The following is a 115343-nucleotide window of genomic DNA, read 5'->3' as shown; positions in this document are numbered from 1 at the left end:
ACAAGATACGCTCTGCAATGCTACCCATGAGGCAGATCCGCTTGGCTCCTTTGTTATGAAGAGCGACAAGAAACATTTCGATGTCTGCCGCGGTTTGTTTGAGAAGCTCGATCGCCAGCGCATCACCTTGTTGTGCTAGAGAAAAAATAACGGGAGAGAACTGGCCATAGTCGCGTGGGAGTGCGGTTTTTGACCATTCGACAATCTGATCAACATCGTGGTTAAAATGTTGCATCACATGAGCGCTTAATAATGAAGGTTCGCCGATACCATCTGCAATGAGCAACACGCGCTGGATTAGGCGTAACCCCATGATGGCACCACTGCCTTGATCGGATATGGGAAATTCTCGGCCACCCACCACATGCTGCTGCCCAGCGTGTAAAAATAGGCCACAAGAGCCCGTTCCCGCGATCATAATTGCGCCATCTTCACCATTATGAGCACCAATACAGGCACCGTAAGCATCTGTGTTGAGCGTTAGTGAAGCAAAAGGATGTGTCTGAGACATAAACGCATGCCATGCGGATTTTTGTTCTGCACCAGCCAGAGCAAGACCCACGTGCATCTGAGCAAAATTCTCTTTCGTCAGCCCGCTTTGGTGCGCCGCTTGAGTAATTGCATCAATGATCGCCTGCATGGCAAGTTCCACACCCAATAAAATATTGGCGCTACCGCTTTTCGCTTCACCTAACAGCGCGCCTTGCTCGTTGCGGATGCGTGCGCGACATGATGTGCCGCCTCCATCAATACCGACATAATAAAAAGTCATGATTGCCTCTCTAAGTCTGGTGTTGAGAAGTGGCAAAACTGGGTTGTGATGGCCAGCAGATACCAAGCACCATGAGGAATCCATTGCTCAGCCCAACGCCAGTTTTGTAGCATGTCATCCTTCTGTTTCGCTGGGTTAAAAGCGATATCTTCTTCATCTTCAAAACCGCCTGTAATGCCATTACACACTCCCCCTTTGGCATTAAAAAAGCCTAGGTGGGGGAGGTAGTCTGGATTGTTGCGACCGTGCCCATCGAGCATGCACATATCGTATGGATTTAATCCGATAATCCAGTTCAATGCATTTTGTGCAAAGGTGGTTAAAGGGGCGTGCAGATCTGCGTTGACGAAGGCTTGGGCGCGATAAGCCATACACGCGAGCGATCCTAAACGCGCATTTTCGCCTTGCCACCAGTAGCCGGATTCATTGTCGTGAGCGACAAAAAATGCGCAGCGTTTGTCGCCATTCACAGGTTTTACATATTGGCGTGGGTAGCCAAATGGGTTACTGACTTGATGAGTGATGGTGAGCTCAAAGCGGCAAGCATTCTCAATCACTTGAACGACCGATTGTTTGAGGTGTTCTTCCGTTTCAATCTCGAGATATTCGCACAGTGCAATCACTGGTAGTCCAGCTTCGGCGGCGTGATAATAAGGACGAGTGGCATCACTATTGGCTGCCCAATAATGAGCGATGTTAGCGTCGCTGTGTTGATAAGCGCATAACCTTTGTGCCCAAAGACGACACTCAAGTAGATAATTTGCTTGATGAGTTGAGCGGTAGAGCTCAACCGATGCAAGCAGAGCGCAATAGGCATCAATGATGTTCTCTTGACCATCGTCGAGATAGCGCGTGTTATTTTCTTTTAAATGCCAGTAACCATGCTCCGCCGCTGTTAAATAGTGTTCTGAGGTGAAATCACCGTGAACATCTAAACGTGCTGCCACCGCAAGAGCGGCAATCGCAATGCCTCCCCCTTGACGAAATCCGGCTTGATAATCGTCAGACTTGTGGCCAGATTGAGTGGCATAGGCGCAGATCTCTCGCTGCTTAATGTCCTTGCTCCATTTGTCAAAGACCGTTGTATAAAAGAACCCCTCGGAGTTTTGCATGCGGATCAGAAAATCAGCACCAAATAACGCCTCTTCCTTAAGGCGAGTGCGAGAAAATGCAGCAAAACTCGAGTGGTGTTCTAGTTGTGCCAATCCCTTTAGCATATTCCAAACCACCATTGGGGTTTGTTGAGGGTTTAAATAGTTGGCGTAAGAAAGGTGACTCAGATACTTACTGACGTCACCGGAAGCGTCGTACCAGCCACCGTGTACATCGGCAGTGGTTGATGTACCAAGCAGTGGTACGAGCTTATCTTGCTGGTCGAAAATGCCACCACAACGTTGTGATTTGAAGTAGTGCAATACATCAGAAAACGTTTTTTTCATCAGTATCCCTTCACCAATTTCAAAAATAGGGGAGTGGGTATTTTCAAAACGCAGGTAATACTGCCCTGAAGTGGTGTATTGAGAAAAGTCGATCGTATAAAAGCTACCTAAATGCCAATGTGCGACTTTAGCTTGTGGTTCAACAACGAAAGTCGACACCGTTTGATGGCTGTTTGCACAAACAAGCAGGGCGATATCGGAAGAAACACGGAGCGTGTTACTCATTAGTATCGCCTGTTTGGGCCCTTGTGGCTCATAACCAATATGGTTAATCAGTAGCAGCATTAAACATCTCCAAGCCAGATCTTTGATTTCTCGTCAGCACTCAACCCGTCGGGGGCGTGTGCTGACTTTGTTTTATAGGTTTACCTAAGGTATTGAAACCGATGAGGTTATGTCAGCGGCTTCAATACATTAAGGTGTGCGTTAGTGATTATTCAAATAAGTAACAACGAACAAAGTGGTTATCAGACAACTGAGTCACCGCTGGAAGTTGTTCACGACATTTGTCACTCGCCTGCATGCATCGACCAGCAAAAGGACAGCCTGTTGATACCGGGGTCCAAAGTGGAATTTCGCCTTTGTTCCCTTTGAGCTTCTCGTGTATCGATTTACTAGGATCGGGTACTGCGGAAACCAATAGTTGAGTATATGGGTGCTGAGGATCGTGAATGATCTCTTCGGTATCGCCCCATTCCACCATATGTCCGACGTACATGACGGCTAAGTCTTCGGCGATGTAGCGTGCGGTGGCGATGTCATGCGTGATATAAAGCAGCGACATCTGCTTTTCAAACTTCATCTCTTCCATCAGGTTGAGAACACCCGCACGAATCGACACATCCAACATGGAGGTTGGTTCATCAGCCAGTACCACTTCGGCACCAACCGCGATATTACGCGCTAAGTTGACACGTTGGCGCTGTCCACCAGACAACTGGTGCGGATATTTCGCGGCTGTTTCTTTTGGTGGAATAAGGCCGACTTGTTCCAGTAAATCGTGAACGCGTTCTTCTAACTCTCTCTTATTACCTGACGTCACTTTTTTATGGATAAGCAGTGGACGAGCAATATGATGAAAAATGGTATGAGTTGGGTTGAGTGAGCCAAACGGATCTTGCCATACCATCTGGACGCCTTCGCGATAGTGCATCAGGTCACTGCGTGAAGTGATGTCTAAAATATCGCGCCCTTTGTATTCAATTACACCGGATGTTGGGGCGTACATTTTGGCAATCATTTTAGCGGTTGTTGATTTGCCAGAGCCTGATTCACCCACGACAGCCAAGCCGCGGCTTTTGAACATTTTGAACGATACGTCGTTTATCGCTCGCATCATAGGTTGTTTTAGGGTGTTACTGTTGATTGGAAAATCTTTAACTAGATTTTTCCCCTCAACCAGTAATTCACCGAAATTTTTGCTCATAATTGTCTCCAGAAATTTTTGTAATACAGCTTGTGCTCTACAGTTTCACTTGAGCAATTGGGTCACCGTAAAGGTGGCAACTGGAGAAGCGTCCAAGCTCTATTTGGCGCAAACTCGTTGGAATTTTGGTGCAAGCTTCATGTACGCGATCGCAACGAGCTTGGAAACGACAACCTTGAGGTATATCCAATAAGTTCAACGGGTTACCTGGTATTCCAGTTAACTTCGTTTTAGGGCCTGTCAGTGGAGGGAAAGAACTACCCAGCCCTTTGGTGTAAGGGTGGAAAGGGCTTTCCAGAATCTGTTTAGAAGGAGCCACTTCAATTAATTCACCGGAATACATGATGCCAATTCGATCGGAGAACTCGACCATCAACGACAAATCATGGGTAATGAACAAGATAGAGAAGCCAAACTCTTCTTTCAGCGCATAGATTTTTTGCAATATTTCACGCTGGACAACCACATCAAGTGCCGTAGTCGGCTCATCCATAATGATCATTTTAGGATTGAGCGCGAGAGCAATTGCAATCACCAAGCGCTGACGCATACCCCCAGAGAATTGGTGTGGGTAATCGTTTAAGCGACTTGGGTGAATATCGACAATTTCTAACAAACCTTCAGCGCGGCGTTTAGCTTGTTCACGAGTCATGTTGGTATGGCGCATGATCACGTCACAAAATTGCTCTTCCATCGTCAATACTGGGTTCAAAGCGTTCATCGCACTTTGAAATACCATCGACATTTGGCTCCAGCGAAAGGATTGCATGCGTTCATCGCTGTATTTAATGATATTTTCACCATTAAAAATCACTTCCCCGCCAGTAATAAACGCGGGCGGCTTATGCAGACGCATCAGTGAAAATGCGATAGTTGATTTACCACAGCCAGATTCACCAGCAAGGCCAAATACTTCGCCAGGTGCAATGTCAAAACTGACGTTGCTGCATGCTCGAACATCACCGGCGTCGGTAATGTAGTCAACGCATAGGTTACGGATTGAAATAAGTGGGTTTGTCATGATTATTTATCTCCGCTCCAAAGTGCATTTTGTGGTGGCAGGTCAGGCTGACGCTCTTTCTTGTCTTGCTCTGCGAGTTTTTTCCAACGCTTCATTCCTTTGTGTGAACGCAGTTGTGGGTTGGCAATTTCATCGACCGCAAAGTTCAGTAAAGCCAGACCAGTAACGAGCAGAGTCAAAGCAATACAAGGAGCAAGCAGTTCCCACCAAGCGCCAATCAGCATAGAAGAGGACGTTTGAACGTTGTACAACATGATGCCCCAACTGATGGTGTTTGGATCGCCAAGACCAAGGAAGGAGATAGTAGCTTCCATCATGATGGCGTACATCACTGAACCGATGAAGCTAGCGCCAACGATGGAGATGAGGTTAGGTAGAATCTCAACGAAAATGATGCGCCATGATGATTCACCCAAGACTTCTGCTGCTCTGACAAATTCTTTCTCACGCAGTGCGAGGGTTTGTGAGCGTACGACCCTAGCGCCCCAAGCCCAGGAGGTGCAGCCAATGATGAGTGCAATGGTTAATGGGCCTGCCTCTCCAATAAATGCCGCGACCACGAATAAAAGAGGATATTGCGGTATCACCAGCATGATATTCATAGCGGCGGTTAGAATGTCATCGACCTTACCGCCAAAGTAACCCGCAGAAACACCAATCACAGTCGCAAGAAAACAGACGGTCATTCCTGCACCAAAACCCACGGCGAGTGAGACTCGTGCGCCATACACCACTTGTGACCAAACATCGCGTCCCATACGAGAGGTGCCTAGCACATGCTCTTCACCTTTTGAGAGTAGTAAGGTGCGGCGGTCAGTCGCCAAGTTTTCAGCAATCCAGCCATTCGGATCTGCTTTAGCGGCTTTGACGACGAACGATGGGTACTCGTGTGGATTTCCGGTACGTTTATCTGGCGCATGTTTGGTGATCAGTGGCGCAGCAAGGGCGATGAATAAAAATAGGCCCAAAATAATGACACCGACCATGGCAACGGTATTGCCGCGAATGAGTTTAATGAGATCTTTCATGATTATTTACCTCCCTTGCGTAGGCGAGGGTCTAGTACGACATAAAGCATGTCCGCCAACAGGTTAAAGAACAGCATAAAGAGCGTCATAATCAGTAGCTGCCCTTGCAGAACTTGGTAATCACGAGCGTTGATCGCATTAAATAAAACACTGCCAAGGCCAGGATAGTTAAAGATAATTTCAATGATGAGCTGGCCACCGATAGCCATACCCAAAGACATCGATAGAGCGGTGACACTTGGCAATAAAGCATTACGAGCGGCGTACTGGAAAACCACACGGTTTTCGCTGAGCCCTTTCCCTTTCGCCATCGTGATGTAGTCTTCAGCGAGCAGGTTAATCATGTTGTTACGCATGTTGACGAGAAAACCACCGATTTGTACTAGAGACGCACAGACAAGAGGCAAGAAAGCGTGGTATGCCACATCTTTAATGAATGTCCAACTTGTCCAATCTGGCATCGTACCAGCAGTGTAGGCATAACCCGTAGGGAACCATTGCAAGCCGATAGCAAAAGTAAACATAGCGATCATCGCAATAACCACTTGCGGAACGGCTTGTATAACCAACATCCCTGGGGTAATAAACGTATCGTAACGACTGCCTCGTTTCCATGCGGCAAAAATGCCCAGTAGAGAACCGATTGAGAACGAGATCACAACCGCAGTACCCGCTAGGAATAACGACCAACCAAATGCACTCCCCAGTAATTCATTGACACTTAACGGATAGAACTTAATCGACGTGCCTAATTCCCAACTTAGAATGCTTTTTAAATAGGTCAAATACTGTACGGGTAACGGACCATCAACGAAACCGAGAAGCTGTTTCATCGCTTCGATTCGTTCTGGCGTTACTTGCGTTGTTGCGTTTGCGAACATCATGGTCACTGGGTCTCCAGGCATGGCTCGCGGAATAATGAAGTTCAATGTTGCTGCAACCAGCAACGCGATAAAATAAAATGACAAACGTCTTAAAAAATAACCCATAACTCACACCTTACTCACCCAGTTTTATCCTGTACCTGGTTTCAGGTCGCTCCTAGCGAAATTTAGAGCGAAAAATCCCCTAACGACGAGCGTTATACGTTTGCTAGGTATTTAGGGGATTTTATTTAGCGGCGCACGAAGTACGCCGCAAGGAATGAACTTCTACTTACTTAACTGGTTTTAGGTCCAGTACGTGTAATAGACGCTCAGGGATACCAGCCCAAATGTTTGGACGACCCTTAGGATTTTCTTCGTTCCACCAGCCGCTAAAGCGTGCGGTGTTGTATTGGTACATGTAAGCACCTGACATTACAGGGATGGTAACTTGGTCTTCAGCAATGATTTGCTGAATTCCGTGAGCGATTTCTAGCTGCTCATTTTTATCCGCTGTTTTATAGAAGCTGTCTAGTAAAGTATCTAGCTTGTCGTTTTTGTAGAAGTGCATTGCAAAACGAGGCATACCGTCACCTTTCTGTAGTGCAGAATTGTATGCACTGTTCCAATATAGATGTGGGTCTGCGCCGTGGAAGTAGTTGGTGTAAGCGACGTCATAAGTACCTTCAAGCATTGCTTGGTTATAAACCGCAAACTCTGGAGTACGTGCACGTGCTTTAATACCTACTTCAGCAAGCTGTTCAACAGCAAGTTGTACTGTGTTGTTGAAGTCAGTCCAGCCATTTGGTGATTGAACAAGTAACTCAAAAGGTTTACCTGATGGAGTATCAACAAAACCGTCTTTGTTCACGTCTTTGAAGCCCGCTTTAGCAAGCAGTTTTTTCGCGCCTTCAACATTGTACGTGTTGTAGCCTTTGTATTTATTGTGGACGTTTTCATCAGACCAAGCTTGGAACGCATAGCCTAAGCCTGAAGCGAAGTCATTAACGGTACCGCCGCCGTAGAAAGCGATGTCGATAATAGTTTGACGGTCAAGAGCCATCGAGAATGCACGACGGAAATCAACGTTGCTTAGCGCTTCATTTTTCACTGCATCTGGATTTTTGAAGTTAACGACAAATGCTTGTGTACCTGATGGCGGATACCAGTAGTGGTGGCTAGGGCTTGCCGCGGCATAAGTACGGTCAATATCTGGAACGAATGAAGAGGTCCAATCGAGTTCAGAGTTAACAATTTTACCTAGCAATTGGTCATTGTTTGCAATTTGAGGTACACGCAAACAGTCAACCTCAAGATTTGCAGCATCCCAGTAATTCGGGTTACGACATTGGATGTATAGCTGTGGAGTGAAGGTGTCGATTTCAGTAAACGGACCAGTACCTACAGGGTTCTCGTTGGTGAAAGTCGCTGGATCTTTCACATCTTTCCATACATGCTCAGCAACGATAGGAACTAACGAGATTTCATAAGGTACGTTTGAGTTAGCTTCACTTAAACGGAAACGGATTTGGTAGTCGTTCAGTTTTTCTACGCTCGTTACCCACTTGTTGATACCGCGTTGGTCGAGTTCAGGTTTATTTTTCAATAAGCCATAAGAGAACACGACATCGTCCGCTGTAAATGCTTGACCATCTGACCATTTAACACCTTTACGGATATCAAAAGTAACACTCATTAGGTCATCAGACATTTTAAAGCCTTCAGCCAAACGCATAACGGGTGTATTACCATGCATTTCGTTGAAGATGACCAGTGGTTCATAGATGAAATCAGTGGTCGTACGTAGGTTTGTTGCTAGATACGGGTTAAAGTTACGTACCATTGTAGGGTAGAAATCAGGTACGATCGTTAGCTCACTGCGTGCGGCTGCTGGAGCTGAAAGGCTCGCTGCGGCGGCGATTACTGCAGCGGCTAGCGCTGTTTTTTTAATATTGGCAAGCATAGCTGTTCCTTACTATTTGCTTTCATTTCACTAATGGATATGAATGTCATCAATTGATAAACACTCTCCAAGGCCTACCTCATTGCGTGTTAACAAACCGGAGGAGTTGGTCAACATGAGTGGCCTGTAGACCTTTGGCAGGAGTAAGAAGACACCTTGGAGAGAAAATTATCAATTTGAATTCCCGTTAAAAACGTCAATTTGCAGAAAGTGACCGTTATAAACGTCAATTTACCATCTTTGGTTTGATTTTTACTCTCATTTAGGTCAGTGATCTGCCTCTCATACTCAATTCGATTAACTTATAGTTGTAAGCGCTCGCTATCTTTTTATCCCTTTATTTTTAATGTTTTTTTATTTTTTTTGTATCATGAGATCTTGCTCACTTATAGTTTTATCGTTAATTTTTTTACTTAAATTAATTCTGCCGAATTGTTGTGATTCGGTTCGCAATCTGGATCTTTATTCATCTTCAATTGAAAATCTGCTGGTGAAATTGCCTAGAAATCAGTTTTTACTTCCAATTTTTATCATCATTTTCCCTCTTTTTTTCTATTGAGAAGTAAGGTTTGTAATACGCAGTGAGTAAGGCGTACCAGAGTAATGGATGCTTGAGGTTAACATTGATTAAATTTAGCTAGTCATAACTCTGGATGCATCAATGGGGTGGTTGTCCCGTTGATGGTCATGGAAATATAGTGATAAAAAAGCCTGCAGAGTGCAGGCTTAATGGTGTTGATGTACTTAGAGTGATGAGGTCAGTAGCTTTTGCAATTTATCGCGCTGCGCTTCGATGTGAGAGCGTTCAGGGCCGTGCTCCTGACAATGTTCAAGAATGTAATCTAACGAATTAAGAACGGTACGCCAGCGAGGTGTTTTAGGCAGTGTCTCGATACGTAAGTACTTATCTAGTGTCCGAGTCTGTAATGTGCTTCTATCGAGATACACTCGCCATAGCCCACTCTGCTCTGCAAAGGTAAACTTGCTTTGGTTACTGACCCGTTCCCAGTAATCTAAAGCACTGGTCATTGCTTCAACCAGTACTTCGCGCATTAAATCTTGCTTAGATTGACTCTCTCCCGATACTTTGTCGGCGATACGTGTGAACTCGCCACCGAGTTCTTTGAGCTGCTGCAGTTTTTCTTTATCGCCTTCAAATGCGTAACTGGATAGCGCTTCAATTGCGGTTTCAAGGTTATTGATGCGCGCTGCATTGATGTTTCCACCCACGTTAAAGATGTACATAGCCTGCAACCCAGAGCCATCCGGTAGTCGTAACACATCAGCAGACATATGTTGACGTGTATCTTCGACATAGATATCGATATTACCGCAGTAATGCTCTTGCTCGACGACTAAGTATTTGGGGGCGATGAGTTCTTCCGCATTTGAGCGCTTTAGTTGTTCTTGGCTGCGCTTAAATAACCGAGCAGCCGCTTCGTTCGCAAAGCGGATTTTATGATCGTCTCGAATGCAAATAATGGCCTCAGGAGCGGATTCGAGCTGCTCTAGTAGACGGCCTTGGGTTTCCAATAAACTGGCCTCTACCATTGCTCTATGCTTCAGCTCTTGTTGCAGTTGGTTGTTCTCAATACGTCTTTGTTCAGCTTTGCTAGCCGTTAAATGCGCTGTAATACGTGCAGCGAGCTCTTGCTTATTAAAAGGTTTCGATAAGTAATCGTTCGCTCCCGCTGCAAAACCACGAACTCTATCGTCAGTTTGATTTAATGCCGTCAACATAATGATAGGTAGCTCGGCATGATCGTATGTTTCTCTTAACTTTTCACAGACTTGGTAGCCGCTTAATCCTGGCATCATAATGTCGAGCAGTAGAAGTTCCGGTTTTTCTTTTTCGACCGCGCTAATGACTTCATTGCCATCTTTAGCGGTGCGGACTTGATAGCCTTCTAAACGTAGGAAGCTGTCTAGGACACGCAGATTGACGGGTTCATCATCGGCTATCAGTAGCACTGGGCCTTCTTTATTTTCAGGCAGTGAATGCATTTCAGGCAGTTCAATGTCTGAAATGGTCGGAGATTGGAAATGGCCAGCTTCCATATAGCTTGTCGACTCAATTTCCGCTTTTGATGCTAATGGTAAGGTAAAGCTGAATGTCGTACCGACCATAGGTTGGCTACTGACATAAAGCGTTCCTTGCATTAATTCGATCAATTGACGGCTGATCGAAAGGCCCAAGCCTGCGCCTTGTCGATAACGACTGGCATCTTGCCCTGCTTGAATCAGTGGTTCGAAGATGTGTTCAAGTTGTTCAGCAGGAATGCCTTGCCCCGTATCGACAACTTGGACACGAATCTTGTCATCAACCACATTGGCTGAAATGACAATTTTCCCTTCAGTCGTATATTTAATGGCGTTTCCTACAAGGTTATAAAGCACTTGCTCTAATCGTTGTGGATCGGCAGAGACCCAAATACATTCATCAGGGATTTGGTTTATTACGCGAATGGGCTTTTTGTTGAGTAGATGGTTAGACAGCTCTAACACTAAGCGTGTTGCGCCGGATAGATCAACAGCACACTGTTTGATATCCAAGCTGCCATAGCGCATCTTATGGTAATCGAGTAAGTCATCGACCAAGTTTGTCAGCCGTTGTCCACTGCTGATGATTATGCCTAATTGATAACGATGATCGGCGGTGATAGTTCCACTTGACCCAGAGATCAGTGCTTCTGCAATACCGACCATACCGTGCAGCGGTGTTCTTAATTCATGTGACGTTGTGGCTAGGAATTCATCTTTTAGTTTGTTAGCGAGATGCAACTCATCGTTCTGTTTGCGAATTAATTGAATGTTGCTTTCGAGCTCTTTATTTTGCGCTTTAATCAGCTGCATTTTTTCTCGGATTGAACGCTGCATACGTTCAAAACTCACTGCGAGTCGACCAATCTCATCTTTACGATCGGTATTGATAACATTTTCATCTAAATCCCCAGCTGAGACTTTTTCTGCCGCCCAAGTGAGCTTCAGTAGGGGAGAGGTAATAAAATTAGAGAGATAATGTGAAGCGATGACGACTAAAATAATCGCGGTTAGCATGGCGAAAATAAATAACTTCTCAAGCTGATGAACTCGCGCATAAGCCTCTTTTTCTGGTATCTCTACCACCAAGGCCCAATTGATGTTTTTGTTTGCAACAGGTGCATAGGCGGCAATGGTTTTCTCATTCAATGTATTAGTGTAAGTACCAACGGCACTCAATCCAGAAAGCGCAAGATTGATCACTTTTTGACTAGTCTCGATTTCTTGCTGCGTGTAAGAGAGTATTCGAGAATGATGATCTTGCCCGACCAGTAAAGTTCTTATTTGCGATGTCGCATTGGTGTCAGCAACGAGCTTTGTGATGCCATTATTTGGTAGGCGGAACATGGCGTAGCTGTGCAGGTAGCCCTGTTGAATAATGGGCGCGCCAAGCCAAGCAACTGATTGCCCTTCTTGTTGTGAAAAATCAGAAATAATGACTGGTGTATATTCTTCATTGATTTTTCGTTGTTCGCCAACTTGCTGCTCTAACTGGCGGAATGTTTTACCCAGATTGCTATCTTTGTATTTTCCGGTCAGTAAATTCGTCCCATAGTTGTCGTGCTTATAAACGGAATAAACGACATCACCATCGAGATCCACCAGTAAAATATCGTCAAAATCAGAACGTTTAAGCAGTTCTAAATACGCCCAATGATAGCGTTTGTGCAGTAGGCGATACCGTTCACTGCCTACATAGCTGCTCGATTGTGGCAATATTGACGTTTTTATCTGATCACCAGAGCCAGGAATATAACGCTGCTGGGCATGCTCACGAGCTTGATCAATATCCAGACCAAGTCTTTGGAACGCATTGACTAAGCCGTAAAAACGCCCTCCACTGGCATAAGCTAACTCTGAACGAACAAACCCCATCACTTCTGATTCTTTGGCCGCGAGGTAATCGAGAACTTGCTGTTGCTTGGTGTCTCTGACTGACAATAAGTGAGACGTGCTTTGTTCTTGAAGATCTTTAGTGTGTGATTGCAGAAAAAAAATGGCAGTCACAGTTAAAGGCGTGATGCTCAAAACGAGAAAAGCCAGCATAAGAGTATTTTGCAGGCGCTTAAATTTTTGCTTACGAGAGAACCTAAACATAGAAAAAGGCATTACTTTCCGTGAGGCTTTAACGGCATGAGGTAGTCGTTAAAGTGAATGAAAAAAACAAAGAAAACCTAAAGTGACGAAATTAACGAGTTTTTTTACTTTGACAAGTAAGTCCTGTGGAAAGCGTGGTCACTAACGCAAAATTCGTAAAAATCATCCAGTTTAGTGACCAATTGAGAGTGGATTGCACTTATTGTTGCGACTTTTGTAATGTTTTTTTTGCGTGGTAAATGATGAATTTGTTAGTTTTATTTAACACCTCGCAATGACCATAAGCCTGTTCAATCAGCGGGGTATATTTAAGAAAACTGTTGGCCACAATAAAAAGTTCGCCTTTCGCGGTTTGATGGCTTGGTGCGTTAGCCAGTAAAGCTTCTGTCGCACTATAGCTGGTCTCTAATCCGGAGTGGAAAGGGGGGTTTGAGACGATAAATTGATAATCTTTAGCGGTATCTGAGTAGACATCAGAGGCAAATACATTCCCTGATATGTTATTCGCTATCAAGGTTGCTTTGGTTGATTCAATCGCAAGCGCGCTGATATCGCACAGTTCAATCTCGATATCTGGGTTTAATGTGGCCATTACTGTACCCAACACACCAGCACCACAACCAAAGTCGAGAACTTTACCTCTTAGTTTAGGCAGTGTATCGAGTAACAGCTGGCTGCCGAGGTCAAACTCGCCATGACTAAATACGCCAGGTAAACTTTTTACAATCAGTGAGTGTTGCTGATACTGCACCTGATAAGTTTTGAACCAGCCTGCAATTTGGAAGCTTGGTGGCTGCTGAGTGCATTGCCCCCAATAGAACGAACAGCGTCGAGCTGAATCATACTTTTTAACCACCCCATAAGCTGCAAACATTTTTTCAATGCTTTTTATGCCCGAGCGGTTTTCACCTACCACCACAATCTCAGTCTCTTTGCCCAGTTTGGCCAACAGCATTGCAAGCAGATATTCAGCTTCCTGCTTCGCTTTGGGCCAGTAAAGCAGAATCATGTCAGCATCGGTTTTTTGCTCAAATTGAGCGCCAAAATGACATGTAATTTGCGGATAGGATTCGAGTTGGCGGTAGTAACCATAATGAGTGGTGAACACCGAAACAGAGCGACAATGATTAGCTAACTCTACAGGAAATAAATCCTCCGCTTCTCCAGCCACTAAAAGATGTTTTCCTTCGAAATAAGCAAGCTGACGCTGGGCAATTTGACTTGGTGCGGTGTAACTGGACATAGTAGGCTCTGCGCTAAAAAAGAGGGGCAGATTCTCGCACAGTCTGCCCCTTGCTTCTAGCTTGATCGTCAGTAAGTCAAAAGTTAGCTATTATCTTGTTGATTGAGAAAACCTTTAAACTCTTCCTCATAAATATTAAACAGCACCATAGTGATGGCAAAAATAAGTGGGCCGTAAATTAACCCAATCAGGCCAAACAGCTGAATACCACCGAGCAGAGAAAAGAAGATCATTAATGTGTTCATGCCCGCGCTCCCTTGCATTAAAAAGGGCCGCAATAAATTATCAATTGAGCCAACAATGATAACGCTCCAGAGGGCCAAGAATATGCCCCATGTGCTATCTCCGGTTAGAAAGAGATAAATAGTGGCTGGAATCCATATCAGAGCAGTACCGACAACCGGAATAAACGAAGCAAACCCCATCATGGTGCCCCAAAATAACCCAGGGAAACCGGCGAGCCACATACCAAACCCACCCGCAAAGCCTTGCGCTATTGCGGTTAAAAATGACCCCATGACAGCCGATTTGGAGACTTGCTCAATTTCGCAGAGCAACCTGTCTTCTTGACTACGCGACAATGGCAAGATGTGCCTAAGAGCGCTGATGAGCTTATCGTGATCACGGAGTAGGAAAAACAACACGAACAGCATTAAGAAGAAATCCATCAAAAAACTGGTCGCATCACCCAGCACTTTTGCGCTAATACTGACCAAGTTGGTGCCAAATGAACTGGCAAATTGCCCCACTTTTTGTGCGATTTGTTGTGGCTGAATTTCATCAAAGGGCAAATATTGATTCGCAATGGCGAGTCCTTTGACAATCCAAGGATGAGCAAAGGCGGTTTGAATGCCACCATGGGTGACCCATTGGTACATGTTCTGAGAAAATACCGACCCTTGCTGCACAATAGCAGCAAAGACAAACAGCAGTGGAATCACAATAATAAACGTCAAAATAATACACGAGAGAAACGAGGCTGTATTTTTGTATTTGGGGATTTTTCGTTCGAGCCACTCATGAATGGGAAACATCAATAACGAGATGATGAAAGCCATGACAATCGAGTTGATATAAGGTGCAATCAACAGATAACAAGCAATAGCCGCAGCGACAAGTGCCGCAATGAGCACCCAGTGACTAGAGGTGATTTTCACTTTTTCTGACACGTTGTTAATCCAACCTTGTAAAGTAATAGGGTTATAATGACTGCAAATCAGCGTGTTATCAATGAGGAACTGATGAGATGGGATGTTGTGATAATGAAAAAGGGTGTCAAAACCAGCATAAAAAAAAGTTGAAGCTACCGTGGTTTGCCATCAGCATGATGGCGTTGGTCGTTTTAGTGATTTATTACTGGCAATGATAGCTTGCTTATTGAGTCTGAAATGAATAAAGGGCTGATCTACAGCCCTTTATAATTATGATGAGTCTGCCTAATGGTGCTTATTCCGCTTGAGCTGCCATCATCGCAAAGCAGCGATCGGCCGCTTCTAATGTCGCTTCAATTTCTTTGGAGCCGTGCGCCAAAGAGGTAAAACTTGCTTCAAAAGCTGAAGGCGCTAAATAGACACCATGATCGAGCATCAAATGGAAGAAGCGCTTGAAACGTTCAACATCACATTTTGCGACTTCTTCATAACAGGTGACGCGTTCTTGATCGGTAAAAAAGAAGCCGAACATGCCACCAACTTGGCTGACCAGCAAAGGAATACCGTGTTTGTCTGCGAGTTCTTTGAATCCATCAGCCAATTGCTTTGTTTTGGCCGCGAGACGTTTTTCATTGCCTTCTTCTTTTAGAAGCGTCAAGCAGGCATAACCCGCAGCCATAGCCACAGGGTTACCTGATAGCGTACCAGCTTGGTACACCGGGCCCGTTGGAGCGATGTATTGCATCACATCACGGCGTCCACCAAAAGCGCCAACAGGCATACCACCGCCAATCACTTTCCCTAGCGTTGTTAAGTCTGGTTTGATGTTGTAGTAAGCCTGTGCACCACCTAGTGCAACACGAAAACCTGTCATTACTTCATCAAAGATCAACAGAGAGCCTTCTTGGTCACAAATCTCACGTAAGCCTTCATGGAACCCTTCTACTGGTGGAATGCAGTTCATGTTGCCCGCGACCGGTTCGACAATAATGCAGGCTATTTGGTCTTTATTGGCCGCGAACAATTCACGTACAGATTCTAAATCATTAAAAGTGGCGGTCAGTGTATGTTTAGCAAAATCAGCAGGCACACCAGGAGAGCTTGGTTGGCCTAATGTTAAGGCGCCAGAGCCTGCTTTCACTAGCAAGCTGTCTGCATGACCGTGATAGCAGCCTTCAAATTTTAAAATTTTATCGCGGCCAGTGAATCCACGAGCTAAACGAATGGCGCTCATCGTCGCTTCGGTACCGGAACTGACCATACGCAACTGTTCCATTGATGGAACCAGCTCAGAAACTAATTCTGCCATATCGATTTCCATCTCGGTCGGCGCACCAAAACTGAGACCGCGCTGCGCTGCGCCTATCACGGCTTCACGAATGACCGCATGGTTGTGGCCTAGTATCATTGGCCCCCAAGAGCCGACATAATCAATATAAGCTTTGCCATCAGCATCAAAAATCAACGGGCCGTCTGCGCGGTCGATAAAAATCGGCGAGCCACCAACTCCGTTAAAAGCACGTACAGGAGAGTTAACTCCACCGGGGATTGCACGTTGTGCCTTTTGATAAAGCTCTGCTGATTTGGTCATGGATTTATCCTCTTCTGCTTGTTCGGACCAGTTGGTGTCGCATTGTATACCCAAACTCACCAAAGACACTTTTTTTCACTCATTTTCTGAGCCCATTCACAGCCAAATAAGCGCCGTATAGTGTACAACTCACGCGACAGTGAGTGTTTTTTCAGTGCATAATGCCTCGATAGTTGGAGTTTTAGCTTAAGTGACGGTGAATACTTGAACGAATAGGTCAGGTATTAGATAATCATTGCATTATTAAAAAAGAATCACCTTTACAGGCATAAGTTAAGCATAATAAGTCTGACAGGTATTAACACGAGTGAGAGAGGCCATCGTGAGTGAAGTAAATGTACCATTGTCATTTTCTGATACTGCAGCACAACGCGTAAAAATGTTGATTGCTGAAGAAGAGAATCCAGCGCTAAAACTGCGCGTTTATATTACTGGTGGTGGTTGTAGCGGTTTTCAATATGGGTTTACCTTTGATGAAAATGTGAACGATGGCGATACCACAATCGTTAATAGTGGCGTGACATTAGTGGTTGACCCGATGAGCTTACAATATTTGATAGGTGGCATTGTCGATTACACAGAAGGCCTAGAAGGCTCTCGTTTTTTTGTCAATAATCCTAATGCAACAACAACATGCGGTTGTGGTGCATCATTTAGTGTTTAACTAAAAAAGGTTCGATGCACAATTAATCTACTGTAGCTAATTAAGCTTAATAGCCCTATGTATTTGGATGTTATGTAGGGCTTTGCCTTAACCTTAAGAAGGCAAGAACATAATAAAGGATTATTTATGCCTGATACCAAAATCAGCCGTTCATCTATTGGCCGCTTTTTTTCGCAACGACCTTGGCTACTCTCGACGATTTTTATTTTACTTCTCTGTTTTTGGTTAGGTTTTGGGGCATTGAAAGCGGAAGAGCCCCGGCAAACTGCCAATGACACCATTCCTTTTGCGAAAGTTATTTATCAATCTTTTGAGGCTGAATTGACCGATAAGCATATCGATCTTTACGGTCGGACCGCACCTAATCGTCAAGCTAAAATTGGTGCTGAAATCGCAGGGAAAATTACTCAGATATCGATAGCAAAAGGACAGCCTGTCAATAAAGGACAACAGATCGTCTTAATCGATCAAGCTGATCTAGCGGCTCAATTAGAGAGTGCGCAAGCCTTGTTCAAACTCAAACAAAAAGAATTCAGTGCCGCTGAGTCGTTAAAAAATCGAGGTTTGCAAGGCGAAGTGGCCTTTGCTTCGGCGCAAGCCGCTTTAGCGGAAGCCAGCGCTGTGCAAAGTCGTGCCCAATTGGCTTTACGTAATACGTCAGTTGTGGCTCCCTTCGATGGCATTGTTGAAGACATATTGATAGAAAAAGGCGATTTTGTCGGAGTGGGTGACCCGATGATCACCTTTATTGATCTCAGTAAATTAGTGATAGAAGCGGATGTCAGCGAACGACACATCCAAAAAATCAAACAAGACCAAATTGCTCGTGTACGTTTTATCGATGGTTCTATTATCGATGGCAAGGTTCGTTATATTTCTCGCGTCTCATCGCCTACCACCAACACGTTTGCTATCGAAGTGGAATTAGACAATCCCAATCAAACGATCCCCGCGGGTGTGAGCGCTGAAGTGGAGATGAGTTTGGAAACACAACTGGCGGTGAAAATCACGCCTGCCATGCTTGCGCTTGATGATCAAGGAAATTTAGGTGTTAAAACTCTGCAGCAAGATCGTGTTCGCTTCATCCCCATTCAATTGGTAAAAGCGGAGCAAGATGGTGTGTGGCTAACTGGGCTAGGAGAGACGGTGGATATTATCACCGTTGGGCAAGGTTTTGTTCGAGATGGTGATCAAGTGATTGCGGTCAAGAAACCTAACCACTCAGCGCAGTAGGGGGCGCCATGTTTTCTATTATTGATGCGGCGCTATCTCGCTCGCGCACTATGTTATCGCTGCTGATTTTTATCTTGATCGCTGGCGTAGCGACCTATTTTTCGATCCCTAAAGAATCGAGCCCTGACATTACTATTCCTATTATTTATGTCTCCGTAAGTCATCAAGGCATATCACCGAGTGATGCTGAGCGCCTTATCGTGCGGCCCCTAGAGCAAGAAATGCGCTCTATTGAAGGCGTAAAAGAGATGACGTCGAATGCTTCCGAAGGGCATGCTTCTGTAGTTTTGGAATTTAACGTTGGCGTTAACCTTGATAAAGCGATGGCGGATGTGAGAGATGCGGTCAATTTGGCCGAGCCGAAGCTACCCGCAGACAGCGATGAGCCGACCGTGAACGAAGTAACATTGGCATCAGAGCAACCGGTATTATCAGTGGTGCTTTATGGCACTTTACCAGAGCGAGCTATCGTACAAATTGCAAGGCAGTTGAGAGACAAATTAGAAAGCTACCGACAAGTATTAGAAGTTGATATCGCTGGCGATCGCGAAGATATTGTTGAGATCATTGTCGATCCCCTATTGATGGAAAGTTACGGACTTGATCAAGGCGATATCTATAACTTAATCGCACTGAATAATAAAGTCGTTGCGGCGGGTTTCGTCGATACGGGCTACGGACGTTTTTCCGTAAAGGTTCCTTCAGTTTTTGAATCCTTGAAAGATGTGTTAGAGCTTCCGGTGAAGGTTGATGGTAAGCAAGTAATCACCTTTGGCGATATCGCGACCGTCAGACGAGCATTTCGGGACCCTGAAAGCTTTGCTCGTTTAGATGGCAAATCGGCGGTGGTGTTGGACGTTAAAAAGCGTGCTGGTGAAAATATCATCGAAACCGTTGAGCTGGTAAAAACGGTAATGAGAGAGGCGCAAAAACGGGAAGATTGGCCAAGTAATTTGTTGGTGAAATATACGTGGGATGAGTCGAAAGACGTTGAAATCATGCTCAACGATCTACAAAACAATATTCTGTCGGCCATTATTTTAGTCGTGATCGTGATTATCGCTATTTTGGGAATGAGGACGGCGCTGCTGGTTGGTATCTCAATACCAGGCTCATTTTTGACCGGATTACTAGTCTTGTCGGTGTTTGGACTAACCGTCAATATTGTCGTGTTATTTGCATTAATTATGGCGGTTGGCATGCTGGTTGATGGAGCCATAGTGGTAACTGAGTTTGCTGATCGGCGTATGCAAGAAGGTGTGCCGCGTAAAGAAGCGTATCGAGATGCCGCAAAACGGATGGCATGGCCGATTACCGCATCAACTGCTACCACTTTAGCCGCTTTTGCTCCTCTGCTTTTTTGGCCAGATATCACGGGTGAGTTCATGAAATACTTGCCTCTCACGCTTATCGCTACACTGGCTGCTTCACTGATTATGGCACTGCTTTTCGTACCTGTGCTAGGAGGCTTAATTGGCCGACCGCAACATGCTTCGGCTGCCAGTCAAGCACGGATGATTGCTTTACATGAAGGTGATTTTGCCCAAGCGACGGGCATCACCAAGCTCTATTATCACACGTTGGCCATTGCGATTCGTCACCCACTTAAAATACTGTTCAGTGCGATAGTGCTCGCGATTGTAATTGGTTTTGCTTATGCCAAAGCAGGGCTCGGTGCCGAATTCTTCCCAGAGGTGGATCCGCCTTATTTCACCGTTAAAGTTCGTTCTTATGGCGATCTTTCCATCCAAGAAAAAGACACCTTAATGCGAGAAATTGAGCAGGTGATGCTTGGCCATGAGGAATTTGAGAGCGTCTATACTCGAACGGGGGGAGAGGATGAAATTGGCCAGATTCAAATTACCCCTGTTGATTGGCAATATCGCCGCACCGTCAAAGCGATTATTGAAGAGCTTAAAAGCACCACAGATCAGTTTTCAGGGGTGGAAATCGAGTATAAATTTCCAGATGCAGGGCCACCGGTTGAGCATGATCTGGTGATTGAAATGTCGGCGCGTACTCCTGAAAATCTTAATGAGGCCGCTAAAATGGTCAGAAAGTGGGCTGATAACAATCCCGCATTGACTAATGTCAGTGACACCTCAAATAAAGAAGGAATTGACTGGCGAATTGATATTCGACGTGATGATGCTTCTCGATTTTCAGCCGATGCGACATTGGTAGGTAACACAGTGCAATTTGTGACTAATGGACTAAAAATTGGTGACTACTTGCCTGATGATGCAAACGAAGAGGTCGATATTTTGGTGCGTTATCCAGAGGATAAGCGGGATATTGGTCGATTTGATCAGTTACGGGTCAACACACCCGCAGGTCTGGTGCCGATAACCAATTTTGCGCAGATAAAACCGGATCACAAACAAGATACGATCAAACGGATTGATGGTCGACGGGTTATCGATATTATGGCGGATCTAAAGGAAGGGTATAATCTGGCCCTTGAATTGCCCAAAGTTACTCAAGCATTGTCGGAACTGAATTTACCTAATGGGGTGGAGTTTAAATTACGAGGGCAAAATGAAGAGCAGGAACATTCCTCAGAATTTCTAAAAAATGCCTTTTTGATTGCGCTGGTGGTTATGGGGTTAATTCTGGTTACGCAATTTAATAATTTTTACCAAGCATTCCTCATTTTAAGTGCAGTACTGTTTTCAACGGTCGGAGTATTTGCGGGCCTGCTGATTTTCCAAAAACCTTTCGGCATTATTATGTCAGGTATTGGGGTCATCGCCTTGGCCGGCATCGTGGTGAATAACAATATCGTATTGATAGATACTTATAACCAACTGATACGCAGAGGCTTGTCAAAACAAGAGGCCATTTTACGCACTGGTGTTCAGCGTTTAAGGCCCGTTTTATTGACCACAGTGACGACTATTTTAGGGTTATTGCCAATGGTACTGGAGATGAACATCGACTTGATTAACCAGAAAATTGAGTTTGGTGCTCCCAGCACGCAATGGTGGTCACAACTCGCCACGGCCGTTGCGGGAGGCCTTGCTTTTGCCACTGTCTTAACGTTAGTGCTGACGCCTTGCTTGTTGATGTTGGGGCGTAAGGAACCACCACCTATTCTCGAAGAGTAATCTGCTCAATCTTACACAATGAGGCCCACATTATTGGTGGGCCTTTTCTTATTATTTATTGGCATAGAGTAATTGGCTATAGCGTTCTAGCTTCCCAAGCCTAATTTGAGCATTGGCGATAAAGGTGCTTTTTGCTTGGCCCGTTAAGGATTTAGATTGCGGTAAAGAGACCGTTCTTGGGTTTTTGTGTACACCGTTGACCAAAAATTCATAGTGGAGATGAGGGCCGGTGACTCTTCCAGTACCTCCTAAAGTACCAATCGTTTGTCCTTGCTTGACTCGTTGACCCGTTTTGACCATACGTCGTTGTAAGTGTAGGTATTTGGTAATGTAGGTGTTGCTGTGACGAATAAACACATAATTACCATTAAATTGGTTGTAACTTGATTTCTCAACCACACCATCGCCGGCGGCCCAAATTGGGGTACCAACTGGCGCGGCATAATCGGTTCCTCTGTGTGCGGTGACTTTTCCTGTGACGGGGTGGCGACGCACAGGATTGAAATTCGATGTCACGCGACGAAAATCGATCGGCGAGCGTAAAAAGGCCTTTTTCATGGCCCGGCCATTTTCGTCATAGTAATTGCCTGTTGCATCGTCCAATATTGCTGTGAACGTCGTACCTTGGTTGGTAAAGGCGGCGGCAATGATATTTCCGCGGCCAATTACCTCACCTTCCACCACCTTTTCTTGGAATAGCAGCTTAAATTGGTCACCTTCACGAATATCTAACGCAAAATCCACATCCCAACCAAATATACCCGCTAACTCCATGATTTGGTTTGCTGTTAAACCCGCGCTTATCCCCGCATTCCAAAAATTTGAAGTAATGATCGCCTCGGCATAGTTGTACTGGAACATCAGCTCTTTTTTATCAAACTCAGAAGTAAAGCCATCGCCCGATTTAGTGATACGAAAGGTTTCAAAGGCGCTAATAATGCGATTGAGTTGAACAAGTTCATTATTTTCATCAAAGCCAAATTGCAGCTCATCTCCTGGCTTAAGTCGTGAAAGCTGGCTGTCAATATCACGATTTGTTGCCGTGAGTTGATAGAGTAAGCGAGCCGAAAGCCCAATTCGCTGAAATAATACGGCGGCACTTTCACCCGATTTAACTTGATAAGTTTCCCAACGCAGCATGGTGGAAGGCGAGATAGATATTCCCGGAGAGAGTGCTTCTGCGTTAATGGTTAATGGATAATGGCGACCAATTTCTAGACGATTTGGATCCTGAGCGAGATCTTCAGGATTTGGCAGAAATAGCAGCGCGAAAACCATGAGAGCGCTTAAAAAGGCGATGAGGATTCGATGCACCCAAGGGAGACGAGCGAAAATTGAAAGCATATTTAGGTTCGTTTAGTAAATTATAAAGAAATTAGCCGGTTCGTTAGTCTAACTGGTTTCAAAAAGCATCGCTATTCAAGTAAGATGTTCAACTATTAAATTTTGCCAAATCTGTAGGAGTGAACAAGAATGGCGAGTATTGAAGCGGCTTTAGCTGAAATTAAACGCGGCGTTGAAGAGCTAATCCCAGAAGATGAATTGATCGCGAAACTGAAAGAAAACCGTCCACTGCGCATTAAATTAGGTGCTGATCCAACGGCTCCAGATATCCATCTTGGACATACGGTGATCCTCAATAAATTACGTGCATTTCAAGATTTGGGCCATGAAGTCACCTTTTTGATTGGTGATTTCACGGGTATGGTTGGTGACCCAAGCGGTAAAAATACCACGCGTCCACCGCTCACTCGTGACGATGTTTTGCGTAATGCTGAAACCTATAAGACACAAGTGTTTAAGATTCTTGACCCGGCTAAAACGAAAATTCAGTTTAACTCTGAATGGTTGTCTCTACTGGGCGCGGAAGGCATGATCCGTCTTGCATCGAACCAAACAGTGGCACGCATGCTAGAGCGAGATGATTTCAAAAAGCGCTACGCTAATGGTCAGCCTATTGCCATTCATGAATTCATGTATCCACTCCTACAGGGTTATGATTCAGTCGCAATGGAGACAGATGTTGAGCTTGGCGGCACTGACCAAAAATTCAACCTATTGATGGGCCGTGAACTGCAAAAAGCACATGGTCAAAAACCACAAGTTGTCTTGATGATGCCACTGCTTGTTGGTTTGGATGGCGAGAAAAAAATGTCCAAATCAGCGCACAACTACATTGGTGTCAGTGAATCGCCAAGTGAAATGTTTGGCAAAATCATGTCGATCTCTGACACATTAATGTGGAGCTACTACGAGCTGCTTTCTTTCCGTCCATTGGAAGAAGTCGCACAGTTCAAAGCTGATGTTGAAAATGGCACAAACCCACGCGATCTCAAAATCTTACTGGCGAAAGAGATCATTGCACGTTTTCACTCTAAAGAAGAGGCGGATGCGGCTGAGCAAGAGTTCATCAACCGCTTCCAAAAAGGTGCGATGCCAGAAGAGATGCCAGAATTTGAATTTGCAGCGGGTATTGCTATCACTAACCTGCTCAAAGAGGCGGGTTTAGTGGCTTCAACGTCTGATGCGATGCGAATGATCAAGCAAGGCGGTGCCAAACAAGATGGCGAAAAAATCGACGACAGCAAAAATGTACCAGCCGCGGGGACTTATGTTTACCAAGTCGGCAAGCGTAAGTTCGCACGAGTTACTGTAAAGTAAAAATCACAGTAAAGTGAACCGTCTATTCATCAAAGCGCCTAAGGGCGCTTTTTTGCTGGGCCTGATCTTGGCATATTAATTAGTCATTAAATCTTCAATCTGAATGGTGTGGTTGGGTATGTGTGAAATTGGAACGCATTGGATGCAAAGATCAGAGTGTATTTCGCCAAAGGCTTTGGTACAATTTGCGCACTGCTAATTGAGCAGTACTTTCGGAGATTTTTATGAACAATACCGACCATCCCCCTAGTATGAAGGGAGAAAAATAACCGCTTTCGGTATTGGCGATCTTCGCTCCTACCTTCAGTGGTAGGGCTTATCTTTTCTGATTTACTCCTCTCGATTTTTCTCCTGCTCTCTAGTTTGAGATGAAAACCTATCTATGAATTACATTGATGAACAATGACGTCATTGCTCATGAATATATTGCATTTGGGTATCATTTCGATGGTCGTTACCTTTGCCAATCGGGAGATTCGCCATGACGGTAATGAGCAACATTTATATTGAAAATTCACCTAACTTTTCTTTGGAAGAGATTGGTGCGGCTCGTAATGCATTTTTGCAGTACGAACAGCAAAAACAGGTACATTTATTGGCAGTGATGCCTATCGAAGAGGCAGTGGCGATTTTACGTCACTGTACTATTGGTTATGTTCAGCAACTACTCAGTGAATTAGATAAAGGGGGCTATGACATTCGCGCTCGCCATTACGCTAACCAATTGGGGTTTATTTACTCAGAAGTTGAAACGGCGCAAAGCTATTTAACCACTAGCGTGATTGAACATGTAAAGCAGCGTATTGGCTGGATTATTGTATTGGCACTACTTGGTATCGTATCCGGGCTGATTATTACCCAGTACGAAGATACATTGAGCCAGCTTGTGCTCTTGGCTGTGTATATGCCGGTTATTGCCGCTGCAGGTGGCAATACTGGCTCGCAAGCTGCGACGTTAGTCGTGCGCGCGTTGGCGGTTGGTGAATTACGCAAACGTCAATGGTTGCGTGTATTGTGGAAGGAGTGCCGTGTTGCGGTTTGCCTTGCGTTGGCTATCTCTGCGGTGATGGTGGCTCGCATTATGTTGTTTAGTGATGCCAACTCAACCGGAGGCTTTCCACTAGAAAACATTGCGTTTGCAATTGCGGTTGCGCTCTTTATCCAAGTCACCATTTCTACGACGATTGGCGGCTTATTACCCATTGCTGCGCGCGTTTTTAACTTAGATCCTGCGGTATTAGTTAGCCCAGTACTGGCTTCTATCGTCGATATTTCGGGTATGTGGATCTACTTTAACGTGGTGAACTATTCATTAGGACTGAGCTGACTGAACTTAACGACATCTTCAAAGAAGAGCGTCTCAAATTGAGCAATTGGGGCGGTAACACTAGTGTTATCGCCTTGATCTTGCGGATAATAATCAGTGATGAATTGAACAAATAATGTACTCGGTTTTCCTTGTTTATCTAAACCGAAGCCCGCCATGTTATGCGTTCCATAAAGCGAACCACTTTTGGCAATCAGCTGCCCTTGTATAGCTTGGCCACGCATACTACGTCGGTACTGTAAGGTACCGGATTCACCGGCTTTAGGCATGATGTCAATAAGCTTAAGGGTTTGATTCTTAATCCAAATGTAATTCAGCACATCCACCATATTTTGTACTGACAGGCGGTTGTTACGTGATAAACCCGAACCATCAGCCAACTGAGCTTGTGCCAAGTTGATGCCTGTTCGAGAAAAAAGGATCTGCTTGATCGCCTCGGTGCCATTACTAAAACTGCCGGGTTGAATAAAAAAATGCTGGCCAAGTGTTTTGGTTAAACTGTCAGCAATCAAATTGTCAGACTCTTTAAGCATCATTTCTAACAACGGGTACAGTGGCATAGATAGATGTGTTGCTATCAATGAACCCTTTTCTATGCTCAGTTCATCTTGCTTTACACCCAGCTTAACCTCGCCTAGCAATTCAATGCCCACTTGTTTGAGTTGCTTATAAATCATACGTGTGGCGTATAAGTTTGGGTCTTGCACGGCAAACTTTAGTGGCAGAGGTTGTGTTCGCTCGGCCAAACAGCCGTCGAGCTGGTAATGGTTCTGCTCTGAAGTGCGCAGTTCTAAATCACAGCGAGCACTCTCTTGTTCAGTCTTAGTGACACTCCTTGTGTAGCTGGTCACGTGAATGGGATAGTGCTCAGGCACATAAACCCGAGTTTTCCCGTTCGGTTGCGTATAAATAGAGGCTTGTACACAATTACCATCCAGAGTGATTGCACTTGATGGGGCGCTATAGCATACCCCCAGAATATCCCAAGGTAATCCAACCGCGCGGTCGTAACCTGAAAAGGCTGAATTATCTAACCAAAGGTTGCCTTTTATTTGTGAGATGCCCTGTTTTTTTAGCTCGCTGAGTAGCTGCTTCATATTTTGGCTGGTTAACGTAGGGTCGCCAGAGAAATGAATAACAATGTCATCGCCATGTTGAGTTAGCTGAGTCGTGAAGCGAAATTGTTCGCCAAGCTCTAGCGTGGCGGCAAGCGCGGTGAGTATTTTTAAAGTGCTGGCAGGAGGGAAAAGCGCTTGTATGTTATTAGTATCTTGAAAAACCTGTTCAGTGGCTAAAGAGTGAACGAATAAACCCACCCGAGTACCTTGTGGCAGTGTTTGCAAAGGCGTATACGCCAAAGTCGATAAAGGAAAGAAGAAGGAGAGGATGAATAAAAAAGCACTGCGGTTTAATAAGAGCATAACACGGCATTTCAGGGCGGAGTGTGCATACAGTATAGCGAGATAAAAAAACGCCTGCTAGCAAGCAGGCGTTTTAAATCTATGACATTAAGCCAAGAATTAGAAGTCGTAACGTAGACCTAGTGCAAGTTCGTCTTCAGATTTAGCTTTACCTACTTTGTCTGAATCAAGTAGGTTGAAGTTGTAAGAGATGTACGAACGGAAGTTAGGTTTGAAGAAGTAAGTTGCATCAACTGCAAAGTTATCAGCTTCATCTGCTTTATTGCCAGATGTTTTAGATTCTAGGTAGTTGTAAGTGGTAGTGAATACAGCTTGACCCATAGTGTATTTTGCTGCTAGCTCATAACCAGTTTTATCTGTTTTGCTTGCTGCTTTGTCTTGACCATCAACAAAAGTACCAGCGAAGTAGAAATCAGAGATAGCGTAAGACGCTGCTAGCATATATTGATCAGAAGACGCATTCGCTGCTGTATCTTGATCTGCGTAACCCGCACCTAGCACAACGCCAGTGTCGCCGATTGCATAGATAGCCGATAGAGAGTAGCCGTCTGCATTGTTGTCTGTGTATTCAGCATTCCATACACCGTTGCTATCTTTATCTGCAGAACGATCAGCAAAACGGTAGCTTGCTTTAACGCCTAGATCAGCAAATTGACCTTTATAAGCCACCATGTTGTCTACGCGGTCTGCTACAGCGATTTTATACGCTGCTGAGTTGCCGTGGTAAGCCATGATATCAGTAAAGTCAGTGATAACACCTAGCGCGCCGTCGTTTTTACCGTAAGTCACTTCACCGAAGTTACCGCCGATACCTGCATAAGTGTAACGGTTGTCTAGGTTATTATTTGACTTGTTTTCGCCTTGGTCGTTAGTAGTGAACTCACCTTCGTAGAAACCAACACCGTATAGGCTGTCGTTGATCGCTACTTTACCTAGGAAGTTTAGACGTACGCGTGATGCATCGTCCGCTTTGCCATCTTTAAGAGAAAGACGTGCTTCTGCGCGGCCGCCCATTTCTAGAGATGTACCGTCTTGGTTGTATAGCTCACCAGCATTTACACCAGTTACTACTGCAGCAGCTGATACTGCTAAAGCAATCAGAGTTTTGTTCATCTTATTAGTCCTAATTTACTGTCCATAAATATTTTTATTTGCGACGTCTATATCGTCCTTCGAGTGCTTTTGAACATTGAGTTGCATAGGTTGGGTTTTGTAAACCTTCACTAACGTACAACCAAACGTTACTAGCATTTCGTGTTCTACTTTTTACTCTTAAGTTCCGAAATTAGTTAGTAAAATGATATAAAACAGGTTTATGAACACCGTTTTATTTTGTGTAAATAAATATCAAGTCTTTGTTTTTTATTTGGTTTATTGGTGTTTATCAACTGGTCTGAATAGTTTGTTTTTTATTTTTTTTTAGTGAAGTGGGTCGGTTTTTTGTGCAAAAACATTCGTGAAAATGAGCTTTGTGTCTGTTTTTTATCACTTTCCCCCAAACTCATTCACAGAAACCTGACAGGGATCACGTGTGATTTAAGATGATTTAGTCACGAAGTTTGATTACACTGATTAGCAACTATGTTAATCCATGTACTACCTAACCTTTGTTGTGTTGGGTAGTTTTGTTTTGCCCAAATACGAATTTTGGCATTAGAGGTATAAAATGGAAAAAGTTCCAATGACAGTTCGTGGTGAACAATTGCTGCGCGAAGAGTTAGATAGGCTGCTAAAATTACGTCCACAAATTACCCAAGCTATTGCAACCGCACGTGAACTTGGCGACCTAAAAGAAAATGCGGAATATCACGCTGCTCGAGAAGAGCAAGGTATTTGTGAGGCTCAAATTCGTGATATTGAATATAAGCTATCTGTTGCTCAGGTGATCGATATCACTAAAATGGAAAATACAGGCAAAGTGATTTTTGGTTCAACAGTGACATTGATTGACAGTGATACTGATGAAGTGAAACGCTACCAGATTGTGGGTGAAGATGAAGCTGAGATTAAATCTGGGCGCATTTCTGTCAGCTCACCGATTGCCCGCGGTTTGATCGGTAAAATGGAAGGTGATGAGGTGATTATCTCCACTCCTGGTGGTGATAAAGATTTCGAAATCGATAAAGTTGAATACCTCTAATTCATTTCAACAACAATCAAAAAGGTCGCAGTGTGCGACCTTTTTTTGTCTGTATCCATCAGAGTCAGAGCGTCGATAACGCGACTGATTACTTACGAGGGATCTCGATTTTACGTTGCTCGGTTTGACGAAATAGTACGAGAATCTTACCAATGGTTTGTACTTTTTCTGCGCCAGTCTCACGCACGATAGCATCGATAATCAACTGCTTAGTTTCGCGATCTTCGGATGCTACTTTCACTTTGATCAGTTCGTGGTGGTTGAGGGCAATCTCGATTTCCGCTAGAACAGCCTCAGTGAGTCCATTCGCGCCCATCAGTACAACAGGTTTCAAACTGTGTGCTAGGCCTTTAAGGTGCTGCTTTTGTTTGGTGCTTAGGTTCATTATGCGGCCAATTTTATTTAATATAAGGGTTGAAAAAAGCTATTTTAACGCCATCTATCCCTGAAGACTATATTTTCTACCATACTTTCTTGGATGGAAACATTTCAGTTAGGAATCGAATGAGTAAACAGAAGCATTCGGCCAGCTCTAGTCGCTGGTTGAAAGAACATTTTGATGATAAATACGTGAATGAAGCCAAAAAGAGAGGTTATCGTTCGCGTGCTATTTTCAAAATAGAAGAGATTCAAAATAAAGATAAACTGCTTAGGCCAGGAATGACTGTTGTGGATTTAGGGGCGGCTCCCGGCGGGTGGTCTCAATATTCAGCGGGTATCGTCGGTGATAAAGGCCGAGTGATCGCGTGTGATATTTTGCCGATGGATCCTATTGTTGGCGTTGCTTTCTTACAAGGCGATTTTCGTGAAGAGGCCGTGCTGGACGCACTATTAGATCGTATACAGCCTGATATGGTTGATGTGGTGATGTCAGACATGGCACCTAACATCGCCGGAAATAATTCGGTTGATCAGCCAAGGGCAATGTATTTGGTTGAACTAGCTCTAGATATGTGTCGACAAGTTCTTACTCCAAATGGTAGTTTTGTGGTCAAGGTTTTTCAGGGAGAAGGCTTTGATGATTATGTCAAAGAAGTTCGAAACCTGTTTAAAGTCGTGAAAATAAGAAAACCAGACTCTTCGCGAGCTCGCTCAAGAGAAGTCTTTGTTGTAGCCACTGGTTACAAAGGTTAACGTTTTTGCTGTACAAGGCATAAGTTAACATATGGCTACAGGTTACAAACTGTAGTACCCTACCTTTAATTACAATTAGTTATCGCGAGGCTTACACCTTGAGTGATATGGCAAAAAATTTAATTCTGTGGCTAGTTATAGCTGTCGTTTTAATGTCGGTATTCCAGAGCTTTGGCCCTGGTGATAGTAACGGCAAAGCAGTGGATTACACCACGTTCGTACAGGAAGTTGGCCAAGGCCAGATTCAAGAAGCTCAATTTAACAATAGTGAAATTTCCTTTACTCGTAGAGGCGGTGGTACTCGCTATGTAACTTACATGCCCGTGTACGATCAAAAACTGCTTGATGATTTGATTAATCAAAACGTTAAAGTACAAGGTACACCACCAGAAGAGCAAAGTTTGCTCGGGACCATTTTTATCTCTTGGTTCCCCATGATCCTACTGATCGGTGTTTGGATATTCTTCATGCGTCAAATGCAAGGTGGCGGTGGCAAAGGTGCCATGTCATTTGGTAAGAGCAAAGCTCGAATGATGAGTGAAGAGCAAATCAAAACCACGTTCGGTGATGTGGCTGGTTGTGACGAAGCGAAAGAAGATGTGAAAGAGCTTGTGGATTACTTGCGTGATCCGAGTCGCTTCCAAAAACTGGGTGGGAAAATTCCAACGGGTGTTTTGATGGTTGGTCCTCCTGGTACAGGTAAAACATTACTGGCAAAAGCAATTGCTGGTGAGGCGAAAGTACCGTTCTTCACTATATCTGGTTCTGATTTCGTTGAAATGTTTGTTGGTGTCGGTGCATCTCGTGTACGTGACATGTTCGAGCAAGCGAAAAAGGCTTCACCTTGTATCATCTTTATTGATGAGATTGATGCGGTAGGTCGTCAACGTGGTGCTGGTGTCGGCGGCGGTCACGATGAGCGTGAGCAGACTTTAAACCAAATGTTGGTTGAAATGGATGGTTTTGAAGGCAATGAAGGCGTTATCGTCATTGCGGCAACTAACCGTCCAGACGTTTTAGACCCAGCATTGCTGCGTCCGGGGCGTTTTGACCGCCAAGTGGTGGTCGGTTTACCTGATGTTCGCGGTCGTGAACAGATCTTGAAAGTTCATATGCGCAAAGTACCTTTAGCTGGTGATGTTGAACCTTCATTGATTGCTCGCGGAACACCGGGTTTCTCTGGTGCCGATTTGGCGAACTTAGTGAACGAGGCGGCGTTATTCTCTGCTCGCGGTAACAAACGCAATGTTTCAATGGTTGAGTTTGAGTTAGCAAAAGACAAAATCATGATGGGTGCTGAACGTCGTTCGATGGTGATGTCTGAAGAAACTAAAGCATCAACAGCTTATCATGAAGCAGGACACGCCATTGTTGGTCGTTTGGTACCTGAACATGATCCTGTTTATAAAGTATCGATTATTCCACGTGGTCGAGCTTTAGGTGTGACGATGTACTTGCCTGAACAAGACAGAGTTAGCATGTCGAAGCTGCATCTTGAGTCTATGATTTCAAGCTTGTATGGCGGTCGTTTAGCGGAAGAGTTAATTTACGGCCCAGAGAACGTTTCAACTGGTGCATCAAACGATATCGAACGTGCGACAGCCATTGCTCGTAAAATGGTTACGCAATGGGGCTTTTCGGAAAAACTTGGCCCATTGTTGTATGCAGAAGATGAAGGTGAAGTCTTCTTAGGGCGCAGCGTGACTCAAACTAAGCATGTGTCTGAAGATACTGCTAAGTTGATTGATGACGAAGTTCGTAAAATTATTGACCGCAACTATGATCGTGCGCGTAAAATCCTTGAAGAAAATATGGATATTATGCATGCAATGAAAGATGCGTTGATGAAATACGAAACGATTGATGCAGGCCAAATTGATGACTTAATGGAGCGTAAAACCGAGATTCGCGAACCTGCAGGTTGGGCTGATCAAGCCAAAGCTCAAGCAGAAAAAGCGGAAGCGGAAAAAGCTCAAGAGCCAAAAGTAGAGCCAGCAGCAGAAGACGAAGTAGCCACTGAGTCCTCAGAAAAGAAAGATGCTGAGTAATCGTTAATATTCAAATTAAACCCCGAGCTTTCTCGGGGTTTTTGTGTTTTAGAGCAAAATGAAGATTCAAACCCCAACAAAGACACTTATCCTCGATCGTCCTCATGTCATGGGTATCTTGAACATGACACCGGATTCATTTTCCGATGGTGGAAAATTTAACGCGCTAGATTTGGCACTAGAGCATGCCGATAAAATGATTGCCGCAGGTGTCAGCATTATTGATATTGGAGGGGAGTCAACTCGGCCGGGTGCTCCAGAAGTGACTCTCGATGACGAATTATCTCGTGTTATTCCTATTATTAAAGCTATTCGTGCAAAATATGACGTCTGGATTTCAATTGACACCAGTAAAGCTGAAGTGATGCGTCAGGCGGTTGAGGCTGGTGCTGATTTGATTAATGATGTTCGTGCACTGCAAGAGCCGGGGGCATTAGAGGCTGCGGCTAAAGCACAAGTGCCTGTCTGTATCATGCATATGCAAGGCCAGCCACGAACGATGCAAACTAGCCCACATTATCAAGATGTGTTAGCTGATGTTAAGCTCTTTCTAGAAGATCGAGTCGCAGCGTGTGAGCGCGTGGGGATCGCGCGTGCAAATATTATCCTCGACCCCGGTTTTGGATTTGGCAAAACCATTGAGCATAATTATTATCTGCTTGCACATCTAGACGCATTTCATCAACTAGGTTTGCCGATATTGGCTGGGATGTCCCGTAAGTCAATGATTTTTAAACTACTCAATAAAAAACCAGCTGAATGTATGGTGGCGAGCGTTACCTGTGCGGCTGTAGCGGCAATGAAAGGTGCACACATTATTCGTGTCCATGATGTGAACGAAACCATTGAAGCAATGAAAATAGTACAAACCATTATTCAAAATAGTTAACAATAATAATTAAGGAAAAATCATGTCTGACAAAAGACGTTACTTTGGTACAGATGGTGTCCGCGGTAAAGTTGGACAGTATCCTATCACTCCCGATTTCGTATTAAAACTTGGCTGGGCGGCTGGACGTGTATTGGCAAAACAAGGCACGAAAAAAGTCATTATTGGTAAAGATACGCGTATTTCAGGTTATATGCTTGAGTCGGCTCTAGAAGCGGGCTTAGCCGCTGCAGGATTAAAGGCGATTTTTACCGGACCTATGCCGACGCCAGCTGTTGCTTACCTGACTCAAACCTTTCGTGCAGAAGCGGGGATCGTGATCTCAGCGTCGCATAACCCTTATTACGATAACGGCATCAAATTCTTCTCATCCGAAGGGACTAAATTACCTGATGAAATTGAATTGGAGATCGAAGCTGAATTGGATAAACCGATTGAGTGTGTCGAGTCTGCCGAACTTGGTAAGGCTTCACGTATGGTCGACGCCGCAGGGCGGTATATCGAGTTTTGTAAAAGTACCTTTCCATCGCAATGGAATTTATCAAAGCTGAAAATCGTCGTTGACTGTGCTCATGGTGCCACCTATCACATCGCGCCTAATGTCTTTAAGGAACTTGGCGCTGAAGTGATAGCAATGGGGGTTGAGCCAGATGGTCTGAATATTAATGACGAAGTTGGAGCAACGGATGTCCGTGCGTTGCAACAGCGCGTTGTGGCAGAAAAAGCAGATTTAGGGCTGGCATTTGATGGTGATGGCGATCGCTTAATTATGGTTGATGAGCTTGGCAATAAAGTGGATGGAGATCAAATTGCCTATATCATCGCCCGTGATGCCCTGAGACGTGGAGAATTAAAAGGTGGTGTTGTTGGAACGCTAATGACAAACCTTGGTATGGAAAACGGCTTAAAGCAGTTAGGTATCCCTTTTGTGCGAGCGGCGGTTGGTGACCGTTATGTGATGGAAAAATTGCTGGCAAAAGGTTGGAAAATTGGCGCAGAAAATTCAGGGCACATCATACTGCTAGACAAAGTGACTACGGGTGATGCGATTGTTGCGGCGTTGCAAGTTCTTGCTTCCGTTGTGGGCAGTGAAATGTCGCTCAATGAACTGGCTAAAGGCATGACGCTTTACCCGCAGGTTTTAGAAAACGTACGTTTTAGTGGTGATTCCAACCCATTAGAAGCCGAAGCGGTAAAAGCGGCTGTAGCTGCCGTAGAAGCGGAACTTGGTAACCAAGGTCGAGTGCTCTTGCGTAAATCAGGTACTGAACCTTTATTGCGCGTGATGGTGGAAGGGGAAGATGCTGAGCTAGTAAAAAATTCAGCATTAAAGATAGCGCAAGCGGTTAAAGATAATTGCTAACCAGGCAAATAATATGAGTTAACCTAGGATTTCATGACCGTAATTCGGCTTGAAATCTTATGGTTAGCTATACACATAGGGTGTTGTTGCCCTTTTTTTAACCGCTTGAAGCATAAACTCCATTTTTTTATAAAATACTCCTTGTCAGCATGGAATGCATTCGTTAGTATTGCGTCCGCCTTCGTTGAGGAGGTCGCTAGCCTTGTTCAAGTCAGTTGATAAGAACGGCGCTGGCTCAACTATTTGGAACATAGGTGGAAGTAATGTTTACAGTTCTACTTGTGATTTACCTGTTGGCAGCGCTTGGTATCATTGGCCTAGTGTTAATTCAACAAGGTAAAGGCGCAGATATGGGAGCCTCTTTCGGTGCTGGCGCGTCAAACACTGTGTTTGGTGCTAGTGGCTCAGGAAATTTCCTAACCCGAATGACTGCAATTTTTGCAACCGTATTCTTCATTCTTAGTTTGGCATTGGGCAATTTGTCTACGCATAAAACTGAATCACAATGGATTGACCCAACTAAAGGTCAAGTGATTGAGCAAACTACGGATACAGCGAGTGACGTTCCAGTAAAATCTGGTGACGAAATCCCGCAATAACTTATCTTAGATAAGTACAAATAATTGCCGAGATGGTGAAATTGGTAGACACACTAGCATGAGGTGCTAGCGCCTTAGGTGTGAGGGTTCGAGTCCCTCTCTCGGCACCATTATTTACAAACTTGTAAATCACTTGATAGAGCGTATAATGCTCGCAAGTCGGACGCGGGGTGGAGCAGCTTGGTAGCTCGTCGGGCTCATAACCCGAAGGTCGTCGGTTCAAATCCGGCCCCCGCAACCAATTCTTTTTGGGTTTTGGATGCAAGTTTGTGCAGTGTCAACCTCACTGCAATTGAGAATTTAGATTCTCAATCATCAGGGTCCAGCAACAAAAAACCCCGACTAATCGGGGTTTTTTGTTATCTGAGTTTCTCAAGTATGAGATTTTCAGATAGTTGCTTGGAATTTAAATTGGGCTCTGTGCCCTTTTTTTGTTTCTGGAGTGGTTTAAATGACTGGTTTAGAAAGACAACTTACTGAAATGCTTGACGCTCCAGTAGCGGCATCAGGTTATGAGTTAGTTGGATTAGAATTTATTCGTGCCGGAGAGCACTCAACATTACGCATCTATATTGATCATGAAAACGGTATTAACGTTGATGATTGCGCAGAAGTGAGCCATCAAGTGAGTGCTGTGCTCGATGTTGAAGATCCAATTTCTGTGGCTTACAACCTAGAAGTTTCTTCACCAGGTTTAGAGAGACCACTTTTTAAAGCAGCGCATTATGAACAGTTTATTGGTCACGAAGTCAGCATCGTTTTGAAAATGGGTGTCGGCAACCGTCGCAAATGGAAAGGAATTATCCATTCTATTGATGGCGAAACCGTTGCAATTAGCGTTGATGGGAAAGAAGAACTATTTGCGCTAAGCAATATTTCTAAAGCTAACCTGATCCCTAAATTTTAGTTCTCCTAGAGAAAAGAGCTTAAGAGGCTAGATTAAATGAGTAAAGAAATTTTAGCGGTAGTTGAGGCGGTTTCGAACGAGAAGGCCGTACCTCGTGAGCGTATTTTTGAGGCGCTTGAAACTGCGCTTGCCACATCAACAAAGAAGAAACATGAAATTGAAGTCGATGTACGTGTTGCTATCGACCGTAAAACGGGTGAGTTTGAAACTTTTCGCCGTTGGTTAATCGTTGAAAATGTTGAACATCCAACAAAAGAAATTTCATACGATGCAGCTAAATACGACGACGAAACAGCTGAACTTGGTCAATATATTGAAGATCAAATTGAATCAGTGACCTTTGACCGTATTACAACACAAACAGCAAAACAAGTTATCGTACAAAAAGTGCGTGAAGCTGAACGTGCGCAAATCGTCGAACAGTTTATTGATAACGAAGGTGAGTTGGTTACTGGCGTTGTTAAGAAAGTAAACCGTGATTCGGTTATTCTGGATTTAGGTAATAACGCTGAAGCGGTTATTTTACGTGATGACCAGCTACCGCGTGAAAACTTTCGTCCAGGTGACCGAGTTCGTGGCCTGCTATATGCTGTACGCCCTGAAGCGCGCGGATTCCAACTCTTCATTACTCGTTCAAAACCAGAAATGCTCGCTGAGCTATTCCGTGTAGAAGTGCCAGAAATCGGTGAAGAGCTGATTGAATTGAAAGCCGCGGCTCGTGATCCGGGTTCGCGTGCGAAAATTGCAGTCAAAACCAATGACAAACGCATTGACCCTGTGGGCGCGTGTGTCGGTATGCGTGGAGCACGTGTTCAAGCCGTATCGAGTGAGCTCGGCGGTGAGCGCATTGATATCGTTCTTTGGGATGATAACCCAGCTCAATTTGTTATCAATGCAATGGCACCAGCAGATGTTGCATCGATCATCATGGATGAAGATACGCACTCAATTGATATTGCTGTTGAAGCGGATAACCTAGCGCAAGCAATCGGTCGTAATGGTCAAAACGTACGTCTCGCTTCTCAACTGACTGGTTGGGAATTGAATGTTATGACGGTTGCTGATCTACAGAAAAAACATCAAGAAGAATCGATGGCTTCTATTGAAAACTTCATGAAGTACCTCGATATCGAGCAAGACTTCGCTGAGTTATTGGTTGAAGAAGGCTTCTCAACGCTTGAAGAAGTGGCTTATGTGCCAGTTGCTGAGCTACTTGAAGTTGACGGCCTAGATGAAGATATCATCGAAGCATTGCGTACTCGCGCGAAGAATGCGTTGACCACGATTGCGCTAGCACAAGAAGAGTCTTTTGAAGGGCTAGAGCCAGCAGAAGATCTGCTCGCACTAGAAGGTTTAGAGCGTGAAATGGCCTTTAAACTCGCAGCGAAAGGCATAGTCACATTAGAAGATCTTGCTGACCAAGGTATTGATGACCTCGAAAATATTGAAGGTCTAACAGAAGAGCGTGCAGGTCAATTGATCATGGCAGCGCGCAATATTTGTTGGTTTAGCGAAGAAGAATAATTCTCAGCAAGAGGAGAGAGCGGCATGACACAACTTACAGTTAAAGCACTGAGTGAAGAAATTGGTACGCCAGTTGACCGCTTGTTAGAACAACTTGCTGATGCAGGCATGAACAAAACGAGTTCTGATAACGTTTCTGATGATGAAAAGCATAAGCTACTGTCACATCTTAGAAAAGAGCACGGTGATACCACTGGTGACTCAGAGCCGACTCGTTTGACGTTGCAGCGAAAAACACGCAGCACATTGAGCGTCAATGCCGGCGGCGGCAAAAGTAAGAATGTTCAAGTTGAAGTGCGTAAAAAACGTACCTACGTTAAGCGCAGTGCAGTAGACGATGAAGCAACACGTGAAGCGGAAGAAGCCGCGCAACGTGAAGCACAAGAATTAGCAGCGCGTGAAGCACAAGCAAAAGCAGAGCGCGAAGCCGAAGAAAAAGCAAAGCGTGAAGCCGAAGAAAAAGCGAAGCGTGAGGCACAAGAGAAAGCGAAGGTTGAAGCACAAACGAATGCAACAGCTAACGCGGATGAGAAAGCAAAACGTTCTGCAGTGAAACCAGAACTTTCTGCTGAAAATAAAATGAAGCAAGAAGCAGCGCGAAAAGAAGCCGAAGAGCTTAAACGTCGTCAAGAAGCCGAAGCATTACGTAAAGCTGAAGAGGAAAGTCAGCGCCAGCTAGAAATAGCACGTGAATTGGCTGAGAAGAATAAAGAGCGTTGGTCTGCTGAAGAAGAGAAAAAGGGTAGTATGGAAGAAAATACAGATTACCATGTTACGACTTCAACGTATGCACGTGAAGCCGAAGATGAAGCAGATCGCCGTGAAGAAGGTGCTAGCCGTAAATCTACGAAAGCTAATAAGAGCAAAATCTCATCTCAGGATGATAAGCAAGAGCGCGGTACGCGCCGAGGCAAAGCTCGTAAAGGTCGTATGGCTAAACCTGCATCGATGCAACATGGTTTTGATAAAACAGCGGTTGTCGCTAAGCAAGATGTTGTGATCGGTGAAACGATTGTTCTTTCTGAACTGGCAAACAAAATGTCAGTGAAAGCAACTGAAGTTATCAAAGTGATGATGAAGATGGGCGCAATGGCAACCATCAACCAAGTGATCGACCAAGAAACCGCGCAATTAGTCGCTGAAGAAATGGGTCATAAAGTTCTCATCCGCAAAGAGAATGAACTGGAAGAAGCGATCCTTTCTGACCGTGATAACAAGTTTGAAGCAGTACCTCGTGCGCCAGTTGTGACAATCATGGGTCACGTTGACCACGGTAAGACATCAACACTTGATTACATCCGTCGCACACACGTCGCATCAGGCGAGGCCGGTGGTATTACTCAGCACATTGGTGCTTACCACGTTGAAACACCAAACGGTATGATCACCTTCCTTGATACTCCTGGACACGCTGCGTTTACTTCAATGCGTGCTCGTGGTGCTCAAGCGACAGATATCGTTGTATTGGTTGTTGCAGCAGATGATGGCGTAATGCCACAAACGGTTGAAGCGATTCAACATGCGAAAGCGGCGAATGTGCCACTTATCGTTGCAGTAAACAAAATCGATAAAGATGGTGCGAACCCAGATGGCGTGAAAAATGAGCTTGCTCAACACAACATCATTCCTGAAGAGTGGGGCGGTGAGAACATGTTTGTTCACATCTCTGCGAAACAGGGAACTAATATTGATGGCCTACTAGAAGCTATCCTACTTCAAGCTGAAGTTCTTGAGCTTCATGCTGTTAAAGATGGTATGGCGTCTGGTGTGGTGGTTGAATCTCGTCTTGATAAAGGCCGTGGCCCTGTAGCAACCGTTCTTGTTCAATCAGGAACACTACGCAAAGGCGACATCGTACTGTGTGGTCAAGAATATGGCCGTGTTCGTGCGATGCGCGACGAAACGGGTAACGAAGTTACGGAAGCGGGCCCATCAATTCCTGTTGAAATTCTAGGTTTGTCTGGTGTTCCAGCTGCCGGTGATGAAGCAACAGTGGTACGTGATGAGCGTAAAGCACGTGAAGTGGCAAATTATCGTCAAGGCAAATTCCGTGATGTGAAGCTTGCACGTCAGCAGAAATCTAAGCTCGAAAACATGTTCTCTAACATGACAGCGGGCGAAGTGGCTGAACTGAACGTGGTACTAAAAGCAGACGTTCAAGGTTCGGTTGAAGCCATTGCTGATTCACTGCGTAACCTTTCAACTGATGAAGTGAAAGTGAACATCGTGGGTTCTGGTGTGGGTGGTATCACAGAAACTGACGCAGTACTTGCAGCAGCTTCTAACGCTATCGTACTTGGCTTTAACGTTCGTGCTGATGCATCAGCTCGTCGTACTATCGAATCTGAAAACTTAGACCTACGTTACTACTCAATCATTTATCAATTGATTGATGAAGTAAAAGCGGCCATGAGCGGCATGCTAGCACCAGAGTTTAAGCAAGAGATCATTGGTCTTGCTCAGGTTCGTGAAGTATTCAAATCACCTAAACTAGGCGCAGTTGCTGGTTGTATGGTGACTGAAGGCGTTATCAAACGTAATAGCCCTATCCGTGTTCTACGTGATAACGTGGTTATCTACGAAGGTGAACTTGAGTCACTACGTCGCTTTAAAGATGACGTACAAGAAGTGAAGAATGGCTACGAATGTGGTATCGGCGTTAAGAACTACAATGATGTTCGCGTTGGTGACCAAATCGAAGTCTTCGAAACAGTGGAAATTAAACGTACACTGGATTAATTGACTGACGTTGCTGTATTGAAATAGACAGTAATCGGTTGTTGAATACACCATGGGGGGCTGGGTTGAACCATCCCCCCATTCTTTCTATATGTGAGAAAAGATATGTCAAAAGAATTTAGCCGCACGCAGCGCGTATCCCAACAGCTGCAAAAAGAACTCGCTATGATCATACAACGTGAAGTCCGCGACTCACGCTTAGGTATGGTGACTATTTCAGAAGTCGAAGTGTCACGTGACCTTGCTTATGCAAAAGTGTTTGTGACGTTTCTATGCGTTGGTGAGCAGACCCCAGAAAGCTGCTTAGCTGCGTTAAAAGAGCATGAAGTTCATATCCGCATGATGCTTGGCAAACGTATTCGCTTACGTTTGACACCAGAAATTCGCTTCACTTATGACAATACTTTGGTTGAAGGTATGCGCATGTCCAACTTGGTGACTGAAGTGGTCAGCAATGATAAGCGCAGACAGAAAGATGCAGGGCGTGAAGATGAAGCGTCTGCAGAAGAAGGGAATGAATAGATGGCTCGTCGTCGTAAAGGTCGCCCAATTAACGGGGTAATTTTACTGGATAAGCCAACGGGTATCTCCTCGAATGATGCCTTACAAAAAGTAAAACGTATTTATTTTGCAGAAAAAGCCGGACACACTGGCGCGCTCGATCCTTTGGCAACAGGAATGTTGCCTATTTGCCTTGGTGAAGCGACAAAATTCTCTCAGTTTTTACTTGATTCAGATAAGCGTTATCGAGTCATTGCAAAACTGGGTGAGCGAACCAATACCTCTGATTCAGACGGAGAGGTAGTGGAAACACGTCCAGTCAATGTGCAATTAAATACCCTGCGAGAGTGCATCGAGCGTTTTCGTGGTGAAACCGACCAAATTCCGTCAATGTTTTCTGCACTGAAGTATCAAGGCCGTCCTCTATATGAATACGCTCGTGAAGGCATTGATATTCCTCGCGAATCTCGAAAAATCACTGTCTATGATATTGAATTGATCCGTTTCGAAGGTGATGAAGTTGAAATGGATGTGCACTGTTCGAAAGGCACGTATATCCGTACTATCGTGGATGACTTAGGTGAAATGCTTGGTTGTGGCGCACATGTGACCATGCTGCGTCGTACTGCGGTCGCGAAGTACCCATATGAGAAGATGGTGACTTTAGAGCAACTTGATGCATTGCTGCAACAGGCGCTGCGTGATGATGTCGCACCGAAAAATGTGTTGGACTCGTTATTGATGCCAATGGACAGTGCGGTGCAAGATTTGCCGGAAGTTAACCTCATTCCTGAGTTGGCAGACATGGTACAACATGGCCAACCAGTGCAAGTGTTGGGTGTGCCACTTGATGGCACAGTGCGCATGACCATGGGTGAAGAGAAACTCTTTATCGGTGTGGGTGAAATTGACCAAGATGGTCGTGTTGCGCCTAAGCGATTGGTCGTTTTTAGAGACGGAGAGTCGCTTTAAATAGCTATTGCTTAACGTTGGGGATTTCCCTATAATCCCGGCTTCGCGTAGCGGCTGAATCAGAGATTGGCTGCTACACCTTTAAACTTACTCTTATTAGGAGAGCATTATGTCTCTGAATGCAGAAACTAAAGCGGCAATCGTTGCTGAATACGCACGTGGCGAAGGCGACACTGGTTCACCAGAAGTACAAGTAGCACTACTAACTGCTTCTATCAACCACCTACAAGGTCACTTCAAAACTCACAAAGGCGATCACCACAGCCGTCGTGGTCTACTACGTATGGTTTCAAGTCGTCGTAAGCTTCTAGACTACCTAAAAGGTAAAGATTTAGGTCGTTACCAAGACCTAATCAAACGTCTTGAGCTACGTCGCTAAGATCAGTTTGTTCAGAAAAGGGGCTTTTAGCCCCTTTTTTGTTATCTAAATTTGGCACAATCTCTCCTAAGTCGCTATACTACCCGCCGCTAAAGTGTGTTGTATGTACTTTAACGCTTCATACTCATAGCATTACAGTCACCGAAGTCGGCCAGCAGGTCGCGGCTATTAAAAGTAGCGTTCAGATACCAGTGGGAGCGGCAAGCCCAACGCTTTGTTTCCCGTGATATAGAGCCTATTTTTACTAGTCGCGATTCGTAATGTCTTGAGTGTTATTTCATTCAATCTAGAGGCAACTCTAGAGCAAGGATAAACAATGTTTGATAAACCAGTAGTGAAATCATTCCAATACGGTAATCATACCGTCACTCTAGAAACCGGCGTTATCGCACGCCAAGCTACATCGGCTGTTATGGTCACTATGAACGATACCGCGGTATTCGTTTCTGTTGTTGGTAAAAAAGAAGCAGTAGAAGGTCAAGACTTCTTCCCTCTTACTGTTAACTACCAAGAGCGTACTTACGCAGCGGGTAAAATTCCAGGTGGCTTCTTCAAGCGTGAAGGTCGTCCATCAGAAGGCGAAACTTTGACTGCGCGTTTGATTGACCGCCCAATTCGTCCTCTTTTCCCTAATGCATTTAAAAATGAAGTTCAAGTCATCGCGACAGTGATGTCTGTAAACCCAGACGTTCAACCTGACATCGTAACTATGATTGGTACTTCAGCAGCACTTGCTATCTCTGGTATTCCATTCAATGGTCCTATTGGCGCGGCGCGCGTGGGTCACATTGATGGTCAATTAGTGCTTAACCCAAGCATGACTGAGCTTGCAGTATCTCGTCTTGATCTTGTGGTTGCAGGTACAGACAACGCGGTACTGATGGTTGAATCAGAAGCGGATAACCTAACTGAAGAAGAAATGCTAGCAGCGGTTGTTTACGGCCACGACCAACAACAAGCTGTGATTAAAGCGATCAATGAATTTGCTGCTGAAGTTGCCACTCCAGCTTGGGATTGGGTTGCTCCTCAAGAGAACACAGTACTTAACAGTAAGATCGCTGAACTAGCAGAAGCTAAGCTTGTTGAAGCTTACAAAATCACTGAAAAAATGGCTCGTTACGACCGTATTCATGAAATTGCTGCTGAAGTAAACAAAGTAATTCTTGCTGAAGATCCTGAAGCAAATGTGAAAGAAATCCACACTATCTTCCACGATCTAGAGAAGACGGTTGTACGTCGTAGCATTATTGCTGGCAACCCACGTATTGACGGTCGTGAAAAAGACATGGTTCGTGCGCTAGACGTACGCACTGGTATTCTTCCTCGTACTCACGGTTCTGCACTATTTACTCGTGGTGAAACTCAGGCAATCGTAACCGCTACTCTTGGTACTCAGCGTGATGCTCAAATCATCGATGAGCTAACAGGTGAGCGTAAAGATAACTTCCTACTACACTACAACTTCCCTCCATACTGTGTGGGCGAAACTGGTTTTGTAGGCTCTCCTAAGCGTCGTGAAATCGGCCACGGTAAACTGGCTAAGCGTGGTATCGCTGCCGTTATGCCTTCAGTGGAAGAGTTCCCATACACAGTTCGTGTCGTATCAGAAATCACAGAATCTAACGGTTCATCTTCAATGGCTTCGGTATGTGGTACTTCTCTTGCTCTGATGGATGCAGGTGTACCAATCAAGTCTTCAGTTGCAGGTATTGCAATGGGTCTTGTTAAAGAAGGCGATGATTTCGTTGTTCTTTCTGACATTCTTGGTGATGAAGATCACCTAGGTGACATGGACTTTAAAGTAGCGGGTACTAACCAAGGTATCACTGCACTGCAAATGGACATTAAGATCGAAGGTATCACCAAAGAGATCATGCAAATTGCGCTAAACCAAGCACAAGGTGCACGTAAGCATATCCTTTCTGTGATGGATCAAGCGATCTCTGGTGCTCGTGCTGAGATTTCTGAATTTGCACCACGCATTTACACCATGAAGATCAGCTCTGAGAAAATCAAAGACGTGATCGGTAAAGGTGGTGCTGTGATCCGTGCTCTAACTGAAGAGACGGGCACAACCATCGAAATCGAAGATGACGGTACAATCAAGATTGCGGCAACCGATAGCGCTCAAGCTAAAGAAGCGATTCGTCGCATTGAAGAGATCACGGCTGAAGTTGAAGTCGGCGCTATCTATACTGGTAAGGTCGCTCGTCTGGCTGATTTTGGCGCGTTCGTTAACATTCTTCCTGGTAAAGATGGTCTGGTACACATTTCTCAAATCGCGGATCAACGCATCGAGAAAGTCTCTGATTACTTGAAAGAAGGCCAAGAAGTTCAAGTTAAAGTACTTGAAATCGACCGCCAAGGCCGTGTTCGTCTAAGCATGAAAGAAGCGGTAGAGAAACCAGCTGAAGAAGTTGTTGCAGCACCAACGGCTGAATAAGGCCACTTTAAGCTTGAGAAGCACGGCGCTTTAGTCGCCTTTTCAACATAAAGCATGATATAAAGGGAGCGTTATTCGCTCCCTTTTTCATGCCTAGATTAATGCGATACACCCACTTATCTTGGGCTTTGGGGTACACAGGAGTTTTATTTGTGAAATGGTTTCCAACGGCCGCATTGAGTGCTTTGATACTGATAATGTCGGGCTGCGCGTCAACTCAAAATGACAATCAAAGTCAATGGGTATACCCTCCGATGGCAGTGCCATTGCAGTCTTCATTACAGCAACAAGTTCAGATAGCGCGTTTGACGCAACTGCTACAACGTACTGATCTGCCTGATGATGTGCGGGCCAAAATGTTTTATGAGCGTGGTAACAACTACGACAGTGTTGGGCTACGCACTTTAGCACGTTTAGATTTTGAGCAGTCACTCGCTCTTAACCCGGCGCAGCCTGATATCTTTAATTTATTAGGCGTGTATTACACGCAAGTTGCAGAGTTTGATGCCGCTTATGAGGCATTTGATTCGACATTAGAACTTGAACCTGACAATTTTTACGCTGAGCGTAACAGAGCCATCGCACTTTATTACGGCGACCGTACAGAACTTGCGCTGGAAGAGATTCGTGCACATTATCAACATGACCCTAGCGATCCCTTTCGTGCATTGTGGCTATATATTATTCAAAGTGAAAGCGAGCCTTTGCAGGCACGTGTGGATCTCTTCAATCGCTATCAAGTTCGAGATGATCAATGGGGATGGCTCTTGGTTGCGTTAACGCTTAAGGAGATATCGGAAGAGCAAGCTTTTAAGATGATCTTAGAAGAAGGCAGCGGTAATGCGATACAAGCACAGCGTTTAACTGAGGTCTATTTTTATCTCGCTAAGCGTTACCAACAAGAGGGAAATTACGCGCACGCGATCGCCTTGTACAAGCTTGCGTTGTCATTTAACGTCTACGAATATGTTGAGCATCGATACGCTTATCTTGAATTAGGGAAAATTTTCCAGCAAGTAAGAGCCGACTATTTAGCTAAGGCGAAAGCTGAGCAGCCAGAGTCTCAGCAATAAGTACCTTATTATATCCTTTTCCTTAAAGCCGCTGACTTTTTCAGCGGCTTTTTTGTTGCTTAACGATCTAAAGATCCATAAAATAGTTAGCCTTGATAACCATTTTAATTTGAAAAGCAGTGAAACTAGAAGCTAACTTAGAAAAATTAGAGCGTTTTAGTGCCAAAATCTGGCGTCGGTATAGCAAAGCTGATCCCATTTCACAATTGAGCTTTAATGAATATGATTACCTTAAAGTGATTCAAAGCTCTTCTTTGCCACTGCGCTTAACTGATTTAGCCAATGAGATGGAAGTGAGTAAACCATCGGTATCAAATATGGTTAAAAGGCTTAAAAATAAAGGGTTGGTTCAGACGGCACAATGCCAAGATGATGCGCGTTCTTACCGAGTTTCTCTCACCGATACTGCGCGTGAGCATTTAGCGGATGAAGCGAAAGTGTACGCTGTTGTCGCAGAGCAAGTGACTAAGCATCTCTCGGAAGAAGAAGCACTGTGTTTTAATATGTTGTTATCCAAAGTATTACTTTAATTTACTTATATAGTTAGCTTTGCTAACTATGGTGTCTGTTATGAAAAATTCAATTTACCGCCAATTTTGGCGCTATACCATTCCGACCGTGGCAGCTATGTTAGTCAATGGCTTGTATCAAGTGGTGGATGGTATTTTTATTGGTCATTATGTTGGTGCTGAGGGATTGGCGGGCATTAACGTTGCGTGGCCTATTATTGGCTTTATTTTAGGGCTTGGCATGTTGGTGGGCGTTGGAACCGGTGCTCTGGCTTCGATAAAGCAAGGTGAAGGGAACATAGCTGCAGCTAAGCAAGTGCTTGCTACCGGCCTATTGTTGCTTTTGATGCTAGCTCCCGTGGTGGCGACAATTCTATGGTTTCTTGCGGACGATTTCATTGCGTGGCAAGGCGTTGAAGGACGAGTCTACCAACTTGGCTTGCAATATTTGCAAGTATTAGTGATCGCTTGTGTCTTTACGCTTGGCTCTATTGCGATGCCTTTCTTGTTACGAAACGACGACAGCCCTAATTTAGCCACATTGCTGATGGTGAGTGGTGCGATAATCAATATTCTCTTCGATTATCTGTTTATTGCCGTTTTACATTGGGAACTTACTGGTGCCGCCATCGCAACGGCACTCGCACAATTAAGTGTGACGGTATTAGGCATAGGCTATTTCTTTTCGAAACGTGCCAAGCTGCGGCTGTCACTTTCGGTGATGCGAGTGCAATGGTCTTTATTACCGCAAATTGTTGTTATTGGTACTTCAAGCTTTTTTATGTATGCCTATGGTTCGATGATGGTGGCGGTGCACAACAGCCTATTTGCTCACTATGGCAGCGCGGTACTTGTTGGGGCATACGCGATATTAGGCTATATCGTCACGGTTTATTACTTAACGGCAGAGGGCATCGCGAATGGTATGCAGCCGTTAGTTAGCTTCAATTATGGTGCCAAAAACTATCTTCATATTAGAAAACTGCTCAAAATTGCAATGAGCATTGCCGTGCTTGGCGGGCTGGGTTTTGTGGTGCTGCTGAACTTGTTTTCCACTCAGGTTGTGGCGGTCTTCAATTCAACTGACCCGCAATTGATGGCAAGCGCTGTACTGGGCTTAAAACTGCATATGTTCGCGCTGTTTTTGGATGGATTTTTAGTTGTCGCCGCCGCCTTTTATCAAGCGACTAATCGCGGCAGTAAGGCGATGTTTGTCACCATTGGTAATATGGCGATCCAACTACCGTTCTTGTATTTGTTACCTAAGTTATATGGCGTGACTGGTGTGTGGATTGCCTTCCCCATTTCCAATATTGCGTTAAGTTTGGTGGTGGGTTTGATGTTGTGGCGAGATTTGCGTGCACTACCTTGTGATAACGCGAAGCAAACCGTGTTCGCTTAACAAGAGCCTCCCCCTTGTCTCTAGGGGGAGGCTACGCTCAGCTTTGTTGAATCGCTAGGCCCGGTAATTGGTGCCAATAGCCGTTACACTGGTGATTGGTTAAAGGGGAGGGATGCTCTCCTTTTTCATTGGCCTTGAACTGCGACAGATGTTCGAATGTCTCAAAACCAAGTGGGCTTAAACGAACGACATCGACCAATCCCGCCATACTTGGTAAATCATTAGCAAGGTTATAGCAATAGCCCGACTGGGTTTGGATACCGTTGAGGTTAAATACCGCTTGGCCTTCTTGGCTGTGAACCTGAATTCCGGTTGGATACTTGATACAGCAAGTCTCACATTCATCCTTCGCACGGTTTTCGGCCCGTGCGGTAAAGCAGCGTGCGGAGTAAGCCAGTGGCAGGTATCCGTGGCTAAAAACTTCTACTTCAAACTGGTTTTTGATACCAAGCTCATCACATTGTTGCAATACATTGATTAGCCAATCACGGGAGAGTTCAACAGGCATGCACCAACGGATCATCCCTTGCTTTAGGAACAGTTGCAGTGTGCGCGCGTTGTAAGCATTCACGGCGGGCCCAACCACAAAAGGAAGGCGTTTTTCACTGGCGAGTTGAATCGCCGAAACGTCATTTGCTTCAATCGCAAAATCGCCATTCTCAATATACTTTTTCATCACATTGATTTCGCTCGGCGCTTCCAGTAGCGCCATGGTTGAGATCACAACCTGTTTACCCGCTTGTGAAAGCGCTTTGGCGATCTCAAACCAGTGTTGTGGTTTTATCTCACGTCGCTTGGAGCAGACCGATTCACCCAAATAGATCACATCAGCAGGGCTATTGATTGCCTGTTGATAAAAACTTTCTACCTCTTGTTTGGGCCAGAAATAGAGTAAAGGACCCAGCGCATATTTCATTCTCTTCTCCATTCTCTTATTGCCATTGGCGATGGTACGCGCCGAGTGTCGTTTGCGTGCCTTCAGAAACGTTGGCTAAGGCGGTATTCCAAGCCGTTTCTACTTGGTAGGCTTGTGGATTTGCTTGGTAGCGATCAATCGCCGCTCGCCAGGTTTTAGTCACTTGCTCCACATATGCAGGGCTACGTTGGCGACCTTCAATTTTGACGGAAGCAACGTTGGCTGCAAACAGTTCTGGTAATAGTGATAACGTATTTAAACTGGTTGGTTCTTCCAGTGCGTGGTAGCGTTTAGGTTGCCCATCGATCTGCGCTTCAAAACGACCTTTGCACAAGGTTGGGTAGCCTGCATTTTCTCCGGCTGCGTATTTATCAATCAAAATTTCGTTTAAGCGAGATTCCAAACCTGAGTCCGTTTCTTGCCAGCGGACGTACTTCGCGGGCGAACAGGCTCCGACAGTATTGGGTGATTCTCCCGTCATATAGGAAGAGAGATAACAGCGCCCTTCAGACATAATACATAAGCTGCCAAAGGCAAATACTTCAAGCTCGACGTCACTCATCATATTACGTGAAAGCTGTTTGACTTGATGGATTGATAGCACTCGCGGTAACACCACTCGCTTAATATTGAAATTCTGCTTATAAAACTCGATAGCGGCGACGTTGGTGGCGGAGGCTTGTACAGAAAGATGCAGTTCCAGATCTGGATATCGGTTAGCGGCATAATCCAATACCGCGATATCGGCGATGATCAACGCATCCACGCCTAAACTGGCGGCATTATCGACGGCGTGAGTCCAACGCTCGAAGCCATTAGGGTGGGCGAAGGTATTTAACGCGACATGAATTTTTTTATGGTGATCATGAACATATTGCACCGCTTTATCTAACTTCTTACCTGCGAAATTAAGGCCAGCAAAGTGGCGAGCATTGGTATCATCTTTGAAGCCGATATAAACCGCATCTGCACCACAATCGATCGCTGTTTTTAGAGCAGGCAGGTTACCTGCAGGACATAAAAGTTCCATTGATCCGTACGATATCTAAGGGAAAGTAGTGGTATTTTATGAAGCATTATGAATGGCAAATTTGATGTAAGGCAGGTTTGGGGCGAATAAACGAGATTTACTTATTTGGGAGTAGAACGATGACGACGATTTTGAACGAATAACTCTTCTACTTCCTGCCTTGGTTGTGGCCGATAAAAATGGAAGCCTTGAATTGAGTTACAGTTGAGATTAGAGAGTAGCGTGGCTTGTTGTTGGGTTTCCACACCTTCGGCAACGACCGTTAAGTTGAGTGATTTACCTAAATTGATGATGTTTTCAATGACGGTGATTTGTTTAGGAAGTGTATCGATATCCGTTATAAAAGCGCGGTCAATTTTAAGTTCATCAATCGGGAAGCGAGCGAGGTAAGAGAGCGAGGAATACCCCGTACCAAAGTCGTCAATGGACAGAGAAAAGCCCAGTTTTTTGATCGCGTTCAACATTTGCAAGGTGTGTTCGCTGTCGCTCATGACGGCACTTTCGGTCAGTTCAAATGTGATGCAGTTTGGATCAAGCTCCGTGGTGCGAAGCAGTTTTTCCATATAATCAATCAACTTCGGGTTACAAAACTGTTCTGGCGATAAATTGATCGCCACGCGACCTGGTAAAATGCCTTGCAGCTTCCAGCGTTTTACGGTCGAGAAGACATCACGCATCACCACTCGGCCTAAATGTTCAATCAGCCCAGCTTTTTCCGCGACAGGGATAAAAGCGCCCGGGTTGATATACCCTTCCACAGGGTGTTTCCAGCGCACCAAAGCTTCCGCACCATTGATGCTGAAGTCGCGAGCATTTACTTTCGGTTGATACCACACTTCAAGGCCATTTTGTTGCAGCGCTTTTTGCAGTTCAATTTCAAGCCATAAGCGCATGCGCGCTTCTTTGTTCATTTGATCGTTGAACTTAATCAGACGGTTTCTACCACGATCTTTGGCTTCATACATCGCCGTATCGGCATTTTGCAACAATACGCGTGCATCGCTACCGTCACCAGGGTAGGCGACACTACCTATGGAGCAGGCTAAGCGTTTACTGAAATGGTGCAGATCAAACGGTTGGTTAATCAAAGAAATGATGCGTTCAGCCAACATTTCAGCGGCGCGACTATTTTCAGGATCAGGCAGTATTAGTCCAAATTCATCGCCGCCAAGGTGGCCCACAATCGCTTGTTGTGGTAGTAAACGTTTCAGCCGTGCTGAGACCTCTTTAATGACTTTATCGCCAATATGATGGCCTAAAGAGTCATTGATGTTTTTGAAGTTATCAATGTCTAAATAGAGCATCACAAGGGGTGTTTCATTTTGAATGAACTGTTCTAAACGTTTAGTGAAACCAAAACGGTTATACAAGTTAGTCAGCGAGTCAATGTGGATATCGGCATGCATAGTCGAAGACAACTGCTTAGGTGCATCTTCTGCATCTTGAATCAAAATCAGTTGTGAGCTGTTGCCCAGCACGACGGTGGCTCCAGCGTGCAGTTGAACTTTACGTTCAAAGCCACACTTTGGCCCAGTGAGGCAGACCAATGGTGCCCCTGCGAGTAATAAACTAAGTGGAGAACTGAATACGGTTTTACTTTTTTCATCGACAAACAAGCGCGATAACTCTTCACCAAGAAGCTCTGAGGTATTTTCAAAACCGAGTAAACGAGCCGATGCGGGGTTAGCAGAGATAATGCAGTCGTCATCGACCAGCAACAATCCATCGGGAAGCAAGCTAGTCAAGGTTGAAAATTTATTTTCCGACTCTTCTAATGAGCGAATGAGGATCTGTTTTTCGGAGGTGTCGATGGCGTGAAACACAATATTTTCGACTTTTTTATCACCCATGATAGGTGATAAAGAGAAATGCAAACTCGTTTCTAAATCGATCTCGTGAAGAGTCAGTTCGGTCTCAAGCGTTTCTCCTTGAAATGCCCGTTCATAATAGGGTTTGAGATGGCGGTAGAAATGCTCACCCAGAATTTGTGAGTCATTCATTCCAACCAATTCGGTTGTGCTCAGCCCTGCAATATCACAATAACGTTCATTGACCATCACATAGTTATGTTGGTCGTTCAAGATGGCAAAAAAGAACGGACTGTTCGACGTGATTTTTGCAAACCAATGTTGTAAATGTTGCGAAGGCATCAAGCTACTACCACTCTCCAGAGCACTTATATTCATGAGGATGTTACAACGTAAGTAACACATTAACTATAACTTTGATTACTAAGCTAGAAAAGGTTCTCAAACAATGTACGTTTTTTGATGCATCACAGGAATTTGCACCCCCACATCCATTATGATTAGGTACTATTGCATTACAAAGTAACGGATAACGCTCGTGATTCACAAGATTCGTACTCAACTAGTTCAAAACGCCGCTTCAATTTTGCGATCCCCAGTCCACTTCTTACCGCAAGTTGTACAAAAAAAAGCCTTGCTAGAAGGGTTGAAAACTATATTTCATGAGGCTTTGCAAGAAGGTGACTTTGAATTTCTTGATGGGAAATGGTTAAAGGTTTCAATTCGCGATTTGAATTTGAATTGGTATATCAGCTATCAAGCGGAACAACTTGTTGTGTCTGATAAGACGGAAGTGGAAGATGTCAGCTTTAGCGGTAACCTAAATGATATGGTGTTGATTGCTGGTCGAAAAGAAGATCCTGATACGCTGTTCTTTCAACGTCGACTCTCCATTGAAGGGGATACCGAACTGGGGTTAGAGGTGAAGAACCTGATGGACAGTGTTGACCTAGAGCTTTTACCAAAACCATTCCAGATGTTAATAAATCAGCTAGCAGATTTTGTGCATAAGGGCGTACAATCGCCAGTGACACAAAATGAGGTAATGAATGCTTATTCGAACTGAAGCGCCAGCGGATATCTTAGCGATTGACCGCTTATTAAAATCAGCCTTTGAGACAGATGCTGAAGCTAATTTGGTCATGACATTAAGGGAAAACAGCCATTTGACGCTCTCTTTAGTGGCCTGTGATGATGACGGCGAAGTCGTTGGTCATGTGATGTTTAGCCCAGTATTACTCAATGGTGAAGACTTAAATTGGCAAGGGCTTGCACCGTTAGCCGTGAAAAAAGAGTGGCGAAATCAAGGTGTCGCCGCCTCGTTGGTAAAAGAGGGGTTAATCTGTTTGGCTGAGTTCGATTATCCAGCTTGTGTGGTTTTGGGTGACCCGGATTATTATCAACGCTTTGGCTTTAAAGAGGCGGCGAAATTTGATTTTCGTTGTCGTTGGGATGTTCCAGTTGGCGCGTTTCAGATCGTTGCATTAGTCGACGGCGAATTGAGCGGGCGAGCGGGTTTAATTGAGTATTGCCCAGAGTTCAACGATCTTTAATCACCGTATTTCTATTCAAAACAGGGAGCCCAGTGCTCCCTGTTTACTTTTATGCTCTTCTCATTTGAAGCTACCGTTGTGTTGGCTACATTCGCTCACCCCAATCACCTCGTTTATCTAGGCTCATGGGGATGAATTCACTTGCCGCCTATCTGCAACTTCAAGTTGTTTGGGCATAGCTCTTGGGTCATTGGATGATTAACGGTTTCTGTCTTGGCGCTGATTTGTTAGGATTGCGATGTTCAATGAGGTCATAAACAGATGTCACATCACGAAAATCAATATTTACAAGAAATGGGCATCCAGCGTTGGGAGCTTATCCATCCACAGCGGCTGGCTGGCTATCAACCTGATCCGGTGACGCTGCCGAGCACGTGCCGTTTATTACTCGTTTCCCCCCAATACCCGCAACAAGGTGCTCTATTGCTGTTTTCAAGAGTATTGAAAAGTATGGGGCTCGAAATCAGTCAGGCGTGTCATCTTGAGCCTCACTCTCTTAGCCAACTAACAGGCTCCAGCATTGAATGGGTGTGGTTTTCAGGCTGTGAAAAGAAAGAAAGCCCGTTGGCCCAGAAAGTGTTAACGTCACCGCCGCTAGTTGAGATAGATGGCAATACCGAGCTGCGCCGGGCGTTGTGGCAGCAAATTTGTTCTTATGAGTCATAAAACTATGAATATTGATGTTGTGCCTTTATCACTTCCTCATCTTGATGCTATTTGGTCCATTGAGCAGCAAGCTCACAGTTACCCTTGGGCTGAATCACTCGTACGCGACTTGGCGAGTCGTGGTGCATGCCACCATGCTATGTTGGTTGATGGCAAAGTTGTCGGTTATTTCTATGCACAGAATATTGTTGGAGAGGTGACCTTGTTAAATATCGCTGTCGATCCGCAGCAGCAAGGTAAGGGTTACGGAAAATTGTTGATGGAGTTTTTCTTAACTTACTGTGAAAAAGCGCAAGCTGAAAGTGCGTGGCTTGAAGTTCGCGAAAGCAACATCCGCGCTTATAGCTTGTACGAATCGCTGGGTTTTAATGAGCTCGATCGTCGAGTGAACTACTATCCCACTCCGAAAGGATCAGAAGATGCGATCATCATGAGCTACTATTTTTTGTAGCTTATTTTCCATCAGCAGATCGTTTGCAAACTCAGGTTTTTTTCATGGTCATGCGTCTCGGAACTATTTCTGGTGCGCCTTATCTTTTTGATGTTCATTGAGTTGATAGCATGGGCTTGCAAAACGCTTGACGACTTCCTTAGCGGTTAACGGCTTATCAAATAAGTAACCTTGGAACTGATCACAACCCAATTGTTTGAGAGTTTCGAGTTCTTGGCACTCTTCCACACCTTCGGCTATTACCTCCAAATTTAAACGTTTCGCAATCATAATAATCGTATCCACAATTGCTTGGTCACTCTCATCTAGATGCAATTGAGTGACAAAAGAACGATCGATTTTGAGCACATCCACCGATAAAAGTTTGAGGTAACGCAGTGATGAATAACCAGTGCCAAAATCATCAATCGAGATACTCAGCTTACTTTTTTTAAGTTGCACCATTTTTTGAATCGCACTTTCTACATTTTCCAGTAATAGCCCTTCAGTAATCTCCAATTCAAGATGTTCACCAGTAATACCTGCTTGTTGCATTGCATGGTTAATGTGTTCAACAAAAGAATCTTGAGAAAACTGCAACGGACTGATGTTGATGGCTAAACGGCGAAAATGGGGCGGTAATACTCCTTGGCGCTTCCAAGCGGCGTATTGATAGCACGCTTGCTCTAATATCCAGTTTCCAATCGGAATAATTTGCCCCGTTTCTTCTGCTATGGTCATAAACACACCCGGTGGCAATACACCTTTGGTTGGGTGGTTCCAGCGGATCAAGGCTTCCACACCGACAATATTGTGCCGCTCATCGACTTGAGGTTGGTAATAGAGTTCTAACTGTTGGGTATTGAGGGCTTCATGGAGGCCTTTTTCTATTTCCAGAAACGATTCGACTTGAGCCTGCATTTCTGGCTCATAAAACATGTATTTATTGCGTCCATTCGCTTTTGCGCGGTAAAGCGCTGTATCGGCTTGTCTAAGTACATCGATATTGGTTTTGCCCACTGACGGAAAAATCGAGATACCAATACTCACAGTGCAATAAAGCTGGTGGTCATCAATCGAGTAAGGGTTGGAAATCAGAGCCAGAAGCTGCTGAGCTACCTTCTCTGCTTGTTGGCGAGAGAGATGAGGAATCAACACCGCAAACTCATCGCCACCGATGCGTGCGGCGGTGTAATCGTGTTTAAGCCAGCCATCCATACGCATGGCGATGGCTTTGATTAAATGATCCCCCGTTGTGTGTCCAAGTGAATCATTAATCGTTTTGAAACGGTCGAGATCAAGGTAAAACAACACACCAGAAGTGTGTGTGCGAATACTGTTATCAATGGCATCAGTGAGTAGTTGCAGCAGCAAGCTGCGATTAGCAAGGCCAGTTAACGTGTCGTAGTAGGCTAATTGGTTAAGTTTAGCATCCGCGAGCTCTCGCTCTTTCCATAAAGTATAGAAAGTACCGGCTAACTCACTGAGCTCATTTTTTTGCTGTTGTAATGGCGGCTGTGTTGGACGTTGATTGTTTTGCAATGAGCGAACCCACGAAATTAACGTGGTGATGGGTTTTGACAGCTTGTAGTAAAAAAAGACTAAAAGGATCGAAGTCAGCAACACATTTCGAAAGAGATCAAACAGCAATACTCGTGTGGTTTTTGCAATAAATTCTTTGGCAATGGAAGAGCCGTTGACGGAAAAACTTAAGCTACCTACCACCACACTCGAATTGGGTTGATGCAAGTGAGTTTTAAAGATGGGTATTTCAGGTGTCAGATAATTCGATAAGAGCCGAATAAAAGCAGTCTGCGCTGGAATCTCTCTGCTTTTTTTTGCCAGTGTATCGCCAAAATCATCAATAATTTCAACGTGATAAATGGCATTATCAACCATTAGGCTAGAGACGACTTGATTGGCTAATAAGTTATTGAGGTGATAAGCAGCCTGGCTGGCATTTGAATAATTTTGCAGCAGTTTAAAACGGTAGTGATCTTCAATGCGAGCTTGCTCATGGTGCAGGTCGAGCAAAGTATGATACAAACTAAAGCCTATCCCAAGGATCACCGAGACTAGGAACACTGTTTTGGCTTGTTTAAATGCCAGAGAATTTCTTTGTTTGGTTATCAGCATAATACTCGCTTATTCTCTTCGCCCTTTTTAGTTATAGCTCATATTTATTGATAATTTAATTACAAATAGAAAGGTCGTCATTCTCTTGTTGATTTGTATAGCGACGAAAGTTGCTCCCAGATCAAATATAGGGGAGAATACCGCGCAAATTTGAATCGAACTGCTGATCAGCGTAAGCGCTTCGGCTCTCCCTTATATCAGCATATTGAGAAGACCTGTTTCATGTCAAATACTCCTTCTTTGAGTGAAGTTTCTAAACGTAGAACCTTCGCTATTATTTCGCACCCGGATGCGGGTAAAACCACCATTACTGAAAAAGTTCTGCTATTTGGGAACGCTATTCAAAAAGCGGGAACGGTAAAAGGGCGCGGCTCTAACCAGCATGCTAAATCAGATTGGATGGAAATGGAAAAAGAGCGTGGTATTTCAGTCACGACCTCTGTGATGCAATTTCCTTACAATCATTGTTTGGTTAACTTGCTCGATACTCCAGGGCACGAAGACTTCTCGGAAGATACTTACCGCACATTGACGGCGGTTGACTCGTGCTTAATGGTGATTGATGCAGCAAAAGGTGTTGAAGATCGTACTCGTAAGCTGATGGAAGTGACTCGCTTACGTGATACACCGATTGTAACCTTCATGAACAAATTGGACCGTGAGATCCGCGACCCAATGGAATTGCTTGATGAAGTGGAGAATGAGCTGAAGATTGCCTGTGCCCCGATTTCATGGCCAGTGGGTTGTGGTAAAGAGTTTAAAGGCGTGTACCACATTCACCGTGATGAGACGATTCTGTACGCGAGCGGCCAAGGCCACACTATTCAAGAAGAGCGCATTGTTAAGGGTCTCAACAACCCTGATCTGGATAAGGCCGTGGGTGATGACCTTGCCGCTCAGCTGCGTGATGAGCTTGAATTGGTATTGGGTGCTTCTCATGAATTTGATCAAGAGCTGTTTTTAAAAGGTGAGTTGACCCCTGTTTTCTTCGGAACGGCATTAGGTAACTTTGGTGTTGACCATATGCTGCATGGTTTAACTGAGTGGGCTCCGGCGCCGATGCCACGTCAAGCTAATGAGCGTATTGTTGAAGCCACGGAAGAGAAATTCTCAGGCTTTGTGTTTAAAATCCAAGCGAACATGGATCCTAAACACCGCGATCGTATTGCGTTTATGCGTATTGTGTCGGGTACTTATACCCAAGGCATGAAAATGAACCACGTGCGTATTGGTAAGCAAGTGAGTATTTCTGATGCGGTTACCTTTATGGCGGGCGATCGCTCTCGTGCTGAAAATGCTTATGCTGGCGATATTATCGGTTTGCATAACCATGGAACGATTCAGATTGGCGATACCTTTACTCAAGGTGAATCGTTGAAATTCTCAGGTATTCCTAACTTTGCTCCTGAGCTGTTCCGTCGTATTCGCTTGCGCGATCCACTGAAGCAGAAGCAACTGCTTAAAGGTTTAGTGCAGTTGTCGGAAGAGGGAGCGGTTCAAGTCTTCCGCCCACTACAAAATAACGATTTGATTGTGGGTGCAGTGGGTGTGCTGCAGTTTGATGTGGTGGTGTCTCGTTTAAAATCTGAATACAACGTCGAGGCGATTTACGAAGGTGTTAACGTTGCAACAGCACGTTGGATTGAGTGCGCAGATGATAAAAAATTCGAAGAGTTTAAGCGCAAAAACCAAAGTAACATCGCACTGGATGGTGGGGATAACCTGACTTACATCGCGCCGACTATGGTCAATTTGAATTTGGCCAAAGAGCGTTTTCCTGAAGTGGAGTTCCGTGCGACACGCGAACATTAAACTTTGGTGAGTTTGAAGAGAGTGATACTCTCTTCAAACGTTAAAGATAAAAAATGCCGATATTTCAGTATCGGCATTTTTTTATAGGTGGTATTGGAACACTATTTTTTCTTTTTGTTCGCTTTCTTCTTCTTCGAAACCACTTTGACTTTTTTGTCATCGGTTTTCTTTTTCTTTTTGAATACCGGCTTTTTGTGTTGCGGGCGCATATCTTTAATGAAGCGCTCTTTTATCTCCTCATCGACATAACGCGCGACGCGGTCCATCATCACTTGATCATGGGCTTCAACCAAAGAGATCGCATTGCCTTTTTTACCAGCACGAGCCGTACGACCTATGCGGTGTAAGTACACATCCGCTGAGCGTGGCATATCAAAGTTGATCACGTGACTTACGTCAGGTAAGTCAATACCGCGTGCGGCCACGTCGGTTGCCAGTAGTACGTTGACTGCGCCTTCACGGAATCGTGTAATGGCGTTATTGCGACGATCTTGTGGCATTTCGCCTTGAATCCAAGCGCAAGGAATTTGCGCTTTTTCTAGCTCTGTACGCAAATCAGCTAAGCGCTCACGAGTTTTGATAAACACGATAGAACGTTCGGCTTGCTCGGTGAGGATTTTCTTCAATAGCTCAACTTTGTGCACCATGGTATCGGCGCGGTGATACCATTGAGTGATTTTTTTGCGTTCACGACGAGAAGGATCGGCATTGATTGTTGCTGGTTCTTTTAAGAGATCGGCAGTAAAACCTTCCACACCATGACCTTCCAGCGTTGCAGAGAAGAGCAAAGTCTGTTTACGCCAGCGACATTCCGCCGCGAGACGATCGACGATTGGGCCAAAGCCCATGTCCAGCATGCGGTCAGCTTCATCCAAAATAAGCCATTCAATCGCACGACAATCAAAACGCTCGCCTTCAATGTATTCCATCAAGCGACCAGGCGTTGCCACTACAATATCTTGCGTTTTGGCTAAGATGTCGGCGTGCTCTTGATATTGTACGCCGCCGGTGATGGTGACGATATTGAGGCGAGTATTCTTCGCCAGTTCACGAGCTTGATCCGCCACTTGCATCGCCAGTTCACGAGTTGGGGTCAGAATCAAGACGCGTGCAGGGCCGGCTCGCTTGCGCGGGAAATCTAAAAGATATTGTAGCGCGGGTAAAACAAATGCAGCGGTTTTACCGGTTCCCGTTGGCGCAGAGGCAAGAATATCTCGACCATCTAGGGCTTGTGGGATCGCTTCAGCTTGAACTTGGGTGGGACGTTCAAAGCCCATATCTTCAATGGCCGCAATGATGCAAGGGTCAAGATCGAGGTCAGCAAAGGTTTTGATCACAGTGAGTACTCCACAAGCCGTTAGGCTTATTTGGCTATAAAATTAAGGTCGAACATTATAGGGGGATTGGTGATTAGGATCACATGTTATTTCTACATCTTGAGATAAAAATCTTGAGTTAGGGCAATAAAGGCTTCGCTATAACCACTTGATGAGTGAATGACCAAAGATGAATCAATCACAGCAGCCGAGGCTAAACTTAGTTCAATCAATAGCCGATGAGCGGGTTTGTGTGCTATGGGTTGTACTGTGCAGCGCCGTTTAAGCTGCCAACCGAGCGTGAGTGCTTGCTCGATAAATTGTTCCCCTTCATACACGGGTAAAATAAAACAAGCTTGCCCCTCATCGTTGAGGAGACTTTTTGCTCTGACTAATAAAGCGTGATGAGCAAGTTGATTGGTGTGCCTAGCAGTAGCTCGCTTGGGATCATGAGACAGTTCACCACTGTTGAAATAGGGTGGGTTACAAATAATTGCATCAAAGGAAGTGGTGAAGGATGTGTGTAAAATATCATCTTGTATAACGCGGATACGCTGTCCCCATAAAGAGGTATCACTGTTGTATTGGGCTGCTTCAAAAGCAAAGGCATCGATATCGATGGCCGTAATTTGTGCATCGCTAAAACGTTGCGCACACATTAATGCCAATAACCCGGTACCTGTGCCAATATCGAGAATGGTTTTGGGATGGTGCGTGAAAGCCCACGCGCCTAATAGAACCCCATCGGTGCTGACAGGCATTCCCGCTTGTCCACCGTCAATGGAAAATTGTTTAAATTTGAAACGCTTATTTTTGGGCGTGTGACTTTTCATCATTATTTCAAAACATGGCTCTAATTAAGTGATAACCACTATTGTTATCTATTTGTTCGGATTATTCTTCTATCTGTTATGAGAGTGTATGAGAAAATGATCAACACATCATTCTTTCTATTTTTTAACATTTAGAGTTTTAAACTGGTTTTTCACCAATATTATAAATTAATGTAGCGTTTTTTGCTTTGCCCTTGCGAAGTCTTGAGTGTTTCGTCATTATTCGCCCTTAATTTTTAGATTTAGATGCGGTTTAAACTGCATCAACAATGCATACACAACATTTATTAAATAATAATTAAGGGTTATCTGTGAAGCAGACGTTAAAACTAACAGATATTATCGCGGTCGGCTTTATGCTTTTCGCGTTTTTCTTGGGTGCTGGTAACATCATCTTTCCGCCAATCGCTGGCCAACTTGCTGGAGAGCATTTGCTGCCCGCTATGACTGGCTTCTTAATTACTGCGGTTGGTCTACCTCTAATGACCATCATTGCTATTGCCGTTGCTGGTGGCTCTTGGGATCATCTAACTAAAGATTTACCCAAACAGGCAGCGACAATGATAGCGGTGATGATTTTTATCATCATCGGCCCTGCTTTTGCAGCACCTCGCACTGGCCTTGTGGCGTATGAAATGGCAGTGAAACCGTTTTTCATTGATGCCCAACAATCGCACTTGACGCTCTTTTCTATTCTCTTTTTTGTTGTTGCGATGTTTTTTGCCTGGTCTCAAGGCAAACTCATCGATGTCATCGGTAAAGTGTTAACACCAGCGTTATTTATTGGTTTGCTTGTCCTCGCTGTGGCTGTTTTTCTTAATCCGCAAGGTGAGATGGTCGCTGCACAAGGTGAATACTTGACTCAGCCGTTGACGAAAGGTTTCCTTGAAGGTTACAACACCATGGATACGTTTGGTGCTCTGATGTTTGGGATGTTAATTGTTGATGCACTGCGCAGCAAAGGCATTACTGAGCGTGCGGCAACCACAAAGTATTTAATCAGCGCGGCGTGCATTGCGGCGGCTGGTTTGGCTTTTGTTTATATTTCACTATTTTATCTTGGCGCGACAAGCTCTGTAGTTGCTTTTGGCGCAGAAAATGGTGGCGTGGTGCTTAGCCAATATGTACAAGCGCTATTTGGCCCTTATGGACAGATTGTTCTCTCCACCATAGTCTTGCTGGCTTGCCTAACCACAGCGATTGGTTTGATTTCAGCATGCTCAGACTACTTTTGCACATTGACTCCAATTTCTTATAAATCTTGGGTGATCATTATTGGTGTTGCTTGTGCTATCGTGGCAAACGTTGGTTTATCACAATTGATCGCTCTTTCTATCCCTGTTTTATTTGCACTGTATCCGGTTGCGATTGCCCTGATTATGTTGACCTTTTTACGTGGGAAACTACCAAATCCAGCAGTGGCATACCGTGTGGTATTGTTGATTGCGTTTCTTTTTGCGTTGATCGATGCGGCAAAAGTGGCTGGCGTGGATGTGTCTGCGTTTAATATGCTGCCACTGTTTGAAGTCGGTATGGGGTGGTTACTCCCAACACTTGCGGCGATGATTTGCATGTTTTTTATCGCTACTAACGTACAGCAAAGTGTGGCTAAAAACGCGGCATAATCGAGTTTTTATCCGTTAGTATCGAAGAGGCTGAGCATGATTGTTCAGCCTCTTTTTTTAGTGCGTGCCAGCTTTTGTTTCAAGAGTTCAAACTAATTTTTCCTGTATCTTCATCACATTTTTAAGTAGAATTCTTCGGTTAAATTCTACTCATAAATGTTGAGCAAACATGTTTGAAATCAATCCTATTAAAAACCGTCTTCAGGATGTGTCAGAGCGCACAAATATCCTGAGGGGGTATCTTTGACTACGACGCTAAGAAAGAGCGTTTAGAAGAAGTGAATGCCGAACTCGAGCAACCTAATGTCTGGAACGAACCTGAGCGTGCACAAGCGCTAGGTAAAGAACGCGCTTCGCTCGAAGCCATTGTCGATACCATTGATCAGTTAGATCAAGGTGTGGATGATGTGGAAGGGCTACTGGAACTGGCTATTGAAGCCGAAGACCAAGAAACCTTCGATGAAATTGGCCCTGAACTGGATGAACTGGAAACTAAGCTTGAACAGCTTGAGTTTCGCCGTATGTTCTCTGGCGATCACGATTCTTCAGATTGCTATATTGATCTGCAGTCTGGTTCGGGCGGCACCGAGGCTCAAGACTGGACATCAATCCTGCTACGCATGTATTTACGTTGGGCAGAAGCGAAAGGCTTTAAGACTGAAGTGATTGAAGTGTCTGAAGGTGATGTTGCTGGCCTAAAAGGCGCAACCGTGCGCATTATCGGTGATTACGCTTATGGTTGGCTGCGCACCGAAACTGGCGTACACCGCTTGGTTCGTAAATCCCCATTTGATTCGAGTGGCCGCCGCCATACCTCTTTTGCCTCTGCGTTTATCTATCCTGAGATTGATGAAAATATTGCTATCGACATCAACCCAGCCGATCTTCGTATCGATGTTTATCGCGCTTCGGGAGCGGGTGGTCAGCACGTTAACACCACCGAATCGGCGGTGCGTATTACGCATATTCCAACCAATACCGTTGTTCAATGCCAAAACGATCGTTCGCAGCATAAAAACAAAGACCAAGCGATGAAACAATTGCGTGCAAAACTGTTTGAACTTGAGTTACAAAAGCAGAACGCAGAAAAGCAAGCCAATGAAGATGCGAAATCTGACATTGGCTGGGGAAGCCAAATCCGATCTTATGTATTGGATGACTCCCGAATCAAAGATTTACGCACTGGCGTTGAAAACCGTAATACCCAAGCGGTATTAGATGGTGATTTAGACAAATTTATTGAAGCAAGCCTGAAATCAGGCCTTTAATGCTTTTTTACCGACATATAAGGTACATGTAAAATGACTGATGCTGTTCAAAACGAAATGAATCAAGAGCAAATAGCGCAAGAAGAGAACAAACTCATCGCAGAGCGTCGCAGCAAGCTGGATCACATCCGTAAGAGCTGTAAAGCGAATGGCCACCCAAATGACTTTCGTCGTGACAGCCTTGCGAGCGATCTTCAACAGCAATTCGGTGAAAAGAGCAAAGAAGAGTTAGAAGCCTTAAACCATGTTGTGGCGATTGCGGGTCGTATCATGGCGAAACGTGGCCCTTTCCTTGTTATTCAAGAAACCTCTGGTCGTATTCAAGCTTATGCTTCAAAAGAGGTTCAAACTGAGCTGAAGGAAAAATACCAAGGTCTAGACATTGGTGACATCATCGGCGTGAAAGGTGCGTTGCACAAATCTGGCAAAGGCGATCTCTACGTTAATATGGAAGAGTACGAATTGCTGACAAAGGCACTTCGTCCATTACCAGAGAAGTTCCACGGTTTGACTGACCAAGAGATGCGCTACCGCCAACGTTATGTGGATTTGATTGTTAATGAAAGTTCACGTAATGCGTTCATTGTTCGCTCTAAAGTAATGACTGCAATTCGTAACTTCATGATCTCAAAACAGTTCATGGAAGTAGAAACGCCAATGATGCATGTGATCCCTGGCGGTGCTAGTGCGCGTCCATTCATCACTCATCACAATGCGCTCGACATGCCAATGTACTTGCGTATCGCACCTGAGCTCTACCTTAAGCGTCTAGTTGTGGGTGGCTTTGATCGCGTGTTTGAAATCAACCGTAACTTCCGTAACGAAGGTCTTTCTCCTCGCCATAACCCTGAATTTACCATGATGGAATTCTATATGGCGTACGCAGATTACAATGATCTGATGGACTTTACTGAGGAGTTATTAAGCACTGTGGCACAGGAAGTTTTAGGTTCGACTTCAATGCCTTATGGTGATGAAACGGTAGAATTTGGTGGTCAATATGCTCGCATGAGTATGTTTGAAGCCATCAAACACTACAACCCAGAGCACGCTCAAATCCAAGCGTTAACGGAACAGGATCTGCAAAACCGTGAGCTCATGGTATCTATCGCGAAATCGGTTCATGTAGACGTTGAACCTTTCTGGACTTGTGGCCAACTGCTTGAAGAGATCTTCGGTGAAACGGCTGAACCTAAGTTGATGCAACCGACCTTCATCACTGGATACCCTGCAGATATTTCACCATTGGCGCGTCGTAGCGATAACAACCCATTCTTCACCGACCGTTTTGAGTTCTTCATCGGTGGTCGTGAAGTCGCCAATGGCTTCTCTGAGCTTAATGATGCTCAAGATCAAGACGAGCGCTTCTTAGCGCAAGTGAATGCCAAAGATGCTGGCGACGATGAAGCCATGTTCTACGATGCTGATTATGTTGTTGCGTTAGAGCACGGTCTCCCACCAACGGCGGGTCAAGGCATTGGTATTGATCGTTTGGTGATGTTGCTCACCAACACCCATACGATTCGTGACGTTATCCTATTCCCTGCGATGCGCCCACAGCAGTAATTGCTACTTTCGTTCCGATAAACCGCCTAAATAGGCGGTTTTTTTTTGCATTAGTTTGAAAAATTTTGTTCACTAGCGTGGACTAACAGACAACAATTTCGAAAGGATTATGAAATAGTTCCCTATATTAAATGGCAAAGCGCTTATTTGTTGTCTAGTCTTATTATCGAGACAGACTACAGCGCCAAGTCTCGTTAATGTAACAGCCGTTTAATGTGCCAAAAGTAGCACTGCATATAAATTTAAAGATAAGGAATAATAGATGGGCACTCAATTCCGAATGGATTCTGTCCCTGGTTCGCTTGTCGTCGTTGGTGGGACATACGAGCCTTGGTTATCTGTACTTGAACAGGTTGGTTGGCGTTGTACACAATGCGCAGATTTACGTAAAGCGGATGCCTTGTTTGCAGAAACAGGCCCATGCATTGGTATTGTTGATTTGAGCCATGATGAATTCAGCCTCAATGGCATTGCAAATTTGGTCAGCAACCATAAACAAGTACGTTGGTTGGCGTTCATTCGTGAATCACAGTTGAGCTCGGATACGATTTGCCAATTCATTGTTAACTTTTGTATCGACTTTTTTACGGCGCCGATTCCCGATGCGCAGCTACTGAGCACCATTGGACACCAACTTGGAATGCTTAAGTTAGAGAAGAAAGTATGGCCACATTATGGATCAACAGGGGATATTGGTTTAATTGGTGAGTCCACTCCCATGAAGCGCTTGCGTGATCAGATCAAACGCATCGGCCCTACAGATGTCAGTATCCTCATTTATGGGGAAAATGGAACGGGCAAAGAGACGGTCGCGAGAGCGGTACACAAAACGTCGTCTCGCGCACAAAAACCTTTTATTTCAGTGAATTGCCGAGCTTTATCGGAGAGCCGCTTTGAATGTGAGCTGTTCGGTATTGGTTGTGAAGACTCATCTCAAACTTCATTATTGGAGCGGGCAGATGGCGGGACGATCCTACTCAAAGATATTCTCACGCTACCTAAAAGCCAACAAGCTAACCTCTTGCGCTTCCTGCAAGAAGGAACGATAGAAACTTCAACGGGTGTCAAAGAGGTGGATGTGCGTATTTTGGCCGCCAACTCTTCCGATATTGAAAAAGCGCTGATTGATGGCAATTTTAACGAAGAGCTGTACCACTATATCAACGTATTGCGTATTAATGTCCCGAGCTTAAAAGAGCGGGCGGGTGATATTGCTTTACTGGCACGCCACTTCTTGCAGGAGTATTCAAAAGAGTTTAACGCGCAGGCGCGCAGTTTTACTGAAGAAGCGGCGCGTTCATTGGCTCGTTATCACTGGCCGGGTAACGTTCGTGAGCTGATGAATCAGATCAAACGTGTGGTGCTGATGTCCGATTCAGTCATGTTGGATGAATTGCAACTCGACTTACCAAAACGCAGTGATGGTAAGCGCAGCCTAAAAAGCATTCGTGAGCGTTCAGAGCGAGATGCGCTATTACTGGTTCTAGAATCCAACTCAGGGCAAGTATCAATGGCCGCCAAAGAGCTAGGTGTATCTAGAGCTACTATGTATCGATTGCTTAATAAACATAACTTAATCACTGAAAATACCTATTAACTTGATGATTCTTCAAGTAAAAATGGCCACATTTAATCCATGTGGCCATTTTTTATAATCATATCTTTTGCGAATAAGTTATTCTCTAGCTGAATGTGTCACTTATTTGCTGTCATCGGTTTTCATTTTAGGTTAATGCATTGTTTTTTAATTGTTTGAAAATTAAGAGTTGAATAATCACCTCAGTTGCATAGAATTTAACCGTGAGCCGTGCTCACACACTCATTTCACTTTGGATTAACTATTTGCTTGGAGGCGCAACATGAATCATTTCGTTTTTGTTCATACTGTTCGCGTTTCTATCGATCTTACTGCGCCTAAATCGTCTCTTACTACAGACGCCTGTCGTATGTTTGATGATAAAAAAGGCACCGATTTTTAGTTAATCCGTAACCTTGAGATAGGCTGCGGAAAAATGGCAGCTTATCAAAGTGTTGATCCACCTTGTTCGCCCCCATTTTTCCAGCCGTCAACGTTTAGTTTACTACTGGAGAATACTCATGCGTCATTCAATTTATTTACAACTTGCTACTTTACTGGTCCGTGCTGATTTACGCCGTGAAGAGCGTCAATGGCAACGAAATGTTCGCCGTCATGCTTTTGAGCTGCCTTTTAATAGCCAACACTTGCTTAAAGATATTGGCTTAGAAAGTGATGGACGCGCTATTGGCGTTTCAGTCCCTGACTCAATTAAAGCTGAACGTCATATTCGTCATCTTCGCCGTGTGTTAAGTATGCGAATAACAACGTAAAACGAGGGGCTAGTGGCTTCGCTAGCCCCGAAGATATCTACGGACAAGGGTTGGAGTAAGTCGTCCCAATCTCTTGAATTTTAAGAAGCAATTCATTACTGAGTACGACATCTAAACTATCGATATTTGTTTTCAACTGCTCTAGGTTTGTCGCGCCAATGATATTGGATGCGACAAACGGACGTTGATTGACAAACGCCAACGCCATCTGTGCTGGATCAAGGCCATACTGGTTAGCAAGCTCAACATAAGCGTGAGTGGCTTGTACACCTTGCGCCGTAAAATAGCGAGAAAAGCGTTCAAATAGGCTGCACCGAGCGCCGTCAGGCCTTGCGCCATTTAAATATTTACCGCTCAGGCAACCAAACGCCAGTGGCGAGTAAGCCAGCAGTTGAACACCTTCGAAGTGGCTAATCTCAGATAAGCCAATTTCAAAGCTACGATTCAGTAAATTATAAGGGTTTTGGATAGAGACAATTCTTGCTAGATCGTGTTTTTCTGCCAATTTTAGCAACGTCATCACGCCCCACGGGGTATCATTTGACACACCGATGTAACGCACTTTTCCAGCCTTGACGAGATCATTAAGCGCTTCGAGCGTTTCGATTAAGGTGACTTCTTCTTGCTCATCAGGATAAGGGTAGTTAAGTTGGCCGAACATGTTCGTTTGGCGTTGAGGCCAATGTAATTGATACAAATCGACATAGTCTGTTTTTAAGCGTCTTAAACTATCATCAATCGCTAAATGAATGTTGCGTCTATCGAGTGACATCTTTTCGCGGATGTGAGGCACGTTACGCGGGCCTGCCACTTTAGTCGCTAACACCACTTTTTCACGTTTACCTGATTTTTCTAACCAGTTGCCAATATAGCTTTCGGTCAGACCTTGGGTTTTACCGTTGGGGGGAACTGGGTACATTTCCGCAGTATCGATGAAATTCACACCTTGGTCTAAGGCGTAATCGAGCTGCTCAAAGGCTTGTTGTTGGCTATTTTGTTCACCAAAAGTCATGGTACCTAAGCAGATCTTGCTCACTTCCAGTGTGGAATGAGGCAGTTTGGTGTATTGCATATTCCTTCCTTGATGCTCTCGCTGGTGGAGTGTGTGACGTTTTTACTATAAGCGAAGATGGCAGTGAAACGGAAACGAATTGTGCAGTGAAAGATCAAACGGTTACGTTTTTTCATGATGGATAACGAGCACTTTTAAATAAAGTGTTGCTCAAGAATGCTCGCGGTAAATTGAGTTCGAAGATAAAAGCCTCGTGGCAGGGTTTTGATAGGTTTGCCATTAGCACCGTAGGCTTCGGTTAATGCTCGCCCGTTTGCCGCTTTTGGCCTGAGCTGTAATACTTCACCGTGCTTAGCGGTGATCTGCTCAACTTTGCCAAGAACGATGAATTCCATCAGTTCTTCCCAATCATTTTTTAGCTGCTGTTCTTGTGCAGGTGAAGGGCTCCATAGCAATGGAGAGCCGACATGGCGCTGGGCTAGGGGGATCTCTCGCTCACCCTCTATTGGGATCCACAGTACCCGAGAGAGTTTATTTCGCACGTGGCTTTGCTCCCATGTTAAACCATGAACACCGGTGAGTGGGGCTACACACACAAAGGTTGTTTCGAGCGGTTTTCCAGTGTAACTGATTGGAATACTTTTGAGCTCGATACCTAATTGCTCGAAATCTTGCTGAGGTTTGCTGCCTGCCGTTGCACCCAAATGCCACTCTAATAGCTGACCGACCCATCCTTTATCTTTTTTTAAGTCAGGGGGCACGGCCATCTTGGCTTCTTCGGCCAGTTGACTAAAGCTTAAGCCTGCAATGTCTTGGGCTCTAAGCATTAATTCATGTTCAGTTTTAGGTGCAGGTTTCATGATACTTTGAATGATAAAAACGCGATTGTAGCAAATTCTTATACACAATGTGCTGTCGTTTCTTTTGCTTAAAAGATCATCGCAATCCAAGTTATCCACAGGTTGATCGGAAAAATATTCCATTTTTTGTTTATCTGTATGCATTTACAGGGTTTTGCTTGAGAGAGTGGGCCTCTTAACCAGTAAATCTTATTTCTACTAGAGTGGGGGTGTGGATAACGAGCTAATTGGTGGATCTTTGAGCATGTTGTGAAAGGATCAATTTTTTGTTAATCGCAACGTAATGTGAATAATGGAAAATCCAATTAATTAATTGTTTTTTATGTATTTAATTTATTATTGTCTTTTTTGTATTGGCCCGTATTCTTTTGCTTTTTGGGGAAGTAAGTCGCTATCTAGAGATTCTTCACATAGTTACTCACAGAAAAGGTGAATAAATGTGGCTGGTGTCGCATTATTTTGTTGATAACTTTAAATTTGATGAAAAGTTATCCAATTAATGATTAGGAACACATAAATCTCGTGTTAATCACACTAGTAAGTTTGCTCCTATTGGGGATATGTGGAAAAATCAAAGCAATTAAGATTTTACTAGAGGTTGGCCAGTGATCGATGGCGATGGTTACCGACTCAATGTTGGTATTGTGATTTGTAACAACCATGGTCAGGTATTCTGGGCGAAACGATACGGACAACACTCTTGGCAGTTTCCACAAGGTGGAATTGACGACGATGAAACTCCTGAACAAGCGATGTTTAGAGAGCTTTACGAAGAGGTTGGGCTTACAAAGAAAGATGTGAAAATCATAGCAACAAGCCGTCATTGGTTAAGATATAAATTACCAAAACGGCTCGTTCGTTGGGATTCTCAACCTGTCTGTATTGGGCAAAAACAGAAATGGTTTCTTCTGCGCTTAGAGTGTGATGAATCAAGAATCAACATGCAGCGCGGCAGTACCCCTGAATTTGATGGTTGGCGTTGGGTCAGTTATTGGTATCCAGTGAGGCAAGTAGTCTCTTTCAAGCGAGATGTTTATCGTCGCGCCATGAAAGAGTTTGCATCATTCGCGATGCCATTTAAAGAACGTAATAACAAAGGTAAGCGCAAAAATAAAAGAGGATAGACATGCTCTCTCAGCTAAGGGAAATAGTTGAACAAGTATCCAAGGTAGAAGATGTACACCAAGCCTTGGATATTTTGGTTAAGCAAACGTGCAATGCGATGAGTACCGAGTGTTGCACTGTCTATCTTGCTAACGAAGAAAAACATCGTCTAGAACTGATGGCAACGCAAGGCTTAAAGTTCAAAGGCGACAAAATCCACATCGGTTTTGACGAAGGTTTAGTGGGCTTAGTGAAACGTTCAGCTGAGCCAATCAACATTGCTGAAGCGTCGAAACATCCTAATTTTAAATACTTCAAACAGCTTGGCGAAGAGGTGTATCAAAGCTTTCTTGGTACGCCGATTATTCATCGCAAGCGAGTATTGGGTGTCTTGGTCGTGCAGCAAAAAACACCTCGCTTATTTAGTGAGATGGAAGAGTCTTTTATTGTCACTCTGGCGGCGCAAGTGGCCGTGATTATTGCTCATGCTCAAACACAAGGGCAGTGGCTGCTTTCGAAAAAGCAGTTATCCACCAGTGGCATTGCTGCGTCATCTGGCATCGCGATTGGTGAGTTTTGGTGGGATGACACCCAGCCTCAACTGTCTGATGTTTACCCCGCCTCAACGCTCGATATTGAACGAGAACAAGAGTGGCTAGTGCTGGCGGTAGAAAGCGCCTTGAACGATTTTCGTCGTTTAAGAAAAAAACTCGATAGTGATATTAATAAAGATGCGTTAGCCATCTTCGATCTCTTTACTCATCTACTCAATGATCCGATGCTACGCAACGATCTGAAAAGCCAGATCCAAAAAGGCGATCGTGCAGATTGGGCATTACGGCAAGTTGTGGAGAGTTATTCCAACCGTTTTGCGAAGATGTCAGATGTTTACTTACGTGAGCGTGCACAGGATATTCGTGAGCTAGGTCAGCGACTGCTATTTTTTTTGCACAACACTGAGCATGAGCAGCAGCAACTTGATAAACCGATTATTTTGGTGGTACGCGAACTTACTGCTTCAATTCTCGCCGCTATTCCTAAAGATAAATTACTGGCGGTGGTCTCTTTAGAAGGGGCTGCCAATTCCCACGCAGCAATATTGTCACGGGCGTTGGGCATTCCCGCAGTGATGGGAATTTCACTTAATCTCAAGGAGATCAACGGTAAAAAGGGCATTGTCGATGGTTATAGCGGCAAGGTTTTTATCTCACCAAATAGACAAATTCTGGCGGAATATCGCGCTTTAGCTTATGAAGAAAGCGAACTTTCTCAAATGGTTAATGAAACCATTGCAGAAGCTCCTTTTACGCAAGATGGCACACGTATTGAAGTGATGCTCAATGCTGGATTAAGTGCGGATACCAACATCGCAATTAACCAAGGGGTTGATGGTGTCGGGCTGTATCGAACCGAAATTTCCTTTTTGCTGCAACATCGCTTTCCATCAGAAGAAGAACAAGTGCAGCAGTATCGCAGCGTTTTGAACGCTTATCCTGATAAACGGGTGGTGATGAGAACGTTAGACATTGGTGGCGATAAAGCACTGCCTTATCTACCCATTGAAGAAGACAATCCCTTTCTTGGCTGGCGAGGCATTCGTTTTACGCTCGATCATCCCGATATTTTTTTGATTCAACTGCGGGCGATGATGCGTGCCAGCGGCGATAACCAAAATCTCAGCATTTTATTGCCAATGATTTCAGGAACGAAAGAGTTGGACGACGCAATGCGGTTGATTGAGCAAGCGTATCGAGAAGTTTCTAGCGTTGATGATCGGATTATAATGCCCAAGGTTGGCATTATGATTGAAGTACCATCGATGATTTATCTTCTACCATTGATTGCGAGCAAAGTGGACTTTGTTTCGGTTGGAACCAACGATTTAACCCAATATTTGTTGGCTGTTGATCGGAACAATGCACATGTTGCTGATGTCTATGACTCCATGCATCCAGCGGTGGTGATGGCGCTTAAACAGATTTTAGAAACTTGCCAGTCTCATCGTATACCTGTTTGCGTGTGTGGTGAGTTGGCCGGAGACCCTATCGGTTCACTGTTATTAATTGGTTTGGGTTATCGCATGCTAAGTATGAATACCTCCAACGTAGCCAAGGTCAAATATTTAGTGAGGCACTCTCAATTAGGACAGTTACGGCAACTTGCTGACAAAGCGTTGATGCAACCTTACGGCAACGACATTTATAATATGATGCACTCATACTTTGAAGATAAAGGCTTTGCTGGTTTTATCCGCGCAGGCAAAAAATAGGAACCAATGTGAATTTTGAGTTGATGGTGTTGCTGGTGTTATTGGGCTCAGTCGTTGGTTTTATGGCTGGTTTACTGGGCATTGGTGGTGGTTTAATTGTCGTTCCGGCGTTGCTTCTTTTGCTTCCCAAGGCAGGTATTTCCCCCGAACTTAGTATGCATTTAGCGTTAGCGACATCGCTAGCGACCATCATTGTTACTTCGGCTTCTTCGGCATTAAATCACCTTAAATTGGGCAATGTGGATATGTTTGTCGTCAAGTGGCTCATGCCCGGCGTTATCGTCGGTGGGTTTGTTGGCTCAATGATCGCAGATGTGATTCCGACTCAATATCTACCGAAAGTATTTGGCGTGATTGTTTTTTGCCTGGCGATTCAAATGTTTTTATCGATAAAAGCACAAATGCAAAGATCGATGCCCGGTGCGTGGGTGACCATGCTATGTGGCAGTGGTATTGGTATTGTCTCTAGTTTAGCGGGAATTGGTGGCGGTTCGCTCTCCGTTCCTTTTTTGAATCGTCATGGCGTTGAAATGCGTAAAGCCGTCGGTTCTTCTTCTGTCTGTGGCTGTGTGATCGCAATCTCTGGCATGATTGGTTTTATTTTGCACGGCTATCAAGTGGAGAATTTACCACCTTACAGCATTGGCTATGTCTATTTACCTGCGTTGGTCGCCATTGCTTCGACCTCTATTCTCACTACTCGATTAGGAGCGCGTTACGCGACTCAGTTACCGACGGTGGTATTGAAAAAAATATTCTCCGTTTTTCTGATGGTTATAGCGGCAACTATGCTGTTTTAATCACTTATTATCTTCACCTCATTTTTAGTAAGAGAACACGTTTATGTCTCAGGGTTTTATACAGTTCCCAAATATTGATCCCGTGCTGATTGCGATTGGCCCTATATCCATTCGCTGGTACGGCTTAATGTATTTAGTTGGTTTTGTTTTTGCGATGTGGCTTGCCAATCGCAGAGCGGACAAACCAAATAGTGGCTGGACTCGTGAGCAAGTCTCGGATTTGCTGTTTGCTGGATTTTTAGGGGTGGTCATTGGTGGTCGCGTCGGTTATGTGTTGTTTTACAATTTTGATCTGTTTCTCCAAGACCCGCTCTATCTCTTTAAAGTGTGGACAGGCGGGATGTCTTTCCATGGTGGTCTACTTGGCGTGATCAGTGCAATGTTTTGGTATGCACGGAAAAATAACCGGACGTTTTTTGGTGTCGCCGATTTTGTGGCTCCTTTGGTTCCATTTGGTTTAGGCATGGGACGACTAGGCAACTTCATGAACAGTGAATTGTGGGGGCGAGTAACCGATGTTCCATGGGCGATCATTTTTCCAAACGGCGGGCCTTTGCCTCGTCATCCATCACAGCTTTATGAGTTTTTCTTAGAAGGGATTGTGCTGTTTATTATATTGAACCTGTTTATCCGCAAAAATCGGCCAATTGGTTCAGTCTCAGGGCTATTTTTGATAGGCTACGGAACATTCCGTTTCCTTGTCGAATATGTTCGTGAACCTGATGCACAATTAGGATTGTTCGCTGGATTTATCTCCATGGGACAAATCCTGTCGCTACCGATGATCATTGTCGGTGCACTGATGATGGTATGGGCGTACAAGGTTAACCATAAAGTGACTCAATAGTGTTAAGGATAGTTTGTGAAACAGTATCTTGAACTTTGTCAGCGAATTGTTGATGAGGGCGTTTGGATCGAAAATGAACGTACCGCCAAACGCTGCCTAACGGTGGTTAACGCTGATCTCACCTATGATATAGGTCAGAATCAATTCCCGTTAGTGACAACGCGTAAAAGCTTCTGGAAAGCCGCAGTTGCTGAGCTACTTGGTTATATTCGTGGCTACGATAATGCAGCCGATTTTCGCGCTTTAGGAACCAAAACGTGGGATGCGAATGCGAATTTAAATGCAGCTTGGCTTAACAATCCATACCGTAAAGGTGAAGATGATATGGGCCGCGTGTATGGAGTTCAAGGACGTGCGTGGGCCAAGGCGGATGGTGGGCAGATTGATCAACTGCGTAAGATTGTTGATGATCTTTCACGTGGCGTTGATGATAGAGGTGAAATCCTAAACTTTTACAACCCAGGTGAGTTTCATATGGGTTGCTTGCGCCCCTGCATGTACAGTCATCACTTTTCGTTGTTGGGTGATACTTTGTATCTCAATAGTACGCAACGCTCGTGTGATGTACCGCTTGGCTTGAATTTTAATATGGTTCAGGTCTACGTGTTCCTCGCAATTATGGCGCAAATTACCGGCAAAAAAGCGGGCGTGGCCTACCATAAGATCGTCAATGCGCATATCTATGAAGACCAACTGGCGTTGATGAAAGATGTACAACTTAAGCGTGAACCGCTCCCTATGGCGAAGTTTCATATCAACTCGAAAATTAAAACGCTAGAAGATCTTGAAACTTGGGTTACCTTGAATGATTTCTGGATTGAAGGCTACCAATGCCATGATGCCATCCAGTACCCGTTTTCGGTTTAGTTGCTCTCTCGCATTATTAAAAAGTACTGTTTTCTAGTTGTAAAAAATCCCCGAAGCGTTGCTCGGGGATTTTTTTGATCTGTCGTGTGGTTTGTTCGTTACTTAAGCCGTTAGTGCCAATATGCCACCAGGTAGGATAATAAAGACCGATAGCAAATAGACAGCGACAACCGACTTATTCTTAGTCGCCATTTCGGCGATCATTTCTGCGCCTTTAATTGGCAGTTCACGTAAAAACGGAACACCATAGATCAACACAGTGGCTAATACATTAAAGGTTAAGTGGACTAAAGCAATTTGCAAGGCAAATACCGCAAACTCACCAGAAACGGCCGTTGCCGCGAGTAGGGCGGTAATGCAAGTGCCAATATTAGCCCCTAAAGTGAATGGGTAAACATCGCGTACTTTCAATACACCAGTGCCGACCAGCGGAACCATTAAACTGGTGGTAGTTGAAGAAGATTGAACCAATACAGTGACGATTGAACCTGAAAGGATACCGTGTAGCGGTCCGCGTCCAATGGCATCTTTGAGTATCTCTTTCGCACGACCCACCATCAAACTCTTCATGAGCTTACCCATGACAGTGATAGCCACAAAAATGGTCGCAATACCAAGAACAATCAACATCACGCCACCTACAACTTCACCAAAAGTGATCAGCTGGCCTTTTAGTGCCGTGATAATTGGGCTCGTGATAGGTTTGATAAAATCGAGTCCTTTCATGCTCATATCACCAGTAGAGAGCAAAGGTGACACAAGCCAATGAGAAATTTTCTCTAAAATACCAAACATCATCTCTAACGGTAGGAAAATCAGTACCGCCAAAAGATTAAAGAAGTCGTGAATTGTTGCACTTGCAAAAGCGCGTTTAAATTCGACTTGGCAACGAACGTGTCCAAGGCTAACAAGCGTGTTGGTTACTGTGGTGCCAATATTGGCACCCATGACCATTGGGATCGCCATTTCAACAGGTAATCCGCCAGCCACAAGACCGACAATGATAGAGGTTACGGTGCTTGAAGATTGAATCAATGCTGTGGCGACTAACCCTATCATCAACCCCGCTATTGGGTGTGAGGCAAACTCAAACAGTACCTTAGCTTGATCACCTGTCGCCCATTTAAATCCACTACCTACCATCGCCACTGCAAGTAGCAGTAGGTAGAGCATGAATGCCAAGTTCGCCCAACGCAGCCAACGAGTGGTACTCGCAATGGGTGCAGCAGTAGTTGTCGCTTGGTTCATTTTCTTTTCTCCATTGACCTTTTGAGTGTTGTTCGGTCTGTTGTTGAATCTGAGCGAGATAGTAGAGAATAATTATTTCATTTATATGACAGTGGGTTTCTCATTGATAACTCTGATAAAAACAAGTTTCACGGTGACTTTTAATTCTTTATTTATTGAATTTTCATGATGTTATGCGACGTTAACAACGTGGAGGAGGAGAGCGAAGGACGCTAGTTTTAGATATTTTATGACGAAGTTGTCATTTTTGAACTCTAACTGCTCGGTATTAAGATTAGCTAACGTTCTTAAGTTCGGTTTTTCCGAGTTAATTGCTCATTTGGCTTGGGTTTGTTATAAACAACGACCAGATAAAATTGAGTGTCCTTATCATGTTTCACCTCAACTACAATCATCTTTACTACTTCTGGATGGTATGCAAGCAGGGATCGGTCACTAAAGCTGCAGAAGCACTCTTCTTGACTCCGCAAACCGTCACTGGGCAAATTAAGGCTTTTGAAGAGCGCATGGATGGTAAGCTTACTAAGCGTAATGGTCGTAGCATTGAACCGACAGAACTTGGGCAACTGGTTTTTAAATATGCTGACCGGATGTTCGGCTTAAGTTATGAGATGCTCGATATTGTCAATTATAGTCAGCGCTCTAATCTGCTGTTTGATGTAGGAGTGGCGGATGCCCTCTCTAAACGGCTTGTCAGTAAAATACTGATGACGACGGTCCCGGCCGATAGCAGTATCCACTTGCGTTGTTTTGAATCGACCCATGAAATGTTGTTAGAGCAACTTTCACAACACAAATTGGATATGATTCTCTCTGATTATCCCGTCGATTCCAGCCAAAGCCCGGGCCTGTTCAGCAAAAAACTGGGTGAGAGTCACATGAGTTTTTTTTGTTCAGGCAAGGTTGAAAATGTCTCTTTTCCCGCCATTTTAGAGCAGAGAAAGTTGTTGATACCGGGAAGCCGAACCGCGATGGGGCGTAATCTATTGCAATGGTTTGACCGTCAAGGCCTGAAGCCGAATATTCTGGGGGAGTTTGATGATGCGGCATTGATGAAAGCTTTTGCGCGTTATCATCATGATGCAATTTTTTTAGCGCCCTCAATCTATGTGACTGAAGTTGGTGATGATCTTCCTTTGCAACTCATCGGTCAGATTGATGATTTAAAAGAAGAGTACTACGTCATTTTTGCTGAGAGGATGATCCAACATCCGGCAGTGAAAAATGTTTGCGATGCAGATTTTAATAATTTGTTTGTATGATGCTTTCACTACTAACGATAAATAGATTACTATCTCATTATCTAGCAATATTATTAATTATCGCTTGCCAAGTAATACTAATCTAAACTGGTTATACGCCTTCTGATACCGTTATTGACGCTCTATTGAATGGTTGCCGTCATAAACGGTATAACAATTAAACTACGTAGAAAAAGGTACTAACCTTACTTATAAACTCATAACCTGTTGGGTTAAGGAAGATGCAAACTTGTGATGCGTTTGATGTAAGAAGTTGTTCCAAGGGAGCTTATTCATGAACCTACAAGAAATGGAAAAAAATTCCGCTAAAGCAGTGGTGTTGTTAAAGGCTATGGCTAACGAAAGACGCCTACAAATATTGTGTTTATTACACAATCAAGAACTGTCGGTTGGTGAGCTATGTGGGAAATTAGAATTGAGTCAATCGGCACTTTCGCAGCATCTTGCTTGGTTAAGAAGAGATGGGTTAGTGGATACAAGAAAAGAAGCTCAGACGGTTTACTACACACTCAGCAGCCATGAGATCAAGGCGATGATTGAGTTGTTACACGGTTTATACTGCCGCTAGTGTTTTGAAAAATACACAATCCGAAATTATGTTTCAGTAACATAGTTCGGATTTTTTTATATTAAAATTAGAGTAAATACTTTACTTGACATTGCAGATATAAAAAAACCGGCCTTAGCCGGTTTTTATTTTCGCGTGGAACCAAGTCTAAATTATAGAGCTTTGATTGCTGCAGCGAAACGAGACTTATGGCGAGCAGCTTTGTTCTTGTGAACAAGACCTTTAGTCGACATACGGTCAAGGATTGGTGTAACTGCAGCAAATGCAGCAGTTGCAGCTTCTTTATCGCCAGCTGCGATAGCTGCGATGGTTTTCTTCATGTAAGTGCGCATCATAGAACGACGGCTAGCATTATGCTGACGACGTTTCTCAGCTTGGATAGCGCGCTTCTTAGCAGATTTACTATTTGCCAAGGGTCTAACTCCCAAAAACTTAGTTCGGTGACAATTTAAGGGCGGGGAATATCCCTTATTTGCTCTCAATTGTCAAATGATTTGTGCAAAAACCGTTCTAGGCCAAACAAATTTTGGTATAGGAAGGTCATCGCGGTTAAGATGCGGGGATTCTAACAGTATTTTTTTTCCAATGCTAATACTTATCTGATCTCGCACTGACATTCCTTACGTGTTGCTGTGGATAATGACGTTTTGGCTTGTTTTTCGAGGTAATAGTGAGCAAACGCCTACTCAAATCTGGCTTGATTGTCAGTGCTATGACGTTGATTTCTCGTGTGTTGGGCCTAGTTCGTGACGTAGTTGTTGCGAATTTGATGGGGGCAGGTGCGAGTGCCGATGTTTTTTTCTTTGCTAATAAAATTCCTAACTTTTTACGTCGGCTATTTGCCGAAGGGGCTTTTTCTCAAGCGTTTGTTCCAGTACTGACCGAATACCATTCATCCGGAGATATCAATAAAACACGCGAGCTGATCGCTAAAGCATCTGGCACATTGGGGGTTATTGTCACTTTGGTGACTGTTGTGGGGATCTTATGCTCTGGTGCGGTCACGGCACTGTTTGGGGCTGGTTGGTTTTTAGATTGGCTTAATGATGGTCCTGATGCGCATAAGTTTGAGCTTGCGAGTTTATTATTAAAAATCACTTTTCCTTACTTATGGTTTATCACTTTTGTTGCTTTATCAGGAGCGATTCTCAATACCCTGGGCAAATTTGCCGTCTCTTCTTTTACCCCTGTATTTTTGAATGTAATGATCATCGGTTGCGCTTGGTTTTTGTCGCCGCACTTACAGCAACCGGAAATTGGCTTGGCGATTGGCGTCCTTCTTGGGGGATTGGTCCAGTTTCTATTTCAAATTCCATTTTTGCTCAAAGCAGGTTTATTGGTTTGGCCTCAATGGGGTTGGAATGAACCGGGGGTTGTGAAAATTCGCACTTTGATGTTGCCCGCTCTTTTTGGGGTATCGGTCAGTCAAATTAACTTATTGCTGGACACCTTCATTGCCAGCTTCTTACAAACGGGCTCCATCAGCTGGCTTTACTATTCAGACCGTTTGCTAGAATTTCCGTTAGGCTTATTTGGTATTGCGATCGCTACCGTTATTTTGCCTGCATTATCCCGTAAACATGTTGATGCCCACAGCGAAGGATTTTCGCAAACCATGGATTGGGGTATTCGTATGGTTTGTCTGCTCGGTTTTCCTGCGATGTTAGGCCTGATTGTGTTGGCAAAACCGATGCTTATGGTGCTATTTATGCGAGGTGAGTTTACCCCGAATGATGTCAATCAAACGGCGTTGTCACTCTATGCATTTGGTTTGGGCTTGATCAGTTTTATGCTGATCAAAGTGCTTGCACCAGGGTACTACTCTCGGCAAGACACCAAAACGCCAGTTCGTTATGGCATTATCGCCATGATCTCTAATATGGTCTTCAATGCGCTTTTAGCGTGGCATTTAAGTTATGTTGGTTTGGCGTTAGCTACGTCATTATCTGCTTTTATCAACATGGCACTGCTTTACAGAGGGTTACATGTGCAAGGGGTGTATCAGATCACCCGTAAAACTATTGGTTTTATTATTCGCTTAATGGTTGCCAGCAGTGCGATGGTTGTGGTCATTGTTTGGCAATTGGAAGAAATGTCAACGTGGCTAGAGTGGAGTCTGACACAGAGGGCTACATCATTGGTGATGTTGATCAGTATCGGTGCGGTCAGTTATTTGCTTTGCCTAGCCGTGCTTGGCGTGCGTTTAAAAGACTTAAAAGCGGCGACAGATTAATGGTGATTAGTATATAATCCGTCGGTTTCGCACCTTGCTAATTGAGAACTATAGGTTTTAAGCATTTTCTAATGGAATTGATTCGCGGCATTCACAATATCAAGCCACAGCATCATGGCTGTGTATTAACCATCGGAAACTTTGATGGTGTTCATTTAGGACATCAGCAAGTTTTGAAGCAAGTATCCAAGAAAGCGCAATTATTGGGTTTACCTTCGGTGGTCATGACGTTTGAACCGCAGCCATTAGAATTATTTGCCAAGCACAATGCACCAGCTCGGTTAACTCGATTACGTGATAAATTTGTGCAATTGAACAAGCAGTCGGTTGACAGATTGTTATGTGTGAATTTTAACCAGCACTTTGCTAATTTAACGGCAGAAGCTTTTATTCGTGACTTGTTGGTCGCTCAGTTGGGTGTTAAGTTTCTGGTGATTGGTGATGATTTTTGTTTTGGTAAAAATCGCCAAGGTAATTTCAGTATGCTGCAGCAAGCTGGACAACAGTTTGGTTTTGAGGTGGTAAGTACCCACAGTTTTTGCTTGCAACAACAGCGGGTGAGTAGTACTGCTATTCGTAACGCTTTAGCAAGCGATGACTTAGTGTTAGCTAAGCAGATGCTCGGTCGTGATTACGGTATCAGTGGTCGAGTGTCGCATGGTCAAAAGTTAGGGCGAACCATTGGTTTCCCTACAGCGAACATTCCGCTTAAGCGCTGTGTTTCACCGGTCTCTGGTGTTTACGTCGTCAATGTCTATGGCCTTGATAACTCGCCCATCGGAGGAATTGCCAATATTGGTAATAGGCCAACAGTCAACGGGGTTCGCCAACAACTTGAAGTACACTTGTTTGACTTTCATGCCAATTTATATGGCAAACAGCTAGAAGTGGCACTTTTACATAAGCTTCGAGATGAAAAGAAATTTGAATCTTTTGGAGCGTTAAAGCAACAAATTGAATTGGATGCTGATGCGGCAAGGGTGTGGTTGCATCAGCTAAAGAATTAGTCGGATTATTCCACCGATTAATATCATGTCTAACGTCGCCCAATATAACGGAATTAAGAATCGATGAGTGATTATAAAGATACCCTGAACCTACCTGAAACAGGGTTTCCAATGCGTGGCGATCTGGCTAAACGTGAGCCAGAAATGTTAAAGCGTTGGTATCAAGAAGATCTTTACGGCGAAATCCGTAAAGCCAAAAAAGGCAAAAAATCTTTCGTATTGCACGATGGCCCTCCTTATGCCAACGGTGATATTCATATTGGTCACGCACTGAATAAGATTCTTAAAGACATTATTATCAAATCGAAAACCTTATCTGGTTTTGACGCGCCTTACATCCCAGGTTGGGACTGTCACGGGCTGCCTATCGAATTGATGGTAGAGAAAAAAGTCGGCAAACCGGGCCAGAAAGTGACCGCGGCTGAGTTTCGTGAAAAATGCCGTGAATATGCAGCAGGTCAAGTGGAAGGCCAGAAAGAGAGCTTTAAGCGTTTGGGCATCATGGGTGAGTGGGATAAACCTTATCGCACCATGGATTTCGCCACCGAAGCGAACATTATTCGCGCATTGGGTAAAATTGCCGATAAAGGCCACCTGCTGAAAGGTTTCAAACCTGTTCACTGGTGTACTGATTGTGGTTCAGCACTGGCTGAAGCGGAAGTTGAATACAAAGATAAAGTGTCACCTTCGATTGACGTACGATTCAAAGCAGCCGATGAAGCGGCGCTGCTTGAAAAGTTCACGCTCGCGGCTGATCACGCCGGCCACGGTGAAGTGTCGATTGTCATTTGGACAACCACACCTTGGACCTTGCCAGCTAACCGCGCAGTCTGCTTACGTGATGATCTTGAATATGTTTTGCTGCAAATTGAAGCAGACGGTGAACGCTCTGCTGAACGCATTATCGTTGCGTCAGAACTTGCAAAAAGTGTCATGGATCGTGCTGGTATCAGTCATTACCACAATCTTGGTTTTTGCCGAGGCGCAGACCTTGAACTAATGTCTTTTAATCATCCATTTTACGCATTTACTGTGCCTGCGATTTTGGGTGAGCACGTAACTACTGAATCGGGTACTGGTGTCGTTCATACTGCACCTGGTCATGGTCAAGAAGACTTCGTGGTCGGTCAGCAATACGGCCTTGAAGTAGCCAACCCTGTCGGTTCAAACGGCGTATATCTAGCAGACACCGAGCTATTTGCTGGTCAACATGTGTTTAAAGCGAATGACTCTGTACTTGAAGTACTGAAAGAAAAAGGTGCTTTGTTGCACCACCATGCCTACGAGCATAGTTATCCTCATTGCTGGCGTCATAAAACCCCAATCATTTTCCGTGCAACACCACAATGGTTTGTTTCTATGGAGCAAGCCGGTCTGCGCGCCCAAGCTCTAGAATCGATCAAAGGTGTACAGTGGATGCCTGAATGGGGTCAAAGCCGCATCGAAGCAATGATTGAAGGTCGTCCTGAATGGTGTATTTCTCGTCAGCGTACTTGGGGTGTACCGATTGCGCTATTTGTGCATAAAGAGACGGCAGAACTTCATCCTAATAGCCCTGCGCTGATTGAAACAGTGGCGCAATTGGTAGAACAAAAAGGGATTCAAGCGTGGTGGGATGTTGACACTGCTGAGATCTTGGGCGAAGAAGATGTCAAGCATTACGAAAAAGTACTCGATACGCTGGATGTGTGGTTCGACTCTGGTGTGACTCACTACGCCGTTGTTGATAAGCGCGAAGAGTTCAATGGTCACGGTGCAGATCTGTACCTTGAAGGTTCAGATCAGCATCGTGGTTGGTTCCAATCTTCATTGATTTCATCGGTAGCAATGAAAGGTGCTGCGCCTTACAAACAAGTATTGACGCATGGCTTTGTGGTCGATGGTCATGGCCGCAAGATGTCAAAATCAATCGGCAACGTGGTTGCGCCAAAAGATGTCACCAATAAACTGGGTGCAGACATCCTGCGTCTATGGGTTGCATCGACTGATTACACTGGTGAAGTGGCGGTTTCTGACGAAATTCTAAAACGTTCGGCGGATGCTTATCGCCGTATCCGTAATACAGCACGTTTCTTCTTAGCCAACCTCAATGGGTTTAACCCAGCAACGGATATGGTTGCAGCTGACGAGATGGTGTCGCTGGATCGCTGGGCCGTAGGCCGTGCCTTTGCGGCGCAACAAGAAATTGTCAAAGCATATGAAGAGTATAATACGCATGGCGTGATCCAACGTTTGATGCACTTCTGCTCAATTGAAATGGGTTCGTTCTACCTTGATGTGATTAAAGATCGCCAATACACCGCTAAACAAGGTGCACATGCACAGCGTAGCTGTCAAACGGCGCTGTATTACATCGTTGAGGCTTTGGTTCGTTGGATGGCACCGATCATGTCATTTACGGCTGATGAAATTTGGAACGAAATGCCAGCGATGCAAGCTAATGGCGAGCCGCGTGAAAAATTTGTCTTCACGGGTGAGTGGTTTGAAGGTCTGTTTGGCTTAACTGAAGGCGAAGAGTTGAACAATGAATTTTGGGCAGAGATGCAAAAAGTTCGTAGCTCGGTGAACAAGTTGCTTGAAACCGCTCGTAGTGAAAAAATCATTGGTGGCTCATTACAAGCTGAAGTGGTGCTGTTTGCTGATGATGCTTTAGTGGCTCAGTTGAACAAGCTTGAAGATGAACTGCGTTTTGTACTGCTGACATCAAAAGCGATAGTGAAGCCTCTGGCTGAGAAAAGCGATGCGGCACAAGCAACGGAAACAACAGGTTTGTTTGTGTTGGTGAGCGCAACGGAAGCAGAGAAGTGCGATCGCTGTTGGCATCATACTCCTGACGTTGGCACTATCACTGGTCATGAAACTATTTGTGGCCGTTGTGTGTCGAACGTGGATGGTGAAGGCGAAGTTCGTAAGTTCGCTTAATAATATTGGGATTCAATATGGCAGAGCAGACGCTTACTTGGAAACAATCAGGAGTTCGCTGGCTATGGCTAGCGCTTCTGGTCTTTACCCTTGATGTCGGTATAAAGCTGATGGTCATGGATAACATGGGGTATGGTTGGGCAAATCGCATCGAAGTAATGCCTTTTTTTAACCTACTTTATGTACATAACTATGGTGCGGCATTTAGCTTTTTAGGCGATCAAGCGGGTTGGCAACGTTGGTTGTTTACCGCTATTGCCTTTGCTGTGACGGGGCTCCTCACTTACTGGATGAGTAAGCTGCCTGCGCAAGAGAAGTGGCATAATATCGCTTATGCCATGATTATTGGTGGCGCAATCGGCAACGTGTTTGATCGTATCGTGCACGGTTTTGTGGTTGATTATCTTGATTTCTACTGGGGCAATTATCACTGGCCAGCGTTTAACTTGGCTGACAGTGCTATTTGCCTTGGTGCAGCAATGATTATCCTTGATGGCTTTCGTAAAAAAGACGATGCGCACTCATAATGGCTAAAATAGTTGAATAACCCTAAGCGCTGTCTGTTGATTCAGGTGGCGCTTTTTGTTTACTCTTCATCTCTAAAAATACGGTGGCGATAGGCGTACTAAAAACGGGCATTTTTATGTCGTTATGGATGCCTTGTCTCCACACTAAAATAAATAAAGAGAAATTACGTGACGACAATAAAAGCAAACAGTGCGGTAACCCTACACTTCACCATTAAATTAAAAGATGGCTCTATTGCGGATAGCACTCATAATATGGGCAAACCAGCGAAATTGGTTATTGGTGATGGCAGTCTAAGCGACAATTTTGAGTTGTGCTTAATCGGTCTGAGTGCCGGAGAATCCAAAACCATTGAGTTAAAAGCTGAAGACGCGTTTGGTTTGTCTAACCCAGATAACATCCACCATATGGATCGCGCCAAATTTGCCGGTAATACTGAGGTGGAAGTTGGCACGATTATGGCGTTTAGTGGCCGCGATGGCTTAGAAATTCCTGGTATTATCACCGCTATTGCGGGCGATTCGGTAACGGTTGATTTTAACCACCCACTTGCAGGACAAGATGTCATTTTTGATGTTGAGATTTTGTCTGTAGAATAATTGGCAACTTGCGATAACCCTATTCAATGAGCAATGAAATGAAAATATTGTTAGCCAACCCTCGTGGTTTTTGCGCCGGTGTTGATCGTGCGATCAGCATTGTTGAACGCGCACTTGAGCTGTACCAGCCTCCGATTTATGTACGACATGAAGTGGTGCATAACCGCTTTGTGGTGGAAGGGCTGAAGCAGCGCGGGGCCATTTTTGTTGAGGACTTACACGAAGTACCTGATGACAATATTGTGATCTTTTCTGCTCATGGCGTTTCGCAAGCGGTGAGACTTGAAGCGAAAGCACGTGCATTAACCGTGTTTGATGCCACTTGCCCTTTGGTGACTAAAGTGCATATGGAAGTGGCTCGAGCCAGTCGCCGCAGTATGGAAGTAGTGCTGATTGGCCATGCAGGTCATCCTGAAGTGGAAGGAACCATGGGCCAATACGCCAGTAAAAAAGGCGGCATGTACTTGGTTGAAAAACCGGAAGATGTTGAATCGCTAAAAGCTATCGTTAAAGATCCGACTAATTTACACTATGTTAGCCAAACCACCTTGTCGGTGGATGAAACAGCCGATGTGATTGATAAGTTGCGTGAAGTGTTTCCCGATATTCAGGGACCACGTAAAGATGATATCTGTTACGCGACACAAAACCGCCAAGATGCGGTGCGTCAACTTGCATTGGATGTCGATCTGGTGGTGGTGGTGGGCTCGAAAAACTCATCAAACTCTACGCGTTTAAAAGAATTGGCGGAAAAGCTCGGAACGCCGGGTTACTTGATTGATTGCCCTGAAGATATTGATCCAACGTGGTTTGATGGTAAGAAAACCGTTGGCGTCACCGCAGGTGCATCGGCACCCGAAGCATTAGTGAATCAGATCCTAGATCGTATTAAAGAGCTTGGTGCTCAATCGGTTGAAGAAGTGCTTGGACGAGAAGAGAATATGTTTTTTGAAGTGCCCAAAGAGCTACAAATCAAGCAAATCGACTAGTCAATAAAAAGTATTTGAATTAGACGTACCAATAAAAGAAGAGGGGCTTCCAGATGGAAGCCCCTTTCTATAACGCAAGCGAAGCGTCATTCACACTATGCAGTTTCTGTGACTGCTTTCGGTTTTTCTTCATCGGTAAGTTCGATGTCGCCTTTACCTTTGGAGATTCTAATTACATATATGGTTACGGACAGTGAGAACAAAATACCGGCAATGGTTGATGCTTGCATCGGTAAGCCAAAGCCTAATGCACTGTTATTAAGAATGAAGGTGGCACAAACCGTGGTCATAAACATCGCGGGGATAGTCGCAATCCAATGCAGTTTGTTATGGCGTAGTAAATAGGCGGAAGCGGTCCAAAGCATCATTACTGCTGTGGTTTGGTTGGCAAAACCGAAGTAGCGCCAAATAATACCGAAATCCACTTGAGTGAGAATGGCACCCAAAACAAACAGCGGCAGTGCCATGAACAAGCGATTACGCAGCGTTTTTTGTTCCATATTGAAATATTCAGCCAAGATCAAACGGCTAGAGCGAAATGCAGTGTCGCCTGAGGTGATCGGTAGGATAACCACACCCAAGAAGGCGATGATGCCGCCAAACACACCTAATAAGCCAAAGGATGCGCTGTACACAACGTTACCTGGGCCGCCGTTTTTCACTGCTTCTGATAATCCTTCCAATGAGCCAAAGAAAGAGAGTGCAATTGCACACCAGATAAGTGCGATAATGCCTTCACCAATCATGGCACCGTAAAACACGAAGCGGCCATTTTTTTCATTTTCCATACAGCGAGCCATCAATGGCGACTGAGTTGCATGGAAACCAGAGATAGCACCGCAAGCAATCGTGATAAAGAGCGCTGGCCAAAGTGGTAGGTCGTTCGGGTTCATGTTGCTGAACATGTCGCTCATTTCAAAACCGCCCATCACAGTGTGTTCACTGGAAAGCGCAATCGCGGTCATTAAGCCAACCGACATAAAGATCAACAATGCGCCGAACAGTGGGTAGAAGCGGCCGATGATTTTATCGACAGGAACGATGGTGGCAAGAATGTAGTAAGCGAAAATGATCACCACCATTGAGGTCATGCTCACCGTTAGACTCGTTTGCTCGTTAATCAGATTGGTGATCATCCCCGCAGGCGCAGAAACGAAAACAACCCCCACAAGCAGTAACAGTACAATGGCAAAAATGTTCATAAAATGTTTGGCGCCATTGCCTAGGTAACGGCCGGTAATGGTGGGCACTGAAGCGCCGCCATTGCGTACCGACAACATGCCTGAAAAGTAGTCATGCACCGCACCTGCAAAAATACAGCCGATGACAATCCACAACATTGCTGCAGGACCATAGAGTGCGCCCATGATTGGGCCGAAAATTGGGCCTACGCCAGCAATATTAAGCAATTGTACCAAGTAGACTTTTTTGGTCGACATAGGAACATAGTCCACGCCATCACTCATGGTGTGGGCCGGTGTTTTACGGTTCTCGTTAATACCAAATACTTTTTCTACAAAAGCGCCGTAGATAAAGTATCCGGCCAGTAGGGCTGCGACACAGGTAAGAAACCACATCATAGCAATTGTCCTTTATGAATGAATTAAGCTCACTGTGGATAATAAAGGGCTCTGTGACGAGAAACATCTGCTTTTCCAGTGAGCGGCACTATAGCCAGTTAAGTGGCTATTTCACACAATAAGTGGTTTAGGGCTCGTCTCATCATCTGGATCAATAATGCTTTGCTGCTGGGAGGCAATGAGTGGCATCTTACAAGCAATCTGCTAGGCTAATTGAATGAAAATAAGAACTTAAGGACAACAATGAAAAAATTAAGTGTATTGTGCGCTGCTATATTGATGATTGGGTGTGCGGCCTCTGATGCTGAATTAGCACAAAACGGAGATTGGCAACAAATTGGTTATCAAGATGGAGTCACAGGTCATACTCAGCGCAGCTATAAAAAGCTTTCTGAGCTGGGTTTGGTGCAACAAGCCGATTACGAAGCGGGATACGTTAAAGGGCTAAGCGAGTATTGTAACCCCAATTTCGCCTATCAAATTGGATTGTCAGGACTATATTATGAAGGTGCGTGCGAAGGAACCGAGCAAGCACAGCGCTTTCGCATGGAATGGCAACGGGGTTGGAATGAGTTTTCTAATTAACCCACCTATTGATGGGTTATCCATTTAAGATATCGCTATTAGAGAAAATATATGCATGAAGAGTTTATTGCTTTAGCTATTGCAGCCATTGGCGTTCTTGGTTTGACGTGCCAGTGGTTAGCATGGAAGTTGCGTCTTCCTGCTATTTTATTTTTATTAATTGCGGGCATTGTCGTTGGTCCGTTGACTGGGTGGTTAGAACCTCAGCAGCTATTGGGAGAATTATTATTCCCTTTGATTTCTCTTGCGGTTGCGGTGATTTTGTTTGAGGGTAGCCTCACACTCAACTTCAAAGATATTCGCGGCGTCAACCACACTGTGTGGAGCATTGTGTCGCTTGGAGCCCTAGTTTCATGGGGAATAACCAGCGTTGCGTCGTATTATTTATTGGACTTTGATTGGTCACTTGCGCTGCTGTTTGGCAGTTTGACCGTAGTTACCGGGCCGACCGTCATAGTACCGCTGCTACGTACCGTGCGGCCAAATGCTCGACTTTCCAATATATTGCGCTGGGAAGGAATACTCATCGACCCGTTGGGTGCACTGTTTGTGGTGATGGTGTATGAGTTTATTATCTCTAGCAGTGAAGCGCATAGCTTATACGTTTTCTCTTTAATTATTGGTGTTGGTTTAAGTATAGGAGCGGCTGCTGGCCAAGCCGTCGCTGTCATATTGAAGCGAGGCATGTTGCCTGAATATTTACAGCCTTTTGCTGTATTGGCTGTGGTACTTGGCGTCTTTTCCGCTTCTAACGCCATCGAGTCAGAGTCTGGCTTACTGACGGTGACGGTGATGGGGATGTGGCTGGCAAATGCTAAAAACGTCAATATTCAGCATATTCTTCATTTCAAAGAAAACCTGACTATTTTGCTAATCACTGGCCTCTTTATCCTTTTGGCTGCACGCATCGAGCTGGCTGATTTCCAAGCATTAGGGTGGAGTGCATTGCTGTTGTTGGTGGTAATGCAGTTAGTTTCCCGTCCGATCTCCATTTTTATTGCAACCGTGCGCAGCTCATTATCTTTCAAAGAGAAAGCTTTTTTGGCTTGGGTGGCGCCTCGCGGTATTGTGGCTGCTTCTATTTCTTCTCTATTTGCTATTAAACTGACAGCGGCAGGTGTAGAGGGAGCGACACTATTAGTGCCTTTAACGTTTATGGTCATTATTGGAACGGTGATTTTACAAAGTGCGACGGCGCGTCCTATTGCAATGGCATTGAAGGTGGCAGAACCTGCTCCGCGTGGTTTTTTGATTATTGGTGCGAATGACGTCGCTCGAGCGCTTGGAAAGGCGTTTGCGAAATATGATTGTCGCGTTGTGCTCACCGATTCTAACTGGGACTACATTAGTCAGGCGCGAATGGCGGGGCTAGCCAATTATTATGGTAATCCGATATCAAGCCACGCCGATGAATATTTAGATTTGATTGGTATTGGTCATGTGGTTGCACTTAGCCCTGATAAGCATTTCAATATTATGGCTTGCATGCATTTTCTCAGTGATTTCGGTGAAAAACGCGTATTTTGTTTGAACGATCATGCCAATGACAATAGTAGCGATAAACACAAAGTGGCTCAGGAATATCACGGTTTATCACTTTTTAATGGTGAAGTGAGTTATAAAAAATTAGCCAGTTTGATCAACCAAGGTGCAGAAATTAAGCACACAAAACTGAGCGAAAGTTTCACCTACCAAGATTATCTCCAGCAGAACAAAGAACATTTTGTTTTGCCACTGTTTATGGTGAACGTCAAAGGCCGTATCCAGATGCACCATTCTATTCAGGAGTTTTTACCTACGGAAGGTGAAATAGTCGTCTCGTTGATCAAACAGAGCCAGAGCCACTAGTGGCTCTCGTGTTCACTTTCCATTGCCCGGCGAAGAAAACCATCAGACTCAGTCAATTTATCCATAGCTTCTGCATAACTTAACCCCGTCAAGTGCATCAATATCGCTACTTTTACATTGTTGTTGCTTTGGGCTAATAAGTATTCAGCCTCAGCGCGTTCACAGTCGGTTGCTTGCATCACAATTCGCACCGCTCTGGCGATGAGTTTTCGGTTAGTGGCCTTAACATCGACCATTAAATTTTGGTAACTCTTACCAAGACGGATCATGCTAGCGGTGGTGAGCATGTTGAGTACCAGCTTCTGCGCTGTACCGGATTTTAAGCGCGTTGAACCGGTCAGAGCTTCTGGCCCAACGACAGGGCTAATGGCTATTTGCGCCAATTCTGCAATCGGGGAATCCGGGTTACATGATAGGGCAATGGTTGTCGCGCCCAAATCATTAGCATACTCCAAGGCACCGATGACATAAGGTGTTCGCCCACTAGCGGCAATGCCAACAACCACATCTTGATCCGTAAAATGAATACTTTTGAGATCTTGAATGCCGAGTTCTGCGCAATCTTCCGCCCCTTCTTTAGCACTGAACATGGCCTCTTTCCCACCGGCAATCAAACCAATCACCATCTGATCGCTAACTCCAAATGTTGGAGGGCACTCTGATGCATCAAGAACGCCTAATCGGCCACTGGTTCCTGCACCGATATAGATTAATCGACCACCATGTTTGAAGGCATAGGTAACTCGATCCACGGCTAAGGCGATCTCCGGAAGGACTTTTTCGACGGCCAGCGGAACGTGCTTATCTTGTTGATTGAGCCGTTCTACAATTTCTTGTGCTGATAGTAAGTCAATATCCATTGTGTCAGGGTTGCGACCTTCGGAAATAAGGTGAGAAAGCGCAGAGAGCAGCGCGTCATTAGTCATACCATTCCTTACTTATTAATGAGTAAAATAGACCACACCCAACGAAGCGAGAGCGCTTGCTCCGGTTACTTCTGGTAGATTGCTGGGTAAATTATGCAGACGACGTTGAGCAAGCCAAGCAAAAGCCATCGCTTCCATGTAGTCACTATCCACCCCTTTATCGCTGGTGGGCATGATGCGCCAGTGTGCTAAATGGGCCTGCAAACGTTCAACCAATAGCGGGTTACGGGCACCGCCCCCACACAGCAGCAATTCCGGCGCTGGCCCACATTGGTAGTGTGCGACTTGCGTGACGATGGTGAGTGCTGTGTATTCACAGAGTGTACGTTGAACATCTTCTGCTGCTAACGAAAACTCAGCCAATATCTGCTGAAGCCAAGGGAGATTAAACAGCTCGCGACCCGTACTTTTCGGTGCATTCAACGCAAGGTACGGCTCTTGATTGAGGCGTTCGAGTAGTGGTTGGTGTACCTTTCCCGATCTCGCCCACATGCCATTATCATCAAATTTATGGCCTGTCTGTTCAAAGCACCACGCATCCATCAACATATTGCCCGGGCCCGTATCGTAGCCTAATACTTTTTGCTGCGGCCGCAGTACCGAAATATTAGCGATGCCGCCAATATTGAGTACTACAACGCTCGAATCGGTTGATTTGAAAATGGTGTCGTGAAATGCAGGGACTAATGGAGCTCCTTGGCCGCCGAGCGCCATATCTTTGCGACGAAAATCAGCCACCGTGTCGATGCCAGTTTTGCTGCTGATGATATTGGCATCACCGAGTTGCATCGTAAAAGGCGTATTACCGTTGGGTTGATGAAAAACCGTTTGGCCATGGCAGCCAATCGCGCGAATATCGCACGCTTGATAGCCTGATTGAGCCAGTAAAGCGATGACTGCATCAGCAAACAGATGGCCGAGCAAGTGGTCTAACTCGCCAATCTCTTGCACATTGGTTGATTGCCCAATACAGACATTCAGCAAACGCTGTTTGAGATCTTCTGGCATTGGGAAATCAGCGTGAGCCAATAAACGAATTTGGTTGCCATCCATTTCGACCAGCGCTGTATCGACACCATCCATGCTTGTGCCAGACATCACACCAATGTAGCGTTCAATGCTCTTCATTCGCTTCTCCTTCAACTCGAAAACAAAATCATTGTAATAGAAATTCAAAGCGAATAACCTCGTTAAATTAACTGTTTAAGTAAATTTTTGGAGTGAGCATGGGACCGTTGTGGCTAGATGTGGCAGGCTGTGAATTGAGCGCTGAAGACAAAGAGATTCTTGAGCATCCCACTGTCGGCGGGGTCATTCTTTTTGCGCGTAATTATCACGATAACGCGCAGTTGCTTGCGCTTAATAAAGCGATTCGCCATGCAGCAAAACGTCCGATTTTAATTGGTGTCGATCAAGAAGGTGGGCGAGTACAGCGTTTTCGTGATGGGTTTTCGCTTATCCCTGCCGCGCAGCAGTATGCCAAGCAGAATAATGGTGAAGCATTAGCTCGCCAAGGTGGCTGGCTGATGGCGGCGGAGTTGATTGCTCATGATATTGATCTCAGCTTTGCTCCTGTATTGGATAAAGGTCATGCGTGTAAAGCGATTGGTAATCGTGCTTTTGGTGATGATGTACAGAGCATCATTCGCCACAGTTCAGCCTATATGCAAGGCATGAAAGAGGCTGGCATGGCAACAACAGGTAAACACTTTCCCGGTCACGGCGGGGTAATCGCTGACTCGCATCTTGAGACGCCCTATGATGAGCGCAGCACGGTGATGGAAGAGGACATGGCGATATTCAAAGCGCAGATTGAAGCTGGAGTGCTCGATGCCATGATGCCTGCACATGTGATTTATCCTCACTATGATGATCAACCTGCCAGCGGCTCTGCGTTTTGGTTGAAGCAAGTACTTCGCCAGCAGTTAGGGTTCAAAGGATTAGTCTTTTCTGATGATTTAACAATGGAAGGGGCATCTGTCATGGGCGGGCCAGCCGAGCGCGCGCATCAATCGCTAGCCGCTGGATGTGACATGATTTTAGTGTGCAATCAACGCGCAGCTCAAATTGAAGTGTTGGATAATTTGCCGATTTTGGATGTGCCAGCGGCTGAGTCTCTACTCAAACGTCGTGCTTTTAATCTTCCTCAACTGCAAAGCACTGAACAGTGGAAGCAAGCTTCAGAAGCGATGAAACGACTGCTTGGTGAGTAAAAAAATGGCGCTGTGCGTGAAAGCTTCAGCGCCGTTATTTTCTATTCGTTGCGGTTAGTGAAAACCCAGAACTTCTTTTAAATTTTTTAGATAACGTCGGCTGACGGGCACTTTGTGATCACTAAGGGTGATGATTTCCGCTAGCCCATTGTCCAATAATTTGATCTCTTTAATGGCCCCAGTATTGATTAAATACTGGCGGTGACAACGAACCAGTGGCGTTCTTTCTTCCAAAATTTTGAGCGTTAGTTGGCTGGTGGCTCGTTGTAAATGGGTTTGCACATGAACACCACTGATGTCGCTCAAAGCAAACTCGACATCTTTGGTGGCAATGATCACAATTCGATTTAATCCAATGCAGGGAACTTGATCTAACCCTGCTGGTGATAAAATCGAAAAATCCTGCTTTTTGTGCCCTTGGCGAACTAAACGTTGCAGCGTTTTCTTTAAGCGCTCAGGGTCAACTGGCTTGAGTAGATAATCAAACGCATTTTCCTCAAACGCTTGCAGCGCATATTGATCATAAGCGGTGACAAACACCACATTGGGCATCGTATCTGGGTCAAGCATCCCTAGCAGCTCAATGCCAGTAACTTGTGGCATTTGGATGTCGAGAAACACCACGTCTGGCTTTAGCTGATTGATTTTTTTTAACCCTTCGATCGCATTACTGGCGTGACCAATCACATCAACATCGCCCGTCTCTTCTAGTAGCTCAGTCAGTTCTTCCCGAGCGAGCAGTTCGTCATCAATAACCAGTGCCGATAGCATGTTATTCCCTTAGTTAAATCCTTGATGAGGAATGAGAAAGCTCATTCGTGTGTATTGATTAGCCAATACTTCCGTTTTTAGTGCGGCTTGTTCGCCAAATTTATTAGTTAAGCGTTTATTGACAATTTGCATGCCTAAACCATCGTAATCTTCATTCGGAGCTTGGTAACTGCCCGCATTATCTTCCACTACAATTTTGTATCCTTCCGTTTGCACTTGGCTGTAGATTCGTACCCGCCCGCCTTCTAACAAGTTAGAGGTGCCGTGCTTTATCGCATTTTCTACCAGTGGCTGTAGAGTAAAACTGGGTACATTGCGCTCAAGCAGTAATGCATCATCGATGGCGATATCCACTTCAAGGCGATCGGCAAAACGCGCTTGTTCTATGGTTAAGTAGGCTTTGACATGTGCTAATTCTTCTTTAAGAGTCACTGTCTCAATATTTTGTTTGAGGTTACTACGAAAGAAGTGCGAAAGATGCTGGATAAGTTCTCGCGCTTTGTCGGGATCACGGCGGGTGATGGCACTAATGGTATTGAGCGCATTAAACAGAAAGTGAGGGTTGACTTGAGCATGCAGCAGTTTGATCTCGGCACGGGAAAGCAGCATCTGCTTTTGTTGGTATTCGCCGTACAGAATTTGGCTCGACAGTAATTGTGCAATCCCTTCCGCCATTGACATGTTAATGGTTGAAAAAAGTTTACGCTTCGGCTCGTACAGCTTTATGGTTCCAATTACGCGATCACCTGCTCTAAGTGGAATGATTAACGCTGAACCGAGTTTGCAGTTTTTAGAGAGTGAGCATTGATAAGGGGAATCTTTTCCGTCGAGGTAAATAATGCGGTTTTTGGTGATCGCATCGAGTGTACTTTGTGATGAGATCGGCGTATTGGGTTTGTGGTGGTCATCACCGATACCGATAAACGCGAGTATTTTTTCTCTATCGGTGATTGATACCGCGCCAACATTGGTCATTTCGTAAACAATTCGAGCGACTTTACCTGCATTGTGTGGATTAAAACCGTTGGCCAAAATGCCAACTGAACGCTCAGCAATATTCAGTGCGCGACGAGAAAAGGTGGCGGAGTACTCTTCAAAAATGGTTTTTCTGTCTTGTAAAATGCTCATGAATAGCGCTGCGCCGACTGAGTTAGCGATGATCATGGGCGCGGCGATGGTCGAGACTAAGGCGTACGCATCAACAAACGGTTTAGCGACTAACAAAATTACCAACATTTGCACTATCTCAGCAAACAGTGTTACGGCAAAGACAATGCTGGGGCTAAACAGGAGTCGCCCTTTGCCCTTTCTCAGTAAATAGGTGTGCAGCAATCCACCAATCAACCCTTCTGCAGTGGTTGAAATAGCGCATGCCACATCGGTAAAACCGCCTAAAGTGTAGCGATGCATACCGCCAGTAAATCCAACCGCAAAGCCCACAATGGGGCCACCAAATAACCCACCCATGACGGCACCTATCGCCCGCGTATTGGCAATCGCATCGTTGATCTGCAAACCAAAATAGGTGCCCATGATGCAAAAGAGGGAAAACAAAACATAGGTACTGATTTTGTGGCTAATTCGACTGGAAATGTTAAGCAGCGGCAAGAAAATGGGTGTTTTACTCAACATATAAGCGAGAACGAGGTAAACACACATCTGTTGCAGTAAGGAAAGAATTAAATCCATGTCAAAAACCCGTTGGTTTGGTGATCCCCTTTTCACTTGAAGCTACAGTAGTATTGGCTTTGTTCATTTTCCTAAGCGTAGAGTTTTCTATATACATTAGGATTTATGTACGGATGGCCAGACTGTAACACCAATCTCTTTGGGTATGATTTACGATTCATCCTCACTATTTTAGGTGAGATAGAGAGAATAAAATACGCGTCAGCTTATATTTTTTGCTTTAATAGAAGATAAATACATGTGTAATTTTATTTTTACACATTATGTTTTTTTAAATTTACACTTGAAATGTTTTTAAAGCCTGTTAATTTGTCTTTTATTGGTGTTTAGGTATGCAATAAGATTTTTTGTAAACAAATAATTACAGGTGATGAGATGCAAAAAAGTGAACTAAGTAATATTAATATCAGTGATGAGCAAGTGCTGATCACTCCGGAACAATTAAAAGCTAAGCTGCCGCTCAGTCATCAAGCTCGCCAGTTCATTCAACACTCTCGTCAGACAATTGCCAATATTATCCATAAAAAAGATCACCGTTTACTGGTGGTGTGCGGTCCTTGCTCTATTCATGATATTGATGCGGCAAAAGAGTACGCAAAGCGCTTGAAATCACTCTCAGAGCAGTTGAGTGATCAACTGTACATTGTCATGCGTGTTTACTTTGAAAAGCCGCGTACAACGGTTGGCTGGAAAGGTCTGATTAACGATCCTCATCTTGATGGCAGTTTTGATATCGAACATGGTTTACACGTTGGTCGTCAATTGTTAGTTGAGCTAGCGGAGATGGAGATCCCTCTGGCGACCGAAGCGCTTGATCCGATCAGCCCTCAATATTTAGCCGATACATTCAGTTGGGCTGCGATTGGTGCACGCACTACTGAATCCCAAACACACCGAGAAATGGCCAGTGGTTTGTCGATGCCGATTGGGTTTAAAAACGGCACCGATGGCAATTTAGCAACGGCAATCAATGCGATGCAAGCGGCATCATCCAGCCACCGCTTTATGGGCATTAATAGTGAAGGGCAAGTGGCCTTACTTACCACTCAAGGCAACCCAAATGGGCATGTCATTTTACGTGGCGGTAAGCAAACCAACTACGATTCAGTGTCGGTCACCGAGTGTGAGCAAGAGATGGCAAAACATAAATTGGATGCCTCGTTAATGGTGGATTGCAGCCATGCTAATTCACGTAAAGATTACCGTCGTCAGCCGTTAGTCGCTGAAGATGTGATTCATCAAATTCGTGAAGGAAATCAGTCTATTATTGGCTTGATGATTGAAAGCCACCTCAATGAAGGTAATCAATCTTCTGACCTTCCTCGCAACGAAATGGAATACGGTGTATCGATTACGGATGCCTGTATTAATTGGCCATCAACTGAGGCACTATTACGACATGCTCATCAAGAGCTCGTTCCGTTCTTAGAAAATCGCCTAAAAAAAGGTGAATAAAGGGAAGTGCCATGGCTGTTGAACTTAACGAATTACGTGATCAAATTGATGCTGTCGATAAACAAATGGTCGAGCTGCTTGCACGCCGATTAGCTTTGGTTGAAAAGGTGGGGGAAGTCAAGAGCCGACATGGTCTACCGATTTATGCTCCCGATCGAGAAGCGGCGATGCTGGCTTCTCGCCGCGCTGAAGCGGAAAGAAAAGGCGTCCCGCCACAACTGATTGAAGATATTTTGCGCCGTACTATGCGTGAATCTTATGCCAGTGAAAAGGATTCTGGCTTTAAGTGCTTAAACCCAGAGCTGCGCTCTGTGGTGATTATTGGCGGTCATGGTCAACTTGGTGGTTTATTTGGCCGTATGTTCAAACTGTCGGGCTATCAGGTGAAAGTATTAGGCAGTAAAGATTGGCATCAAGCCGATGAGATACTGCATGATGCCGGTTTGGTTGTAGTGACGGTTCCTATTCACTTAACCGTCGGTGTGATTGAAAAACTTGCTCATTTGCCTGCCGATTGTATTTTGTGCGACCTCACATCGATTAAGTCTAAGCCGCTACAGGCGATGCTTAAAACACACTCTGGCCCAGTGGTTGGATTACACCCAATGTTTGGTCCCGATGTCCCTAGTATGGCCAAGCAAGTGATCGTCTATTGCGATGGGCGAGGAGAAGAGAGTTATCAGTGGTTGCTAAAACAGTTTTCGATATGGGGAGCGAGTTTGTGCCAGATTGATGCCGCAGAACACGATCATGGCATGACCTTGATCCAAGCACTGCGTCACTTCACTTCGTTTGTATACGGTTTACATCTTTCTAAAGAAAATCCGAATATCCAAAAATTACTGCAGCTGAGTTCACCGATTTATCGTTTAGAACTGGCGATGGTTGGACGGCTTTTTGGTCAAGACCCTCACTTGTATGGCGATATCATTTTCTCATCGGAAGAGAACGTTGAGATGATAAAACGTTTTCATGCTTGTTTTGGTGAGGCGTTAACCTTACTTGACGGGCATGAGAAGCAAGCTTTTGTGGAAAACTTTAGCAAAGTGAGTGATTGGTTTGGCAGTTATTCACAACAATTTATGCTTGAAAGTCAAAACCTGTTAAAACAAGCGAACGATGCCATTCATCGTGTTTAAGGCTGTCTGAACGGCGAGTGCGGTTGTTGTGAATACGGCCGCCGCTCATTCTTCCGGTTCATCCCCTAAATCAGACAAGTATTCCAGTTCGCGATGGAGCAAACTTTCATCACCCATGTTCAATTCAACTAAACGTTTCAAATGGCCAATACTTTCAATATCAATGTGATTGATGCTGACACGAATAATGTTGTTTTGAATGTGGATCAACTTGGCGACTAGATTAATAGTGACATCGCTGTCTGGCAGTGTGAAATGGACTTGTGCCATTTCATTGAGCACTAATTTGTCCGCGTCAGGGCATGAGAGCAATAACCCATGCAGCGACAAATCCTGAATCGTTGTGGTGACGGTATGTTTACCTTGCAATAAGGTGGCAGGCATCTGATAGATGATGCGTGAAAAGCGACGTCTTTCAATCATGGTACTCTCTCTTGTTGAGCGTTGACCTGTGCCAGCTTCGGCTCTGTATCGATCATTGAAAAATTATACCCATTAAGTTTAGACCTAATTGAAGGCAGTGTCGCGAATCCTGCATCTTGTTGTGTGATGCGTGATGTACAAGTAATAAAAAGGCCGCAATAGATTGCGGCCAGAGACTTCAAATACAGAGTTATTTGGTCATACGCTTGTATTTAATGCGGTGTGGTTCAGCCGCTTGAGCGCCCAATGTCTGTTTTAACCACTCAGTGTATTCGCTGTAGTTGCCTTCATAGAATTTCACTTCACCTTCATCACGGTAGTCCAGAATGTGGGTCGCAATACGGTCTAGGAACCAACGGTCGTGCGAGATAACCATGGCGCAACCAGGGAATTCCAGCAGCGCCTCTTCCAATGCGCGTAGTGTTTCAACATCCAGATCGTTGGTTGGTTCGTCGAGTAATAGGACGTTGCCGCCAGCTTTAAGCAATTTGGCTAAGTGAACACGGTTGCGCTCACCGCCCGATAGCTGACCGAGCACTTTTTGTTGATCGACGCCTTTGAAGTTAAAGCGAGAGCAGTAAGCACGCGCAGGAATTTCAAAATTGTTGATCTTGATAATATCCGCCCCTTCAGAGATCTCTTGGAAGACGGTATTTTTGTCGTTCATGCTGTCACGGAACTGATCAACCGAGGCTAATTTCACGGTTGCGCCCAATTCAATTTCACCAGAATCTGGTTGCTCTACGCCACTTAGCATTTTAAACAGCGTTGATTTACCCGCACCGTTAGCTCCGATGATACCGACAATCGCTCCTTTCGGCATGCTAAATGACAAATTATCAATCAATACACGATCACCAAACGATTTGGTTAAGTTGCGAACTTCCAATACTTTGTCGCCTAAACGTTCGCCAGGCGGGATGAAGAGTTCGTTGGTTTCATTACGTTTTTGATGTTCAGTATTATTAAGTTCTTCAAAGCGTGCCATACGTGCTTTGGATTTTGCTTGGCGGCCTTTCGGGTTTTTACGAACCCATTCCAGCTCTTTTTCAATCGTTTTTTGGCGAGCACTCTCTTGAGATGATTCTTGCTTTAAGCGTTCATCTTTCTGTTCGAGCCACGAGGTATAGTTACCTTGCCAAGGAATGCCTTCACCGCGGTCAAGTTCTAAAATCCAACCAGCAGCATTATCAAGGAAGTAACGGTCGTGGGTGATGGCGACGACTGTGCCTGAATAGTCGACAAGGAAGTGCTCTAGCCAAGCAACAGATTCCGCGTCTAAGTGGTTGGTTGGTTCGTCAAGCAGCAGCATGTCTGGTTTTTCAAGTAGCAAACGGCAGATCGCCACACGGCGGCGCTCACCACCAGACAAAACGGCAATTTTAGCATCCCATTCTGGTAGACGAAGTGCATTGGCCGCACGTTCTAAAGCGTTCTCTAAATTATGGCCATCTTTGGCTTGAATCAGAGCCTCGAGCTCACCTTGCTCTTTGGCTAACGCATCAAAATCGGCGTCGGGTTCTGCATATGCCGCATAAACAGCATCGAGGCGAGTTAGTGCGCCAGCCACATCAGAAACGGCCTCTTCCACCACTTCACGCACGGTTTTTGATTCATCCAGTACTGGTTCTTGAGGCAAGTAGCCGACTTTCAATCCTGCTTGCGGGCGTGCTTCCCCATCAATATCAGTATCGATGCCAGCCATGATACGTAACAGGGTGGATTTACCTGAACCATTGAGACCTAAAACACCGATTTTAGCTCCAGGGAAAAAGCTCAGAGAGATGTCTTTGAGAATTTGACGCTTAGGCGGGACAATTTTACTCACCCGCGACATGGTATATACGTATTCAGCCATTGCCGATTGTTCCTAATCTTAGTAACAGAAGAAAGTGGTCATTTTATACCAAAGCGATCGCATTTGTTACTAGGTACCTAATTTTTAGAGCTTAGATGGTGTTTTTCATCGATAAAAAAGTAACGAAACATTAAGTTACTAAGTTCATATGTCGCACTTTTATGAATTTAATATTATTTACATCTATGGCCTTTACTTTTTTATCTAGAATCAGCGTAATGAAACGGAAATTCCCTTGCTTTGGATAGGACGAGAGCACATGGCGCTCATGCATTTTATAAGACCGCAGCGATTGTTATCATCAATATTAGCGTTGAGCTCCTTGGTGTGCGGCACCGCGTTTTCAGGCGCAATAGAGGACTTGGATAGTCAACGAGAGCTGTATGATCAAGCTCAGAGGTGGCTTGATGAAGATAAAGTTGATGAAGCTAAAAAAATTAGAAATAAGATCAAAAACTATCCATTGACGCCTTATCTGGATTATCGATCTCTGCTGGTCGATATTGGTAATAAACCGCCATTAGCGGTTCAGGTTTTTATCGATACACATCAAGATTTCCCGTTTTCAAACCGCATTCGAGCACCGTATTTAGATGCGTTGGCGGCGAAAGGAAAATGGGCCACCTTGCTTGATTTTCAAAAAGCGGAGCCGAATGATGAGCCTTATCGCTGTCATTACTACAATGCGCATTACCAAACAGGCCAGCGAGATATTGCGTTCAAAGGCGCACAAAAATTATGGCTCAGTGGCAGTAGCATTTCTGACGCCTGTGATCCACTCTTCACCGCATGGAGTGAGCAAGGCGGGTTAACCGATGACTGGTTGCTTAAACGAATGTTATTGGCGTTTGATGGGCGTAATTTAACGCTAATGAAATACTTACAGAAAAAATTAGTTAAGCCAAAATCACAGGCGACAGCGCAAGCGATGATGGATCTCTACCGCTCGCCAGAAAATGTGCTGACTTTTGCTAAACAATACACCGATGGCACGTTTAATCAGCAGTCGATTCAATTTGCGTTAGAAAAGCTAGCACGCCAAGATGCAAAGCTTGCGCAAAGTGTGTACCAAACTCTTCTCGATCAGAAAATACTGGCGGATGCTTATCAGCGTCCTATTGCAGAATATATAGCCAGAATATTGCTTGATACCGAGGAGCAAGCACTCGCAATCTGGCGAGATAGTGTGATAGCGCAAAGCTCAAACAGTCTTTTGCTCGAGCAGAGGATCCGCAAGGCACTGACCGTTGGTCGTTGGGATGAAGTGAAATTCTGGACAGAGCAGCTCCCTGCTGATGAAAAAGCCAGCTTACGTTGGCAATATTGGCTTGGGCGCGCTGATATTGCGTTGGGTGATGAAGCCAAAGGATTACAACGTTTAAATGCGATGATTGGGCAACGTAATTTCTACAGTGTCGCGGCCGCTAATATGGTGAAACAGTCAGTAAATTATCCCAGTACATCGATTAAGCTTAATCCCAATTTATTGACGCCGTATAAAAAAGCCTTAGTACGGATCCAAGAGCTGATTGAACGAGATAAAATCGCTGCTGCAAAAAGTGAATGGAAATGGTTACTCGATCGTGCAGATACAAAAGAAAAAGAGATGCTAGCGGCCTACGCCGACTCCCAACGTTGGTATAGCTTAACTGTGACAGCCTCTATTTCGGCGCGGATGTGGGACAACATGCAATTGCGTTTTCCATTAGCCCATCAATGGTGGTTTAACTTCTATGGCCAAAAACACGACATTGACCCAATTATGCTGATGTCACTTGCTCGTCAAGAAAGTGGAATGGATGTTGAGGCTCAATCGCCCGTTGGCGCTCGCGGTATCATGCAGATTATGCCGAGCACGGCTAAGTATACGGCTAAAAAATATCAGCTGACCTATAACGATGAGCAAGAGTTATATGAGGTGGGCAAAAATATCGAAATAGGCAGCCATTACTTAAATGGATTATTAGAGCAATACAGCGACAATCGAATTTTTGCATTTGCTGCCTATAACGCTGGGCCAAATCGCGTCAATCAATGGCGAGAGAAAACACAAGGCAAGTTAGATGCTTACGCTTTTATTGAAGCGATCCCTTTTCGGGAAACCCGCGGGTATGTGCAAAATATTTTGATGTTTGAGACTTACTATCGAGATTTGATGGGGATTGAAGGTGAATTTCTCAACCAAGATGAGCTCAATACAAAATATTAATTCCAATACGAAGTGAAAGTTCTACAATAGCGGAACGTATCACTTTGCGAGTACATTCATGCCACACCAACCTGAGTACACTGATTGGCAGCAGCTAATGGAATTGGTTAAATCAGCCACAGAGCAAGAGCAGCACGCCATGCTACTCACCATGATGATGACCCCAGATGAGCGAGATGCGCTCGTGGCGCGTGCGAACATCTTATGTGAGCTACTTAAAGGGGAGTTATCACAGCGGCAGATTAGCCAATTGCTCGGAGTAGGAATTGCGACCATTACGCGTGGCTCAAATGAGCTCAAAAGTAAATCAGAACAAGAAAAGTCGCAATTAGCCGCTCTGCTACTCAAGGTGTCTTAGGGGTTCCTTGAGTTTGCCAACCTTTTATAAATTAGCAGGGAAATGCTCTGGGTTGATAAAAGGGATTAACGCGAGGATCAATGCTTGATGGTAGACCGAGCTGCGAGTGAGTTGGTTATGAGTGAGCAGGCTGATCGCCCCACCTTTCTGTTTGATATTTTGGCAGTCAAACAGTTTATCCATCACATCGCCTAGCTCATTTTCATGGCTTAACAGCTTCAATACTTGAGGTGGTAGCATTAAGCTGGCTGAACGCGATTCTCCTCTATGATTGGCGGATTCAATCACCATCCATGCAAAAGTCACTGTATTCTCAATGCCCGCTTCTAACCCGACGTAATAATCTGCCGTGGGATCTTGTTCTTTCGCATTTCGTACTCGGTTAAGTGCGCCTTGATGGGTTTCTTCATCTGTCATCGGTTGATCCGCGACACCACTGGGCACACTCACCCCTTTAAATGAGAAAGTATCCTGCGGAAAGGTACTTTCAAATGCACTTTTGACTGCATTGATTTTGGCCGGGTTAAGAGAGGCAATGATCACATTTTTCATAAACAGCGTTTAACTCTTTTTGTTGTTGATACCATGAAACCAACGCATTTAATGGCATTGGTTTGGCAAAATAATAGCCTTGCATGAAATCACATTGGTAATCAGCAAGCCAATTATGCATCTCTTTACTTTCAATCCCTTCAGCTGTGACTTGCATTGATTGAGAGTGGCAAAGTTCGATCAAAGGCTTAATGATCTTGTGATTGTCAGTGGTGATGAGTGTATCTAAAAAAAGCCGATCGAACTTAATTTTTTGTACTGGATATTGCACCAATTGAGTAATGGAGGTGTAACCAGAACCGAAATCATCAATCGCCAATCCGTAGCCTAAATGCGATAGTTCGTGAAGCAGTGGAAAACCTTTTGAATTGGCAGAAAAAGTTTCTGTAATTTCAAAATCAATCAAATGGGGAGGAACTGCATTCTCCTGCGCATGTTTATGAATGTAATGAGCTAACTGTAAAGAGTTTAATTCTGCTGATGAAAGGTTAATCGATAACTGAACAGGGTGTTCAAACATCGCTTGCAGTGCATGGAACTCCTCGAAAGCTGAACGGACGACCCAGCGATCAATGTTGCCAAATAACCCGGTTTGTTCGGCTATCGGAATAAATTCTTTTGGTGAAATCGTACCGAGCAGGTTGGATTCCCAACGAAGTAAAACTTCAAATCCTGAGACTGTATTGCCAGCACGATTTAAATAAGGTTGATAGACCAAGCTAAATTCCTGATCAAAATCCCCTCGGCGTAATGCTTGCTCAATGTTGGCTCTGCGCTGAACACCCTTATTGAGCTCTGGCGAGTAGTAAGCTATTTGGTTCTTCCCAGCATTTTTTGCTTGATACATGGCCGTATCAGCATTAGATAATAATTTTTCTAAGGTATAGCCATCGGTTGGGTAGGTAGCGATACCAATACTTGCTGTGATAGGGAAATTTCCGAGCGGTGAATTATGCTGGTTTTGTAATGGGATCAGTAGCTGAGTGGCAAATTCGCTTGCCGCTTGTATAAAACTACTATCAGGTGTAGAAATAAAAATTGAAAACTCATCCCCTGATAGCCGCGCTGCTAGGCTTTTTACTTGATACTTTTCAAAGAAAAAGTTGCGCAATGAGCCAATATGCTGTGCAAAGTTGACTAATAATGCATCACCGACCTGATGTCCATATTTATCATTGACGTATTTGAAATTATCTAAATCAATATACAAAACCCAGATGTTATCTGTGTGTCTTGCGTTTGCTAGCACTCTTTCTACTGATTGTTGAAAGTGGTGGCGATTGGCAAGTTTTGTTAAGTGGTCGTATTCTGCAAGTGCTTTTGTTTTCTTATATGTGGTATCAAGCTCCTGATACATATCGTAAAAACGAGAGGATAGCCGGCCAATTTCATCGTTACTCTTAAGAGTTTCGATATTGTCACGCTGCTTATTCTCTACTTCTTTCAATTGTTGATCTAATTGGGATATGGGCTTGATTACATGCCGGTATAATAAATACAAAAGCAGCAACACAGTCACTAGAGTCGATATTCCAAACGACAACGCTAACCGTTTTTTAATGGCATAAAGTTTGTCGTTAATTAGATACTGTGCAGGATCAAGCGTGGCATAAAGATCTGATTTTAATTCAACAGTTTGCGTTAATCCTACCTTTTTAATATCCGCTGCGTCAGTGAAAAAAATGGTACTTCGGTTATCAAATTCTATTTTCTTCATCAGTCGATTAAAGGGTTCTAGTACGACGAAAACAACAACAAAGAAAATTTTATCGCGGTTATAGCTAAGCGGTGTCGTAAGTGTTTGAGTATCTAAAACATCATACCGAACTAGAATACCTTCACCGCTGGAATTTGTCGTATAGTCAACATAAGAGGTTTTCTGTGTGCTATCGAAAGTGTCTTGTATGTGGTTGAGAATTTTTGTATCGATTTTGGCGAAGGGATCACCACTATTTTCGGCATAATAAAGAACATTTTTGCTGCCATCCAAAATCGATAACGCAATAAAATTATTCTCTTGTGATTGGAGAATCTCCAATGTTTGCTGAAAGTTATCAACCAGTTCTAACTCTCGATAAGGGTTGCGCTCATGTGCAACGTAGTGACGAATGATATCGCTTTTCGTTAGGGTGTAAGCGTAGCTATTCACCAGGTATTGGGTCTGACGAAAGTGACCCGCGAGTTTTTCCATACTCAGTTGAAGATAGCTTTCTTCTCTTTTCAGCAAAGCATCTTTTTGATTGGAGTAGATAATGTAACTAGATGCCACTGCACTGAGAAGAATAACCGGTGTTATCAGCAACAGAATTCTATTGTTGAGCTTCATGTTGTTCCAAAATACTGTTAATGATTTTTGCTCTCAAACTAATATCGGCAGGGAGCAATTCGCTATCAATAATGCCTTGTTCTAACAAAGCTGGGTTTGGAAATAATGATGCATCATTTCGGTAACTATCTGGCATTAAATTTAGGGCACTTAAGTTTGGTGTCGCAGCTTTAATATCTTTTGCATTTATTGCGGCAACTTCTGGGCTCAATAAGTGGTTTATAAACTCTTTTGCATGCTCTTTATTTTTTGAATTGCTGTTGATGGCTAAACAATCCACCCAAATATAGGGTCGGCCTTGCGGGGTGACAAAATCCCAATCATTGCTGCCAAAATACTTATTCAATGAAAATTGGTCACCGCTATATGCGAGTGCCATATCTAAGCCATCACTGTCAGGATGGCTTCGGACGTAACTCAATATATATTCATAGGTTAAGATATTGCGATTCACGGATAGCATCTTTTGATAAGCCTGTTTCAGTGCATTATCGTTATTTGTAATTGGCGATTGTTGTTGGGCATACAATGCTGGCAACAGGGTTTCAACTGTATCGTGAAGCATCCCCACATGGCCTTGGAGTGCTGGTGGCATGTCGATGAGATCAGCCCAGTTTTTGGGTTTGGCTGGAAATTTACTTTTTTTGTAGACGATGCCTACGGTTCCCCAAAAGTAAGGAATAGCGTGGCTACCGCACGCTTGATTCCATTTCGTATCATTATGCTTTCTATTCGGTAGAGCACTAAGATCTTCAAAGGTGTTGAGCCGAGAGTAGATAAGAGCTGATACGTTATCTAACACTACAATATCAAAAGGTAGCTGGACACTTTTGACCATCAATAGACTGCGTTCATCGTCATTATCAAAATGATATAGATTAATATCGATGCCGCTACTTTGCCGCCATTGATCAACGATTTGCGGTGACATAGTGTCTTCCCACAAATAAATATTGAGCTCTGAGCTTCGAATGTGCGCTGAAATGCCTAGTAGAAATAGCATTAAAGCCAAAGGATGGATTTTCATCATGATATAAGTAGATGAACCTTATTTATTGGAAAAGGGCATCGTTCACAATGAAAGTGTCACAGATATCTTATGACGTGCGGAATATATTCCGTGAATTCAAAGTAGGCTGACAGCCCAAAACATAGTGATTAATTATGTGTGAAATGATTGGGCATTATATGAACTATGTTGATGTCTGTCAGCTGACTTCTGTCAAATATTTGACTTAAATGTGATTATTGAAGTTTTACTTGGGTCGGTTTAACATTTTCGCTTGGGTAGCAACCTAATACTTTTAAATGCTTAGTGATTTTTGTTAGCTCATTCAATGCTTGCTGCATTTCAATGGAATCAAGATGTGATTCAAGATCAACATAGAACATTTCTTCCCAAGGATTACCCATAATAGGTCTCGATTCCAATTTGGTCATATTGATGCCGTAGCGTTGCAGCACTAACAAGCTTTCAACAAGTGAACCAGCTTGTTGCGATGTCGACATGATTAATGTCGTCTTCGCTGGAATTTGAGTAGAGACTTCCACGGGTTTTCGCGCAACAACAATAAAGCGAGTCTGGTTTTCTGTTTGATTGGCGATATTAGATTTGATCGATTGTAAGCCGTACAGTTTACCGCTAGAAGCATTGCCAATTGCGGCAACATCGTTGCGATTAAGCTGCTGTACTTTTTGCATCGCATCAGCTGTGCTTGCACAGGTTTCAAGCGTAACGCCTTTTAGGCGGCTTAAAAATTCGCTGCACTGCTGGTGGGGTTGTGGGTGTGAATAAAGGGTTTTGAGCTCTTCCAAGCGTAATTCAGAGGTGGCGACTAAGCAGTGCTCAATCGGTAAAGTGAGCTCACCGACAATGTACAAGGTAGTATGTTGCAGCAAATCATACACTTCGTTAATTGAACCTGAACTGGTATTTTCAATCGGCAATACCCCATAGTCAGCATGACCTGATTCAACTGTTTTAGTGACTTCTTTAAACTGATCGCAATTGAGTTCGATCAACTCTGTATTTTTACGACTGAAGTACTCACGGGTTGCAAGATGGGAGTAAGAACCTTTAGCACCTAAAAAAGCAACCCTTGCCAGCGGTTTACGGCTCAGTTGCGGATTGGCTAGATTCTGCAAGTATGCTTGCTGTAGCAAGACGGAGTCTTCAATGATGGTATGAAATAGTTTAGTAATATACTGAGCATCTAAATTGTATTTTTCTTTACCAGTGTTAATCAATTTGACTAAAAGTTGCTGTTCACGTATTGCATCTCTCACAGGTTTTGCGGTTTCCACTTTGCTTTTAGCGACTTCAATGCTGAACTTTCGACGTTCTGCCAGTAGGTTTAGCAGTTGATCATCAAGCTCGTTCAGTCGCAAGCGGATCTCTTCAAGTGAATAGTGCTTTTCAGTCATAAAAATGTCCTTGTAAAAAAGCCTCCCAGTGGGAGGCTTCCTGTTCGTTTTTGACTTATCTTCTGTCAACGACCATGCCTCCAAGGTTATTGGAGAAAAAAGAAGTCAAAAAAGAACAGTGAGGTTAAGTGCATAAGAAGGTGATTTCTCTTTGAATGTAAAGACACAATAAGCAAGCAACCGTAGAGCGTCAAGCAAAAAAATAGCGCTTGAAAGCGCTATTTTTCATCATATTAAACTTTATTCAACTTCTTCTTCTACTTCCGGTTTGTCGGTACGACGAGCTTCCGGTTTATGGCGCAGTTTGTTGAGTTGGCGTTCTAATTTTTGTTCTACCTCATTGATAGCTGCGTAAAGATCTTCGTGGGTTGCAGAAGCGACTAATTGTCCTTTGGGTACCGTGATAATAGCTTCGAATCTTTTTTGTTTATTGGGCTCTTCACTAAAGCTAGCTTGGCATCCTATGATATCCACTTGCCATTTTTCTAGTTTTTTAAATTTGCTCTCAATGTGAGTGCGGATTGCAGAGGTGATGTCGATATTTTTACCAGTGATAGTTACTTTCATAGATGTTTTCCTCTGTTGCATCCCTCATGGGTTAACTTCAGATTACTGATTTAATACTAAAGTAATGTGATATATATCACTTTATTGAATGTGATTTCAAAGGGCGAGTTTAAACGTGATCTCACGCAAAGAGTGCTGACAAAGAGTAACGAAAAAGCTTGTGATTCCTATCAATCTGGATAGATTGGTTAAAGGATCAAGCTAAGAATTTCCCATTTTTAGGGTGTTTTTGCGGCCTAAAAAGAGCGCTGCTCATTTCTTATTCAAGTGTTTTTTGTGATCTTTATTCTAACGATGTTTTGAGCACCTCCCTTTTTATTTCAGTTTTCCCTGCACCACTCATTTTCCAGCCGTCTTTTGCTGGCGTGTTATTATTCCCATCGACTCCAAATAAAAAAACCACTCAAAGCGTGAGTGGTTTTCATGGCGTACCTAAGCTTATTGCAAACTATTGTGGATTGAGTGCAATTAACTTTTGAGTTCTGGCAATGGCATCGTTCAGTTTGAGCTGTTTATACGCTTCCAACTGAATGTGTAATGATTTGCGAGCCGCTTCAGTATCTGGATACGTTTTTTGTAGCTCCTGAGCACGGTTGATGGCCGCAATCCAAGATTCACGGCGTAAGTAAAAATCAGCTGTGGCAAGGTCATATTCAGCCAGCCTATTTTTTAACGCGAATAAGCGTTTATGAGCATCTTCTGCATAAGGGCTTGTTGGGTAGCGTTGCAGCAGTTTCTTAAAATCAGCAAACGCAGCTTTTACCGGTTCTGGATCACGATCCGCGCGATCGACATTAAATAGGTCATGCATGAAGTTGCGATCTTGTGCCATATGCGTCAAACCACGCATGTAGAGTACCCAATCCATTTTTTCATGGGTTGGATTCAAACGGGTAAAGCGTTCAATGGTCGCTAAACCTAACGCAAGATCATCGTTTTTGTAGTAAGCGTAAATAAGGTCAAGTTGAACTTGTTCTGAATACGCGCCGAAGGGATAACGTGAATCTAACGCCTCAAGTTTTTGAATGGCCGTTAACCAGTTACCACTTTGCAGTGAGGTTTGTGCTTCTGAGTATAATTCAGAAGGCGGCACATCAGGGACAATCTCTTCGCTGCTTGAACAGCCAAATAACAGTGATAATGCGAGTAAGCCTGATAAAGTGTGGTGTTTCATGACAGGAGTCGTTTCCTTGAATTAATGCTTCTTAATTGAGTGCGTAATCGCTTTACAAATCGTTTCGTTACTTTCTTAGCAGTAACAGATACAATGCCGCCATATTTTATCCATACTAGACGCTATTAGTCTCACGGTTTTTAAAAAAGTTCGATATGGCTCAGCAGATTGAATTAACAAATACAGTAAAAGATAGCCAGTTAGGTCAACGTTTAGACCAAGCTGTCGCTGAATTATTCGCAGATTTCTCTCGTTCACGTCTAAAAGAGTGGCTTTTAGAAGGCAAAGTTCAGGTCAATGGTGAGGTGATCACTAAACCAAGAACGAAAGTCATGGGGGGAGAAATCATTACGGTCCAAGCCGAGCTTGAAGATGAAGAGCGTTGGGAAGCGCAAGATATACCTTTAAATATCGTGTATGAAGATGACGATATTATGGTCATCAACAAACCACGAGATTTTGTCGTTCATCCAGGCGCGGGTACTCCAGATGGCACAGTGTTAAATGCACTGTTGTTCCACTATCCAGCTATTGCAGAAGTACCTCGTGCGGGGATTGTGCATCGTTTGGATAAAGATACGACTGGTCTAATGGTGGTCGCTAAAACGGTTCCTGCACAAACACACTTAGTTCGAGCGTTGCAAAAGCGTAAGATTACGCGTGAATATGAAGCGATTGTGATCGGTACTATGACTGCTGGTGGGATGATCGATAAGCCGATTGGCCGCCACTCAACAAAACGTACATTGATGGCGGTAAGCCCGATGGGTAAACCAGCGGTAACTCACTATCGTGTGGCCGAGCATTTCCGTGAACATACTCGCCTTCGGTTGCGTTTAGAAACGGGCCGTACTCACCAAATTCGTGTGCATATGTCATATTTACAGCATCCTTTGCTTGGGGATACCGCCTATGGTGGCCGCGCTAGGATTCCGAAAGGGGCAACGCAAGAGCTGACCGATATGATCCGTGGTTTTGATCGTCAGGCTTTGCATGCCGTTATGCTTCGACTTGAGCATCCTGTGACTGGTGAAATGCTAGAGTTTCATGCGCCAGTACCTGACGATATGATCATTATGGCGGAAGCTTTACGCGTAGATACTAAGTTGAATAAAAAAGACGAGTTCTAATGCAGAAGATCATCCCTAACTGGAATGCACCTAAACATGTAAAAGCTTTCTCCTCGACTAGAGTCGGTGGCTTTTCGTTAGCTCCTTATCAAGGGCTGAATTTAGGCATGCATGTTGGGGATGATCCTTTATCCGTTGAAAAAAATCGCCAATGGCTAACGCAGCAAGCGGCGATGCCCTCTGAACCTATTTGGCTTGAACAAACGCATTCAACACAAGTGCTAGAGGTTACTCAACCTACTCAGCAGATTCTGAGTGCCGATGGTGTTTTTACCCATCAGCATAATGTGGTTTGTTCTGTAATGACCGCTGATTGCTTACCTGTTCTACTCACTAATCACCAAGGCAGCGAAGTGGCTGCAGTTCATGCTGGTTGGCGCGGTTTAGCTAATGGGATACTCGAAAATGCGCTCGCCAAATTTTCTAGTGATATCCTTGCTTGGCTCGGTCCTACTATCGGTCCTACGGCATTTGAAGTCGGTGATGATGTATACCATGCCTTTGTTGATCAAAATACCAAAGCAAAGGCCGCATTTTCTCTTCAAGAGAATGGAAAATGGCTAGCAAATATTGCACAGTTAGCTACGTTAAGGTTGCATCAATGCGGTGTTTCAGAAATATCAGATAGCGGCCTTTGTACCTTCCGTAATCCTCATCAGTTTTATTCCTATCGACGCGACGGAATCACAGGTCGCCAAGCTTCATTTATTTGGATCGAAGAGTAACTTACGCAAGATCAATCTTCCCTAACTTGCCCCTTGAAAAAGCACTAGTACGTAGCCATCTTTAGCTATGTAAGATTAGTTTCTCAATTAAGGTGAGGAAAGTTGGTATGCGTCTTGATCGATTTACAAGCAAATTTCAAATTGCCATTTCTGATGCTCAATCATTGGCATTAGGCCGTGATCATCAATATATCGAGCCTGTTCATTTGATGGTGGCATTGCTCGATCAAAATGGCAGTCCAATTCGTCCACTTCTTACTATGTTAAGTGTGGACGTTATGCAATTGCGCTCGAAGCTCAGTGAGATATTAGACCGTTTGCCAAAAGTTAGCGGTATCGGTGGTGATGTTCAGCTTTCTAGCGCAATGGGTACTATGTTCAATTTGTGCGATAAACTCGCGCAAAAACGGCAAGATTCCTACATTTCTTCGGAAGTATTTTTGCTAGCCGCACTAGAAGATAAGGGTGCGCTTGGTCAATTACTCAAAGAAATAGGGCTTACCGAGAAAAAAGTTTCTGAAGCAATAGAAAAAGTGCGTGGAGGTCAGAAAGTGAATGATCCAAATGCAGAAGAGCTAAGACAAGCGCTTGAGAAATTCACAATAGATCTAACTGAACGAGCGGAACAAGGCAAACTTGATCCTGTCATCGGGCGTGATGATGAAATTCGTCGCACCATTCAAGTATTGCAACGCCGGACCAAAAACAACCCCGTGATTATTGGTGAGCCCGGTGTAGGTAAAACGGCGATTGTGGAAGGGTTAGCGCAGCGCATTATTAATAATGAAGTGCCAGAAGGTCTACGTGGTCGTCGAGTATTGTCATTAGACATGGGGTCTTTGGTCGCAGGGGCTAAGTATCGTGGTGAATTTGAAGAACGCTTAAAATCGGTGCTTAACGAGCTAGCGAAAGAAGAGGGTAATGTCATCCTCTTTATTGATGAGTTGCACACTATGGTCGGTGCAGGTCGAGGCGAAGGCGCAATGGATGCGGGGAATATGCTTAAGCCCGCTCTGGCTCGAGGAGATCTACACTGCGTCGGTGCGACCACTTTAGACGAGTATCGTCAATATATAGAGAAAGATCCGGCACTTGAGCGACGTTTCCAAAAGGTACTGGTTGATGAACCTAGCGTAGAAGACACAGTAGCTATTTTGCGTGGTTTGAAAGAGCGTTATGAGCTCCATCACCATGTGGAGATCACCGATCCCGCTATTGTTGCTGCTGCGAGCTTATCGCACCGTTATATTTCTGATCGCCAGTTGCCCGATAAAGCGATTGACTTGATCGATGAAGCCGCTTCAAGTATTCGAATGCAAATAGATTCAAAGCCAGAATCTTTAGATAAGCTTGAGCGCAAAATTATTCAGCTGAAAATTGAGCAACAAGCGCTAACGAATGAACACGATGAAGCGAGTGAAAAACGCTTACAGGTGTTAAACGAAGAGTTAAAAGTGAAAGAGCGCGAGTTTGCCGAGCTGGAAGAAGTTTGGAATGCGGAAAAAGCAGCTCTTTCGGGTACTCAGCATATTAAGTCCGAATTAGAGCAAGCGCGTATGGATATGGATTTCGCACGTAGAGCGGGTGACTTGAACCGTATGTCAGAACTTCAATATGGCCGAATTCCTGAACTTGAAAAGCAGCTCGACCTTGCAACTCAAGCTGAAATGCAAGAGATGACTTTGCTGCGCAACAAAGTAACTGATGTAGAAATTGCGGAAGTGCTTTCAAAGCAAACTGGTATTCCAGTTTCTAAAATGCTGGAAGCTGAGAAAGAAAAACTGCTGCAAATGGAGGATGCGCTGCATCAACGAGTTATCGGACAAGTTGAAGCCGTCGAAGTGGTATCAAATGCGATTCGCCGTAGCCGGGCTGGGTTATCTGATCCAAATAGACCGATTGGTTCCTTCTTATTCTTAGGGCCAACTGGTGTGGGTAAAACTGAATTGTGTAAAACACTCGCAAACTTTATGTTTGATAGTGAAGATGCCATGGTGCGAATCGACATGTCTGAGTTTATGGAAAAACACTCAGTAGCGCGATTAGTCGGCGCGCCTCCAGGTTATGTGGGCTACGAAGAGGGTGGCTACTTGACCGAGGCTATTCGTCGTAAACCGTACTCGGTTATCTTGTTGGATGAAGTTGAGAAAGCACACCCTGATGTCTTTAATATCCTGCTACAGGTATTAGATGATGGGCGCTTAACTGATGGACAAGGACGCACAGTTGATTTTCGTAATACAGTGGTAATTATGACCTCAAACTTAGGGTCTTCACAAATTCAAGAAAAATTCGCAAGCTTGGATTATGAAGGCATTAAAAAAGAGGTAATGGAGATTGTAGGTAAACATTTTAGACCAGAGTTCTTAAACCGAGTGGATGAAAGTGTAGTATTCCATCCGTTGGCGCAAGAACAAATTAAATCGATCGCTTCTATTCAATTAGCCCGTCTTGGTAAACGAATGGAAGAGAAAGGTTATCAGCTTGAGGTATCTGAAAAAGCGTTAGAGCTGATTTCTCAAGTTGGGTTTGATCCTGTTTACGGAGCAAGACCATTGAAACGCGCTATTCAACAAAGCGTTGAAAATCCATTAGCGAAAGAAATCTTGGCAGGAAGAATCCTACCGGATAAAAAAGTTAAGCTAGTTGTTAGCAATGACCAAATTATTGCTCATCAAGACTAAACATTTACATTCAAAAGGGCCAGAAACGGCCCTTTTTGTTTGAAAATTGCTCTCATTGGTTCTTTTGTGAGCTATTGGTTCGTTTTTATGAGAAAGTTTCATTTTAAGACTTGTGTCCTTCTCTAAACTACCTATAATGCGCCTCGTTGTCAGGGCAGTGCTAGTTACTTCTGCTGATAATAGATGAACACTTGTTTAAAAGAAATAATCGATAAAGTGTTTGACACTTAAGGTTATATCGCTAGAATGTTCGTCCGCTTTGAATGCTTTTAGATAAGCATCCAAGCAAGCTCTTTAACAATATAAACCTATCAATCTGTGTGGGCACTCGTTGATGATAATCAAAAAAGATTTATCAATGAACTGAGTGACCAATCAGAATCAAGTTTACTTGATTTTGGCACAGTCAATTCATTGTTGTTCTGTTGGAACAACAATAGCTTTAAAATTACTTTTTTACTTTCGAGTAAGAGCAGTTTTGAAGTCAGTATTCATTGAGCCGGTCTTAGGACCAACAAAACTTTAATTGAAGAGTTTGATCATGGCTCAGATTGAACGCTGGCGGCAGGCCTAACACATGCAAGTCGAGCGGCAGCACAGAGGAACTTGTTCCTT

General features: G+C 44.3%; 92 protein-coding genes, 2 tRNA genes, 1 rRNA gene and 1 other annotated feature (1 of these 96 running past the window's edge). Of the genes, 57 read left to right on the top strand and 38 right to left on the bottom strand.

Annotation, left to right across the window (positions count from 1 at the left end; all coding sequences use genetic code 11):
- The 11 genes from NB504_RS00535 to hemL form a co-directional block, all read right to left on the bottom strand.
- On the bottom strand, positions 1–772 hold the 5' portion of the coding sequence (locus NB504_RS00535; protein WP_088720902.1) for an N-acetylglucosamine kinase. Its footprint begins 104 nt before the window's first position; the window shows 772 of its 876 coding nt (coding positions 1–772); the start codon lies at positions 770–772; its stop codon lies off the left edge, out of view.
- The gene (locus tag NB504_RS00530) at positions 769–2496 is read right to left on the bottom strand and encodes a glycoside hydrolase family 9 protein (RefSeq protein WP_258428074.1); all 1728 of its coding nucleotides are present in this window, start codon (positions 2494–2496) and stop codon (positions 769–771) included. The genes NB504_RS00535 and NB504_RS00530 overlap by 4 nt, the downstream gene beginning before the upstream one ends.
- Before the next feature lie 148 nt (positions 2497–2644).
- Entirely contained in the window at positions 2645–3637 is a 993-nt protein-coding gene (locus NB504_RS00525) for an ABC transporter ATP-binding protein (protein ID WP_013857643.1), read from the bottom strand.
- Between the two features lie 37 nt (positions 3638–3674).
- Positions 3675–4658 carry an ABC transporter ATP-binding protein gene (locus NB504_RS00520; protein ID WP_013857642.1) on the bottom strand — a complete coding sequence of 328 codons (984 nt, stop codon included), beginning with the start codon at positions 4656–4658 and terminating at the stop codon, positions 3675–3677.
- A 2-nt stretch (positions 4659–4660) separates the two neighbouring features.
- Positions 4661–5686 (bottom strand): ABC transporter permease, encoded by a 1026-nt coding sequence (locus NB504_RS00515; protein ID WP_258428073.1) that lies wholly within the window; start codon positions 5684–5686, stop codon positions 4661–4663.
- Positions 5687–5688: 2 nt separating this feature from the next.
- On the bottom strand, positions 5689–6675 hold the full coding sequence (locus NB504_RS00510) for an ABC transporter permease (RefSeq protein ID WP_017043028.1): 987 nt from the start codon (positions 6673–6675) through the stop codon (positions 5689–5691).
- A gap of 166 nt (positions 6676–6841) precedes the next feature.
- A complete protein-coding gene (locus NB504_RS00505; protein ID WP_017043029.1) occupies positions 6842–8512 on the bottom strand; it encodes an ABC transporter substrate-binding protein in 1671 nt (556 codons plus the stop codon).
- 744 nt (positions 8513–9256) lie between these two features.
- Entirely contained in the window at positions 9257–12649 is a 3393-nt protein-coding gene (locus NB504_RS00500) for a response regulator (RefSeq protein ID WP_309303430.1), read from the bottom strand.
- A 199-nt stretch (positions 12650–12848) separates the two neighbouring features.
- Positions 12849–13892 (bottom strand): 16S rRNA (guanine(1207)-N(2))-methyltransferase RsmC, encoded by a 1044-nt coding sequence (gene rsmC, locus NB504_RS00495; RefSeq protein ID WP_258428071.1) that lies wholly within the window; start codon positions 13890–13892, stop codon positions 12849–12851.
- An 83-nt stretch (positions 13893–13975) separates the two neighbouring features.
- On the bottom strand, positions 13976–15061 hold the full coding sequence (locus NB504_RS00490) for an AI-2E family transporter (protein WP_094128743.1): 1086 nt from the start codon (positions 15059–15061) through the stop codon (positions 13976–13978).
- Between the two features lie 277 nt (positions 15062–15338).
- Positions 15339–16634, bottom strand: coding sequence for a glutamate-1-semialdehyde 2,1-aminomutase (hemL, locus tag NB504_RS00485; RefSeq protein WP_258428070.1), 1296 nt, complete (start codon positions 16632–16634; stop codon positions 15339–15341).
- 322 nt (positions 16635–16956) lie between these two features.
- Between hemL and erpA the strand changes: the two genes are divergently transcribed.
- The 3 genes from erpA (at position 16957) to NB504_RS00470 (ending at position 21638) form a co-directional block, all read left to right on the top strand.
- The gene (gene erpA / locus NB504_RS00480; RefSeq protein WP_026027518.1) at positions 16957–17298 is read left to right on the top strand and encodes an iron-sulfur cluster insertion protein ErpA; all 342 of its coding nucleotides are present in this window, start codon (positions 16957–16959) and stop codon (positions 17296–17298) included.
- A gap of 126 nt (positions 17299–17424) precedes the next feature.
- Complete coding sequence (locus NB504_RS00475; protein WP_129532260.1) at positions 17425–18531, top strand: efflux RND transporter periplasmic adaptor subunit; 1107 nt, start codon at positions 17425–17427, stop codon at positions 18529–18531.
- A gap of 8 nt (positions 18532–18539) precedes the next feature.
- Positions 18540–21638: an efflux RND transporter permease subunit gene (locus tag NB504_RS00470; RefSeq protein ID WP_258428069.1), complete on the top strand. Its 3099-nt coding sequence runs from the start codon at positions 18540–18542 to the stop codon at positions 21636–21638.
- A gap of 51 nt (positions 21639–21689) precedes the next feature.
- Here NB504_RS00470 and NB504_RS00465 read toward each other — a convergent pair whose 3' ends face one another.
- Complete coding sequence (locus tag NB504_RS00465; RefSeq protein ID WP_017045385.1) at positions 21690–22982, bottom strand: peptidoglycan DD-metalloendopeptidase family protein; 1293 nt, start codon at positions 22980–22982, stop codon at positions 21690–21692.
- A gap of 129 nt (positions 22983–23111) precedes the next feature.
- Between NB504_RS00465 and tyrS the strand changes: the two genes are divergently transcribed.
- Positions 23112–24299: a tyrosine--tRNA ligase gene (gene tyrS / locus NB504_RS00460; RefSeq protein ID WP_013857629.1), complete on the top strand. Its 1188-nt coding sequence runs from the start codon at positions 23112–23114 to the stop codon at positions 24297–24299.
- A gap of 481 nt (positions 24300–24780) precedes the next feature.
- Positions 24781–25626, top strand: coding sequence for a magnesium transporter (locus NB504_RS00455; RefSeq protein WP_026027515.1), 846 nt, complete (start codon positions 24781–24783; stop codon positions 25624–25626).
- Here NB504_RS00455 and dacB read toward each other — a convergent pair.
- Together dacB and ompU are read right to left on the bottom strand one after the other, a co-directional pair.
- The gene (dacB, locus tag NB504_RS00450; RefSeq protein WP_258428068.1) at positions 25605–27047 is read right to left on the bottom strand and encodes a serine-type D-Ala-D-Ala carboxypeptidase; all 1443 of its coding nucleotides are present in this window, start codon (positions 27045–27047) and stop codon (positions 25605–25607) included. The two genes, NB504_RS00455 and dacB, sit on opposite strands and share 22 nt — an antisense overlap.
- A gap of 99 nt (positions 27048–27146) precedes the next feature.
- Positions 27147–28160, bottom strand: a complete 1014-nt coding sequence (gene ompU, locus NB504_RS00445; protein WP_199871882.1) for a porin OmpU — start codon at positions 28158–28160, stop codon at positions 27147–27149.
- A gap of 553 nt (positions 28161–28713) precedes the next feature.
- Here ompU and greA point away from each other — a divergent pair.
- Entirely contained in the window at positions 28714–29187 is a 474-nt protein-coding gene (gene greA, locus NB504_RS00440; protein WP_258428067.1) for a transcription elongation factor GreA, read from the top strand.
- A gap of 88 nt (positions 29188–29275) precedes the next feature.
- On the opposite strand, the gene yhbY is transcribed toward greA, so the two are convergent.
- Positions 29276–29572, bottom strand: a complete 297-nt coding sequence (gene yhbY / locus NB504_RS00435; protein ID WP_010318529.1) for a ribosome assembly RNA-binding protein YhbY — start codon at positions 29570–29572, stop codon at positions 29276–29278.
- A 119-nt stretch (positions 29573–29691) separates the two neighbouring features.
- Here yhbY and rlmE point away from each other — a divergent pair, with 119 nt between their 5' ends.
- From rlmE to NB504_RS00350, 17 genes are all read left to right on the top strand, one after another.
- Positions 29692–30321 carry a 23S rRNA (uridine(2552)-2'-O)-methyltransferase RlmE gene (gene rlmE, locus NB504_RS00430; RefSeq protein ID WP_047690104.1) on the top strand — a complete coding sequence of 210 codons (630 nt, stop codon included), beginning with the start codon at positions 29692–29694 and terminating at the stop codon, positions 30319–30321.
- 98 nt (positions 30322–30419) lie between these two features.
- The gene (ftsH, locus tag NB504_RS00425; protein WP_017049783.1) at positions 30420–32369 is read left to right on the top strand and encodes an ATP-dependent zinc metalloprotease FtsH; all 1950 of its coding nucleotides are present in this window, start codon (positions 30420–30422) and stop codon (positions 32367–32369) included.
- A 58-nt stretch (positions 32370–32427) separates the two neighbouring features.
- A complete protein-coding gene (gene folP, locus NB504_RS00420) occupies positions 32428–33258 on the top strand; it encodes a dihydropteroate synthase (RefSeq protein ID WP_129532264.1) in 831 nt (276 codons plus the stop codon).
- 22 nt (positions 33259–33280) lie between these two features.
- Positions 33281–34621, top strand: coding sequence for a phosphoglucosamine mutase (glmM, locus tag NB504_RS00415; protein WP_088720912.1), 1341 nt, complete (start codon positions 33281–33283; stop codon positions 34619–34621).
- A gap of 263 nt (positions 34622–34884) precedes the next feature.
- Positions 34885–35220: a preprotein translocase subunit SecG gene (gene secG / locus NB504_RS00410; protein WP_010318534.1), complete on the top strand. Its 336-nt coding sequence runs from the start codon at positions 34885–34887 to the stop codon at positions 35218–35220.
- Positions 35221–35246: 26 nt separating this feature from the next.
- Positions 35247–35330 (top strand) — tRNA-Leu (locus tag NB504_RS00405).
- Positions 35331–35384: 54 nt separating this feature from the next.
- A tRNA-Met gene (locus NB504_RS00400) sits at positions 35385–35461 on the top strand.
- A 210-nt stretch (positions 35462–35671) separates the two neighbouring features.
- Positions 35672–36127 carry a ribosome maturation factor RimP gene (gene rimP, locus NB504_RS00395; RefSeq protein ID WP_013857619.1) on the top strand — a complete coding sequence of 152 codons (456 nt, stop codon included), beginning with the start codon at positions 35672–35674 and terminating at the stop codon, positions 36125–36127.
- A 36-nt stretch (positions 36128–36163) separates the two neighbouring features.
- The gene (nusA, locus tag NB504_RS00390; RefSeq protein ID WP_013857618.1) at positions 36164–37651 is read left to right on the top strand and encodes a transcription termination factor NusA; all 1488 of its coding nucleotides are present in this window, start codon (positions 36164–36166) and stop codon (positions 37649–37651) included.
- Positions 37652–37675: 24 nt separating this feature from the next.
- The gene (infB, locus tag NB504_RS00385; RefSeq protein ID WP_017043248.1) at positions 37676–40390 is read left to right on the top strand and encodes a translation initiation factor IF-2; all 2715 of its coding nucleotides are present in this window, start codon (positions 37676–37678) and stop codon (positions 40388–40390) included.
- Between the two features lie 105 nt (positions 40391–40495).
- Complete coding sequence (rbfA, locus tag NB504_RS00380) at positions 40496–40912, top strand: 30S ribosome-binding factor RbfA (protein WP_026028089.1); 417 nt, start codon at positions 40496–40498, stop codon at positions 40910–40912.
- A complete protein-coding gene (gene truB, locus NB504_RS00375) occupies positions 40913–41863 on the top strand; it encodes a tRNA pseudouridine(55) synthase TruB (RefSeq protein ID WP_258428066.1) in 951 nt (316 codons plus the stop codon). It abuts the gene before it with no gap.
- A 109-nt stretch (positions 41864–41972) separates the two neighbouring features.
- Positions 41973–42242: a 30S ribosomal protein S15 gene (rpsO, locus tag NB504_RS00370; protein WP_010318921.1), complete on the top strand. Its 270-nt coding sequence runs from the start codon at positions 41973–41975 to the stop codon at positions 42240–42242.
- Between the two features lie 316 nt (positions 42243–42558).
- A complete protein-coding gene (gene pnp, locus NB504_RS00365) occupies positions 42559–44685 on the top strand; it encodes a polyribonucleotide nucleotidyltransferase (protein ID WP_258428065.1) in 2127 nt (708 codons plus the stop codon).
- A gap of 152 nt (positions 44686–44837) precedes the next feature.
- Positions 44838–45758 carry a lipoprotein NlpI gene (gene nlpI, locus NB504_RS00360; RefSeq protein WP_170901130.1) on the top strand — a complete coding sequence of 307 codons (921 nt, stop codon included), beginning with the start codon at positions 44838–44840 and terminating at the stop codon, positions 45756–45758.
- A 119-nt stretch (positions 45759–45877) separates the two neighbouring features.
- Positions 45878–46288, top strand: coding sequence for a MarR family winged helix-turn-helix transcriptional regulator (locus NB504_RS00355; RefSeq protein WP_010318918.1), 411 nt, complete (start codon positions 45878–45880; stop codon positions 46286–46288).
- Between the two features lie 40 nt (positions 46289–46328).
- Positions 46329–47669 (top strand): MATE family efflux transporter, encoded by a 1341-nt coding sequence (locus NB504_RS00350; RefSeq protein ID WP_170899466.1) that lies wholly within the window; start codon positions 46329–46331, stop codon positions 47667–47669.
- A gap of 37 nt (positions 47670–47706) precedes the next feature.
- On the opposite strand, the gene NB504_RS00345 is transcribed toward NB504_RS00350, so the two are convergent.
- The 3 genes from NB504_RS00345 to NB504_RS00335 form a co-directional block, all read right to left on the bottom strand.
- Positions 47707–48585: a U32 family peptidase gene (locus NB504_RS00345; protein WP_088720917.1), complete on the bottom strand. Its 879-nt coding sequence runs from the start codon at positions 48583–48585 to the stop codon at positions 47707–47709.
- 16 nt (positions 48586–48601) lie between these two features.
- Entirely contained in the window at positions 48602–49615 is a 1014-nt protein-coding gene (locus tag NB504_RS00340) for a peptidase U32 family protein (RefSeq protein WP_010318915.1), read from the bottom strand.
- A 101-nt stretch (positions 49616–49716) separates the two neighbouring features.
- Positions 49717–51765, bottom strand: a complete 2049-nt coding sequence (locus tag NB504_RS00335) for a bifunctional diguanylate cyclase/phosphodiesterase (protein WP_026027438.1) — start codon at positions 51763–51765, stop codon at positions 49717–49719.
- A gap of 196 nt (positions 51766–51961) precedes the next feature.
- Between NB504_RS00335 and NB504_RS00330 the strand changes: the two genes are divergently transcribed.
- From NB504_RS00330 to rimI, 4 genes are all read left to right on the top strand, one after another.
- A complete protein-coding gene (locus NB504_RS00330) occupies positions 51962–52489 on the top strand; it encodes an SCP2 domain-containing protein (RefSeq protein WP_010318913.1) in 528 nt (175 codons plus the stop codon).
- Positions 52473–52976 carry a GNAT family N-acetyltransferase gene (locus NB504_RS00325; RefSeq protein ID WP_017048812.1) on the top strand — a complete coding sequence of 168 codons (504 nt, stop codon included), beginning with the start codon at positions 52473–52475 and terminating at the stop codon, positions 52974–52976. The genes NB504_RS00330 and NB504_RS00325 overlap by 17 nt, the downstream gene beginning before the upstream one ends.
- A 261-nt stretch (positions 52977–53237) precedes the next feature.
- Positions 53238–53642, top strand: a complete 405-nt coding sequence (locus tag NB504_RS00320) for a DNA polymerase III subunit psi (RefSeq protein ID WP_019282741.1) — start codon at positions 53238–53240, stop codon at positions 53640–53642.
- Positions 53643–53646: 4 nt separating this feature from the next.
- Entirely contained in the window at positions 53647–54093 is a 447-nt protein-coding gene (gene rimI, locus NB504_RS00315; RefSeq protein ID WP_019282740.1) for a ribosomal protein S18-alanine N-acetyltransferase, read from the top strand.
- A 63-nt stretch (positions 54094–54156) separates the two neighbouring features.
- On the opposite strand, the gene NB504_RS00310 is transcribed toward rimI, so the two are convergent.
- Positions 54157–56208 carry a bifunctional diguanylate cyclase/phosphodiesterase gene (locus tag NB504_RS00310; RefSeq protein WP_258428064.1) on the bottom strand — a complete coding sequence of 684 codons (2052 nt, stop codon included), beginning with the start codon at positions 56206–56208 and terminating at the stop codon, positions 54157–54159.
- A 222-nt stretch (positions 56209–56430) separates the two neighbouring features.
- On the opposite strand from NB504_RS00310, the gene prfC reads away from it, so the two are divergent.
- Positions 56431–58020: a peptide chain release factor 3 gene (gene prfC, locus NB504_RS00305; protein ID WP_258428063.1), complete on the top strand. Its 1590-nt coding sequence runs from the start codon at positions 56431–56433 to the stop codon at positions 58018–58020.
- A gap of 101 nt (positions 58021–58121) precedes the next feature.
- Here prfC and srmB read toward each other — a convergent pair whose 3' ends face one another.
- Complete coding sequence (srmB, locus tag NB504_RS00300) at positions 58122–59357, bottom strand: ATP-dependent RNA helicase SrmB (protein WP_013857603.1); 1236 nt, start codon at positions 59355–59357, stop codon at positions 58122–58124.
- Positions 59358–59449: 92 nt separating this feature from the next.
- Positions 59450–60172, bottom strand: coding sequence for a tRNA1(Val) (adenine(37)-N6)-methyltransferase (locus NB504_RS00295; protein ID WP_088720920.1), 723 nt, complete (start codon positions 60170–60172; stop codon positions 59450–59452).
- Between the two features lie 308 nt (positions 60173–60480).
- On the opposite strand from NB504_RS00295, the gene brnQ reads away from it, so the two are divergent.
- From brnQ to NB504_RS00270, 5 genes are all read left to right on the top strand, one after another.
- On the top strand, positions 60481–61794 hold the full coding sequence (gene brnQ, locus NB504_RS00290) for a branched-chain amino acid transport system II carrier protein (protein WP_019282738.1): 1314 nt from the start codon (positions 60481–60483) through the stop codon (positions 61792–61794).
- 169 nt (positions 61795–61963) lie between these two features.
- A protein-coding gene (gene prfB / locus NB504_RS00285) for a peptide chain release factor 2 (protein ID WP_096000859.1) occupies positions 61964–63062 on the top strand; the annotation gives its coding sequence in 2 pieces (ribosomal slippage) (positions 61964–62038 and positions 62040–63062; 1098 coding nt in all).
- A gap of 33 nt (positions 63063–63095) precedes the next feature.
- Positions 63096–64628 (top strand): lysine--tRNA ligase, encoded by a 1533-nt coding sequence (gene lysS / locus NB504_RS00280; protein ID WP_258428062.1) that lies wholly within the window; start codon positions 63096–63098, stop codon positions 64626–64628.
- Between the two features lie 262 nt (positions 64629–64890).
- On the top strand, positions 64891–66225 hold the full coding sequence (gene vpsR / locus NB504_RS00275) for a cyclic-di-GMP-binding transcriptional regulator VpsR (protein ID WP_064624479.1): 1335 nt from the start codon (positions 64891–64893) through the stop codon (positions 66223–66225).
- Between the two features lie 500 nt (positions 66226–66725).
- Positions 66726–66977 (top strand): hypothetical protein, encoded by a 252-nt coding sequence (locus tag NB504_RS00270; RefSeq protein WP_010319130.1) that lies wholly within the window; start codon positions 66726–66728, stop codon positions 66975–66977.
- Between the two features lie 37 nt (positions 66978–67014).
- On the opposite strand, the gene NB504_RS00265 is transcribed toward NB504_RS00270, so the two are convergent.
- Both NB504_RS00265 and mutH read right to left on the bottom strand, forming a co-directional pair.
- Entirely contained in the window at positions 67015–68049 is a 1035-nt protein-coding gene (locus NB504_RS00265) for an NADP(H)-dependent aldo-keto reductase (protein ID WP_258428061.1), read from the bottom strand.
- 134 nt (positions 68050–68183) lie between these two features.
- Positions 68184–68849, bottom strand: a complete 666-nt coding sequence (gene mutH, locus NB504_RS00260) for a DNA mismatch repair endonuclease MutH (RefSeq protein ID WP_010319132.1) — start codon at positions 68847–68849, stop codon at positions 68184–68186.
- Between the two features lie 605 nt (positions 68850–69454).
- On the opposite strand from mutH, the gene rppH reads away from it, so the two are divergent.
- The 5 genes from rppH to NB504_RS00235 are packed head-to-tail and all read left to right on the top strand — an operon-like array spanning position 69455 to position 74736.
- Positions 69455–69973, top strand: a complete 519-nt coding sequence (gene rppH, locus NB504_RS00255) for an RNA pyrophosphohydrolase (RefSeq protein ID WP_010319133.1) — start codon at positions 69455–69457, stop codon at positions 69971–69973.
- 2 nt (positions 69974–69975) lie between these two features.
- Complete coding sequence (ptsP, locus tag NB504_RS00250) at positions 69976–72222, top strand: phosphoenolpyruvate--protein phosphotransferase (protein ID WP_258428060.1); 2247 nt, start codon at positions 69976–69978, stop codon at positions 72220–72222.
- 8 nt (positions 72223–72230) lie between these two features.
- Complete coding sequence (locus tag NB504_RS00245) at positions 72231–73022, top strand: sulfite exporter TauE/SafE family protein (protein WP_088728632.1); 792 nt, start codon at positions 72231–72233, stop codon at positions 73020–73022.
- Between the two features lie 43 nt (positions 73023–73065).
- Positions 73066–73869: a prolipoprotein diacylglyceryl transferase gene (lgt, locus tag NB504_RS00240; protein ID WP_013857591.1), complete on the top strand. Its 804-nt coding sequence runs from the start codon at positions 73066–73068 to the stop codon at positions 73867–73869.
- Positions 73870–73884: 15 nt separating this feature from the next.
- On the top strand, positions 73885–74736 hold the full coding sequence (locus NB504_RS00235) for a thymidylate synthase (RefSeq protein ID WP_258428059.1): 852 nt from the start codon (positions 73885–73887) through the stop codon (positions 74734–74736).
- Between the two features lie 102 nt (positions 74737–74838).
- Here NB504_RS00235 and NB504_RS00230 read toward each other — a convergent pair whose 3' ends face one another.
- Positions 74839–75984, bottom strand: coding sequence for a Na/Pi symporter (locus NB504_RS00230; RefSeq protein ID WP_064624491.1), 1146 nt, complete (start codon positions 75982–75984; stop codon positions 74839–74841).
- Positions 75985–76355: 371 nt separating this feature from the next.
- On the opposite strand from NB504_RS00230, the gene nhaR reads away from it, so the two are divergent.
- Positions 76356–77246 (top strand): transcriptional activator NhaR, encoded by an 891-nt coding sequence (nhaR, locus tag NB504_RS00225; protein ID WP_026027442.1) that lies wholly within the window; start codon positions 76356–76358, stop codon positions 77244–77246.
- Between the two features lie 274 nt (positions 77247–77520).
- Positions 77521–77814, top strand: coding sequence for a metalloregulator ArsR/SmtB family transcription factor (locus NB504_RS00220; protein ID WP_026028082.1), 294 nt, complete (start codon positions 77521–77523; stop codon positions 77812–77814).
- Positions 77815–77966: 152 nt separating this feature from the next.
- On the opposite strand, the gene rpsT is transcribed toward NB504_RS00220, so the two are convergent.
- The gene (rpsT, locus tag NB504_RS00215) at positions 77967–78227 is read right to left on the bottom strand and encodes a 30S ribosomal protein S20 (RefSeq protein ID WP_026027444.1); all 261 of its coding nucleotides are present in this window, start codon (positions 78225–78227) and stop codon (positions 77967–77969) included.
- A gap of 257 nt (positions 78228–78484) precedes the next feature.
- On the opposite strand from rpsT, the gene murJ reads away from it, so the two are divergent.
- From murJ to ispH, 6 genes are all read left to right on the top strand, one after another.
- The gene (gene murJ, locus NB504_RS00210; RefSeq protein ID WP_026028080.1) at positions 78485–80047 is read left to right on the top strand and encodes a murein biosynthesis integral membrane protein MurJ; all 1563 of its coding nucleotides are present in this window, start codon (positions 78485–78487) and stop codon (positions 80045–80047) included.
- 71 nt (positions 80048–80118) lie between these two features.
- Positions 80119–81054 carry a bifunctional riboflavin kinase/FAD synthetase gene (gene ribF / locus NB504_RS00205; RefSeq protein ID WP_026028079.1) on the top strand — a complete coding sequence of 312 codons (936 nt, stop codon included), beginning with the start codon at positions 80119–80121 and terminating at the stop codon, positions 81052–81054.
- 63 nt (positions 81055–81117) lie between these two features.
- Complete coding sequence (ileS, locus tag NB504_RS00200; protein ID WP_258428058.1) at positions 81118–83976, top strand: isoleucine--tRNA ligase; 2859 nt, start codon at positions 81118–81120, stop codon at positions 83974–83976.
- 17 nt (positions 83977–83993) lie between these two features.
- The gene (gene lspA, locus NB504_RS00195) at positions 83994–84503 is read left to right on the top strand and encodes a signal peptidase II (RefSeq protein ID WP_026028078.1); all 510 of its coding nucleotides are present in this window, start codon (positions 83994–83996) and stop codon (positions 84501–84503) included.
- Positions 84504–84671: 168 nt separating this feature from the next.
- On the top strand, positions 84672–85103 hold the full coding sequence (fkpB, locus tag NB504_RS00190) for an FKBP-type peptidyl-prolyl cis-trans isomerase (protein ID WP_013857554.1): 432 nt from the start codon (positions 84672–84674) through the stop codon (positions 85101–85103).
- A gap of 26 nt (positions 85104–85129) precedes the next feature.
- Positions 85130–86092 carry a 4-hydroxy-3-methylbut-2-enyl diphosphate reductase gene (gene ispH, locus NB504_RS00185; RefSeq protein ID WP_013857553.1) on the top strand — a complete coding sequence of 321 codons (963 nt, stop codon included), beginning with the start codon at positions 85130–85132 and terminating at the stop codon, positions 86090–86092.
- A 95-nt stretch (positions 86093–86187) separates the two neighbouring features.
- Here the strand turns inward: ispH and NB504_RS00180 are convergent, their stop codons facing one another.
- Complete coding sequence (locus NB504_RS00180) at positions 86188–87672, bottom strand: carbon starvation protein A (protein WP_017046294.1); 1485 nt, start codon at positions 87670–87672, stop codon at positions 86188–86190.
- 243 nt (positions 87673–87915) lie between these two features.
- Between NB504_RS00180 and NB504_RS00175 the strand changes: the two genes are divergently transcribed.
- A complete protein-coding gene (locus NB504_RS00175) occupies positions 87916–88257 on the top strand; it encodes a DUF2799 domain-containing protein (protein ID WP_064624503.1) in 342 nt (113 codons plus the stop codon).
- Positions 88258–88308: 51 nt separating this feature from the next.
- Positions 88309–90105: a sodium:proton antiporter gene (locus tag NB504_RS00170; RefSeq protein ID WP_258428057.1), complete on the top strand. Its 1797-nt coding sequence runs from the start codon at positions 88309–88311 to the stop codon at positions 90103–90105.
- Here NB504_RS00170 and murQ read toward each other — a convergent pair.
- Entirely contained in the window at positions 90102–91031 is a 930-nt protein-coding gene (gene murQ, locus NB504_RS00165; RefSeq protein WP_258428056.1) for an N-acetylmuramic acid 6-phosphate etherase, read from the bottom strand. The genes NB504_RS00170 and murQ overlap by 4 nt on opposite strands.
- A gap of 15 nt (positions 91032–91046) precedes the next feature.
- Positions 91047–92159 carry an anhydro-N-acetylmuramic acid kinase gene (locus NB504_RS00160; protein WP_258428055.1) on the bottom strand — a complete coding sequence of 371 codons (1113 nt, stop codon included), beginning with the start codon at positions 92157–92159 and terminating at the stop codon, positions 91047–91049.
- A 98-nt stretch (positions 92160–92257) separates the two neighbouring features.
- Here NB504_RS00160 and nagZ point away from each other — a divergent pair, with 98 nt between their 5' ends.
- Positions 92258–93244, top strand: a complete 987-nt coding sequence (nagZ, locus tag NB504_RS00155) for a beta-N-acetylhexosaminidase (protein WP_038220500.1) — start codon at positions 92258–92260, stop codon at positions 93242–93244.
- A 54-nt stretch (positions 93245–93298) separates the two neighbouring features.
- Here nagZ and btsR read toward each other — a convergent pair whose 3' ends face one another.
- Complete coding sequence (gene btsR, locus NB504_RS00150) at positions 93299–94015, bottom strand: two-component system response regulator BtsR (protein ID WP_096036096.1); 717 nt, start codon at positions 94013–94015, stop codon at positions 93299–93301.
- 9 nt (positions 94016–94024) lie between these two features.
- On the bottom strand, positions 94025–95704 hold the full coding sequence (locus tag NB504_RS00145) for a sensor histidine kinase (protein WP_088720932.1): 1680 nt from the start codon (positions 95702–95704) through the stop codon (positions 94025–94027).
- Positions 95705–96079: 375 nt separating this feature from the next.
- Here NB504_RS00145 and NB504_RS00140 point away from each other — a divergent pair, with 375 nt between their 5' ends.
- Entirely contained in the window at positions 96080–97159 is a 1080-nt protein-coding gene (locus NB504_RS00140) for a 3-deoxy-7-phosphoheptulonate synthase (protein WP_047690207.1), read from the top strand.
- An 11-nt stretch (positions 97160–97170) separates the two neighbouring features.
- Positions 97171–98298, top strand: a complete 1128-nt coding sequence (gene tyrA / locus NB504_RS00135) for a bifunctional chorismate mutase/prephenate dehydrogenase (protein ID WP_096036097.1) — start codon at positions 97171–97173, stop codon at positions 98296–98298.
- A gap of 45 nt (positions 98299–98343) precedes the next feature.
- Here the strand turns inward: tyrA and NB504_RS00130 are convergent, their stop codons facing one another.
- Both NB504_RS00130 and ettA read right to left on the bottom strand, forming a co-directional pair.
- Positions 98344–98721: a PilZ domain-containing protein gene (locus NB504_RS00130; RefSeq protein WP_013857542.1), complete on the bottom strand. Its 378-nt coding sequence runs from the start codon at positions 98719–98721 to the stop codon at positions 98344–98346.
- A gap of 190 nt (positions 98722–98911) precedes the next feature.
- Complete coding sequence (ettA, locus tag NB504_RS00125) at positions 98912–100579, bottom strand: energy-dependent translational throttle protein EttA (RefSeq protein ID WP_010319161.1); 1668 nt, start codon at positions 100577–100579, stop codon at positions 98912–98914.
- A gap of 259 nt (positions 100580–100838) precedes the next feature.
- On the opposite strand from ettA, the gene NB504_RS00120 reads away from it, so the two are divergent.
- Together NB504_RS00120 and trpR are read left to right on the top strand one after the other, a co-directional pair.
- Entirely contained in the window at positions 100839–102788 is a 1950-nt protein-coding gene (locus NB504_RS00120; RefSeq protein WP_141195554.1) for a transglycosylase SLT domain-containing protein, read from the top strand.
- 58 nt (positions 102789–102846) lie between these two features.
- Entirely contained in the window at positions 102847–103146 is a 300-nt protein-coding gene (gene trpR / locus NB504_RS00115) for a trp operon repressor (protein ID WP_013857539.1), read from the top strand.
- Positions 103147–103170: 24 nt separating this feature from the next.
- On the opposite strand, the gene yjjX is transcribed toward trpR, so the two are convergent.
- The 6 genes from yjjX to bamD all read right to left on the bottom strand — a co-directional run bounded on the left by yjjX (position 103171) and on the right by bamD (position 110189).
- Entirely contained in the window at positions 103171–103698 is a 528-nt protein-coding gene (yjjX, locus tag NB504_RS00110) for an inosine/xanthosine triphosphatase (protein ID WP_258428054.1), read from the bottom strand.
- The gene (locus NB504_RS00105) at positions 103670–106024 is read right to left on the bottom strand and encodes a bifunctional diguanylate cyclase/phosphodiesterase (protein WP_258428053.1); all 2355 of its coding nucleotides are present in this window, start codon (positions 106022–106024) and stop codon (positions 103670–103672) included. The genes yjjX and NB504_RS00105 overlap by 29 nt, the downstream gene beginning before the upstream one ends.
- Positions 106008–107054, bottom strand: coding sequence for a spermidine/putrescine ABC transporter substrate-binding protein (locus tag NB504_RS00100; RefSeq protein ID WP_017042910.1), 1047 nt, complete (start codon positions 107052–107054; stop codon positions 106008–106010). Before NB504_RS00100 ends, NB504_RS00105 begins: the two co-directional genes overlap by 17 nt.
- Positions 107055–107269: 215 nt before the next feature.
- A complete protein-coding gene (gene pheA, locus NB504_RS00095; protein WP_026028075.1) occupies positions 107270–108448 on the bottom strand; it encodes a prephenate dehydratase in 1179 nt (392 codons plus the stop codon).
- A gap of 12 nt (positions 108449–108460) precedes the next feature.
- Positions 108461–108580 (bottom strand) — a sequence feature (Phe leader region).
- A 108-nt stretch (positions 108581–108688) separates the two neighbouring features.
- A complete protein-coding gene (hpf, locus tag NB504_RS00090) occupies positions 108689–109015 on the bottom strand; it encodes a ribosome hibernation-promoting factor, HPF/YfiA family (protein WP_026027341.1) in 327 nt (108 codons plus the stop codon).
- Between the two features lie 448 nt (positions 109016–109463).
- Positions 109464–110189: an outer membrane protein assembly factor BamD gene (bamD, locus tag NB504_RS00085; RefSeq protein WP_013857531.1), complete on the bottom strand. Its 726-nt coding sequence runs from the start codon at positions 110187–110189 to the stop codon at positions 109464–109466.
- Positions 110190–110344: 155 nt separating this feature from the next.
- On the opposite strand from bamD, the gene rluD reads away from it, so the two are divergent.
- The 4 genes from rluD to NB504_RS00065 all read left to right on the top strand — a co-directional run.
- Positions 110345–111319, top strand: coding sequence for a 23S rRNA pseudouridine(1911/1915/1917) synthase RluD (rluD, locus tag NB504_RS00080; RefSeq protein WP_013857530.1), 975 nt, complete (start codon positions 110345–110347; stop codon positions 111317–111319).
- Complete coding sequence (gene pgeF / locus NB504_RS00075) at positions 111319–112044, top strand: peptidoglycan editing factor PgeF (RefSeq protein ID WP_258428052.1); 726 nt, start codon at positions 111319–111321, stop codon at positions 112042–112044. The genes rluD and pgeF overlap by 1 nt, the downstream gene beginning before the upstream one ends.
- Positions 112045–112151: 107 nt before the next feature.
- Entirely contained in the window at positions 112152–114728 is a 2577-nt protein-coding gene (clpB, locus tag NB504_RS00070; RefSeq protein ID WP_026027339.1) for an ATP-dependent chaperone ClpB, read from the top strand.
- A gap of 523 nt (positions 114729–115251) precedes the next feature.
- Positions 115252–115343: ribosomal RNA gene (locus NB504_RS00065) — 16S ribosomal RNA — on the top strand; the annotation flags it as partial.

The sequence above is a fragment of the Vibrio sp. RM-69-4 genome, from assembly GCF_024743775.1.
Lineage (GTDB): Bacteria > Pseudomonadota > Gammaproteobacteria > Enterobacterales > Vibrionaceae > Vibrio > Vibrio anguillarum.
This window is presented reverse-complemented; position numbering and strand designations above follow the sequence as displayed.

Excerpts from the sequence above, each read along its gene's own strand:
- NB504_RS00530 (WP_258428074.1), bottom strand. The coding sequence starts at position 2,496 with ATGCTGCTACTGATTAACCATATTGGTTATGAGCCACAAGGGCCCAAA.
- NB504_RS00525 (WP_013857643.1), bottom strand. The coding sequence starts at position 3,637 with ATGAGCAAAAATTTCGGTGAATTACTGGTTGAGGGGAAAAATCTAGTT.
- NB504_RS00520 (WP_013857642.1), bottom strand. The coding sequence starts at position 4,658 with ATGACAAACCCACTTATTTCAATCCGTAACCTATGCGTTGACTACATT.
- NB504_RS00515 (WP_258428073.1), bottom strand. The coding sequence starts at position 5,686 with ATGAAAGATCTCATTAAACTCATTCGCGGCAATACCGTTGCCATGGTC.
- NB504_RS00510 (WP_017043028.1), bottom strand. The coding sequence starts at position 6,675 with ATGGGTTATTTTTTAAGACGTTTGTCATTTTATTTTATCGCGTTGCTG.
- NB504_RS00505 (WP_017043029.1), bottom strand. The coding sequence starts at position 8,512 with ATGCTTGCCAATATTAAAAAAACAGCGCTAGCCGCTGCAGTAATCGCC.
- NB504_RS00500 (WP_309303430.1), bottom strand. The coding sequence starts at position 12,649 with ATGTTTAGGTTCTCTCGTAAGCAAAAATTTAAGCGCCTGCAAAATACT.
- rsmC (WP_258428071.1), bottom strand. The coding sequence starts at position 13,892 with ATGTCCAGTTACACCGCACCAAGTCAAATTGCCCAGCGTCAGCTTGCT.
- hemL (WP_258428070.1), bottom strand. The coding sequence starts at position 16,634 with ATGACCAAATCAGCAGAGCTTTATCAAAAGGCACAACGTGCAATCCCC.
- NB504_RS00475 (WP_129532260.1), top strand. The coding sequence starts at position 17,425 with ATGCCTGATACCAAAATCAGCCGTTCATCTATTGGCCGCTTTTTTTCG.
- NB504_RS00470 (WP_258428069.1), top strand. The coding sequence starts at position 18,540 with ATGTTTTCTATTATTGATGCGGCGCTATCTCGCTCGCGCACTATGTTA.
- NB504_RS00465 (WP_017045385.1), bottom strand. The coding sequence starts at position 22,982 with ATGCTTTCAATTTTCGCTCGTCTCCCTTGGGTGCATCGAATCCTCATC.
- tyrS (WP_013857629.1), top strand. The coding sequence starts at position 23,112 with ATGGCGAGTATTGAAGCGGCTTTAGCTGAAATTAAACGCGGCGTTGAA.
- NB504_RS00455 (WP_026027515.1), top strand. The coding sequence starts at position 24,781 with ATGACGGTAATGAGCAACATTTATATTGAAAATTCACCTAACTTTTCT.
- dacB (WP_258428068.1), bottom strand. The coding sequence starts at position 27,047 with ATGCTCTTATTAAACCGCAGTGCTTTTTTATTCATCCTCTCCTTCTTC.
- ompU (WP_199871882.1), bottom strand. The coding sequence starts at position 28,160 with ATGAACAAAACTCTGATTGCTTTAGCAGTATCAGCTGCTGCAGTAGTA.
- greA (WP_258428067.1), top strand. The coding sequence starts at position 28,714 with ATGGAAAAAGTTCCAATGACAGTTCGTGGTGAACAATTGCTGCGCGAA.
- yhbY (WP_010318529.1), bottom strand. The coding sequence starts at position 29,572 with ATGAACCTAAGCACCAAACAAAAGCAGCACCTTAAAGGCCTAGCACAC.
- rlmE (WP_047690104.1), top strand. The coding sequence starts at position 29,692 with ATGAGTAAACAGAAGCATTCGGCCAGCTCTAGTCGCTGGTTGAAAGAA.
- folP (WP_129532264.1), top strand. The coding sequence starts at position 32,428 with ATGAAGATTCAAACCCCAACAAAGACACTTATCCTCGATCGTCCTCAT.
- glmM (WP_088720912.1), top strand. The coding sequence starts at position 33,281 with ATGTCTGACAAAAGACGTTACTTTGGTACAGATGGTGTCCGCGGTAAA.
- secG (WP_010318534.1), top strand. The coding sequence starts at position 34,885 with ATGTTTACAGTTCTACTTGTGATTTACCTGTTGGCAGCGCTTGGTATC.
- rimP (WP_013857619.1), top strand. The coding sequence starts at position 35,672 with ATGACTGGTTTAGAAAGACAACTTACTGAAATGCTTGACGCTCCAGTA.
- nusA (WP_013857618.1), top strand. The coding sequence starts at position 36,164 with ATGAGTAAAGAAATTTTAGCGGTAGTTGAGGCGGTTTCGAACGAGAAG.
- infB (WP_017043248.1), top strand. The coding sequence starts at position 37,676 with ATGACACAACTTACAGTTAAAGCACTGAGTGAAGAAATTGGTACGCCA.
- rbfA (WP_026028089.1), top strand. The coding sequence starts at position 40,496 with ATGTCAAAAGAATTTAGCCGCACGCAGCGCGTATCCCAACAGCTGCAA.
- truB (WP_258428066.1), top strand. The coding sequence starts at position 40,913 with ATGGCTCGTCGTCGTAAAGGTCGCCCAATTAACGGGGTAATTTTACTG.
- rpsO (WP_010318921.1), top strand. The coding sequence starts at position 41,973 with ATGTCTCTGAATGCAGAAACTAAAGCGGCAATCGTTGCTGAATACGCA.
- pnp (WP_258428065.1), top strand. The coding sequence starts at position 42,559 with ATGTTTGATAAACCAGTAGTGAAATCATTCCAATACGGTAATCATACC.
- NB504_RS00350 (WP_170899466.1), top strand. The coding sequence starts at position 46,329 with ATGAAAAATTCAATTTACCGCCAATTTTGGCGCTATACCATTCCGACC.
- NB504_RS00345 (WP_088720917.1), bottom strand. The coding sequence starts at position 48,585 with ATGAAATATGCGCTGGGTCCTTTACTCTATTTCTGGCCCAAACAAGAG.
- NB504_RS00340 (WP_010318915.1), bottom strand. The coding sequence starts at position 49,615 with ATGGAACTTTTATGTCCTGCAGGTAACCTGCCTGCTCTAAAAACAGCG.
- NB504_RS00335 (WP_026027438.1), bottom strand. The coding sequence starts at position 51,765 with ATGCCTTCGCAACATTTACAACATTGGTTTGCAAAAATCACGTCGAAC.
- NB504_RS00325 (WP_017048812.1), top strand. The coding sequence starts at position 52,473 with ATGCTTATTCGAACTGAAGCGCCAGCGGATATCTTAGCGATTGACCGC.
- NB504_RS00320 (WP_019282741.1), top strand. The coding sequence starts at position 53,238 with ATGTCACATCACGAAAATCAATATTTACAAGAAATGGGCATCCAGCGT.
- rimI (WP_019282740.1), top strand. The coding sequence starts at position 53,647 with ATGAATATTGATGTTGTGCCTTTATCACTTCCTCATCTTGATGCTATT.
- NB504_RS00310 (WP_258428064.1), bottom strand. The coding sequence starts at position 56,208 with ATGCTGATAACCAAACAAAGAAATTCTCTGGCATTTAAACAAGCCAAA.
- prfC (WP_258428063.1), top strand. The coding sequence starts at position 56,431 with ATGTCAAATACTCCTTCTTTGAGTGAAGTTTCTAAACGTAGAACCTTC.
- NB504_RS00295 (WP_088720920.1), bottom strand. The coding sequence starts at position 60,172 with ATGATGAAAAGTCACACGCCCAAAAATAAGCGTTTCAAATTTAAACAA.
- lysS (WP_258428062.1), top strand. The coding sequence starts at position 63,096 with ATGACTGATGCTGTTCAAAACGAAATGAATCAAGAGCAAATAGCGCAA.
- vpsR (WP_064624479.1), top strand. The coding sequence starts at position 64,891 with ATGGGCACTCAATTCCGAATGGATTCTGTCCCTGGTTCGCTTGTCGTC.
- NB504_RS00270 (WP_010319130.1), top strand. The coding sequence starts at position 66,726 with ATGCGTCATTCAATTTATTTACAACTTGCTACTTTACTGGTCCGTGCT.
- NB504_RS00265 (WP_258428061.1), bottom strand. The coding sequence starts at position 68,049 with ATGCAATACACCAAACTGCCTCATTCCACACTGGAAGTGAGCAAGATC.
- mutH (WP_010319132.1), bottom strand. The coding sequence starts at position 68,849 with ATGAAACCTGCACCTAAAACTGAACATGAATTAATGCTTAGAGCCCAA.
- ptsP (WP_258428060.1), top strand. The coding sequence starts at position 69,976 with ATGCTCTCTCAGCTAAGGGAAATAGTTGAACAAGTATCCAAGGTAGAA.
- lgt (WP_013857591.1), top strand. The coding sequence starts at position 73,066 with ATGTCTCAGGGTTTTATACAGTTCCCAAATATTGATCCCGTGCTGATT.
- NB504_RS00230 (WP_064624491.1), bottom strand. The coding sequence starts at position 75,984 with ATGAACCAAGCGACAACTACTGCTGCACCCATTGCGAGTACCACTCGT.
- nhaR (WP_026027442.1), top strand. The coding sequence starts at position 76,356 with ATGTTTCACCTCAACTACAATCATCTTTACTACTTCTGGATGGTATGC.
- NB504_RS00220 (WP_026028082.1), top strand. The coding sequence starts at position 77,521 with ATGAACCTACAAGAAATGGAAAAAAATTCCGCTAAAGCAGTGGTGTTG.
- ribF (WP_026028079.1), top strand. The coding sequence starts at position 80,119 with ATGGAATTGATTCGCGGCATTCACAATATCAAGCCACAGCATCATGGC.
- ileS (WP_258428058.1), top strand. The coding sequence starts at position 81,118 with ATGAGTGATTATAAAGATACCCTGAACCTACCTGAAACAGGGTTTCCA.
- lspA (WP_026028078.1), top strand. The coding sequence starts at position 83,994 with ATGGCAGAGCAGACGCTTACTTGGAAACAATCAGGAGTTCGCTGGCTA.
- ispH (WP_013857553.1), top strand. The coding sequence starts at position 85,130 with ATGAGCAATGAAATGAAAATATTGTTAGCCAACCCTCGTGGTTTTTGC.
- NB504_RS00180 (WP_017046294.1), bottom strand. The coding sequence starts at position 87,672 with ATGATGTGGTTTCTTACCTGTGTCGCAGCCCTACTGGCCGGATACTTT.
- NB504_RS00175 (WP_064624503.1), top strand. The coding sequence starts at position 87,916 with ATGAAAAAATTAAGTGTATTGTGCGCTGCTATATTGATGATTGGGTGT.
- NB504_RS00170 (WP_258428057.1), top strand. The coding sequence starts at position 88,309 with ATGCATGAAGAGTTTATTGCTTTAGCTATTGCAGCCATTGGCGTTCTT.
- murQ (WP_258428056.1), bottom strand. The coding sequence starts at position 91,031 with ATGACTAATGACGCGCTGCTCTCTGCGCTTTCTCACCTTATTTCCGAA.
- NB504_RS00160 (WP_258428055.1), bottom strand. The coding sequence starts at position 92,159 with ATGAAGAGCATTGAACGCTACATTGGTGTGATGTCTGGCACAAGCATG.
- nagZ (WP_038220500.1), top strand. The coding sequence starts at position 92,258 with ATGGGACCGTTGTGGCTAGATGTGGCAGGCTGTGAATTGAGCGCTGAA.
- btsR (WP_096036096.1), bottom strand. The coding sequence starts at position 94,015 with ATGCTATCGGCACTGGTTATTGATGACGAACTGCTCGCTCGGGAAGAA.
- NB504_RS00145 (WP_088720932.1), bottom strand. The coding sequence starts at position 95,704 with ATGGATTTAATTCTTTCCTTACTGCAACAGATGTGTGTTTACCTCGTT.
- NB504_RS00140 (WP_047690207.1), top strand. The coding sequence starts at position 96,080 with ATGCAAAAAAGTGAACTAAGTAATATTAATATCAGTGATGAGCAAGTG.
- tyrA (WP_096036097.1), top strand. The coding sequence starts at position 97,171 with ATGGCTGTTGAACTTAACGAATTACGTGATCAAATTGATGCTGTCGAT.
- NB504_RS00130 (WP_013857542.1), bottom strand. The coding sequence starts at position 98,721 with ATGATTGAAAGACGTCGCTTTTCACGCATCATCTATCAGATGCCTGCC.
- ettA (WP_010319161.1), bottom strand. The coding sequence starts at position 100,579 with ATGGCTGAATACGTATATACCATGTCGCGGGTGAGTAAAATTGTCCCG.
- NB504_RS00120 (WP_141195554.1), top strand. The coding sequence starts at position 100,839 with ATGGCGCTCATGCATTTTATAAGACCGCAGCGATTGTTATCATCAATA.
- trpR (WP_013857539.1), top strand. The coding sequence starts at position 102,847 with ATGCCACACCAACCTGAGTACACTGATTGGCAGCAGCTAATGGAATTG.
- yjjX (WP_258428054.1), bottom strand. The coding sequence starts at position 103,698 with ATGAAAAATGTGATCATTGCCTCTCTTAACCCGGCCAAAATCAATGCA.
- NB504_RS00105 (WP_258428053.1), bottom strand. The coding sequence starts at position 106,024 with ATGAAGCTCAACAATAGAATTCTGTTGCTGATAACACCGGTTATTCTT.
- NB504_RS00100 (WP_017042910.1), bottom strand. The coding sequence starts at position 107,054 with ATGATGAAAATCCATCCTTTGGCTTTAATGCTATTTCTACTAGGCATT.
- pheA (WP_026028075.1), bottom strand. The coding sequence starts at position 108,448 with ATGACTGAAAAGCACTATTCACTTGAAGAGATCCGCTTGCGACTGAAC.
- hpf (WP_026027341.1), bottom strand. The coding sequence starts at position 109,015 with ATGAAAGTAACTATCACTGGTAAAAATATCGACATCACCTCTGCAATC.
- bamD (WP_013857531.1), bottom strand. The coding sequence starts at position 110,189 with ATGAAACACCACACTTTATCAGGCTTACTCGCATTATCACTGTTATTT.
- rluD (WP_013857530.1), top strand. The coding sequence starts at position 110,345 with ATGGCTCAGCAGATTGAATTAACAAATACAGTAAAAGATAGCCAGTTA.
- pgeF (WP_258428052.1), top strand. The coding sequence starts at position 111,319 with ATGCAGAAGATCATCCCTAACTGGAATGCACCTAAACATGTAAAAGCT.
- clpB (WP_026027339.1), top strand. The coding sequence starts at position 112,152 with ATGCGTCTTGATCGATTTACAAGCAAATTTCAAATTGCCATTTCTGAT.